Source organism: Chryseobacterium sp. OSA05B, from assembly GCF_019970065.1.
Lineage (GTDB): Bacteria > Bacteroidota > Bacteroidia > Flavobacteriales > Weeksellaceae > Chryseobacterium.
In genome coordinates, this window is the sequence record NZ_JAHXYH010000002.1 from 519,043 (window position 1) to 634,385 (window position 115,343).

The window sequence follows — 115,343 nt, forward strand, 5'->3', positions numbered from 1 at the left end:
ATTATAAGTTGCTCCCGGATCAATAACTGATGTAATTCCCATTTTAAGATATCGCTGCATAAGATCTTCCATATGACTATGGCTCCAGCTGATCTCTTTTTCATAAGGAACATGTTTTCTGAGATCAAGGGCATCAGGTCTCGTATACAAACCTCCGCTCTGGAAAAAGTGAACGTGTGAGTCTGTCATTCCGGGGATCAGAAATTTTCCTTCACCATTGATGACGTGGGAATTCTGAGGAATTTTGATCTGCTTGCTGGGTTTTACAGCGGTAATGGTTTTTCCCGTCATGATAACAGTCTGGCCCGGAATCATCTTTTTATGGACCACATCAGCCACCGTTACATTCTGAATGTAGATCTGTGCATGAACACTGCCTGTACAAAATAAAGCTACAAGTATAATCCGGAGTTTTTTATTCATAATTTTAGTATAAAATCGTCCTACAAATATAAAGAAAGACTCACGCTTCTGTGGTATATTATTTTGGAGCCGTTAAAAAAATGAAAAGATTGATTCTTTGAAGGAGCAGACTTGGTGAGTTGAAGTTTTGACTTGGTAAAGAATAGAAAAGGATACATAAAGTTTTACTTACTTTGCATTAAAGATCTGAAATCCGTGAAATTAATTTTTAAAATACTTTTTATCTTCATTCTTGCTGCAGGAAATTTCTGTCCAGCACAGGATTCTACACGGGTTACCCAAGCCTATAAATCTGCTGTAAGACTGAAAAAAGCAGTGGACAATAATGACAATAAAGGCGTGGCTGATACTTATGTAGGCATTGCCAACGATTATTACAACCAGGGAAATTACGCCAAAAGTGAAGAGTTTCTGGTGAAAGCCAGAACCATTTATAAAAACCTTAACGATAAAAAAAATCTGGAATCTGTCACTAGGAAAATTGCCCAGTCGCAGGAAAAGCAGAACAAAATAACACCGGCTATAAGTAATTACAACAGGGCAGCTGAGATAAGTTATAGCGAAAAAAACAGAGCCGTCAATACCAATGATGCTGCAAGACTTTCTTCTCCCAGCGCTGAACAGAAAGTAGAGGCGATTCAGGATAATATCAATATAGGCCTTAAAACAAAAGACAAAGGTGATCTGGCAGCAAGTTACAGTCAGATGGCAGACGTGAATATACAGCAGAAAGATATTCCCAGAGCGGAAGAAAACCTTAACAGTGCTTATGCCATTTCCAAAAAAGAGGCGCCTCAGCAGGCATTGGAGATCAATCAGAAACTGACCAATTTCTATGTGGAAAACAGGAATTTTGACAAAGCCATTGAAGCCAAAAAGAAAGTCCTGAAAGAAGATTTTGTCAAAGAAAATTCTCAGGAAAAAGTCAACCAGATCCAGGAACTGGCTGATATTTATATTAAGAAAAATGATCCGGAAGAAGCCGTGGTATTATTAAAAAATGCCTACGGAATCGCTCTGGAAAAAGGACATACCCTGGAAGCCCAGAAAAGCGTAAAAAGACTGGACAGCCTGTATAGTATAACTGGAAATACGGCTGCCTCAGTTTCGCTGTACCGCGATTTCCTTGGGAAGCTCCCGGATATTGTGTCCAAAGACCGAAGCTTGGTTGATAATAAAATACTGGAAGATACCGAGCAGAGAATTTCTCAGCTTGAAAAAGAAAAAGAGTTGAAAGATCAGCTTATCCGTAAGAAGAATGTTTTCAATTACTATCTGATCGGGGCTTTGGTTGTACTAACCGGACTGATTATCTTTATTTTCAGAATGCTGAAGAAAGTTCAGATTAAAAATAAAAAAATCGCTCTACAGTCGCTGCGCCGAGAAATGAATCCGCATTTTATCTTTAACAGCTTAAACAGTGTCAATCATTTTATCTCGACGAATAACGAACTGGAAGCCAATCAGTATTTAACGAAATTCTCAAAATTGATGCGCGGCGTGATGGAAAACTCCGCTGAAGATTTCATTCCCTTTCAACAGGAACTGGACCTGCTTCAGAATTATCTTGCCTTGGAGAAAACACGTTTTGCAGATAAATTTGATTTCGGAATTGATGTAGACGAAAGCCTGAATATGCAGAGTCTGAAAGTTCCCGGAATGCTTGTTCAGCCGTTCCTTGAAAATGCGGTATGGCACGGATTGCGCTATAGAAGCGACAAAGGATTTTTGAAACTGAGCTTTGAAAAAGAAGACCAACATTTGAAAATCACGATCGAAGACAACGGAATTGGTATCGAAGAAAGCAAAAAGCAAAAGACCCATCACCAGAAGACAAGGGAAGGGCGAGGTATGAAAAATACCCTGGAAAGAATCAAGCTGCTGAATGACCTGTATCATCAGGATATTCAATGTAAAGTCACGGATAAAAAAGAAGAACCCGGGGTTTTGGTTCAAATAAGTTATAAAAATATCAATGTTTAAAAGACTTGTTTGATTTTTAATTGGTTAGCTCTGTTTTTATTGTAACAATTTGTCAATAGTTCCGTCTTATTAGTTAAAAACTAAACAGATGACTATTGAAAACAAAACAGCCCGGTTCGCAGGATTTATATATCTTATGGTCATACTAACTGGTTTTTTCAGTTTAATGTATGTGCCTTCACAGCTTATGGTGTGGAAAGATTCTAAGCTTACTTTTCAAAATATTTCTTCCTCTGTACAATTATTCAGATTAGGTATCGCCGGCAGTATGCTTTGCTATATTGCATTTACCTTACTCCCTCTGGTTTTATATAAATTGTTGAAAAACGTTAACGGAACCTATGCAAAGCTGATGGTTATTTTGGCGTTGATCAGTGTTCCTGTTTCATTTATCAATTTGCAGAGTAAATTTTCAGTTCTCACCATTATTGAGGGAGCCGATTATTTAAAAGCATTTAATGCAGAACAACTTCAATCTCAGGTTATGTTTCTGTTAAACTCTTATAACAAAGGAATCTTAATCGTTCAGATATTTTGGGGGCTTTGGTTGTTTCCCTTCGGCTATCTCGTTTATCAATCCGGCTTTTTACCAAAAATTTTAGGCATTTTCTTGATGTTGGGTTGTTTAGGATATCTGCTCAATGTATTTGGAAGAACTGCCATTCCTCATTTTTCAGACTATTCAGTATCGGAATATATAACACTTCCTGCTTCTATTGGAGAAATTGGGATTTGTTTATGGCTATTAATTTTTGGAGTGAATAACAAAACCAGAGAAACTGTAGACGTAGATTAATTTTTAAATACAAATAATCATGAATAATTCCACACCATTTGAAGATGTCAAAATAAATGTTAAGGTCATACTTTCAGGCCTTTGGGCTGCCGTTACATTATGTTATCTTTATGGCGACTATTTTGAACTTTATGTTCCTGATAAAGCTAAAGGACTTGTAGAAGGAACAAACTTACTGAATACTCCTTTAAAGCTGTTTATGGCTGCTGTTTTACTGTCACTTCCTGCCATAATGGTGTTTCTGTCACTAATTTTAAAACCGGGGATCAATAGAACATTAAATATCGTTTTAGGTATATTTTTTACTGCAGTGATGTTGCTTATAGCGGTTACTTCTCTTAGTGTATGGCGGGCATTTTATGTTTTCTTAGCCCTATTGGAAAGTTTGATTACGATGCTGATTGTGTGGCATGCGTGGAAATGGAAAAGACTTTAGAAAGGGGAGTGTTTGAGTTTTATGATTCAAAATTGCACTGTAAGCTAAATATTTTTTACTTTTACTTGAATGCCGGATATTTTACGGACTATATTGAAAAATGAACAAGCATTTATTTACAGGAATACTGATGTCTTTATGGGCAGGAATTTTACACGGACAGGAGATTAATAGCAACCGGTTTGATAAGGTGGTAAAAAGCTTAAAGCTCGATAAAACCACCATCAAAGAGGAATTCTGTACCGAAAAGAAAATGCCGAATGAGGAAGATTCTTATATCGCTGTTCTGCCTGTTATTCAGGGCAAAGAAGAGGATGACTTTTTCGTGGTCCGGAATTATATTGTCATCACCAATGAAAATGGCGAAATCAAGAATCAATATTTTGATCCGACCGAAATCACTTCTGATGCCATCATGCTGAGAAGTATAACGATAGATACTGGCCTGTACACTATCAGTAACGGAATCCGTGCTTTTGGGATAAAAGTGAGTGCTCAGAATGGCAGCCAGCCCAATCCTTATTCTACAGAAACAATTTCCCTGTATTATCCGGCAGGCCAAACCCTTAAGAAGGTTTTAAATGAATTTGAATTAAACAGGTACGGCGCAGAATGGGATACCCGATGTACCGGAGAAGCTGATGAAGATCATTCCGTGATTATAATGGATAAAACGAAAACGAATCATTTCACTGATCTTAAAATCAAAACCATTTCAATTCACAGAAAAACCAAAGAAGTAAACGGAGACTGCAAAGAAAACGAAACCTCAAAAACCTCCTACCGCATCTTAAAATTTAAAAACGGAAAATACCAATAAATCCCTATCATCAGCTACCTAATCCCTAATCCCTTACAAAATGAAAATACAATCCGTAATCGTAGACGATGAGCTCATTGCAAGAGAAGTTCTCAGAAATTATATCACAAAATACTGTCCACAGATAGAAATTGTGGGCGAGGCGGAAAATATCAAAGAAGCCGTTCCGCTGATTGCTGAAAAGCAGCCGCAGCTCGTCTTTCTGGATGTGGAAATGCCTTTCGGAAACGCCTTTGACGTGTTGGAAGCTACCAAAGAATTTTCGTATGAAACCATCTTTATCACAGCGTTTTCTCAATATTCACTGCAGGCGCTTAATAAATCGGCCAGTTATTATATTTTAAAACCGATTGATATCCAGGAACTGATTTTAGCTGTAAACAAAGTAGCGGAAAGCCTTGAAAAGAAAGAAGAGCTCAACCGTAATAAAATTCTCCTAGAAAATTTAAAACTGAAACCAGAAAAACAGCAGCTGATCCTGCCTACACTTCAGGGATTTGATGTCGTAAAAACGGAAGATATCCTAAGACTGCAGGCAGACGGAAACTTTACACAGGTATATCTCACAGACGGTTCGAAAAAAATGGTCTGCCGCTTCCTGAAACATTTCGATGATCTGCTGGAAAACCCTTTTGTAAGAGTTCACCGGTCGCATATCATCAATGCAGGATTTGTAAAATCTTACCACAAAAGCGGAACGGTAATGCTTTCCGATGATACGGAAATTGAGGTTTCAGGCAGTTTTAAAGATAATTTTCTGAAGGTCTTTTCCTAGAATTTATTGTTCATTAACAGCTTAAAGGCATTATTTTTGAAGTTTTCAGGGCAATCACACAAAATATTCCCATTATGAAAACTCTTCAGAAAATTGCTGTTCCGGTTACTTTAGGTGTTCTAGGACTGATTATTTATCATTCCTGTTCTGCGGGAATTCCAAAAGGGGCAGTAGCAATCAGTAATTTTAATGCTAAAAAATACCTCGGAAGATGGTATGAAATTGCCCGTTTCGACTACAGATTTGAGAAAAACATGGACAATGTCACCGCCGAATATTCTGAAAACCCGGACGGTTCCATCCGTGTCAGCAACAAAGGTTATAATTACGTTAAAAAAGAATGGAAAGAAGCCATAGGAGAAGCCAGGTTTGTAAAAGATAAAACCGAAGCACGTCTTAAAGTTTCCTTTTTTAAACCAATCTGGGCAGGCTATAATGTCATTGATATCGATGAAAATTACCAATACGCGCTGGTAGCCGGAAGCAGTTTAAAATACCTGTGGATACTGTCCAGAACAACTTCTATTCCTGAAAGCATCAGACTGCGTTTCATCGAAAAAGCGAGAAAAATAGGATATAATACGGATGAATTGATCTGGGTGAAGCATAATTAGGAAAGGCCAAGATATCAGATGCCAGATGCCAGATATCAGACCTCAGATATCAGACATTACTACTGGTGGCTTCGGGCGCCTCAGCCACCAGATATTTGTCGCTTATTCAATAGCACGCACCCCCGAAACTCGCAACCCGTAACCCGAAATTACTTTAAAACGCTCAAACTCTCAGACACTCAAACCCTCAGACATTCTGACCCTCAAACTCCCTCCACTCCTCAAAACGCTGATCAATCACCGGTTTTATCAGATCATAGTTTTCGTAGGTGTCTTCTACGTGGTAGAAAGTTTCGTACTCGAAGTCGTTTTCTTCCGCTTTCCGGTCGAAAGTTTCTGAATAATCATCTCCAAATGAATTGAATTTTTTTCCAAAAGCTGTATCATCATTGTAATAGGCCTTTGCGAAACCATTGCCCAGATCATTGAGATCAGATGAACTGAACTTTTCATCGCACAGATCGATCAGAAATTCTGCTCCGGTCATCTCGCGTCTTTTTACGCTTTGGATCTCATCTTTAGCGTCTTCTTCCAATTCTTCTGATAATAAACTGTTGTTGATACACCATGTCAGAAACATACCGATATGGGTCGCTGCATTTTCATTGGGTAAATTTTCCGGATATTCTCCGCCATAGTGCCAGGAAGCATCATCATATTTTGCCATCGCCGAATAATTATAGTTTTAAACAGTATCAGCCAAAGATAGAAAAAATCATTTTATGTTGTCGCAGCCGTAGATTTTTACGTCATTTGCAGGACATTTTCTTTCAAGAATTTATATATGGAAAAAGCTGTTCTGATTACTATCGGGGATGAAATCCTTTCCGGAAATACCGTTGATACCAATTCTAATTTTATTGCCACGGAACTTAAAAACATCGGCATACAGGTGACACAGATCTTCACCATATCAGATGAGATCGATATCATCAAAAACACTTTAAAAGTTGCTTTTGAGCTGGGTGATCTGATTATAACGACCGGAGGTTTAGGCCCGACAAGGGATGATAAAACTAAAAAAGCACTGGCTGACTATTTCAATGATGAAATTGCTCTGGATGAGGTGACTTTTAACCATCTTAAAAATTATATGGAAAGACGTGGCCGTCTCGACATCCTTGAGAGAAACAGAGAACAGGCCTTTGTTCCAACAAAATCCGTTGTTTTTCAGAATCATTTTGGAACGGCACCATGCATGATGATGGAGCAGGACGGTAAATTATGTTTCAGTCTTCCGGGCGTTCCTTATGAAGTAAAACCATTGATCAGAGATCAGATTGTTCCTTATTTAAAAGAAAAATTCAACTTGTATTATATCCATACCAGAATTGTTTCCGTAGTGGGAATTCCCGAGAGTATTCTTGCGGACACTATTGAAGACTGGGAACTGGCCCTTCCGGAGAATCTGGCATTGTCTTATCTTCCGGTAGGAACACGTGTCAAACTGAGACTGACCGCTTCAGGAGATAATGAACCTGAACTGAAACAGCAGGCTGAAGAGGAGATCCAGAAACTTCTTCCTTTGGTTAAAGATCATGTGATTGCAGTTACCGAAGATAAAATTGAAAAGATCCTGGCCGAAATACTTACGGAAAGAAAGCTGACGATTTCCACGGCAGAAAGCTGTACTGGCGGTGAACTGGCAAAAATGATTACCTCCACTTCCGGAAGTTCTAAATATTTTCTGGGAGGAATTGTACCTTATGCTACGGAGAAGAAAATTGAGATTTTAAAGGTTTCCAAAGAGACTTTGGATCAGTTTACTGTGGTAAGTGAGCAGGTAGCCAGTGAAATGGCGAAAGGTTGTCAGAAACTATTTGGAACGGATATTTCCCTTTCTACGACAGGAGTTGCAGGTCCGGGAAAAGGTGAGGATGGCAAAGAAATAGGAACCGTTTTTTACACGATTCGGATTAATGAGCAGGAAGTTACTTCAAAATTATACATGCCTCATTTAGACCGGCTTGATTTCATGAATTTTGTTTCCCAGAAGATTATTCAGGATCTGGTAGGGCTGCTTATAAACCCTTAAAAATCAGTTGTTTTTTTTAATTTTATTTTAATAAAATTGATTGAGTTTTTCACGCTTTTTGAGATCTAGACTATAAATTTCATTACGTGGAAAACTCAAAACAGATTTTTCAGACTGACAATAAAAAACGCTGGAGAAGTGTACAGTGGGGAAGTCGTATCTTTATTTTCGTGGCCGTATTACTCATCTTGGCTCTAGGGCTGATGATGAAGCTGGAAAAAAGTCCGAAAATTCCTTTCAAAGAGGATTATAAAGCCGTTATCACAGCCAGTAAGCCTTATCTTCAGGAAAATAAAATATCCAAAGAATACAAAGGTTTCAGGAATTTCATCTCTGAAAAAACCATGCATACCAGTCTTGCAAAAATTCAGCAGGCAAGAGCAGAAAGACTTAAAAATCAAAACAGAAACTGGTCTCTTTTTCCGGGCGGAATCCGTTCAGCATTCTATGTAGCCTGGGATCCGCAGTCGCTGATGTCTCTGAAAAGAAATATCAGACACATCAACCTCGTTTTCCCGGAATGGTTTTTCCTCGATCCCAAAACAGGAGATTTAAAGACCAATATAGATCCGGAAGGCTATAAAATCATCAAAAGAACCGGAGTGGCTGCGATGCCGATTTTAAGTAATAATTCCGACCGCGAGTTCCGTTCCGAAGGACTTGGAAAGGTTTTAAAAGATCCACAGAGAAGAACAAAACTAATTCAAAAGCTTACGCAGCAGTGTCAGAAATTTCATTTTAAAGGCATCAATATTGACTTTGAAGATATGAACCTGGATTCTGATGAATACCTGATTGAATTTATGAAGGAGCTGTCAGACACATTCAAACAGAATAAACTGCTGGTGACCATGGATATCATGACGGATAATGACGATTACAATATCCAGAAACTAAATCCTTATGTAGATTACTTTATCCTGATGGCGTATGATGAATATGCTGTAGATAGCGATGCAGGACCGGTTTCCTCACAAAAGTGGATAGAAGCACAGACTGAAAAGATCCTCAAAAAAACAAGTCCTGAAAAAATCATTCTGGGTTTGGGAGCATACGGCTACGACTGGAGCACCAACAAAGAAGATAATACCTCCGTTACTTATATGCAGGCTATTACAAAGGCCAGTGCGAGTAAAGCGGTCATTAATTATGATGACAATACATTCAATTTAAATTACTCCTACACGGATTCCAAAAAAAATACCCACACAGTATTCTTCAACGACGCAGCCTCCATTTTTAATACCATGCGTTTTTCTTCTGAATATCCGCTGGCTGGAACTGCGGTGTGGAGACTTGGAAGCGAAGACAGCAGAATCTGGAATTTCTATGATAAGGATATGACAACTGCCGGTATGTCCAAACTTAATTTAAAAATGTTGGAGAATGTAAAAGGGCAAACGATGGTCGATTACATAGGAGACGGCGAAGTTCTGGATGTTTTGAATACACCTCATGACGGAAAAATAGCTTTAGAAATAGATCCCAAAGAAAAAATAATTACGGATGAGAATTACATCACCTATCCAAGTTCTTATGAAGTGAAAAAATATGGTGAAGCCCCACAGAAAGAGCTCGTACTGACATTTGATGACGGTCCGGATGAAACCTATACGCCTCAGATTTTAGATATTCTTTCTAAATATCACGTTCCGGCTGCATTCTTTCTTGTTGGATTGAACGCTGAAAGAAACCTTCCGCTGGTGAAAAGAATTTACCGGGAAGGTCACGAGATCGGAAACCATACGTTTACGCATGAAAATGTAGCCAAAGTAAGTCCCGAAAGAGCATTAATGGAAATGAAACTGACAAGACTGCTGATAGAATGTATCACAGGCCACAGTACGATTCTCTTCAGAGCTCCTTACAACGCGGATTCCGAGCCGACGACTTCAGAGGAAATTATTCCGGTAGCACTGGCAAGACAGCAAAATTATCTCGACATCGGAGAAAGTATTGACCCGGAAGACTGGCAGCCGGGTATTAAATCTGATGAAATTATAAAGCGTGTTATGGCAGGCATCAAGCTGCAACGGGGAAATATTATCCTTCTGCATGATGCAGGCGGAGATACCAGAGAAGAAACGGTGAAAGCTCTCAAAATATTGATCCCGACTCTTCAGAAACAAGGTTATCATTTTACGAATCTTGCCAGTATTCTGCACAAAAGCAAAAGCGTGCTGATGCCGGAAGTTCCGAAAACGAGATCCTATTATATCATGCAGCTCAATCTGGTACTGGCAACTGTGATTTATGGAATCAGTCATTTTCTGGTGGCGCTTTTCACGATATTTATCGGGCTAGGACTGATTAGATTAATACTGATGATGTACTGGGCTTTTAAAGAAAGGAAAAAAGAAAAACTATTGGGTGAGCTTCCGGTTTTGGAAACCTACCCGAAAGTATCCATCATTGTTCCAGCTTATAATGAAGAAGTGAATATTATTTCTTCCCTGAATAATTTATTAAAACAGAGCTATCCCAACTTCGATATCATTATGGTGGATGACGGAAGTAAGGATTCAACTTATAAAAAAGCCAGTGAAGCATTTCCCAACCACCCGAAACTGAAAATTTTCACAAAATCAAATGGTGGAAAAGCGACTGCACTGAACTTCGGAATTTCTCAGACTGATGCAGAATTTGTTGTGTGTATTGATGCAGATACTCAACTTGAACACAATGCTGTAAAATATTTGATTGCAAGATTTTTAAATTCAGATCCTGAAGAAAAGATTGCTGCTGTAGCGGGTAATGTGAAAGTAGGAAATACCGTGAACTGGCTCACCAGATGGCAGTCCATAGAATATACAACGAGTCAGAATTTTGACAGGCTGGCGTATGCTTATATTAATGCTGTAACAGTAATTCCCGGGGCAATCGGGGCATTTAAAAAATCTGTGATCATCGAAGCAGGAGGGTATTCTACCGATACGTTGGCTGAAGACTGTGATATTACTGTGAAAATTTTGAGAGCAGGATATACAGTGGCCAATGAAAACAGAGCCATTGCTGTGACTGAAGCTCCCGAGAGTGTAAAGCAGTTTTTAAAACAACGTTTCCGCTGGACCTACGGAATCATGCAGATGTTCTGGAAACAGCGTCAGACCTTCCTTAATCCTAGATACAAAGGGCTTGGACTTTGGGCGATGCCGAATATTTTACTGTTCCAGTATATTATTCCGTTCTTTTCTCCATTAGCAGATCTGATCATGTTTTTTGGAATTTTATCCGGAAACGGCGGAAAAATATTCACGTATTACCTGATCTTCCTTTTAGTGGATGCTTCTCTGGCGCTTACCGCATTTATTATGCAGCGGGAAAAACTGACCGGTTTATTCTATGTGATTCCGCAGCGTTTCGGCTACAGATGGCTGATGTATGTTGTATTATTCAGAAGTTTAAGAAAAGCATTGAAAGGAGAAATGCAGTCCTGGGGATTTTTGAAAAGAACAGGAAATGTAAAAGAGATCGTGACTTCTTAATATTTGTTTAAATTTGTTCGTAACAAAACTTAAAAAATACAGACTTATCATCTAAAATTTGCTATCATAATGAAAAAACTAACGCTTTCTTTGTTTTTATTGGCAGGTGTTTGCTCACTTAATACAGTGAACGGACAGGCAAAAGCCGTAAAAACAGCAGTTAACAGCACAGACAAAGGCTTGGACATTAGCCTTATGGATACTTCAGTACGTCCGCAGGATGATTTTTATAACTACGTAAGCGGAACATGGATGAAAACAGCCAAAATTCCGTCCGATAAACCAACATGGGGGAGCTTCAATAAACTAGCTGAAGATACAGATAACAACTCAATGACTATTTTGAACTCTCTTCTGAAAGACAAATTTGCAGACGGAAGCGAGGGTAAAAAAATTCAGGATCTGTATGCTTCATACATGAATATGGAGAAGAGAAATGCAGATGGAATTAAGCCTATTCAGGACAATCTGAATAAAATTGATGCAATCAAAAATCTTGCTGACCTTCAGAATTATCTGATCTCTGTAACGAAAGACGGCGAAAATACATTTTACGGATGGGGTGTAGATGCAGATCTTAAAGACTCTAAAATGAATGCCGTTTACTTAGGAGATGCTTCTCTGGGGTTAGGAAGAGATTACTATCAGAAAGTAAACGAAAAAAATACGGAAGCTATTGCTGAATATCAGAAATATGTAGCTTCTATGCTTAAAGAATTAGGCTACAAAAATGCTGATGCAGCTGCAAAAGGTATCGTAGACTATGAAAAAAGCATTGCACAGACTTACCTTACCAACGAGCAGAGCCGTGACAACACGCTTCAGTACAATCCAAGAACAATGGCTGAGCTTTCAACATTGGTAAAAGGGGTGGATATTCCTGCTTATCTTAAAAAAGTAGGGGTGAATACAGATAAAGTAATCATCGGAGAAATCGGGTATTATAAGAACTTTGATAAATTGGTGAATGCGCAGAATCTTCCTGTAATCAAGGATTATTTAAAATTCCATATGATTCACGGAAGCGCTTCTTACCTAAGTGAAAAGTTAGGTGATATGAGGTTCGGTTTCTATGGTAAATATTTAAGAGGCCAGCAGGAGCAGAGAGCATTGAACAAAAGAGGTTTTGAGTTAATCAACGGTTCTTTAGGGGAAGCTTTCGGTAAATTATACGTTGAAAAATATTTCCCGGCTGAAGCAAAAGCTCAGATGGTGGAATTGATCGATTATTTAAAGAAAAGCTTCGCAGTTCACATCAATAACTTAGCGTGGATGTCTTCTACAACGAAGGAAAAAGCAATGACCAAACTGAACAAGTTTACAGTAAAAGTAGCTTATCCGGACAAATGGAAAGATTATTCAAAATTAGAAATCCTTCCTGAAGCTAAAGGAGGAACTTTATACAAGAATCTTCAGAATGTAGCAGCTTGGCAGTACAGCAAAGATTTAGCAAAAATCGGGAAAGCTGTCGATAAAACAGAATGGGGTATGACTCCACAAACGGTAAATGCTTATTACAACCCGGTAAACAACGAAATCGTATTCCCTGCTGCCATCCTTCAGCCTCCTTTCTTCAATCCTAAAGCTGATGCTGCCGTGAATTTCGGAGGAATCGGTGCGGTTATCGGTCACGAAATGAGCCACGGATTTGATGATTCAGGTGCTCAGTTTGATGCAGACGGAAACCTTGTAGACTGGTGGACTCCTGAAGATAAAGCCAACTTCGAGAAAGCAACAAAAGCTCTTGCTGCCCAGTATGACAAATACGAGCCGGTAAAAGGAACTTTCGTGAACGGTACTTTCACAAACGGTGAAAATATCGCTGATTTAGGTGGTGTAAACATTGCTTACGACGCTCTTCAGATGTACTTAAAAGATAAAGGAAATCCAGGGAAAATCAGTGGATTCTCTCAGGATCAGAGATTCTTCCTAAGCTGGGCAACCGTTTGGAGAACTCTTTCCAGTGAAAAATATATGGTAAACCAAGTGAAAACTGACCCACACTCTCCGGGTTATTTCAGAAGCTTCGGTCCACTTATTAACGTTGACGCTTTCTACAAAGCATTCGATGTGAAAAAAGGAGACAAACTATACAAAACGCCGGAAGAAAGAATTAAAATCTGGTAACAATAAACAAACCGTTCAGCAATGAGCGGTTTTTGTTTTTTTAGGTGGCAGGTGGCAGATGTTAGGTAGCGGGTTTAGGATACTGGATATTGAGTTCGGGATTGCCAGTAGCCAATAGCCAGCAGCTAACTCATAGACGTATTTCTTTTTACCCTCAAACTCTCAAACTCTCAAACCCGGAACCCGTACCTCAAATCACTACAAACTCTTCATCATTTCTCAATTATCATTAATCACATATTGTTAAAGTTCGTATATTTGGTAAGTTTGTATACAATCAAAAATTTTTTTTAATGAAAAAGCTAAATATTGGAATACTTGCCCTTTCCGGCATTGTATTTTTAAACTCATGCGGAACGGCTAAAACTGCTGCTACAGAAACCAAAACTGAAACTACAGTTGCCGTTGCAGAACCTGTGAAAGAAGAAGCAAAAGAAGAGGGGATCAATTTATCTTATATGGATAAAAGCGTTCGCCCGCAGGATGACTTTTTTAGCTATGTGAACGGAAATTGGGTGAAAACTACTCAGATCCCTTCAGATAAAGCGAGTTGGGGTTCTTTCAATGCGTTGAGAGAAAATGTGGATGATGCTTCTTTGGATATTCTGAACAAGATTTTATCCGAAACGTATGCTGAAGGATCAGAAGGACAAAAGATCCAGAATCTGTACGCATCTTTCATGGATGTGAATAAAAGAAATGCAGATGGACTGGCTCCTATCAAAGGAGATCTGGCAAAAATTGAGGCGATCAAAAATCTTAATGATCTGCAGAAATACCTTCTTGAAGCAACTAAATTAGGCGACAATTCTTTCTACGGATGGAGGGTAAGCCCGGATATGAAGAATTCTAAAATGAATGCGGTATATCTTGGCGGTCCGGACCTGGGATTGGGAAGAGACTACTATCAGAAAGTAAATGAAGCCAATACCAAAACTTTAGCAGAATATCAGACTTATGTAGGAAAGCTGTTTGGAGTTTTGGGACATAAAAATGCGGGACAGGCTGCACAGAATGTTGTCACATTTGAAAAGCAACTGGCTAATTATTTATTGACTCTTGAACAGAACAGAGATGCCAATTTAAGATACAATCCAAAAAATGTAACTGAACTTTCAGGATTGGTTAAAAATGTTAATCTGGCTAAATACCTTAAGGATGCTGGAGTAAATACTGATAAAGTAATCATCGGCGAACTGAAATATTACCAGAACATGGATCAGTTCGTGACGGAAAAGAACCTTCCGTTATTGAAAGATTATCTGAAATATCATTTAATTAACGGTAACGCCAGCAACCTGAATGACAGTCTGGAGCAAATCAGATTTGATTTCTATTCAAAATATCTTCAGGGACAGAAAGAGCAGCGTCCGATGGATAAAAGAGGACTTACGCTTGTGAATGGTGTTTTGGGTGAAGCTTTCGGTAAATTATATGTTGAAAAATATTTCACACCTGAAGCAAAAGCTCAGATGGAGACCTATATTGATTATATTTTAAAATCATTCAAAACCCACATCAATGATATGGACTGGATGTCTCCGGCTACCAAAGTGAAAGCTCAGGAAAAGCTGTCTAAATTTACAGTGAAGATCGCATATCCGGACAAATGGAAAGATTACAGCCAGTTAAAAGTGGAATCTCCAAAACAAGGAGCAACATTATATTCCAATCTTCAGAATGTGTCTGCATGGCAGTACCAGAGAAGTCTTGATAAAGTAGGAAAACCGGTAGACAAAACAGAATGGGGAATGTCTCCTCAGACTGTGAACGCGTATTACAGCGGTTCAAACAACGAAATTGTTTTCCCTGCGGCGATTCTTCAGCCTCCTTTCTATAACCCTAAAGCTGATGCAGCTGTTAACTTCGGAGGTATCGGAGCCGTTATTGGTCACGAGATCTCTCACGGTTTTGATGACAGCGGTTCACGTTTTGACGGTGACGGAAATTTGAACAACTGGTGGACAGACGAAGACCGTAAGAACTTTGATGCTAAAGTAGGACAGCTGGCAGCTCAGTACAGCGCTTACGAACCGGTAAAAGGAAGTTTTGTAAACGGTAAATTTACAAGCGGTGAAAACATCGGTGATCTTGGTGGAGTAGCGGTGGCTTATGACGCTCTTCAGATGTATTTAAAAGATAAAGGAAATCCGGGGAAAATCAGTGGATTTACTCAGGATCAGAGATTCTTTATGAGCTGGGCAACGGTGTGGAGAACAAAAGCTACCGACCAGTATATGATCAACCAGGTGAAGACAGATCCGCACTCTCCGGGAGTGTTCAGAGCATTTGGTCCACTGGTGAATCAGGATGCATTCAGTAAAGCATTTGATATAAAACCTGGAGACAAAATGTACAAAGCTCCTCAGGACAGAATAAAAATTTGGTAGAACAACCAAAAATTGTTAGAAAAGAAAGAATCCGTCTCCACTCAGTGTGAGATGGATTCTCTTTTAATAGGCTTTCTTATAGTTTCGCAGCACAAACTTGATTCCGGTTTCTATGATGTCGCCCATGGTTTTGCAATACTTGAAATTGACATCGTAAGTAAGTTTTTGCAAAGCTGTTTTCAGCTCTGTAACATTGGCATCCGGCGCAATATTATCCTTTTTCATAATAGAAATAAGTTCATCGAATCTGTTTTGGCTACTGGTCACTCTTTTTACAATTTGTGAGCGTACTTCTTTACGGTACTGTTCTATAGAGTTGGGCTTTAGTTTTTCCAGGACCATATTAACCATCACGCTGTTTTCTTTGAAATACTGGGGAAGATATACCTTCAAATTACCTTCATAACTTTGCTGATCAAAATCGATGGGGCGGATTCTGTAAATAACCTGATCGAAATCGTGTATTGGAATTATAACATAATTATAGGAACGCATGTCACCAAGCAGCCCAATGAGACAACGTTCATTGAATTTTACAAACTCCTTGGAAATTTGTGCCTTTTCTGGTTCTGAACAGTTTTGTAAATGCTTCTGAATAAAAACGTCTCCCGGAATTCCTAAGATATGCTCTTCTATCAGAGTGTTTTTGTAAATCAGAAAGTTGATCCGGTTGGGAGAGAGCAGGTCTTCTATTTCAAGTCCGTAGATCCGTGAAGCATCAGCCTGTTTAATATAGAAATTAGTATAATTATCGTTCAGAATGTTTCTCACCCGAATTCGGAAAGGTCTGGAGTTTCCAAAAGTACAAAAGTCGATGGTATCCACTTTCAGATAGGGTAGAGTAGCCTCATCTCCGTCGGAATGAAGAAGGGTATAAATCTTATTTAAATTAGCCTCTATTTCTTTAAACTCATGTTCAGGATACAAGACGCCAAGCCACAGAGTATCCTTACCTTCCTTGTCCCGAATATTCACACTGTCGGTGAATCTTAGCAGGTCCTCATACAGAAACTGAATTTGGGTCGTTCTGTTATGTTTTTCCAGATACTGCTCTAATGCTTCCGAAACAGGAAATATGGGTTTTCTAAATGCGATCTTTACATCTTTCATGACTCTGTTTACTTTACTTAAATATAAAGAATATTTTTTCCTTACATCGGAGGAATTCCTATTTTAACACGTATTTGATGTTTTTTAATCAATGCAAAATGTACAGGGATTTTATTTTATTTCCCTATGGTTTATTTTTATTTATTTTTTCATAGTTTAGTGATATCGTAAAGTGATGATTTTACGACATATATATTATGGGTTAAATTAAATATTTCAAGAAAAATCTTGACAAAATTTTGTATGTTACAGTTTTTTTTTAAATTTAAACATTGGATTGGTAATTTATTTGATTCATCGGTAAATTACTCAAAGACAGATCCAAACCAAAATCAGAAATCTCAAAATAATAATAATATGGCAATGTTTAATTATGGTGTTGGCGGCAACGAGGTAAAAGTAGACGCTAATGAAGCTATTCAGGAAATACAGGAAAATAAATCACTGATAGTAAGCCAGCTTACGACAGACGAATCTTATAACCCTGAAATCGTAACAGGATTAAAGACAGTGGACGACGTCTTCAGGCATTTTCAACCTTCCGTAGCGGTACAGCACGAAACAGAAGACGGAACCGTTGTAGAAGAAGAATTCCGTTTTCAGAATCTTGCAGACTTCACACCCAAAAATCTTACTCAGAAATCCAACTATTTACAACAGCTTAGCATGGAACAGGAGCAGTACAATAAAATCGTACGCCAGCTGAAAACAAATAAAATTCTGCGTAATATGCTTGAGAATGAGCAGACAAGAGCTGCATTCATCGAAGTATTGAAAGATGTGGCACAAGAACTTGAAAAATAATTATTTACACTAAATCAAATCATGGATAGCAAATTACAGGCACAAGAAAACCAACAGCAGGGTCAGCAGCAACACTCAGGGCAGCCGAAAGGCAACCCGCTTGCAGAACTTAATAAAATAGGAGGTTTTGGCTTTGTTGAATCCGTTGTAGACGGTATCGCCAATATGAACCCTACAAGAAAAGCCAGGAAAGAAATTTTCCTGACGGACAGCAATAAAACCGACGAAAGAAAAGAACTTCTTCAAAAATTAAACCTTTGGGTAAGTCTTTTGGAAGGAAACGAATCTGCAGATAAAATGGCAGATACCTGCAAATCCAAAGCGCAGTCAGCGGACCAAAACCTAAAAACAAACTTAAAAAATACACTTGATGCAGTACGTCTGTTGGAAACCAACTACAGAACTGTAGCCCAATTCTATAAAAATACAGAACTGGATAAAGTGGATAACGTAAGCATCGTGAACGCGAGCCTTGAACAGGTTTCAGATCTCGATAATCCTTTATTTATCGATGCTATTTCCAACGAATTCAAAAACTATTATGACCGTTTGGATCTTAGAGATAACTATTCGATCCTGGCCATTCCTGGCTATTTAGGCTCAAACAAAGTCATTGAAAAATGGGCAAAGATCTGTAACGAAAACAAAGTAATGATGGTTACCGACTTCGCCAATCTGGATAAGCCGGATGACGTAGTAGACTTATTCCACTCTGCCAATCTTACCGGTGGTGAGCTGCACAGAAGTAACGTTATTATGACGTGTAACTGGCTGGTAGGTAGAGGAAGAGCTGAAGAAGTAGGAGAAGAAGACAATGTAGAGCTTCCACCTTCCACTTCACTGGCAGGAAAAATCCATAAAACACTGATGTCTCAGGTGGCAGCAGGTAAAAAACACGGTAATATCAACGAAGTAGACGCGGTGAAATTCGAATTGAAGAAAAGTGAAATTTCTCAGTTGGAAAAAATGGGTCTGGTTCCAATGGTAAACGAATATGGAAAGATCATGGCATTCTCTGCTAAAACATTATTTACAGGAGATAACATCGGTCTTCAGACGTATTCCGTAGTTCGTGTATTCGACTATGTAACTAAAGTTTTACTTGACTTCCTGAACAGAAGAGCGTTCGAAAACTGGAATGCTAAGAATGAGGACGATTTAAGAAGACAGATCGTAACGTTCCTTGACAATATCAAAGGTCCGGACAAATTGATTGAAAAGTTCAAAATTGTTCGTTTCGAGCAGGACAGAGTCAATAAAGACAGAGTATGGCTTGATATCCGTATGACCCCTTATTTCCCTACAAAAAGTTTCGTTATTAAACTGGATGGACATAAAGGAGATGATGGCAACGAATGGGATGCACAATATACTCAGGAATAATAAGAACCCAATTTTAAATAATAAAACCGATGCATGAGTACATCGGTTTTTTACTGCCAATTCATATGAAAAGTAATGTGATCAAAAAAAGTTTAAACTTCTTCCTGCCTGTACTCCTGCTGATTGTCTTGTCAGGATGTGAAAAAAAATACCAGCAGCCGGATCATTATGAGGTAGATCTTTTTAAAGATGAACACCAGCAGGGAAAAGCTTATATCATGGACCGTGAAGAATGTTTTGACGGCAGCGAACTCGTTATTACAAGCTCAAATGTAAAACTTGCCGACAGCTCAAAAGGAAGAGGAAAAGCATTTTTTCTCTATAAAGTAAAATCCGGAAAATTAATGAAAACCATAAGAGACTCCATAGTGGATTATCCTTTTATGTTCCTTTCCCATCAAAGACTGAAGCTGGAAAACGATTCAATGTATCTCTATCTGAAAAGGCTGGATGGCTACCGTTTTATCGCTGAAGAAAGAAACCTTAGATACGAATGGCTGAAAGCCGCTCCGGTATACACCGTTAAAAAGGATAATTAATTTTATCTTTGCAGAGAAGAATTACAAGTCTGTAAATTCAGATGCTTCGACTCCGTTCAACATGATGTTTCTTACAATTTAGGGTACGATGTCATGCTGAGCGGAGTCGAAGCATCTATAATGAAGAAGAAACCTTTGGAAAAAATAGAAAACGATAACTTTAGACATATAGGAAACAAGCTCCTCAGCTGGTACGGAAAAAATGCACGGGATCTGCCTTTTAGACAGACAAAAGACCCTTACAAAATCTGGATCTGCGAAATTGTTTTTCAGCAAACCAGGATCAGTCAGGGACTGAATCACTATAACAATTTCATTAAAAGATTTCCGGATGTAAAAACGCTGGCGGATGCTGAGGAAAATGAAGTGTTGCTTTACTGGAAAGGGCTTGGGTATTATTCCAGAGCCATTAATATCCATAAAGCGTCACAACAGATCATGAATGACTATCATGGTGTTTTCCCAGCCGATTATGATGAAATTCTGAAATTAAAAGGAGTAGGAAAGTACACCGCTGCTGCCGTATCGAGCATCTGCTTCGGAGGCAGAGTGCCGGCTGTGGATGGTAATTTTTACAGAGTGTTAAGCCGTATTTTTGCTGATGACTTTGATATTTCCAATTCCAGGGCGTTTTCCCATTTCTCGCAACTTGCAGAATTGGTGATGCCTGAGAATGTAGGTGATTTCAACCAGGCTATGATGGATCTGGGTTCAGAGATCTGTAAACCTAAAAATCCGCTCTGTAGCGAATGTCCGGTCAATGATGACTGTCTTGCATTTTCTCTTGAAAAAACATCAGATTATCCTGTAAAAACTAAGAAAGTAAAAACTGAAGATTTGGCTCTGAGCTATTATTTCGTACACAGAAACGGCGAGTTTTTGATTCAGCAGAGAAAAGATGACTTTATCTGGAAGAAATTATTTGAATTTCCACCTACGATCTCTCCAGACCTTGAGCCATTTATCAGAAACGTAAAAACAGTTACCCATAAACTTACCCATAAGAATCTGACTATTGAAATTTCAAACGTTGAGGTAGATTCTGAAGCGGTCTGGAACAGCTTTATCGCAGAAAATCAATACATCATTACACATTTTGAAGCCTCTCATGATAAATCTTTTCCAAAGCCTTTGGAAAACTACATTCAAAACTCACTGAAAGACTGAAATTTGTCTCCCAAAATCTGAAATCTAATTTGTACTTTTGCAAAATGATTAAAAACGTCATTTTTATTTTTGTATCACTGCTTTTAATTTCGTGCGGAAAAGATCATGTTCCAAAACCTTATGGCGAGCTTCGTCTTGAGTATCCGGCTCCGAATTATCATAAGTTTGAAAATAACTGTGCTTATACTTTTGAATATTCAGATTTTGCATCGATTACCGATGGCAAAAAGCCTTGCTGGTATTACATCAACTACCCGAAAATGAAAGCCAAACTTTTTGTGACGTATTATCCGATACAGAATGATTTTGCAGACCATATCAAGGAAACCGAGAAAATGGTCTATGAGCATACCATCAAAGCGAGCGCTATAGATACCAAATCATTTGAATACCCTGATAAAAAGGTGTATGGGAATTTCTATGAACTGAAGGGGCAAACCGCTTCCAATCTTCAATTTTACATTACAGACAGTACGAAACACTTCGTGACTGCTTATCTATACTTTAATACAAGACCGAAACCTGACTCTTTGGGCCCTGCAGTGAACTATATCAAAAATGATATGAAACATCTGCTGGACACATTTGAATGGAAAAAATAATAGACTTTAAAATACATTGAAAAATATATGAAACTTTTAGTTGTAGGAAGCGTTGCATTTGATGCAATCGAAACACCATTTGGTAAAACTGATAAAATTTTAGGAGGTGCAGCCACTTATATCAGCATCACTTCTTCTATTTTAGGCGTTAAATCTGGTATTGTTTCTGTTGTTGGAGGAGATTTCCCACAGGAGCACCTTGATATGTTCACAGAGAGAAATGTAAATATCGAAGGAATCGAGATCGTAAAAGAAGGAAAAACATTCTTCTGGTCCGGAAAATATCACAATGATTTAAATACCAGAGATACCTTAGTTACAGAAGTAAACGTTTTAGAGAACTTTGATCCTAAAATTCCTGATTCTATGCAGGATTCAGAGATCCTTTTACTAGGGAACCTACACCCTGGAGTTCAGCTATCTGTATTGGAAAAAATGAACAACCGTCCTAAACTGGTAATCCTTGATACGATGAACTTCTGGATGGATTCGGCTTGGGATATCTTAATGGATATGATCGCTAAAACAGACGTTATTACGATCAATGATGAAGAGGCAAGACAACTTTCAGGAGAATATTCTCTGGTAAAAGCAGCTAAAAAGATCCACACCATGGGTCCTGACTATGTGATCATCAAAAAAGGAGAGCACGGAGCTTTACTTTTCCACGACAATAAAGTATTTGCTATTCCTGCACTTCCATTGGAAGACGTTTTCGATCCTACCGGAGCGGGAGATACTTTTGCAGGAGGTTTTGCAGCTTATCTTGCTAAAAAAGGAAAGGTAGATTTCGAAACGATGAAGTCTGCTTTGATCGTAGGTTCAGCGATGGCTTCATTCACTGTTGAGAAATTCGGAACAGAAAGAATTGAGGAAGTTACCGAAGCTGATATGTTTGAGAGATTGAGACAATTCAAAGAATTAACGACATTCGATGTCGAACTGCAATAAATAAGTCTTTTTAAGAAATATTTATAATAAAATATTTAGACTAATTCGTTAAGAATTCTAAATTTGCAACTTGTTTAAAATAGTAAAATGACAAATAAACTAAAAATCACTTTTCTTCTTGGGATTTTCATGATGATATTCTCTTCAAACATGAATGCTCAGCTTAAACCGGGAGAATTAGTGGATGGTATTGCTGCTGTTATCGGTGATGAAATTGTTTTGGAATCGGATGTGAATGAGCAGATGAATTATGCCAAACAGCAGGGAGCCTCTGAAACTGACAAATGTGAGTTCCTTGAAAACCTGATCAGCAACAAGCTTCTTGTATACGAAGCAAAAAAAGATACATTGATTGAAAACCGTTCTGCTGCTATTAAAGAGCAGGCCAACGCAAAATACCGTCAGTTACTTTCTCAGTTCCCGGATGAAAAAACAATGCTTACCGCATATAAATTCAGAAACGGATTTGAAATGAAAAATGCTATCGAAAAGATAGATATCGATCAATATTACGGACAGGCTAAGTATCAGCGTATTACTGAAAAAGCAGACGTAACGCCAAACGAAGTGACAGACTTCTATAACCTGTATAAAATGCAGCTTCCTGAAGTAAAAGATGAGATTTCTTTAGCCCAGATCATGATGTATCCTAAGCTTACAGAAGCTCATAAGGAAGATCTTATCAAAAGATTAAAGAAAATCAAACAGGACATTGCCGGTGGAGAAACTTTCGAAAGCCAAGCAAGAATCTATTCTGAAGATGAAGGATCTGCTGCCAACGGAGGATTGTACAAAAACATCTATAAAGGACAGATGGTGAAGCCATTTGAAGCAGCTGCCCTGAACCTTCAGGAAAATGAGATCTCAGATCCTATTGAATCTGAATTTGGGTACCATATTGTACAGCTGATCAAGAAATCAGGGAAAGTATATGATGCAAGACACATCCTTTTAAAGGCTACGCCTACAGACGATGAGATCAAAACAGCAAAAGCAAAATTAGACAGTATCAAAGGTCTTATCCTTGAAGGTAAGATGACATTTAAAGATGCTGCTTTTAGGTTTTCAGACGATAAGAAAACGAAGTTCAATGCAGGAATTATTGCAGGAGCAGACGGTTCTGACAAAATTGAAAGAGAAAGTATTCCGGGATCTATCAGCTACGAACTGGCTGGTCTGAACAAAGGAGATATGACGGCAGCTTTCGAGGATGAAGACAACAAAAGAAAAGTGGTAAAGCTGATCAAACAGGAAGATGTGATTCCTGCTCACCAGATCACACTGGAAACAGATTACAACAGAATCAAGCAGATGGCGCTGAACAAAAAGCGTAATGAAATGATTGAAAAGTTTGTCAACGCTCAGTTGCCGACAACCTTTATATCGATTGACGGACGCTATGACAACTGTAAATTCAAAGCCAACTGGAAAAAAGAATCAATCAAAAAATAAATACTAAACCTTCAGAATTTCTGAAGGTTTTTTTATGCGCTTTCTGAAAAAATTATATATTTAAATAATAAACTTTGAAGCAATGGATGAATCTTTTTACAGACATAAATTTCAGGAAGCTGTCAATATGCTTTCCCGAGAGTTTATAGATTCAGGCCTTCGAATGTCTGTAGACACCATTCTTGAATCCGTTGCATTAAAAATATACAAACCCGAATGGTCCAGTACTCCCGAATCTCCAATGGATGCCCCAGGAAGGATCTTTTTTTCAGTTTGGATTAATGAAAAATCAATTAACGAAGGAAAACTGTATTACAACATTCATGCGCTGAAACTGAGAAATCTTAAAGACTATAAAATACCCGCCAGGAGCTTTGCTGAAGACTTTAGAAATCGTTTTGCGGAAGATCATAAGAATTGGGAAAATGTAAGCGTAGAATACGGTCCTTTGACCCTCATGGAAGGCTGGATAAAACTTAGACCTGATCATATTCAGAAAGACTTGTGCGGACTCGCCCGGAAATTTTTAAACCTAAGCCCGGTAGTAGATGAGATATTGAGTACTTACCGACTGAAACCATAACCCGTTGCGAGATACTGGTTTTTCGAGGTGTGAAGTGAACTGACAATGAAATTTGTTTTTATTTTCAACATTCAGATCCTGCTACACTCATAACTTATAACTCACAACTCATAACTCTTCTCAATATTTTACCCATTTTTTCCCCGCTGAAAACCGTTGTTTTTAGTATTTTTACGCATGAGCAATTTTATAGATTTCAATTCAGCGAAAAAACTTCAGGAAATGCAGACAAGTCAAAATAGAATTACAGAGCTTTTTAATATACAATATCCTGTTATCCAGGCTGGTATGATCTGGCATTCAGGCTGGAAATTGGCTTCGGCGGTTTCAAACTGTGGCGGATTGGGACTTATCGGGGCAGGAAGTATGTACCCTGATATCTTAAGAGAAAATATTCAGAAATGTAAACTGGCTACAGATAAGCCTTTCGGTGTGAATGTACCGATGTTATATCCCAATCTTGAGGAGATTATCCAGATCATTCTTGAAGAAGGCGTAAAGATCGTTTTTACGTCTGCCGGAAATCCAAAAACCTATACAGAAACCCTTCAGAAAGAAGGAATAAAAGTGGCACACGTGGTATCTTCCACCAAATTTGCCGTAAAATGTGAAGAAGCGGGAGTAGATGCTGTTGTAGCAGAAGGTTTTGAAGCCGGCGGTCACAACGGAAGAGATGAAACCACTACATTCTGCCTTATTCCTAATGTGAAAAATCACATCTCCAAGCCGTTGATTGCTGCCGGAGGAATTGCTTTGGGTTCACAGATGAAAGCAGCAATGATTCTTGGAGCAGACGGTGTACAAATTGGTTCGCGTTTCGCTGCTACTTTGGAGGCAAGCGCTCATGATAACTGGAAAAAGAAAATTACAGAACTTAATGAAGGGGACACTCATCTTACTTTAAAAGAACTTGCGCCCGTAAGGATGGTAAAAAACAAGTTCTTTGGGGAGTTGGAAGATATCTACCAGTCAGGAAGAGATAAAGATGCTCTGATAGCTTCTTTGGGACGTGCAAGAGCAAAACGTGGAATGTTTGAAGGTGATATGGAAGACGGCGAGCTTGAAATAGGTCAGGTTTCAGCTTTAATCAATGATATATTGCCGGTAGAAACGGTGTTCAGAAATCTATTAAAAGAATTTGAAGAAGCGAAAGTACCGGTATTGTAATTGAGGAATGAATTTAATGGAAGAGAGATTAATTGAAGTAAGAGGTCAGAAACTTTATACAGCATATCACCCATCATCTGAAGATAAACCGGTTATTGTTTTTCTTCACGATTCTTTAGGTTGTACCCAGCTTTGGAGAGATTTTCCGGCAAAACTGTCAGAAGCTACAGGTTGTAATATTCTGATATATGACAGGCTGGGGTACGGAAAATCCGGACCCATGGTGACCCACGAAAGACCAGTCAATTATATGGAACTGGAAGCCGATCTGCTGAATGATTTGCTTGCTGAACTTCATATTGACAATGCTGTTTTGTTCGGGCATAGTGATGGCGGAACTATTGCTTTGATTACAGCTGCAAAATATCCGGAAAAGATAAATTCAGTGATTTGTGAAGCAGGACATATTTTTGTAGAAGATATGACACTGAAAGGAGTCTATGACGCCTGGGATGCCTATAAGACAACCAATCTTGCTGAACGGTTACAGAAGTACCATGGAGATAAAGTGGAAATGCTTTTCAAAGCCTGGACAGAAACCTGGACGCGTGAAGACTACAGAAGCTGGAATATCGAATACCTTTTAAAAGACATTCGGTGTCCCTTATTGTTTATTCAGGGAGAAGCTGATGAATACGGGACTTTGGATCAGGTTGAAAAAACAGTTTCCCAGGTAAGCGGGATAGCAGAAAAATATATCATTCCCGACGCAGGCCATACACCGCACAAGGAAGTTCCTGAAGCGGTTCTTAATAAGGCTGCAGACTTTATCAGACAATACAGTTAATTACACAGAATACTACTCATTTAAAGCATCTTGATGAATCAGGGTGCTTTTTTCAGTGTTGTACTCGGGTTGGATTTTGTTTTGATGTGTACATATTTTCAATCCTAATGTAGTAATGAGTATGAAATATGCACATTATTAAAACAGTCAGTTTCTTTTTAAAGCTTTATCATTAGGATCTGCAAAATCAAGGTCTTCATATTTGTACAGATTTTGATGAAAATCAAGAAACAGATTATTTACATCTCCTATAAATTTTAAAGCTGTTTCTGTGAAATTTTTAAAATATTTTATCGCTTTTTGTGGCTTGTTAAATATGTAGTGACGCCTGAATTTACCGCATTTTTCTGTTTCAAAATCACACAAAATATACAATATAAATCATGCAGATCTTATACTTGGATTTGTATGTTTGGGAAGATAACATCACGGATGATTCTAACAGTCAATGACGTGAATAAATATTGAGAAACAGAGTTTAAGGAAGTGCAATAATAATTCTGCTATATTTTAAAATTGGGGCATGACATTTTCGGAAGGAAACTTCCCGGTAGAAATTATTTAAAATGGAATAGTTGTGTTGGAAATGAATGTTATTCATGTTGGGGATGCGGTTCTGCTGCATCTCCTTTTTTGATATGGTCACAAAAGCTGAAGTTCTGCGGTTATATTCTGCCGGGCCTGCTGTTCGTACAGATTGATGAACTCTCTGGTTTTAAAAATACTTTCGAGTTCCAGAAAATGTCTGAGTACCTTTCTTCTTCCGGGTTTATACAGCAGATCGGGATAAATGGCATACTCCTTTCTGATCTTCCGGGTATAATCGAGATATACGGCGAGATCTTTTCCCAGAATAGAAAGGTCAGTATCAAGAAGATAATTGGTGTCGGATTCATCAGAAAGTTGATGTGATTTTGTAGCTAAAATCTGCGATGAAATTTTTGAAATCATCTCTGAATTTAAATCTAACTTTTGAAGCCTTTCCACAGCACACCATGCGCTTTTTTCTTCATTCGATTTTGAAGTGGCATCATAAATAATATCATGATAAAATACCGAAAATGAAACCGAAACCGGATCCTGAAGGTGGCCTTGTGCAGTTTCCAGCTCCAGAAACATATTTTCCAGATGGAATAGATCATGATAATATCTGCCTTTTTCAGAATATTTTTTTTCAATTTCCTGCCACAAGCTGTTGATAAGATCCTGGTCTTTTGAAATGGTAAGGCAGAGATCTGTAAATTTTTCTTTCAGATTCATAAGTAATGGAGATAAAAAAAAGGAACTTTAAAAAGTTCCTTGATTTGCTTCCAACGCAGCTTTCAGTTCAGCCCAGCCTCCGCCGTTATGACCGTCTTTCAAGCCTTGTCCGTTAAGATATTCCAATGCTTTTCCGCTTCTGTTTCCACTTCTGCAGAATAAAATTACTGGTTTTTCAATAGATAAGATCTCTTCTTTTCTGTCTTCTACTTCGCCCAGAGGAATATTCTTGGCTCCGTCTATATTTCCGTCCATTTCAAGTTCCATTGGCTCACGAACGTCGATTAATTCATAATTTCCCGATTGTATTACTTCTATTAAAGACATAACTGTTTAATTTTAGATTAAAAAATAAGAACGAAAATACGCAATTTTTTTCTGAAATAAATCCTAAACTTTTAGAAAAGAGTATACCCCAGAATCACAGATACTGTTTTGTAATCTGCATTAAGTAATAAACGATCTCTCAGGAGATCTCTTGAAGTTCCTACCCTGAATTCTGCGCTGTATTTGTCCTTGTACTTATAACCTGCTCCAAATACAAAATTGTTGGCGGATTTTACTTTCCAGATATTGCTGTCATAATTTACCGAAGAGTTGATGTTGAAGTTTAAAGAATAGCCGGCGTTAATAAATATTTTAGAATCGTCATTAAGGAAAAGATAGTGTCTTATACCTATCGGAAGGTCTATAGATTTATAATCAATACTTGCCTGCATTCTGGTTTCGTTGTAAGTTCCGGCATACACAATGGCTTCAGTTTCATTTTTATAGTATTGATAAGTAGGTTCAGCAAAGATGGCCCATTTATTTTTATTGAAAGGCAAGACATACTCTAATTCCATACCGATTCTGAAAGTGGTTTTATTCCCAAATTCAGTAGTGTCGTATCTCAGATTAGACATAATTGAGGTTTCAGCAGAAGAAAAGCTGATTCCCGGTCTTATGCTTAAATGGAAAAGGTTTTTCTTCTTGTTGGACTGTGTATAATTTGAAACCTGTCCACCAGAACATTCATTGTAAGATATGAATATTTTCGTCAGATCCTTTCTTGCGTATTCCGCATCCTGAATTTGTTTGTTGCCAATATTGCATTGTAAGTTCTCTGAAATCTGTTTTTTATAATCTTCATTATAATGAATTGTATTTCCATTGACGTAATACGGCTTGTAGACAAGCTGCTTAGGCTCAGAACCGCTTACCGTATAAAAAAGTCTTTTGGTATCGCCGTTTTCATAATACAGTAAACCCGCTTTGCCGTCTACCAGATATTTTAAAAACAAAGTTTCCTCTTTAAATTCCGGATTTTTCTCAATGGACATTCTATTCAGATCTGCAGAAGAATAATCAATCATTACTGTTTTTCGCACATATCGGTCACTTCCTTCAATACCAAATTCCTGAATGTTTTTGATGTTTTCCTTAATAATTTGGCCGTTATCATCTGTTTTATATTGAAATTCTGTAGGGTTATATTTCCAGTCCGCGTTTTTAATGAGTACCTCTTTTCTCTCACCCGAATTGTTGACGATGTATCCTTTTTCAAATTTAATTTGTGCTGAATAAAGGGTTACAGCGAGAAGTCCTGTCAATAGACTTATTTTTTTCATAGTTAGTTATTAGTTGTAATAATAAGCGTTAAGCCTATTGATAAAATGAATTTTTTTAAGAGCCACAAATTTATAAATTAATCTTAATTTTGCAAGGTGAAAATCCTGAATTCCAGTGCCGAAAAATATGCGCAGTTAATTAAGTCCAAAGCAGAACGTTTTGGGTTTCAGAGCTGCGGGATCTCGAAAGCAGATTTTTTAGAAGAAGATGCCCCCAATCTGGAAAAATGGCTTAAAAATAATTTCCATGGCGAAATGAAGTACATGGAAAACCATTTCGATAAAAGGTTGGATCCAAGGCTGCTTGTAGAAGGTTCAAAGTCCATTATTTCACTTTCCTATAATTATTTTCCAAAAGAAAAGATTTCAACGCTGGAGAATTATAAGATCTCAAAATATGCCTACGCAGAAGACTATCATGAAGTGGTAAAAGAAATCTTACGGGAAATGGTGGAAGAACTTCAGGAAGAGATAGGAGCGTTCGGATTCCGCGTTTTTGTAGATTCTGCACCTATTTTAGAGCGAAGCTGGGCCAAGAAATCGGGAATAGGCTGGGTAGGGAAAAACGCCAATCTCATTACCAGGCAGAATGGTTCCTTTTACTTTTTAGCAGAAATCATCTGTGATCTGGAGCTGGTTGCCGATCATGCCACCACAGATCATTGCGGGACCTGCAGAAAATGTATTGATGCATGCCCTACAGATGCCATTGTTTCAGAAAAAATTGTTGATGGAAGCCGGTGCATCTCCTACGCCACCATAGAACTTAAAAACGAAATTCCTGATCATTTCAAAGACAGAATGGAAGACTGGATGTTCGGTTGCGATATCTGCCAGGATGTTTGTCCGTGGAACAGATTTTCTGCACCTAATCTTCAGAGCAGATTTGTCCCTAATGAATCATTGAAAAATTTCAAAAAAGAAGAATGGAAGGAAATTACCCAGGAAATATTCTCAGAAATCTTCAGGAAATCTCCCGTAAAGAGAACCAAATTTGCTGGTTTGAAGCGGAATATAGAGTTTTTGGAACGCTCTTCGGATAAGCAGTAGGGAAAATTTTTGGTGACGAATCCTCATTTGGAATTTTCCGGTTCCAAAATTTAGGAGGATAAATTGCCATCCCTTAAGCAGTGTGCTTTAAGGAGGATAAGATTTAATGCAGTAAGAATATATGGAAAACCTTTCCTAAAAAGAAAAATTGACCTTCAGGAGACCCATGTCCCACCGAAAATCAACGTTTTTTTTGTACTCTTTTGGGAGCTGTTTTCACTCTTACTTTAAATCTTTTCTGTGATTTTGTATTTTTACGCATATTTGTGAATATTTCGTAACTAAATTTAGTCATTTTTTCGATTAAAACAAATACTTTTACGGAAAATTGAAGATTAAATTTTATTAAAACATGAGTGTGAAAATTGTATTATTATATGTCCTGAAAACCATAGGAGTTATTTTGGGAATTGTAGTTCTTTATGTTATTTTGGGACTTGTACTGCCGCTTATAGAAGTTTCTGCAGATGATGACGGGCAGCCGAAAGATATTCCGATCTATATCTACACCAACGGCGTGCATACAGACATCGTAATGCCTGTAAAAAACGACCTTCAGGATTGGGGCACGAAAATTCCGTTTGCCAATACAAAATCAAAAAGTACAGATTATAATTATATAGGAATAGGCTGGGGTGATAAAGGATTTTATCTGGATACGCCTACCTGGGCCGATCTGAAGTTTTCCACTGCGGTCAAAGCTGCGTTCTGGCTTAGCGATTCGGCCATGCACTGTTCCTATTACAAGACCATGAAAGAAGGTGAAGACTGTAAAATGATCATGATCAGCAAAGATCAATATAAGAATCTGGTGAAATTTATTGAAGATAAATTTGACAGAGATCAGAACGGGAATTTCATAGTAATTCCTACTGATGCCGTTTATGATGTTAACGATGCATTTTATGATGCTAAAGGCACGTACAGTTTCCTTTACACATGTAATACATGGGCAAACGATGCCTTGAAGGCAGCAGGACAGAAAGCCGCTCTTTGGACCCCTTCTGATTTCGGGATCTTCAGACACTATAAATAATTTCTGATGAAAATTCTTGCCGTAATTCTTGCTGTTCACCTTATATTGGCATGCAGTAATGAATCCAGAGGAAATCATCCTGTTGTAGCGAATCCTGTTATTAAAACAGAAAAAAGGCCGGAAGCGGACCCATCTGAAATGAAATCAAAGGCTGATAAAGCATTGAAATTTTGTGTTTCAAAAAAACTCAGCACAGAATTCTGTATTCTGATTGATATGAGCCTTCATTCCGGAACTAAAAGGTTTTTTGTCTGGGATTTTAACACGAATTCAGTTGCTAAAAAATATCTTGTGGGCCACGGTTGTGGTTTAAACCCATGGAGTTCAGACGCTTCAAAAGATAGTCCGAAGTTCAGCAACGAAGACGGAAGCCATCTTTCAGCTTTGGGAAAATATAAACTGCAGGGAAGGGGCCACAGCGATTGGGGAATTAATATCAAATATCTGATGCATGGTTTGGAAGAAACAAACAGCAATGCTTTGAAAAGGTATATTGTTTTCCATTCATGGGATCAGATGAGCGATGAGGAAGTCTTTCCAAAAGGATCTCCGGAAGGATGGGGCTGTCCCACAGTTTCCAACAATGCGATGAAAGAAATTGATCCTATGATTCAGCAAGCCGGGAAACCCGTTTTGATGTGGATATATCAGTAATGAACAGATAAATTATGAAACACCGTCTTTTTCGAGAACAACAGCTTAATTGTAGCATAGAAACCGCCTGGAAATTTTTCTCCTCTGCCAATAATCTTTCCGAGATCACCCCGAAAGACATGAATTTTATTGTTCTTACCACTATGGAAAACGATGAAATTTATGAAGGAATGCTCATCGATTATTATGTCTCACCCCTTTTCGGAATAAAAATGAAATGGCAGACAGAAATCCTTAAGGTGGATTTTCAAAAGAGTTTTGTTGATCTCCAGAGAAAAGGCCCGTATAAACTTTGGCACCATCACCATGAATTCATTCCCAATGAGAAAGGAGTTTTGATGAAAGATACGATTGATTATGAGCTTCCGATGGGATTTTTAGGTGAAATAGCCCATCCGCTTTTTGTTAAAAAGAAACTGGAGCATATTTTCGATTACCGTTATAACGTGTTGGAGAAAATGTTCAATACAAAATGAGCCTGCATATAATAAGGTCTTTGAAATACTTCAAAGACCTTATTTTTTAATGATATAAAGCAGTATTTAAGTTTTTTTAACATTCGGCATGCCTGAGAACCCGTCTAAAATTCCTAGTTTCGCGGAACTATCGTTTTTACTAAAAAAACAAAGTTTTTCTTATTGACATGGCAGGTCTGAGGTCACTTATCTTTTTTTATTTCATATTGGTTTTTACCCTTTTCAATTCGAAATGGGCAGAAAAATCAATGGGAAATATTCCCTGTGTACCGAATATAGGAAACGTTCATATTCTCGATTTCTACGAGGAAACGGATATGAATACCCACGCGCTGCCCGCTGCCTCAAAAATAGTAAAATACTCAGTCCGTAAAGACGGTTATACCCCGGCAGATTTCTCGGCAATCACTCAGATTACGTCCAGAATCAGCCTTCCTGTTATCGCCATATCTATTATCTGTGGCGTAAAATCATTTCTCCATCTTCTCCAGTTGTATTAGTTTAAGTTATTGACAATCAATTTATTTTAACGATATCTCATAACTTAAATACTTTAAGATGTATTCTAAAAATATAATAATTTGCATTTTTGCAATATTATTCGCTGTGTCATGCAGTAAAGACAACAAAAAAAATATAGCAAAGGACAAAGAAGTTCCCGTGCTTGAAATCAAAGAAAAAGATACACTCGTCAACAACCAGTTCGTCACCGATATCCAGGCAAAGAAAAATGTAGATATCCGTTCAAGGATCGGAGGGATCATTGAGCATATATATGTCAATGAAGGGCAGTTTGTTCACCACGGCCAGACGCTCTTTAAAATTAGTGACGCTGAGCTTCGGATGGAACTTTTAAAAGCTGATGCTGCTTTAAAGCAGACCGATGCCGACGTACGCGTTGCAGAAGTGGAGCTGAAACAGATCCAGAGTCTGCATACCAAAAAATTTGTAGCGAATAACGAGCTGGAAATGGTCAAAGCAAAACTTTCATCTGCCAAAGCGAAACATGCCTTTGCCGATGCCGAAAGAAAAACAGTTCTGCAAAAAATAAGTTTCACAAGAGTCACAGCACCTTTTGACGGCGTGATCGATGTGATTCCCCATAAAGAAGGAAGTCTTGTTGAAAACGGAACCCTGTTGACCACTTTATCCCAGCTGAATGAGGTGTACGCCTATTTTTCCATTCCTGAAAACCTGTATTTTGAGTTGCTGGCTAATGATAAGATCGGGAATCATCAGAAAATAGAACTTACCCTCCCGAATGGAGTCAATTATCAGTTTAACGGTGCCCTGAAAACAGCAGAAGGAGAAATAGACAGAACTACCGGTTCTATCCGGTATAAAGTGCTTTTCCCAAACCCTGACCGCCTTATCAAACATGGTACTTCAGGAAAACTGATTATTTCCGAGCATCAGGCCAATGCCATTCTGATTCCTCAGAAATCCACATTCTCTATCCAGGATAAAACCTACGTATTTGTCGTAGACAAACAGAACAAAGTGAAAATGACCGGTATTAAGATTGGAACTACTCTGAGAGATTCTTATGTGGTGGAAGGAGGTCTTAAAAAGGGAGATGTAATCATCTATGAAGGAACGCAGTCTTTAAAAGATGGTGATGTGATCAAAATTAAAAAGAAGTATTAACCTTTCATCTCTTTAAATCAACTGACATGGTAGAAATGTTTATAAGACGAAAGGTGCTTTCGTTGGTGATTTCCATTGTATTTGTACTGCTGGGAATTATGGCATTAATGAAGATGCCCATCACACAGTTTCCGGATATTGTACCGCCTTCGGTAACTGTAACTGCAAAATACACCGGAGCCAATGCCGAAGTGTCTGCCAATGCGGTAGCGCTTCCTTTGGAACGTGCAATTAACGGGGTTCCCGGAATGACGTATATGTCTACAGTGACCTCCAATGACGGACTTACCTTAATTCAGGTATTTTTCGAAGTAGGTACCGATCCTGATGTGGCGGCAGTGAACGTTCAGAACAGGGTAACCACTATTCTTGATGAACTTCCGGAAGAAGTAATCAGGGCCGGAGTTACTACAGAAAAAGAGGTGAACAGCATGCTGATGTATCTCAATATCACGAGTGCAGATCCGGGCCAGGATGAACAGTTCATCTACAATTTTACAGATATCAATGTCCTTCAGGAACTGAAACGTATCGATGGAGTGGGGCGTGCCGAGATCATGGGGCAGAAAGAATATTCTATGAGGATATGGCTGGATCCGCAGAAAATGGCAGCGTACAGTATTTCAGCAGATGAAGTGATCAGTTCCCTGCAGAAACAAAATATTTCAGCAGCACCCGGGAAAGTAGGAGAGACATCAGGAAAAACCTCCAGCCAGCTGCAGTATGTCATTAAATATAAAGGTAAATTCTTTGAACCTAAACAGTATGAGGAAGTTCCGATCCGATCCGATGTGAACGGAACCATCCTGAAGCTGAAAGATATTGCTAAAGTGGAATTCGGAGCCATGAACTACGGAATGGTTTCCAAGACAGACGGAAGACCATCTGCATCCATTATGATGAAGCAGCGGCCGGGTTCTAATGCCTCCGAAGTCATTGAAAACGTGAAGGCGAAAATGGAAGAATTAAAAGTTACTTCATTTCCTCCCGGAATGGAATATAATATGGCCTATGATGTTTCCAGATTCCTTGATGCCTCTATCAGTGAGGTATTAGTGACACTTATCGAGGCGTTTGTTCTTGTGGGAATTGTTGTTTTTATTTTCCTTCAGGACTGGCGTTCCACTTTGATTCCGGTGCTTGCCGTTCCGGTTGCATTGGTAGGAACATTTGCTTTTATGGATATGCTGGATTTTTCTGTGAATCTTTTAACTCTGTTTGCTCTAGTTCTCGCCATTGGAATTGTGGTGGATAACGCGATTGTCGTCGTCGAGGCCGTCCATGTAAAAATGGAGGAAGGAATGAAACCTCTTGAAGCAACCATTAGTGCCACCAAAGAAATAGCAGGAGCGGTTGTAGCGATTACCATTGTGATGTCTGCCGTATTTATTCCGGTAGCATTTCTGGAAGGTCCCGTGGGCGTATTCTACCGCCAGTTCTCACTGACATTGGCCATAAGTATTGTCATCTCGGGAGTGAATGCACTGACACTGACTCCGGCACTCTGTGCTATTATTTTAAAACCCCATAATCATGACAAAAAGAAAACCATTGTCGATAAGTTTTTCCAGAGCTTCAACGAAGGTTTTGAAAGGCTGACCGAAAGTTATGTAGGGATTTTATCAAAATTTGCAACAAGAACGGTCGTTACCTTTGGAATTCTGTTTCTGTTCATTGTATTGACTATTGTCACCAGCAGATTCCTTCCAACCGGATTTATCCCGATGGAAGATCAGGGAATGGTATACGTAAGCGTTACAACACCTCAGGGAGCTACAGTGGAAAGAACAGAAAAAGTACTGGACGAGGTTACCGTAATGGCGAAGAAAATAAAAGGAGTAGAAAATGTAACCACACTTGCCGGATACAGCATTGTAACAGAAATTGCAGGCTCTTCTTACGGAATGGCGATGATCAACCTTAAAGACTGGAAAGAACGAGATCTGTCTGTAAATGAACTGATCGCTGAACTTTCTGATAAGACAGAAAGCATTGCCGATGCGCAGATTGAGATCTTTGCTCCGCCTACCGTCCCTGGATTTGGCAATACCAGCGGTTTTGAGCTGCGTCTCCTTGACAGAACAGGTGGGACGATTGAAAATACAGATAAGATCACAAAAGATTTCGTTAAGAAACTGAATGAATCTCCTGAGCTTCAGAACAGTTTTACCAGCTTCGATGCTACTTTTCCGCAGTATATGATCCACATGGATTATGATATGGCAGCGAAAAAAGGAATCTCTGTAGACAATGCGATGTCTACGCTTCAAACGATGTTAGGATCTTATTATGCGACCAATTTTATCCGCTTCAGTCAGATGTATAAAGTAATGGTACAGGCAGATCCGGAACAGAGGGATACACCCGAAAGTATTCTGAATCTGTATTTAAAGAATGACAAAGGCGAAATGGTTCCCTTCTCAACCTTTATCACCATTGAAAAAGTATACGGACCTGAAGTTTTGACGAGGTATAATATGTATATGTCTGCGATGATCAATGGGGAACCTGCAGACGGATACAGCTCAGGAGATGCCATTGGTGCAGTAGAGCGTATAGCGAAAGAAACCCTTCCGAGAGGTTTTGATATAGAATGGTCCGGGATGACCCGGGAAGAAATTTTATCAGGAAATCAAACGGTGTATATTTTCATGATCTGTCTTTTGTTTGTGTATCTCTTACTGGCAGCACAATATGAAAGTTTCCTTCTTCCGATGCCTGTACTGCTGAGCCTTCCGACCGGAATTTTCGGATCTTATATAGCGCTTGTGCTTACAGGGCTGGATAACAATATTTATGCACAGGTAGCATTAGTAATGCTGATTGGGCTTTTAGCAAAAAATGCAATTCTTATCGTGGAATTTGCTGTAGCCAGAAACAAACAGGGATATGATATTGTTCCGGCGGCGATAGAAGGGGCAAGACAACGTCTCCGTCCTATTCTGATGACATCCTTTGCTTTTATAGCAGGTCTTATTCCGCTGTGTATAGCTTCAGGAGCCGGTGCAGTAGGAAACCGTTCCATTGGTACTGCGGCTGCAGGTGGAATGCTTATCGGTACTGTTTTCGGTCTGGTGGTGATTCCGGGGCTGTATATATTCTTTGCAAAACTTGAAAATAAAAAGAAAAATGAAGAGATCAAATCTTAGAAATATAGGGTATGGAATGGCGTTATTGAGCATAGTATCATGCTCCGTTCCAAAGGTGACTGAACTGAAAAAAGCGCAGACACTGCCGAATGAAGTGATAAAAACTGAAAATATTTCAGATGCACACCGTTTTCAGCAGATTAATCTCAAAGCCTATTTTACGGATCCTTATCTGTTGGATCTTTTTGAGAAGGTGGTAAAGGCTAATCCTGATTTTCAGATTGCGCAGCAACGGGTAGAAATTGCAAACAGTTTTTTACAGCGTTCGAAGATGGATCTGCTGCCTTCTCTTGAAATAGGAGCCTCTGCTTCAGGGGATCGCTATGGGAAATATACCATGGAAGGCGTTGGGAATTATGATACTAATCTGTCACCCAACATTACAGAAGATCAGAAGATCAACCGCGATTTTACCCCGAATTACTGGCTGGGTGCACGAAGCAGCTGGGAAATTGACGCCTGGGGAAAACTTAAGAATAAAAAACTGGCGGCCCAGAAAAAATATCTGGCTTCTACAGAAGGGCTTCTTCTGTTGCAGGTAGAGTTATTTACAGATATTGCCAACCTGTATTATCAGCTGGTTGCACTGGACAACCGGCTGGCGATTTATCAGAAAAACTATAATCTTCAGCAGAGAGCTTTCGAAATAGTGCTCGCTCAGAGGGAAGTAGGAAAAGCTACGGAACTGGCTGTTCAGCAGTTTAAAGCACAGAATAATAACTGGCTGGCCGAAATTGAACATATAAAAGTGGAGATTGTAACGGTAGAACAGGCCATCACAACATTAACAGGGAGTTACGGCGGTGGAGTCAAACGCGGAACCTTACTGATGCCCACCAATATGGACATTCTGAATACAACTATTAATGTAGAATCCGTGATTCATTCAAGGCCGGATGTTGCAGCGAATTATTATGTGCTGGAAGCTTCTCAGGCCGATGCAAAGGCGGCAAGAGCTGCTTTTTATCCAAAAATTGATCTTGGAGCCAGTTTCGGACTGAATTCTTTTTCTGCCGGAAATTTCTTCAGTCCTGGTTCTCTGGCCGGGCAGCTGTTGGGAGGACTGATGGTACCAGTTTTTAATAAAGGACAGTTGAAACATGATTTTAAGGTCGCCGGGAAAGAACAGGAAATTGCTTTTCTCAATTATCAGAAGAGCATTACGACAGCATTCAATGAGCTTCAGTCTATTCTGAAACAGACGAAGATTTATGAAAGGATGCTCCAGCTGAAATCGGAAGAGGTAGGTTTCCTGGACCGTGGTGTGGAAGTTTCCAATGATCTGTACCTGACGGGATATGCCAATTATTTTGAACTGATCAATTCTCAGAAAAGCAAACTGACCGCTGAGCTGGATCTTCTCCAGTTTCAGCATCAGAATACCAGGAATAATGTCTTACTTTTTAAAGCATTAGGCGGGAAACTGGATTGATTTTTACTTTTTTTACGATGAAAGCCGCCCCTGAGGGCGGCTTTCTTTATTGTTTTTACAAGACCTGCAATGAAACAGATCTGTTATAGTAAAGCTAAAGCTCTGATTATTTAACCAGCTCGATATTAACTGCAGAGAATCCTTTCGGAGATTTTTCTTTCTCGAAAGATACTTTGTTCCCCTTTTTTACAGGGTGTGCACAACTGTTGTTGTGAAAGAAAACATTTTCTTTGCTGTTGTCTTCAGTAATGAAACCATATCCTTTTTCACTGTGGAAAGTAATGATTCCGGTCTTTCTGATGTCTTCCGCAATAATCGGAGCTGCACCAAGTTGGATCTCGTCAATGTTTACTTCCAGTCTTTCTCTGTCTTCAGGAGGTGTAGAGGTAAGTCTTCCGAATTCATCTACATACATGAAAACATCGTCCGCACCTTTGTTGTTATTCGTTTTACGATCTTCGCGTCTCAGCGCTTTTTCTTTTTGCTTTTGAATTTTTTTCTTGAAATTTTCTTTTTTAGAAAAAGAGTCTGCCATAAATTATTCTAGTATTTAATTTTATATTGTAATATTTGTCTACCTGATCTGCCATATGCTGGGTAAGCCCGCAGTCGTCCGTCTGTTCTTCTTTATGAAACGAAACGTTGAAAACAGTTTTGTTTTTGGTCGTTCATCAGTAAAAGAAGTGATTTTTTAAAAAATGAGGCATCTGAAAAAGCGGGAACTGATAAGAAAGAATTTCTATACTATAACAGAGGGCAAAGGCAGCGGCCTATTAATTAATATACAAATATACGATAATTAACTGAATAAACCTATTTTAAATCATTGATTATCAAAATGTATTTCCCCCCGTATAAAAACAGAACCTTCACTCCATCCAATGACAGAGGGAATAAAACAGAGTCCGGTAAATATAATGAGACGGCCTTGATGACTTTCTATTAAATATATGCTTTATTTAAAAGTCGGTAAAAATAAAAAATCCCCAGCAAACTGAGGATTATGAAAAATAATATATTATAAAAATGAAGTGGTGTATAATACGGTTTACAGAGCTGCAAATGCTGTGCCTAAAAATCACTTATTTTGGATTTCTATTGAATAAATGTCGGATTTCAGGAGGATTGAAGGGTGTATTGTATTGGTATGTAATGTGATATATCCTTCGTGTGGTATCTTAAAAAATGATTATTTTTTTTAATTGAATTCATAGTTTATCACAACATTTGTATGAAATTCGGAATTCCTTACACGTTCCGAAAGATTCACCATGATGAATTGAATGCTATTGCCCATCTTTGGTTAATAACATTTAAAAAAAATACAATGTCAACACAAGATGTCAAAGGAAAAGTCGTATTAATTGCCGGAGGTGGCAAAAATTTAGGAGGATTGCTGAGCAGAGGTTTTGCAGCAAAGGGAGCAAAACTGGCCATTCATTATAACAGTGAAAGCTCCAGGGCAGACAGTGAGAAAACCCTCGCAGAAGTTCAGGCCCTGGGAGCAGAAGCATTTTTGTTTCAGGGAGACCTTACAAAAGTCGATAATATAGCAGCGTTTTTTGATGAAGCTGTTTCTAAATTCGGAGGCATTGATATCGCGATCAATACAGTAGGGATGGTCCTGAAAAAACCTTTTGCCGAAACCACGGAGGAAGAATATGACACCATGTTCAATGTTAATTCAAAATCAGCGTATTTCTTTCTTCAGGAAGCCGGTAAAAAACTGAATGATAATGGAAAAATCTGTACCATTGTGACCTCTTTACTGGCTGCTTACACAGGTCTGTATTCTACCTATGCAGGGGCAAAAGCTCCGGTGGAACATTTTACAAGAGCTGCTTCCAAGGAATTTGGTGAGAGAGGAATTTCCGTAACGGCAGTAGCGCCGGGGCCCATGGATACGCCTTTCTTTTACGGACAGGAATCTGATGATGCGGTGGCTTACCACAAATCTGCATCTGCATTGGGTGGACTGACCGATATTAAAGATATCGCTCCTTTGGTTGAATTTCTGGTAACAGAAGGCTGGTGGATCACAGGTCAGACCATCTTTGCAAACGGCGGATACACAACAAGATAATTAGGTTGGGAAGATGGAAGCGGGGAGAGGAAAGTCCTAATTTAACCATGTCAGGGTTCAAAACCTTGACATGATTAATGCTTTTCAAATTCAGTTAGTTAGGTTTTATTATTACCATTAAAATACAAAGCAATGAAAAACTGCTGCTATACATCAACCGTCCTCCAGTAACTTCCATCCTCCCTCTTCTGGCTTCTCTTCCTTTATATACACTTTTAAGCCGTTGATAGGCATTGATTCCCATTCCTTTACATGATTTTTTAATTTGGATTCATGAAAAAGAATTTCTATCTCCGTTCCGCTTTATCAGTTATTTTACTGATGCACAGTGTTGTTTCTATTTTCAGTGGTGATGTCAATGATTTTGGGCGCCATTATCTGGATACCATAGGTTTCAGTCCTTTCGGGATTTATCTGGCGTGGGCCGTGAAACTGATCCATCTTTTTTCCGTATTTCTGATCTGGTCTTACCGGTATGTGAAGATCGTTTCTTTCTTGAATATTCCCATTCTTTTCTTAGGAATTTATTTTGTACACTGGCAGAATGGCTGGTATGTTGTAGGTGGTGGTGCCAACGGCATTGAATTCAATGTGCTTCTGATATGTTGTTTTTTACAGTTGATTTTTACGGAATATCATTCTGAAAAGATAGAAAAGCGCAGTTCGTAGACGGTTGCGTCGGATTAGCCGGACCTTATTTTTATTTTCCGCCGAAAGATGGTATTTTGCATAGTAAAACCTATTGCGCTAGATGCCGGACACAAAATCAAAATTATATGTTCATCTGCTCTTCTGGATATTGTATTATACTCTGGAGGTTTATCTGGACTTTTACTGGTCCAGGTATCAGTTTCCTGATGTGGAATGGCAGACCAGGCTTCAGAATAGTATTGTTCTGGAACTCGGATATTTTTTGATTAAAATGCCTTTGGCGTATTCGCTGCTGTATGTGTATGAGAAAACCGGTACAAAGAGATTTTTCAGCTATATGCTCTACTGTTTTATTTTTGTTGCAGCCGTTCTGTTTCACAGATTTTTTACCCATTATATTATTTATCCTTACATATATGGTGTTGTAGAAACGCTCGATGGAAAGCAACCTTCAGGGTTTATCAATGGATTGGTGGCTTTCAATTCTTTTATGGATCTAATATTTATGGCGGGTTTGATCTTTGGAGTAGAAATTACCAGACAGAAAAACTTGCTGAAAGAACAGATTTCCCTGCTGAAATCAGAAAAGCTGGATCAGGAACTGACCATGCTGAAAGCCCAGATCAACCCCCATTTTCTGTTCAATACCCTCAATAATATTTACGGAATGGCTCTTAAAAAAGCAGATGAAACGCCTGATGTAATCCTGCAGCTTTCCAAGGTGATGAGGTATAATATTTACGAGGCAGCCGAACGCTTTATTTCAATAGACAAAGACATAGAAAATATCAAAGATTTTCTTCAGATCCAGCAGATCCGGCATCATGATCTGGTGATCCGTTTTAATGAAGATATCGACAACCCTTCGCAAGAAATTTCACCGCTTATCCTGATCCAGTTTGTAGAAAATGCCTTTAAACATGGGGTTTCTGAAACTTTGGGTGAAAGCTTTATTCATATTGATATTCAACTTAAAAACGGAGTGCTTCATTACCACATAGAAAATTCAAAAGAAGAAAAACCTCACGGAAGTTCCACAAAAATAGGACTGAAAAACATCCGCAGACAACTTGAATTGCTTTACCCAAAGCATATTCTCACTGTTGAAAGTACAAATGACCGGTATATTGTAACCTTAATTATTGATTTCAATGACACATCCCGCTTCTAAAAAATACAACTGCCTTATCGTAGAAGATGAACCGATAGCCGCAGAGATTCTTGAAAATTTTGTTTCGAGGGATGAAGAGCTTCATCTGGTGGCTAAATGTTCCGACGCCGTTTATGCCGGAAGTCTATTGAACAGACATGAAATAGATCTGATGTTTCTGGATCTGCATCTTCCGGTGGTCAAAGGTTTTGATTTCCTTAAAAAATTAAACAATTCACCTCTTGTGATCGTTACTACTGCTTATCATCAGTATGCCGTGGAAGGATATGAACTTGATATTGTGGATTATCTGATGAAACCCATTCCATACGAAAGGTTTGTAAAGGCTGTTGAAAAGTTTAAATACCTCATGAATGCCGAAGAAGCGCTTCTGGAAGCTGCAGACCGCGAGCATATTTTTATCAGCAGCGGAAAAAAGCAGATTAAGATTATTCTTCATGATATCTTCTTTATTGAAAGCTTGCGAGAGTATATCCATATCCATACTAAAGCGCGAACGGTGACTGTAAAAATGCCGATCAGCAAAATAGAAGAAAGCCTTGACCCGAAAATGTTTGTCAGAATTCATAAATCATATATTGTTTCCAGATCCAAAATTGAAGTTCGTTCTGCGAGTATGATACAGGTGAACGGTAAAAAACTTCCGATTGGAAGAACTTACAAGCCTTCTATAGAGTTTTAGGTAAAGGCTGAGATTAAGAGGCTGAGATTAAGAGGCTGAGGTGAATGAGTGAATTATGAATCGTGGATTTTGAATTAAAAAGTATAATGAAAAACTTCAATCACTAAACCCGAACCTCGCATCTCTAAATCCGAAACATGAACCCCGGATCTCTAAACTCTAAACCCCTCCGATTCTCAAACTCCTTCATAGACCTAAATCCTTATTTGATAGCTGTTTCTTTTATTCTTCCGTTGTTTTAACCAACTTTGAAGTGTTAAACAAATCAATCAGACAAACTCGCAGGAGTGAAAAGAGATTTGAAGAAGAAAACGACCAATTGCAATAATTAGAATATATATGTGGATGTAAGTATTCTCACTGAAGAATGCGGATTGGCTTAATGACCTTAAGCCAATTTTTTATTGTGCTTACCAAAAAAAAACGTCTCCGGAATCCATAGACCCCGAAGACGTTTAACTGTATATTTTAGAATAAATTCAGATTCTGTATCAATCTTTCCGGGGCACGGTTTGGAGCAATCCTTGTCAACCCGAACGAACGATTAAGAAACTTTCACTTCTCTTTTCTCACGGATGCTTTTAATAATAAAGTACAGTCCCAAAAACAGGAACGGGATGCTTAAAATCTGACCCATATTCAGGCTCATTCCTTTTTCAAAATCAACCTGATCTACTTTTATAAATTCCACGAAGAATCGCACAATAAAGATAAGCAGAGTAGTGATTCCGAAGTAAAAACCTTTTCCTACTTTAAAGATATTTTTAGTATAAATCAAATAGACCACAAGGAAGATTGTCAGGTAAGAAATCGCTTCATACAGCTGCGCGGGGTGCCTCGGGATATTATCCACATGTCTGAAAATAAATGCCCATGGAGCATCAGAAGGTGTTCCTATAATTTCAGAATTCATCAGGTTTCCGAGCCTGATAAATGCTCCGGCTAGTGGTGTCGCAATGGCGATGACATCAAGAACCGTCATGAACTTAATCGAGAATTTTCTGGCATAAACCAGAAGCATGATAATCAGCCCAATTCCGCCGCCATGGCTTGCCAGTCCTGCATATCCTGAAAAATGATAGGCTCCGTCAGCTCCTTTCTGGATCGGAAGGAATATTTCTATCGGATGTTGGGAATAATAATCAAAATCATAGAATAAGCAGTGTCCTAATCTGGCACCCACTAAAATTCCTATAAATGCATAAGAAAAAAGGGCTTCATGAGCGGGCTGACTTAGATTTTCTTTTTTATAGATGGTCTTTAAGATCGTGTAGCATAAGACAAGTCCGGCAAGAAATAACATTCCGTAATATTTCAGAGGAAATCCGCCGATATTGAAAATTTCGGGACTTACATCCCAGTTAACGTATAATAAATTCATTGATGATAATTATAGAATTATTTTTTAGGGGACAAATATAGCAGGATATAGCCGTTTTTAAGGAACGGAAGCTAAACTTTAGGATATTTTGGGGGAATATATCATGTTTTACGGCTGGGAATACGTAAATTTTTAATACTAATATAAGCAGAGATTCTGTTACAAATTACCTGAATTAAGATACTATTTCATGGAGCGGATTACGGAACTTTGTCATAACAAAATCTCCTGTAACAAGGTAAATAATAAAAATTATGCAAACAATATTAGGGGCCAACGGACAGATTGGAGAAGAATTAGCAAAAGAACTGAAACGAAATTATACGTCAGATATCAAAATCGTGAGCAGAAAACCTGTGAAAGTAAATGACACAGATACACTGTTTCCGGCAGATCTTTCAAACCGGAAAGAAGCTATTGAAGCAGTAAAAGGAAGTGAAATTGCTTATTTTACATTAGGATTACCGATGAATACAGATTTATGGGAGAAGCAGTTTTCAGCAATATTGAGAAATGTAATCGATGCCTGTAAAATCAACGGTACAAAACTGGTGTTTTTTGATAATACATATATGTATCCTCAGGACAGTCAGGTTTTGACTGAGAAGACTCTTTTTGCACCCGTTGGTAAAAAGGGTAGAGTGAGAAAGCAGATGGCTGAAATGCTTTTGAAAGAAATGGAAACCGGACAAATAGAAGCCGTCATTTGCCGTGCTCCTGAATTTTATGGTCCCGGAAAGACGCAGAGCATCACCAATACTTTGGTTTTTAATAATATCAAAGATAACAGGAAACTGAAAGTTCCTTTAAAAGACAGCACTGTAAGAAGCCTGATCTGGACACCGGATGCCAGCAGAGCAACAGCTCTGATAGGAAATACACCGGACGCATTTGGGCAGACCTGGCATCTTCCGGTAGATAGTGATAAGCTTAGCTATAAACAGTTCATTGCCTTAGCATCTCAGATTTATGGTATAGAATTAAGATATGCTGTCATTCCGAAGTTTGTATTTAAAATAGGTGCTTTTTTTAATAAAAACATGAAAGAACTTCAGGAATTACTCCCAAGATACGGATATGATAATATATTTGATGACTCAAAATTCAGAAAACGATTCCCTGATTTTAAAGTAACCTCATACAAACAAGGGATAGAACAGATCAAAGAAGAACAGAAAAAATAGTAATTTTAAGGAATGAAGATACGTTTGGACAGTTAATAATAAAACAGTTTTTTAAAAATTATATCTGGATTATAGCTATTCTTTCCGACTTCAATAACTTCTTTCTTCAAGCTCCCATCTTTGTATCCAATAATTGAAAACCCTCATGAAATCACCGGAAAAAATATCTTCTATTAGTCTGCTCCATCGGTATTTGAAGCTTAAAAAACCTTCCAACCCACTAATCAGCGTTTTTGATTTTACGGATGTTTCTGTAGATCCGGCAACTCTGTTGAGTGCTGTAACAACAGATTTTTATGTAGTGGCCCTTAAAAAAGACTGCGCAGGAACATTTAAATACGGGCAGCAGTATTATGATTTTGATGAAGGAATTATGTATTTCATGGCACCACTGCAGGTCATGCAGTTTGAAAATATATTGCTTTCCGAAGTGGAAGGGAGTGTTCTCGCCGTTCATCCTGATTTTTTGCAGGGATATCCTTTAGCCGGTGAGATCAGGAATTACGGTTATTTTTCCTATTCCAGCAATGAAGCCCTTCATCTTTCCGAAAGTGAGGAGAAGTCTGTGATGGATATTATTGACAATATCCGAAAGGAAACAGAGAATAATATGGATTCCTTTACCCAGGATCTTTTGGTGTCCAATATAGATCTCTTGCTAAAATACTGCGACCGCTTTTACAGCCAGTAGTTCCTGACCCGAAAAAAAGTGAACAATGACCTTCTGACCAGACTTGAGAATCTGCTTGATCATTATTTTAAAAGTGATCAGCTGATTCTTAACGGAATTCCGACCGTTCAGCTCATGGCGAACGAACTTGGGGTAAGTCCCAATTATCTGAGCGATATGCTTCGGATTCAGACCGGTCAGACCACACAGCAGCATATTCAGAACAGACTGATTGAAATGGCAAAGGAATTATTATCTACCACTTTATTGTCGGTTTCTGAGATCGCTTATCAGCTTGGTTTTGAGCATCCGCAGTCTTTTCACCGTTTATTTAAAAACAGGATGTCGGTTTCTCCACTGGAATTCAGAGATTCTTTTAATTAATGATAAAAGATGTGTTCAAACAAAAAAACCTCTCACATCAAGTAAGAGGTTTTGAACGGACATCGAATGAAAAGCATTGCTACTGATCAGTCAATGTTCGTTTAAACGTTATATTCAAACTATGCTAACTTTACGTTAACTGCATTTAAACCTTTGTCGCTTTTTTGTACTTCGAAAACTACTTTATCGTTTTCACGGATAGATCTAGTGTCTAATCCTGAAGAGTGTACAAAAATGTCTTTGCTTCCGTCTGCCGGAGAAATGAATCCGAAACCTTTTGCTTCGTTGAAAAATTTTACTGTGCCTTCTTGCATTGTAATTGTATTAAAATTGTTGTATTATTTTTTGGACTTTTTTCTGAAACTTCTCAGAAATAGAGTCCGGGTATTATATTATTGTGATTTAGTGTAGATATTGGAGTTTGGCGACAGGCATAATAAAGCCTATCAGTTTTTGAATATTGGTTAGATCAGAACGTTCCCCTTCGTCACAGAAAGAAACAGCTGTTCCTTTCATTCCCGCTCTTCCGGTTCTTCCAATCCTGTGAACATAGGTTTCAGGGACATCAGGAAGCTCGTAATTAACTACATAAGGAAGCTCCTCAATGTCGATTCCACGGGCTGCAATATCGGTGGCTACCAGAACACGGATCTTACTGTTTTTGAAATCTTCTACGGCCTGCTGTCTTGCGGTCTGGGATTTATTCCCATGAATAGCGGCTGCAAAAATTCCTGTACGTTCCAGTTGTTTAACCAGTTTGTCTGCGCCCTGCTTGGTGCGGGTAAAAACCAGTGAACGTAAAATAGATACATCCTGCAGTATATTGATCAGCAAATCTGTTTTCTGGGTCTTTTCAACAAAGTAAACGGACTGATTAATAGCCTGCACCGGAGATGAAACCGGGTCTATGGTAATCTCAACAGGGTTATTCAGCATGGCATCCCCAAATTTGCGGACATCAGACGGCATTGTTGCAGAGAAGAATAAAGTCTGTCTTTTTTGAGAAATCAGTTTCAGGATTTTTTTCACATCTTCTGCGAATCCCATATCAACCATTCGGTCAGCTTCATCCAAAACCAGTATTTCGATTTTAGAGAGATCTATATGTCTCTGGCTTACCAGATTCAGTAATCTTTCGGGAGTTGCAATAAGAATATCCACTCTTTTTCTCAGAGCTGCCAGTTGGCTTCCTGATAAAACGCCTCCAAAGATGGAAAGCTGGGATAAAGGTAAATATTTACTGTACACTTTAAAACTTTCTTCCAGCTGCAGGACTAATTCCCGGGTTGGCGTTAAGATTAATGTGCGTATTTCTTTATGATCGGGTGTATTTCTTTTTAACAGTTGCAGAATAGGCATGGCAAATGCTGCAGTTTTTCCTGTACCGGATTGAGCATATCCTATAATATCCCTTCCCGCTAAAATATGTGGAACAGCTGTATACTGTATCTCTGTGGGCTTGGAATATCCGGCTTCTGTAACGGCGCGGACTATAGGATTTATTAAATTTAAATTTTTAAAACTCATTATAAACTACCGGACATCCGGTTCTGAGTGGCCAAATCGGTTAAGATCTGAATTGTTGTCTTGTATAAAAATAATGGATATCCACTTGGATACATTACCTTTACTTATTATTTTACTTTGCATTAACTTTGACACTATATCCTATTGGGAATATATGTGCTGAGCTTTGCAATATCGTATCGTTCTCATTCTTAAAGCAGGATCTAAATGAACCCATGCCGTTCTGAATTTTATAACTGCTTTTATTTTTACCTGAAAATCAGGGAAGCAGTCGGGCAGCTGAAAAAGCAAAACTGAAAGAGAAAAATGAAGATTTTAAACTGTTACAGAATAGCAAAAGGCAGAGGCCTGTTCTTATAAATGCTTTGCAAAAATACAATAAACAAACTGAATAATAATTGCTTTAAATAATTGATTATCAAAAATTTATTCGTAGCTTTCGCACGTTAACAGAATTGTTTGCCCCAAGCGGATGATTTTAAATCCGTTCTTATGCAGACTTCCGCTCCTTCTACCAGCCCCCAGCCCCAGACTTTAGCATCCCTCTCGGATCAGCATGTGAGAATTGCCTACTTCATTATGATACATCATAAACCGGAAGTATTCAAAGCCATGTTTCAGAAGATTTACACGAGAGACCAGTTTTACCTGATTCATATCGACCGGAAGGCGAAGGAAGAAATCACCGATGAAATCCAGATGTTCCTTGTTAAGTTTCCCAATGTTTATATTCTGGAAAGTATCAACATCGTTTCCGGTGGATTCAGTATGATTCAGGCTGAGCTTGATGCCATGGAGTTTCTGCTAAATGTAAGCCAGGAATGGGACTATTTCGTTAATCTGAGCGGTGAAGATTATCCTTTAAAATCACAGAATATCATCAGAAAATTCCTGACAGCGAATAGGGGAAGAAATTACCTTTTCTATTATGACCAGAAGTTTTACCGTCCGGATACCCTGCAGAGGATACAGAATCATTTTACGGAACTGTCTTATAAGATCTCATCGCTGATGTATAAAAGGGAGTTTATGAAGGATGTTACACCCTACATAGGAGGGAAATGGGTAATCTTTACGAGGGATACCTGCGCTTTTCTAGCCAATAATAAAAGGGTGATGAATTTTGAAGACTATTACCTTCATACATTCCTGCCGGCAGAATCATTTTTTCAGACCGTCCTGATGAACACTTCTTTTAACGATCTCATTGTGAATGATGATAAAAGAGCGGTCATTGAAAAGTCTATATTCGGGAAGAAGCAGACGCCAGATGAGCTTATTCTCTTTTTAAAAACCACCAATCATCTTTTTATCAGAAAAATAAATGATAAAACAGAAGAAGAGGTCCTGAAATACATTGCTGAAAGCTATGATCTTCCTTTACCGAACGTAAATGAGGTGGAAAGGGAGCTCAAAATAGACAGAAGACAGGATAATTAATTCCGTACATACTTAATTACTACCGTGCTTGTTTGCTTTAAAATAAAAACCTCCTGTGATTAACAAGAGGCTAGTGGACATAAAAAGCTGTTCCAACTTATATTTCGTTACTACTAAACCAAAAGGCAAAGGCTGTCAGTTGAAAATGCAGTAAGTAAATCTTAGATTTCACCCATCACATACATATTCTCCATCGTAGGAACTGCGCTGCCGCCTTGTTTTTCAAGGGTAATAGCGAATGCCTGCGCATTTGGAATCTGAGCGAGAGCTGTTTTGCTGTCTTTCTCTTCGGTGTACATCCCTGCGCTTACAGGTTTGCCATCCGCAATCGCCCACAGCTGATACTGCATCCCTTCGGGAGCTTTCGGCAGGCTTTCGGCGTTGAGGTAGACTTCTTTTGTTTTTTTGTCCCAGAAAACCATGGCTTTGGAGTCCGTATGCTTTTCTACGCCTTTCAGCATAACCATCTGCATATCAGGATTGGAAAACATTTCCATCTTCTGATTCATTTTTTGCATAGCGAGATCCTGAGCTTTTTTCTCGGTCTGTATTTTAGCAATTTCTTCCCGGGTCTTAGACTGATCATTCATCCAGAAAAGATTTCCTGCCGCACTGATCAGAAATAATACAGAAGCGGCCACTGCATATGTTTTCCAGCTGCTTTTACTTTGAGACCTGATGTCGTGTTGAGGAGTAATATTTTCCTGAGGTCTCACAGTTGGAATATCTCTAATAACCGCAGGCTGTACTTCTTCCGTAGTCTGTTCCTGCTGGATCTTATTCCATATCTTAGATTTTAAATCGGCTGGCGGTGCTACGGCCTGGCTTGTCGCCAAATCTTCCAAAGTTTGCTGTGCTTCTTCAAAAGCCGCTTTTACTTCGGCATTGTTTTTCATCACACACTCCAAAATCCCTGCCTCCTCAGGAGAAGCAAGACCTAGAATATAAGATTCTATAATTCCGGATGATATGTATTCTTTAGTGTTCAATTTATTGATAATCTTTTAACAAATCCTTTAATTTCATTAGCGCGTTCCGCATTTTGGTTTTCACCGTTCCAAGGGGTATCTTCAGCTTTTCCGATATCTCGTTCTGAGTATAACCCTGGTAATAAGCTAAGTCGATAAGTTCTTGTTTATCAACCTCCAGACCTTTCAGTACATTATTAAATCCAATAAAGTCGGATGAATTATTGTCCGTGGAAAGTTCTGCAGAATTATATACGAAATCTGGAAGCGGTTGGTTTTTAAGTTCGTTTTGGAAACCTTTTGATTTTAAATAATCTATCGCCGTATTTCTGGCAATATTGATCATCCAGGTGTAGAATTTGCCTTTTGATGAATCATACTGGTGAATGGCATTCCAGATCTTTACGAAAACATCCTGAATAATTTCTTCAGTATATTCTTTAGACTGGACGATTCGGAGAACCACACCATACAGTGCTCCTGCATAGTGATCGTACAAATAATGAAAGCCGGATTCGTTTTTTTCTTTCAGTAAAACGATAAGCTCTTCTTCCGAATAGGTTGTTTTAATAGCGTATGATTTTCATTCCAAATGTAATAAAATAAAATATATAATAAACAACATCCGAAAAAACTTTTACATCGTAAATGATTTTAGGTAATCGTTTAAAATTATCGAATATGAAAAGTATCATCATAAAAACAGCTCTCGTTTTCTTTATGGCTGTCACTGCAGAAAGAAGTTATGCCCAGTCCGGTAATTTTAAAACAAAGAATCCTTACTACTCCCGCACTGTGACCACTCCTTTGAAAGTAAGCAATACGGAATGGAAAAAGATCCTTAAACCGGAACTGTATCAGGTGGCCAGAGAAGGAGCTACCGAAACAGCTTTTACCGGCAAGTATTATGAATTTGATGAAAAAGGAATCTATTTCTGTGCGGTATGCGGAAATCCACTGTTTTTTTCCACTTCAAAATTTGCGACAACCTGCGGATGGCCGTCCTTTTATGAGCCGCTGCGCAAGAACAGTGTGGTATACCGAAAAGATACTTCCCATAACATGACAAGAACTGAGGTTTTGTGCGGAAGATGTGATTCTCACCTCGGACATATTTTTGATGATGGCCCTAATCCCACCGGTAAAAGATTTTGTATGAATTCTGTCTGCCTCGATTTCGTCCCGGATCCTAAAAAGAATTAACAGATTTTGAAATTTTCAATAAAAAATCAAATTTTTTAAATCCAAAACAAAAACCATCTCGTAAATGATTCTAAGAACACAACTCAAATAGATATTAACTTAAAAAATCAACAAAATGAACACAAGCTCAAAAATCGCAGTTTTAGGAATGGTCGCTTTATCATTCGCTTTCAGCGGGAAGGTAACTGCACAAACGATGAAAGAAAAAACAGTTATGGTAGGCGGTGCGCCGATGTATCCATCTAAAAATATAATTGAAAACGCTGTGAACTCTAAAGATCACAAGACTTTGGTAGCAGCAGTAAAAGCGGCAGGTCTGGTAGAGACACTGCAGGGAGCAGGACCTTTCACGGTATTAGCCCCTACAGATGCAGCCTTCGCAAAACTTCCGAAAGGAACGGTGGAAACTTTGGTAAAACCGGAAAACAAAGAAATGCTTACCAAAATCTTAACATATCATGTGCTTGCAGGGAAATACAGTGCTAAAGACATCTGGGCAGCTGTGAAAGCTGGAAACGGTAAAAGTATGATGAAAACGGTAGAAGGTGAAGGATTGACTTTCTGGACAAAAGGAAAAGATCTTTATGTACAGGATGCAAAAGGAAATAGTGCAAAAGTGACGATTGCTGATGTGAATCAGTCAAACGGTGTGATCCACGTGATCGATACGGTGTTGATGCCGTAATGTTTTAGTTTTCAAACAGCATAATTTATTATGCTGTTTTTTTCTCCTCTTTTGAGAATTTAATAACACTCAAACCTATAATATTATGAAAAAAACTATTAATGTTTCTAACCAGGGAGCTACTCTGGATACAGGCAGAAGAAACTTTTTGAAACTGGGCGGTATAGGACTGGCTATGGCAGGACTTACACTGATCGGTTGTGATGACGACAATGATTTCGGAATGATGGACGACAGCAAGGTTTTTGATCTTGGAACTGGTGATGTCGGCGTTCTGAATTACGCCTACGCGCTGGAACAGCTGGAAGCTGATTTTTACACCAAAGTAGTTAACAATTTTTACTCTGGAATTTCAAGTGTTGAAAAAGACCTTTTTACAGATCTTTACCACCATGAAGTGATTCACCGCGATTTCTTTAAAGCGGCTATAAGTGGGGTAACTGCGAATGTTTTACCTACACTTCAGTTCCAATATGCTAATGTGAATTTTAACGACAGAAATTCTGTTCTTGCCACAGCCAAAGCTTTGGAAGATACAGGAGTGGCAGCGTACAACGGGGCAGGGAAATATATTACCAACCCGGCGTATCTGGTGATTGCCGGAAAGATCGTTTCTGTAGAGGCAAGACATGCTTCCGCGATCAGAAATATCATTAATCCCGGATCTACGGATTTCTCAGGTGATGATGTGATAGATGCCAATGGACTTGACCTTGCCAAAGAACCTAAAGATATCGTCATGGCGGCAGGAGGATTTATAAAAACTCCTTTCACATGGAAAGAAAGAGGAATCAGCTAATTATTCATTTTCAAAATCTACCATTATGAACATTCTTAAATTACTAGATAAGCTTTCTAACGATAAATTTTTTACCACAGAAGCTACAAGATTAGAAACGATTACCAATATGTCAACGTTTGGTAAAAAAGCAGCGGTAGCGTCCATTCCATTGGGATTGGGAGCATTAATGTCTACACCTGCTAAAGCGGAAACTGTAGATCAGTCAACATCCGCAAGTTTTTTCAAAAGTGCTTTGACGGATGCCTTACAGCTGGCATTAGTCCTGGAATATCTTGAAAATGAATATTACGCCATAGGTCTGGGAGCAGCCGGATTGATCCCCAATTCAGACCGACCTGTTTTCATGCAGATCTCAAAACATGAATCAGCACATGTAGGTTTTCTTAAAAGTACCCTGACTTCTTTAGGAGAAGCTCCAAAACCAAAACCTACTTTTGATTTTACCGCTGGCGGAAATTTTACACCTTTCACAGATTATAACCAATTTCTCGTTCTGGCTCAGGCTTTTGAAGACACCGGAGTTCGTGCGTATAAAGGACAGGCTGGAAATGTAATGTCTAATAAAGCCGTATTGCAGGCTGCACTTCAGATTCATTCCGTGGAGGCAAGACATGCTTCACAGGTAAGAAGAATGCGTGCCAATAAAGGTTGGATAGAACTGGCCAACGGAGGAAATATGCCTTCTGCTACCAATGCTGTGTACGCAGGAGAAGATAACACAAATCAAGCGGGATTCAATACGGCTAATGCTTTCGGAGCGGCGGCGGGATCTGCAGCTTATGATGAAGTTCTTACAACAAGCGAAGCGCAGACTATTGCAGGTCTGTTTATTGTGGTCTGAAACAATTTTTATTATTTAGGTGAGAGTCCTATCCTTAGAAAATATCTGGGGGTGGGATTTTTTTTGGTTTAAGCTTATTAGATAACCGAATGATGATAAAGTAACAAATAAAATCTGTAGTAAAGTACTATCCAAAACTCTCACTACTGGTAAGAGAAATTTTGGATTGATAACTTTTTAAAACAACAAATTATAAGCGATGTCACACTGAACAAATTCGAAGTGTGTGATATTAAAACTATTGATGCTTTTACAGAGTTGAAGCCCTATATACCAACTCCGCATTCATTAAAACAGTTTTGCCTGGTGCCGAGCTGTCTTTTATTTTCTCAAGCATCAGTTCTGCAGCGGTTTCTCCCATCTGCACCAAAGGCTGCTGGACGCTGGTCAGCTGCGGATAAACAATCGTAGATAATTCCGTTCCCGAAAAACTGGCTACAGCCACATCGCCGGGTATTTTAATATGGTTTTCAAGGAGAAAATTCATTGCTCCTATCGCTAAAGTATCACTGAATGCAAAAATACTGTCAAATTCTATCTTTTTATGGAGCAACTGTTTCACGGCTTCTTTCCCGTAATCAAAGCTCATTCCTTCCGTATTAATGATCAAAGCTTCATCGAAAATATTGTATTTGGTCATAATGCGTTTATAGCCATTGGCTCGCTCCACGGCATTCCGGATGGTTTGAGGCCCCATGATGTGGGCTATCCTTTTTCTTCCGGTTTTAATCAAATATTCTACCATTAAGGATGAATTGATGTAATCATCCACGATCACTTTTGATACGTCTAAAGATTTGCTGGGAATTCTGTCAAAAAATACCAAAGGCGTTCCCTGATCTATAATTTGCTGGTACAGATCATTATTATAGGTTTCATGGCATAAATTGATAATAATCCCGTCTACATTGAATCCTTCCAGAAGCTGCAGGTTTTTCCTTTCAATAAGTGGATTTTCATCAGATTGGGTAATGACAAGCCTGTAGCCGAGAGGGTACAGTATATTCTGAATTCCTTCAAGAACCTTAGCGGAAAATGGAGTGATCATCTCCGGAACGACTACACCTATCGTTTTGGATTGTCCGGATTTTAAATTTAAAGCCGTAAGGTTAGGTTTATATCCTAATTGGTCCGCAGCATCCAGTACCCGTTTTCTGGTTTCATAGCTTACATTTTTATCATGAAGCAGCGCCCGGGAGATGGTAGAGGTCGATAATGACAAAAATTTCGAAAGATCTTTAATGGTTGTACGTTTCATCAGCCCATGTTTTTTGCTAAAATTAATAAAAAAATAAGCAAATGGGAACGTTCCCTGAGTTTTGGGAACGTTCCCGGTGTAAATTTTATAAAAAAAACGGATGATGAACTGATTGTTAATATAGTTTTAACACATTCACTAACCTATTAATAATCCTTTGCATATGAATACCATTTCTTATCATTATGATACCGGAAAAATCACTACAGGAATTCTGCACATCGGTGTAGGAAATTTCCACCGGGCGCATCAGCAGTTTTATACCAATGCCATACTAGAATCTGAAGACCAGAAGCAATGGGGAATCTGTGGAGTCTGTCTCTTGCCTTCCGACGAGCATATCGTTCGTCATTTGAGAGCCCAGAATCTTGAATATTCCCTTACCGTCTGCGGAAGAAACGGAACCGATGAGGTATATAAAATAGGGTCATTGCGGGAACTGATCTGGGGAATTGAAGATCCTGAAGCAGTAATCAGCAAAATTGCCGATCCTTCTATCAAAATAATAACTTTAACCATCACTGAAGGTGGTTACAATCTGGATAAAGAGACAGGAGCATTTATTTTGAACGATGAAAAAATTCAGCATGATTTAAAAAATTCAGGAACTCCTTCAACGGTTTTCGGGTTTGTTGCTGAAGGACTTCGTCAGAGGAAAATGAACAATAATGGTGGGATTACGATTCTTTCATGTGATAACCTTCAGCACAATGGAAATACAGCCAAAAGAGCTTTTACGGCTTTCATAGAAGCTCAGGATAAAGAACTGGCGGAATGGATGAACATGCACGTTACATTTCCGAATAGTATGGTAGACCGCATTACGCCTGCCGTATCTCCTGAAGATGTGGTAAGGCTGAACCAAAAAAGCGGAATTTCAGATTTGGCTCCAGTTTATTGCGAAGATTTTGCACAATGGGTAATTGAAGACAACTTTATTGCCGGAAGACCCGCCTGGGAAAGAGCTGGGGTAGAATTTACAGACGATGTGACTGCTTTTGAAAATATGAAACTGAGCCTGCTTAATGCTTCGCACACGTTATTGTCCTATCCTTCTTTTCTGATGGGTTATCGTAAGGTGGATCAGGCTATGGAAGATCAGGATGTGGTAAAATTTGTTCGCAATTTTATGGATACGGATATTACGCCTCTGGTTCCGGCTCCTGAAAACACGGATCTCGAGGATTATAAAAAAACACTGATCGAAAGATTTGCTAACCACAGCGTCAGTGATCAGGTGAGCAGACTGTGTTTCGACGGAATTTCAAAATTTCCGGTGTACATTATTCCTAATCTGATTATTATGATTAAAGCGGGGATGGATCTTACCCGGGCTGCTTTTCTTACCGCTTCCTACAGACATTATCTCAAATACAGAACAGACGACCACGGACATTCTTATGAAATAGGAGAGCCTTGGCTCACTGTGGAAGATCAGAAGCTGATTGATGATGAAGATGCTCTTGCTTTCCTGGAACTATCTGCTTTTAAAGGTGCTGTTTTAAAAGGTTCAGTCAAATTTGTGGAACTGTACACGGAGTTTACAAACCAGATTAAAAATAAAGGAACCGGTCCGGTTTTAAAATCAATTATAAAATAACCTGCCATGATTATAAATTCTGATATCCAGCCTTCAGTATCAAAGGCGAATAACCCGATCCTGCCATTTGTTATCATCACATTCATCTACTTCATTGTGGGCTTTCTGACCACTGTGAACGAGCAGCTGCAGGCCCCTTTGAAATTCACTTTTCTGAGCCAGGCCGGAGGACTTAAAAATACTTTTACTACACTAATCTCCTTTTTCTTTTTTCTGGGCTATCTGCTGAACGGAACTTTAGGAAGCAAATGGGTGAATGCTTTCGGATACAAAAACACGATTCTCCGCGGACTTTTCTTTATGATTTCAGGACTGTTTATGTACCTGTTTTCATCATGGTTCGGGTATCAGTATCCGGATCTGAAATTCAGTATCAAAGATGCAGTGATTCCTTTCGGGTTTGTGATTTTTGTGATCGGTTCTTATTTGATGGGAACTGCAGCGGCTGTCATTCAGGTGGTAGTCAATCCCTACGCAGCTTCTTATGAATTAAAAGGAACCCAGCCTGTACAGCGTCTGAATATTTTAACGGCGATCAATTCAATAGGAACTACCTCTGCACCGTTTTTCGTTACAGTAATCATGTTCAGCGGAATTTCAATTGAGAAGATAGAAATCAAACAATTGCTGTTGCCACTTGCAATACTTATTCTGTGCATCCTGATTATTATCGTGATCACGAAAAGACTTCATCTTCCCGATATTGCCCATACCAGAGCGGTAGCAGGAGAAAAACTGGAGAGAAGTATCTGGTCTTTCAGACATTTTGTACTCGGTGTTCTTGCGATTTTCTTTTATGTAGGAACTGAAGTGGCTATCGGAGCGAATATCAATTTATATGCTTTTGAACTGATGGATTCCGGACATCCAATCACTTTCTTTGGAAAAACAGATATTATCATCGGTGGAATGGATCTGGGAATTCACGCTCTATTATCTACATTATACTGGGGAGGATTTCTTGTGGGGAGAGCGGTATCTAGCTTTTTGAGCAATATTTCAGCCAGAACACAGCTGGCGGTAACAACCGTTTTAGCAACCATACTTGCCTTGGTTTCAATGATTACCCAAAATCTGTGGTTTCTCGTAGCGATTGGTCTTCTACATTCTTCGATGTGGAGCTGCATTTATTCCCTGTCTATAAAAGGGTTGAATAAATATACTTCAAAAGCTTCAGGAATCTTTATTTCTGCCGTATTTGGAGGAGCTGTTTTTACCCTTGTACAGGGAGGTCTGGCGGATATTTTAGGCTCATGGAGATGGACGTGGTTCCTTACCGTAATCTGTGAATTGTTAATGCTGGCCTATGCACTGTTCGGATCCCGTATCCGCGAGAAAGACCTTATTATCTAACTGATTTTCATTAAAAAACACAATATGCTTAAATATAATCTGTTACTTTTTTTCTCGGCAGTCATAGGAAATGTATCGTTGAGCGCACAGGAGCTGCATTCTGCCTTGCAGCTTAGGAACAGCCATCTGTGGAGAGGGCTTGAAGTATCTGCAGGAGCTATTTATACCGGAGATCTACATCTTGATTTTAAAAATTTCTACGGAGGTTTTTGGGCTGGAGGTAATTTCGATGGTTCTTACAAGGAATTTAATCACTATATCGGATATAAAGATAAAAAACTGGTTTTAGAACTATGGGATATTTATAATTTCTCTCCCGGTGCCTCTTATAACAATAAGGAATATTTTAATTATTCTGCCCGCGAGACCGGTCGTTTCTGGGATTTCAGGTCCTATTACACCATGAGTCAGCAGTTTCCCTTAGTGCTTAGCTGGAATACGGTGGTTTTTGGGAGGGACAGGAACAGCATTAATACAGAAAATAAATATTCAACTTTTGTTTCGGGAGAATATCCTGTCTACAAAAAAGAAAGTCTGGAAGTAAGGGGAAGACTAGGTTATAGTTTTGCGCTGAATAACAGCAATGGAGAGAAGAATAATTTCTTTGCAAAAGAGACAGGGTTCAACGAGATAAGCCTCATTCTTTCAAAGAGTTTTACCATTGAAGGCTATAAGATTCCCGTTGGAATATGGGCGATGTGGAATCCGGTCAATAACAATGCATTTCTTCAATTCTCTGTTCAGGCGTATTCATTTTAATAGTAAAAATATAAACCGATAAGCACGTGAAATTTTCATTAAAAGATCATGATTCACTACCAATTTAATTATACGAATAGAATTTTTAGTAATTTACTGATAGATAACGGAACGTATGGATCCGTATGTCTGAAATACAATTTAATTGATCATGGAAGAAAAAAAATATAAAGCAGTCTGCTTTGGAGAGGTTCTTTGGGATATTTTTCCGGGAGAACAGAGAAGGATTGGCGGAGCGCCGTTCAATGTGGCGTATCATCTTTTTAAAATGGGCCTTGATGTGGAGGTGATCAGCAGTGTTGGTGATGATGAACTCGGCCATGAGCTGCTGCAGAAAATTAAAAACTGGAAGATTCCTACGGATCATATCCAGGTCACCGGAGAACATCCCACAAGTACAGTAATTGCTTCTGTGGATGAAAACAATGATGCCCATTATAATATTGTGGAAAATGTGGCCTGGGATTTTATAGAGCCGACTCAGGAAAATCAAAAAGTTTTCAATACAGCTGATGCTTTGGTTTTCGGAACGCTGGCTGCAAGGAATGAAAAATCAAAAAATACTTTGTTTCAGCTGTTGGAAATAAGTTCTTACAATGTTTTTGATATCAATCTGAGAGAACCTTATTACGATATCAGAATTATTAACGAGCTCCTGCATAAGACACAATTAGCCAAATTTAATAAGGCCGAACTCCGCATGGTTCTTGATTTTTTTAAGAAAGAATACAAGGATGAAAAAGACAGCATCAGATACCTGCAGGATCAATTTGAAATCCGGGAAATCATTGTATCTAAAGGAAGTAAAGGAGCGCTTTATGCCCACGAAGACCAATTTTATCTGTACCCGACAATTCCAGTTGAGGTCAAAGATACCGTTGGTAGCGGCGATTCATTTTTAGCCGGATTTTTATCAAAAAGGTTACAAAAAGAAGCTTCTGCTCATGAGATTATGTCTCAGGCTGTTTCGTTGGGAGCTTTCATTACTTCGCAGGAAGGGGCGTGCCCGGAGTATACGGTGGCGGATTTTGTTAAGTTTAAAGGGATGCATCAATTATCGGCTTTGAGTTTTTAAGGAGATAGGTCAGTAAATATCAAAAAAACCTCTGAAAATCAAATGATTTCAGAGGTTTTTTCATTACAGGGGAAATATTTGATTGGTCGCAGAGTAAAAGTAATGCTAAACGAGGCCAAGCAATAAATATCGTTTTGTGAGATTTAAACGTAATATTATAAATGTTTTGAGTTTGACGATGGTGGCATAAACTCTTATCAACAGAAGTATTATTCTTAATTATTATTATTATTATTATTATTATTATTATTATTATTATTATTAATTGGAGCGAGTTTCTTTTTTAATTCTTCAAACTCTTCTTTGCTCATCATATCAATTTCCATTAATTCTTTCGCTTCTTTTAATTTTGCAATCGCTTCATCTCTGGTCATTTTTCTATTTTTCAGAAGAATTTCACCAGACTCAATCCCTAACTCCGTATCCATTACGCTTAAAAATTTATTAATGCCAAAAGCTCTACCATTTATTTCTCCCAAAACCATAACTACATATAAGGGTTTATTTTTACTGCCTCTGTGATATGTTTTTATTTCATTTACAATAACTTTAGTATTCTTTAAACTGTTATCTGCCATATTCTGTGCATCACCACTCATAGCAGACATAATACTTCCAAATCCAGCTGGTCTTCCCAGTTGTATAAATTCATAAGTTTTTTTTGAAGTACTTCTTGATTGTGAAATACCTCCTCTTGCTCTATTTCCATAACTGCCTGAATAAGTTCTTGTACTCATTTCCTCAGAAGTAGGAGATCCTAGTATTAAAGTATCACCGATTTTTACACTATTTTTATTGGTTGTGATATATTCCTTAATCTGAGCACCATTTTTAATAGAGTTGAAAAAATTGATATCCTGAGTGTTTTCGTAAGTCAATAAATCAATATCTTCTTGAGCTTGAATAGTGATTACTGATAAAAGAATACTAAAAAAAGTAATTGTTTTTTTCATAATTGTAATTTAATATATTTATTTTACTTAATATTTCTGTTAACCTTTAAATCTCTGCATTGCATTACTCTTATTTGTATAACTTTCGTTAAGCTATTTCTACTAGTAATTTAAAATTTATTTTGATTATTTTATGAATTGCCCGTTAAATTTTTTTTGAGTAAATGTAAAGGAATCAAAGATAATTATTCTAATCAATAACAAATTGTGGGATGTCGTAAATCACAAAAAAAATAAAATTTATAATTTTAAAATGTTGCTCTTGTAAATCCAAATCGCTTATAAATTTCTCCGGACGCATGGAGGTGCCTTATAAACAGATTCCTTTGGCCTTTCTCTCGCTCTTGTATGTTGCAAACCTGCATTTGTTTCTTTTTCATATTCAGATAAAGATGTCATTAAATTTTAGAAAAGGTGACCTTTTAACCAATCTGGAAAATAAAAACCTCTGAAAATCAAAAGATTTCAGAGGTTTTTTGTACCCAGGACCGGGATCGAACCGGTACTCCTAAGAACTGGTGTTTGAGACCAGCGCGTCTACCAATTCCGCCACCTGGGCTTGATGTTTGTTTTAAATTGGTGTGCAAATATATAAACTTTTTTCAATGTTCAAAAGCTTTTTGAGAGAAAAATTTTAAAATTCTACCTCCAAACCATCGTAAGCCAGATGCATTCCTTTCGGAAGATCCTTATCTTCAATATCATGCAGTCCCAGATGGTGACTGATGTGGGTTAAAAATAATTTTTTAGGCTTAAGTTCCTTAAACAGGGCGATGACGTCGGGAAGGATAAAATGGGCGGGATGCGGATCAAATTTCCTGATGCAGTTTAAAACCAGAACATCCAGATTCTGTAATTTTTCTTTTTCAAGGTCTGAAATGAAATTGGCATCCGTGATATACGCAAGATTTTTAAACTTGTATCCAAAGACGGTAATTTCATAATGAATCACTTCAATAGGTGTGATCTCCGTATCCAGAACATAGAACGGCTTATTTTCAATTTCGTGAAGATCAAAGGCAGGAGCTCCGGGATATCTCACATCAGCGAAAGCGTAAGGAAAACGCTTCTTAACCTCATGTCCAACTCTTTCGTAGCAATAAAGGGGCATATTTTTTCCACTTTTAAAGATCAGTGGGCGCATGTCGTCAAGCCCGATCACATGGTCATTGTGTTCGTGGGTGAGAAGTGCAATATCTACGTTATGTTCATGATTAAGGAGCATTTGCTCTCTGAAATCCGGTCCGCAATCGATCAGTATTTTTCTGCTTTCCTCTGTAGTAATCATTACTGAGGAGCGGAAACGCTTGTCTTTGGGATTTTCGGAAGTACATACTTCACATGTACAGCCTATAACGGGCACACCCTGGGAAGTACCGGTTCCTAAAAATTTCAACTTCATTTTCTTTTGAGGTTGGTTTAATTTTGGTAAATTTACGAAAAATTTTACGTCCTAATGTATCAGAAACTAACTCCTAAACAAAAAGCATTAACAATTAATCTAGATCCTACTATTTATGGTACTTTCGCAGAAATTGGAGCAGGGCAGGAGACTGTTCGTCACTTTTTTAGAGCAGGAGGGGCTTCAGGTACAATTGCTAAGGCGATGTCTGCTTACGACAAAGATTTTAGCGATGCCATTTACGGAAAAGAGGTCAAAAACAGGTACGTTACCCAAAACCGACTTCGAAAAATGCTCCGGTATGAAGTAGCGCTGATCGAAGAAAGGATTTCAAGGGAAAACAATCCAAACAGAAAATTTTTCTCTTATGCGAACACGGTAACCACGATTAATTTCGACAAAACACTCAAAGGCCACGGCTGGGTAGGAATCCGTTTCCAGACCAAAGAAAACGAAGATTACAACGAGATCGTGATCCACGTAAAATTTAATGAAAATGATGCTACCTTACAGCAGGAAACTTTAGGAAACCTTGGGGTAAACCTTATCTTCGGAGCTTTCAACTACTACGACAATCCAAGAAATTTAATCGAATCTTTATACGACGACATTGCCAAAGACGGTCTTGAAATTGACATGATCGATTTCAGCGGCCCTGCTTTCGACTATGTTGACAACCGACTGATGTCACTTCAGCTTGTCAAGCATGGAATGACAGATGCAGTGATCTTCAATTCTCAGGGGAGCAATATGCTTCCTGCCGATGTGTTGTACAAAAAGAACATTTTTGCGGTGAGAGGAAGTTTCAGACCCGTAACGAAGGTGAATATCGATATGCTTAAAAACGGCCTTGAGATGTTCCAGAAAGATGCAACCTGTACCCATGAACAAACAGAAGTTCTGATTGAGATTACCATTTCAAACCTTAGGGCAGATGGTGATATTGACGAAAGAGACTTTATGGATAGGGTAGATATTCTCGGCAGACTGGGTTATACCGTTATTATTTCCAACTTCTCGGAATACTACAGGCTGATCGATTATTTTGCATCGTACACAAGCGGAGATATCGGTGTAGCTATGGGCGTGAATAACCTTCTGATGGTATTTGATGAAAAGTATTATAAAGATCTTTCAGGGGGAATTCTGGAAGCATTCGGAAAGTTCTTCAGAAACGGAATGAGAGTATATCTTTATCCTTATAAAGATCCTGAAACCCATGAATTGCTGGATTCTGCAAACCTTAAAGTAGAAGAAAACCTAAAAGAGCTATACAAATATTTCAAGCACAACAACCGTATCGTAGATATCACCAATCACAATCCGGAATTCCTGGGAATTTATTCAAGAGAGATCTTAAGAAAAATCGCATGTTGCGTTAAAGGCTGGGAAAACCAGGTTCCGGAAGGCGTTGCAGAAATGATAAAAGAACGTGGAATGTTCGGCTATAAAGAAGAACTTTCCTTCAAACAATTCTCCTAAAACATAAAATAATATGTCAGAAATAAAGAAAAGACTTTCTTCCATTCTTGAAAGTCCAAAACATAATACAGAAGAAAAACTTCAGAAAGTATGTCACCTGCTGGATCAGGAAATTTCTTACTTCAACTGGACAGGATTCTACTTTAAGAACGGAGATAAAGATGAGCTGAAATTAGGCCCTTATGTGGGAGCACCTACAGATCATACTATTATCCCTTACGGAAAGGGAATTTGTGGGCAGGTTGCTGTTTCTAACGAGACATTTGTAGTTCCGGATGTTCACCAGGAAAGCAATTATCTAAGCTGTTCTATTGATACTAAAGCTGAAATTGTAGTTCCCATCTTCAAAGACGGTCAGAATATCGGTCAGATTGATATTGATTCCCATACAGTGGATCCGTTCACAGCTGAAGACCGTGAACTTTTGGAATGGCTTTGTAATGAAGTTTCCAAGATTTTGTAACTGAAATTTCAGTAAGAAATATAAAATATGAGCCCTGATTTAAAGTCGGGGCTTTTTTTGTGCAAACTGGTGGCTTCGAGTGTCTCAGCCGCCAGTGAGTAGTAGTGAGTAGTGTATTGAAAAATTTGGCTTGAACAGCCTCGTTGGTCAATATGAAAATCTTTGATTTTTAAAGAACTTATGTGCTCTTCTACGCGATTTGCATTACAACTTATAGAACTTAAGTGTTTAAAAACTATTGCTCTTTTGTGATTGAAATATTAACGCTGCATCGCATGAATTTCAGCCAGTAATTCTTTAAAGTAATCCCCACACTTGGCGATATGGGTTCCGTACCAGGAAAATGCCTCTCCATCCACGATCATGATTTTTTTATCGGGATAAAATGTCTTCATCTCCTCAATGTGTTTTTCTTTAAATGGAAAGGGCTCGGAAGACAGCATGATCACATCCGCATCAGCGAGATCTTCCATTTGAATTTCAGGATACCGGGTTTTATCTTTAAAAATATTTTCGAAACCTATTTCGGCCAGAATTTTATGAATGAAAGTATCGGATCCGATGGTCATATAAGGATTTTTCCAGATGAGATAAGCGGCTTTTACCGGAGAATCCAGTTTGGCCTGTTCTAAAACATCGTAGATCTTGAGATTAAACTGTTGCGCTCTTTCCTCTTTATTGAAGATGTTTCCGAGAGTCTTTAAAAGGTAATAATTATCTTCTATGGTCTCCACATTGGTTACCACGACTTTAAAATCATCCATCAGGGCTTCTACCTGTTCTTTGATGTTTTCCTCTTTATTGGCGAGAATAAGATCCGGTTGTAAGGCTCTTATTTTATCAATATGAATGTTTTTTGTACCTCCTATAACTGCTACATTTTTTACTTTGTTCTCAGGATGAATACAGAATTTTGTCCTGCCAATAACTTCATGTTCAGTTAGGCCAAGATCAAATAATGCCTCTGTGATAGAGGGTACCAGGGATATCACTTTCATTATCACATTTTTTATAAATGAATCGGTGTAACAAAAGTAAATTTTTATTTATTAAGATACAGGGATTTTGTTTTTTTATAGTTACTAAATCGTTCTCTCAGTTGGGTGATCGGAAATTCATATACTTTATAAATCAAAGCTGAAAACACGAGGGTCAATCCCCAATATAAAAAATACATGGCAGGAATGATGATTCTATAACTTTTTGTAAAATCTCTCCATGGAATACTGTATATGATCATATCTTTTATCAACGACATATGGGTTAAATACATCGAATAAGAGAGTATGCTTATGATAGTAATCACGTAACTTATTTTATACTTTATTTTTTTTAAGCCAGACAAATAAGGGAGTAACAGTAAGGCCGCAATTGAAGTAATACTGAGCTCAAAGACAACATAGTAAAGCCCGGCTATATCAGGAAAAGTATTGTGGATAATGCTGATGGAGAAATATTTTTGTAATACAATCAGGAATATACCTCCTAAAAATAAATAACGAGGGATCAGACTCCAGTATTTGGAATGATAATAATGGATGTAGGCGCCAATAACTCCATACATGATACTATCTAAACGATAAATGACAATATGATAGAGTACCTGAGACTTTTCAATGTCGTGATTAATGTAAACAGAATATCTTAAAAAACTTACTGCACCTAAAATAAAAAGAGCAATGCTAAGAATTGAATTTTTAGGTTTGCATCTGAATAAAATAATTAATGCAAAAATGAGAACAGGAATGGTGAGATAAAACCATTCTTCAACACTTAAACTCCAGGATTCCGGAAAATAGGGAGGTCTGGCATCAGTTAAATTCTGACAAAAAATATAATAACTCGCCATCTTATCAAATGTAAACAAGGGATCCTTGATACTGTAACATACCGTCAGAATGGTGAGAATCAGAAAATAAGTTGGGAGAGTCCGGAACCATCTCCTTACCCAAAAATCTAAAAGTAGACTGAAACTTGCTTGATGATGCTCCAGTTGTTTAATTAAAATACCGCCGATTAAAAAACCACTTAAGACAAAGAATACAGTTACGCCATCAAATTTGATATAATTGTGAAGTTCCATTATTTTTTTTGGGAATATAAATTTTCCATGATCAATAATTACGGTAACGATTGCAAAAAATCTTAATAGGTCGAGTCCAAAAATTCGGTTACTGTTTAATTCTTCAGAAAAGAGAGAGTGAGGGCTGAGCGTTCTTATTTTTGTCAATATTTTTTCCATTTGCAGTGTTTGAAAGCAAATAAAATAAAAATATTATAAACTGCTGGTTTACAGAAGTTAAATGTATTCTGTGTTTAGGATTTAATGCAGTTTTATTTTAGGATTTTAAAATTATTTCGAGAAAATTATTTATAAAATTATTGAATGTTATTAGAAATAATTCTAATTTTTAATGGCTTAAAAATACTACAAAAGTTTTCCTGTCAGGAAAAGTCCGGCTACGGAAAAATAAATAATAAGTCCGGTAACGTCTACCAGAGTGGCAACAAATGGGGCAGAAGAAGTAGCAGGGTCAAGGTTTAATCTTTTCAGAATAAAAGGAACCATAGAGCCCGAAAGCGTTCCCCATAGCACAATCATCACAAGAGAAACCCCTACACTTAAGCCTACATATGGCCAGTACATCCCGTAATTGAAGAAACCTGCTTCATGCCATACCATAATTCTTAAAAATCCGATGACCCCAAGAATACTGCCGAGCGCAAGTCCGGTAAAAATTTCTTTTTTCATCACATACCACCAGTCTTTAAGACCAATCTCCTGAAGAGCCATAGCACGGATAATAAGCGTTGCAGCCTGAGATCCGGAATTTCCCCCACTGGAAATAATTAAGGGAACAAATAAAGCAAGAACAACTGCTTTCTGAATTTCATCTTCAAAATAACCCATCGCAGAAGCGGTCAGCATTTCAGAGAAAAATAGAATGATCAGCCAGGTTCCTCTTTTTTTGATCATCTCCACCAGAGAAGTCTGCGTATAAGGATCATCTAAGGCTTCCAGACCCCCGAATTTCTGAATATCTTCTGTATTCTGCTGTTCGATCTGGTCAAGGATATCATCAATCGTTACGATGCCTACAAGAACACCGGCCTCTGTGATGATGGGAAGGGCGGTTCTGTCATATTTTTCAAAATACGTTACCGCATCCTCCTTTGAGGTGACGGTGGTAATCGCCACGAAATGATTATCGGTCATATCGGAGATCAAAGTATCTTCCTCGGCCAACAGAAGGCTTCCAAGAGCAATATCATCAATCAGGCGGTTTCTTTCATCCACCACATAAAGGTGGTTCATGGTTTCCACTCTTTTTCCAACCTTTTTAATCTGTTGCAGACATCTTTTTACCGTCCATTCTTTACGGATCTGGATGTAGTAAGGGGTCATCAGACGGGCAATCGAATCTGAATTGTAGCCCAGAAGTTTCAGGGCAATTCTTCTTTCCTGCGGATTCAGATGGTTGATGGAATACTTAATCAGCTCATCAGGAAAATCCTCAAAAAGGGCAGTTCTGTCATCCGGAGTCATTCCGTTCAGGATCTCGGAAACCTCTTCGCTTCCGATACTTCTGATGGTGTCTTCCTGGAAATCAGGGTCAAGGTGAGAAAAAACTTCCGCCTTGTATTCTTTTGGAACCTTTAAAAATGCCAGAAGCCTCTCGTCAGCATGAAGATTGCTAAGAGTTTCGGCGATATCGGCAGGATTAAAGATAAGTTCGTCTCTGGAATTCAAAACGTGGTTTTTTAGGATATGCAAAAATAATTCAAAAAATTAAGACTATGAAGCAAAGCCGCAAAATTAAGGATTAATTAAAGTTTAAAACAGATCAGAACCGCTTTTAAAACAAAAAACACCCGCCGGAGCGGATGTTCAAAAATTAAATTTAATTCATAAATACCTATATTATTCAAGAATAGGTCCGCACATTGGGTAGGGCGAAGGCAGACACATACCGCTGTCACAGCATTCTCCGAATCCACATTGGGAATGAGTTTGGCATTTTTTGATCATTCCGCTACCGTTGATGTTCTGTTGCTCCTCTCTGGTGAGTTTTTTAAGATTTTTCATATCAATAGTTTTAGTTATTAATAAAATCCGTTTTATTCAATACAGTCGTATTCCATACAAACACCCTGGCAGCAAAAACCTATGAAGCACGGTCTTGTTACACTGCATTTTTGAAAAGCTCCGCCATTGATCTGACTTTGCTGCTTTCTGTTGAGTTTCTTTACATTTTTCATGTTAAATAATTTTAATTAAATAAAAAGATAGGACTCTTAAAATTCAATGCAGGCAGATAATCTACAAACGCCTTCACAACACCATCCAATGGTGCAGGGTCTGGTTGCATTACATTTTTGAAAAGCTCCGCCATTGATTTGCTTTTGCTGCTCTCTGTTGAGTCTCTTTAAATTTTTCATATCCGTTGATTGAATCATTAAGATAAAAGATAGAATCTTTAAAGCTCGGGATCAATACATGCATACGGGGAGCATACTCCATTACAGCACCATCCTATGGAACAAGGTCTGTTGGTATTGTTGCATCTGTTAATAGCACCTCCATTAATTTGTTTCTGTTGCTCTCTGTTGAGCTTCTTTAAATTTTTCATATTGTATAAGTTTTAATTTGTAAAACTAAAATAGTAAAAAATATTATATTATTCACCATATGATGAAAATATTTAACTAGTAATCAGGAGGTTTGGGGGCTTTTTTAATTTGGTGTAAAAATTATGACTGCTATAGTATACTTATAAATGTAGGTAAATAGAGTTGGATTTTGAATTTTGAATGGTGAATTGTGAATCGTCAATCGTCAATGGTGAATTTTACTAGCGGTCGATCATTGACTATTGACCTGCGCATCAGAATTGATCATTGACTGGTAAAAATTGTGAATGGTGAATCGTCGATTGTGAATTTTACTATCCGTCATGAATTGACTATTGATTTGCGTAGCAAAATTGACCATTCACCTTAAAGCTCCGTCCCGGCTGAAGGTTTAAGTTTTCTGAGCTTTTTCAAAATACCCTTTATCGCCCCGTCTGTACCAATTTTAATCGAGTTCTCAGTAGAACCCAGGAGGCGCATGTTTTTGCGGTAGGTGTCGTAATCGGATTCAGTCACCAGATTTCCTTCGGCATCAAAAAGTTTCATGCTTACCACCACTTGGTTGGAAAACACATACTTTCCGATTCCTACTTTGAAATATCTTACCTTGGGAACAATGGCAAAATCAGCATCATTATTGACACAGTAATCTGTGATGGTCTGTTTTTCTATGCTGTCGAAGGGGAGCTGAACCTCTGCTCTGAGCATTTTATTTCTTCTTCCGCTGAAATTATCAGAAACCGCACTGAAAAAAGCATGGTTGGTGGGTTCTTTAATTTCCTCAATGTCAGGTTCTACCTCGGGATTGAAGTATAGGATTTTTTTTACTTTATGGTCTGAATTTTTCTGTGCTTTCACTGAAATAATGCCGACCAGTAAAAAAGTGCTGACTGCTGTAAAGAATATAATTTTTCTCATTTGTAATTCGTATGCAAAATTACTGCCTTTTCGTTGGATGTCATACAATTTATTAAGAAATTTTTAACATTTTTTTCTATCAATTTTGATACATGAAATCAATAATGTTTTGCTGAATTAAAAAATAGTTGTAATTTTGCAGCCGTTACATAATAATCATTAAACAATATTGGAATGTACTTAACAACAGAAAAAAAGCAGGAAATTTTCTCAAAACATGGAAAATCTGCAACAGACACAGGAAGTGCTGAAGGACAAATCGCTCTTTTCACTTTCAGAATCAATCACTTATCTCAACACCTAAAGTCTAACCGTCACGATTTCAACACAGAGAGATCTCTAGTGAAATTGGTAGGTAAGAGAAAAAGTTTACTAGATTACCTCAAAAACAAAGATATCGCAAGATATAGAGCAATTATTGCTGAACTAGGTTTAAGAAAATAATCTACAAAGATTTTCAAATAAAAGCAATCTCGAAAGAGGTTGCTTTTTTTATGCAGTTACTTTGTGCCTTTTCCAATCCTTCCCAAATGCGTATTCTGAAAACTGTCCGGAAATTTCAGCCCGTACCCAAGAATTCTGTCAAATGCTGAATGTGAAAACAGAATGGCCCCGATCATCTGTACATAGGGAAGATGTAATGCAGTCCCTACGAGATAAAGAACAATAGCCAGCCCAAGATGATGAAATAGATTGTAGAAAAATGCTCCGACTTTATTATTAGCAACATACCCCAGCATCGAGATATCAGGACCAAAGAACAGGCCTGCAAACCACCACCAGGACAGTTCTGTACGGCTGAATGCAAAAATTCCCAAAATCATAAAGGCAACATACTCCAGTTGTAATTGAATTTTCATAACAATAAAGGTATTGATGATCTGATAAGTGTCTTATGTAATGTAAAAGTTACAGTTTAATTTGGTTAAAAAACAAAAGTGAGACGTTGTAAAACATCTCACTTTATAGTATTGATACAAAGCTTGTCTTGCTAAAATAAGCGTTAGCGGAGTTGTATATCTTAAACAAAATACTGTTTCTAATTCTTTGTTTTGCTTTATGATATTTAAAAACAGAAAAGGATCTTAATGTCCTGATTTGGCCTCCGTACTTTCCACATGCCCCAAATATTTGGTACAATATGCTCCGAAGATCAGAATCACAACATAGCAGAATACCGGAATGATAAATGAATGCTGCACCCCAAACTGATCTGCAAGATATCCCTGGAAAATAGGAACAATAGCGCCTCCTAAAATTGCCATGACCACCAGAGATGAACCCTGGCTGGTATATTTACCTAAACCGGAAATCGCCAGTGTATAGATATTGGAGAACATAATGGAATTAAAGATCCCGATCCCTAAAATGCTGTACATCGCCAGCTCACCATGATTAAGCATTGCGGAGATAAGAAGAGCGACATTGATCGCTGCGAAAATAGACAAAGTTCTTGCCGGAGCTGATTTACCCACAAAGAAAGCAATGAAATTAAGTATGATAAATACAATGAAAAAACTGATTTGCGCAAAGCTCAGGTCTACAATACTGAAAATAACCAGGAAAACAGCAGCAGCTGCTCCCAACATATAAATTGCTTTTTTGCCTTGGCTTAATGACTGGTTTAAAGAAATAGCCCCAAGAAAACGTCCTATCATCGCACCTCCCCAATACAGAGAAAGATAATTTTTACTGATGATCTCATTGAAGCCCATGATCTGAGGCTGCTCCAGAAAGCTGATGATAAAACTTCCCACTGCCACTTCTCCGCCTACGTAGCAGAACATCGCAAAAACCCCAAATTTAAGATGGCTGAACTCAAGAGCTCCCCATCCTTTTACAATTTCTTCTTCCTGCGTCTGGAAAGAAGGTAGTTTAACTCTGGAAATTAATAACGCTACTAATAGAAGGATACCCGCAAAGATCAGATAAGGAATTCTTGTCGCTACAGCGCTGAACGAACCGTCAGGAGCTGAGAAAAATTCAAAGATCAGGTGTCCTCCCAATACCGGTGCGATTGTGGTTCCGAAAGCATTGAAAGCCTGGGTCATATTCAGACGGCTGGAAGCTGATTCTTCGCTGCCGAGCAATGAAACGTAAGCATTTGCTGTGATCTGAAGTACTGTAAAGCCAAGCCCAAGAATGAACAAAGCCCCCAGAAATAAAGGATAATAGGAAAAAGTAGCTGCCGGATAAAATAAGACACATCCGAAAGCCGCGAGAAAAATACCGAACATAATTCCTTTTTTATAACCTGCTTTGTTAATAGGATCTCCTTTTGAAATAGAGATCAGGAAATAAATCAGGGAACCGATAAAATAAGCCCCGAAAAAGCAGAACTGTACCAGCATCGATTCGAAAAAGGTAAGTTTGAAAAGCTGTTTCAGATAAGGGATCAGGATGTCATTCATACAGGTAATGAATCCCCACATAAAAAAGAGCAGGGTGATCGTGATTAAAGGGATCGTATAATTTCTGCTCTGTGTTTTTACTTCTTTATTGATCATAAACATTTATTTATTTGAAAAGAATTGTTAAGCTCTTTCAGTTGATTTTGTCTGCTGCATATATATTTTGAGAAGCATGGCAAATATAAGGCAGTAGCCTGTTTTTCTGCAACTTTTCGGATGTTTTTTTCTGTAAAAAAGCGGTCTTTATTTTCTTAAAAACATTATTTACTTTTTTTGAGACAATAATACGAAAATGGCTGGATTCTTTGATCAGTTTTCTTTGGAAAAAATCTTTTTATTGATGAAATACAATGAATAAGTTGAACATTTCGTAAGTAATTCTTACTTCATTGATAAAATAGGAGGGTAAAATCTTATAATTCCTCATACTATTTCTGAGATTGAAAATTTAATATCTCATTATTATACGTTATCTTTGCAAACGAAAATTTAGACGAACTATCAATAATTAAAGCACTCAATACGGAGTGCAACACAAAACAATTTATGAGTATACCTCAAGCAATTACAGAAACGATTACTCTTGCAGACGGCAGAGAAATTACAATTGAAACAGGAAAATTAGCAAAACAGGCTGATGGTTCTGTAGTCGTAAAAATAGGCGGAACAATGCTTTTAGCAACAGTTGTAGCCAGTAAAGAAGCAAAAGAAGGTGTAGATTTCCTACCCTTAACAGTTGATTACAGAGAAAAATTCTACGCAGGAGGTAAGATTCCTGGAAATTTCTTTAGAAGAGAAGCTAGACCATCAGATCAGGAGATCTTAACGATGCGTTTGGTAGACAGAGTTCTTAGACCATTATTCCCTGAAGATTTTCATGCGGAAGTTCAGGTGATGATTTCATTAATTTCTTATGACGGACAGTCAATTCCTGATGATTTGGCAGGTCTTGCAGCATCTGCAGCAATCGCTATTACAGATATTCCTTTCAACGGACCAATGTCTGAAGTGAGAGTGGTAAGAATCAACGGTGAACTTTCTGTGAACCCTAATTATGCAGATCTTAAAATTGCCGACCTTGACATCATGGTGGGAGCAACTAAAGATTCTATCGTAATGGTAGAAGGGGAAATGAAAGAAATTTCTGAGCAGGAAATGCTTGAAGCAATCCAATTTGCTCATGTAGAAATTAAAAAACAAGTTGAAGCTCAGGAAAGATTAGCCGAAAAAGTAGGTAAATCATTCCCAAAAAGAGAATATAGCCACGAAAATCACGATGAAGCTATCCGTGAGAAAGTGTGGAAAGAAACATATGATAAAGTATATGAAGTTGCTAAGCAACCTTCAGCAAAAGAAGAAAGAGGTGAAAAATTCAAAGCTGTTTTGGCTGAATTTTTAGCTCAATATGTTGAAAATGCTGAAGAATTAGAAAGAGTAACACCTTTCGCTAAAGTATATTTCCATGATGTAGAGAAAGAAGCGATGCGTCAGATGATTTTGAATGACAAAATCCGTCTTGATGGTCGTGATCCTGAAACAATTCGTCCAATCTGGAGCGAAATCGATTATTTACCGGGAGCTCACGGTTCTGCAATTTTCACAAGAGGTGAAACTCAATCTTTAACAGCAGTAACGTTAGGTTCTGTGAAAGATGCGAACATGGTAGACAGTGTAATGGTAAATTATGACGAAAGATTTTTCTTACACTATAACTTCCCTCCGTTCTCAACGGGTGAAGCAAGACCTTTAAGAGGAACTTCAAGAAGAGAAGTAGGACATGGAAACCTGGCTCAGAGAGCTTTGGCAAACATGATTCCTGAAGAAAATCCTTACACGATCCGTATCGTTTCTGATATTTTAGAATCAAACGGTTCGTCTTCTATGGCAACTGTTTGTGCAGGAACTTTAGCATTGATGGATGCAGGTATTCAGATTACAAAACCAGTTTCTGGGATTGCAATGGGATTGGTAACAGACGTTAAGACCGGAAAATTTACTGTACTTTCTGATATCTTAGGTGATGAAGATCACTTGGGAGATATGGACTTTAAAGTAACGGGAACTGCAGACGGAATTACTGCTTGTCAAATGGATATCAAAATCCAGGGATTATCCATGGATATCATGGAGAAAGCACTTTTACAAGCTAAAGACGGAAGATTACATATTCTTGATAAAATCACTGAAACAATTGCGGTACCAAGAGAAGACGTGAAACCTCACGCTCCGAAAATGGTAATGCTTGAGATCTCTAAAGATTTCATCGGTGCTGTTATCGGACCTGGTGGAAAAATCATTCAACAACTTCAAAAAGATACAGATACTGTTATTGCTATTGAAGAAGTAGGAGAAATCGGAAGAATTGAGATTTCTGGTGTAAGCAGAGAGAAAATCAATGCAGCGATTGCAAGAATCAACGAGATTACATTTGTACCGGTAGTAGGTGAAGTGTATCAAGGAAAAGTGGTAAAAGTAATGGATTTTGGAGCTTTTGTAGCGATTGCAAAAGGAACTGAAGGATTACTTCACATTTCTGAAATCGAATGGGCTCGTCTTGATAAAGTACCTTACAACGAAGGTGACGAAGTAGAGGTGAAGTTTATGGGTTACGATGACCGTAAGAAAATGAAACTTTCAAGAAAAGTTTTATTACCAAGACCTGAAAGACCTGAGTCTAAGCCAAGACCAGAAGGTCAGGACAGACCACAAGGAGATAGAAGACCTCAAGGTGACAGAAGACCAGAAAGACAAGACAGACCTGAAGGTGAAAGAAGACCTGAACAGGCTCCAAGAGACAATCAAAATCCTTCAACTGAAGCTTAAGATTTAAATCTCAGATATATAAATGAAATCCCTCAATTTGAGGGATTTTTTTTTGGCTTAACGTGATAAAGATCCGGTTATTATTGGTGATCGCAAAGTCGCAAAGGTTTTAAAAATGAATACATTTTTAAGATGCAAGAAAATCGAAGATTTTCAGCAAGGCTTAGTGTGTAAATTTTGTGCGGTATACAATTTTATCGGAGATAAAATCCTTGCGCCTTATAAAAAGCATTTTAGTGAGTTAGTCTTTGCGTCATTGCGTTTCAAACAATTTAGGATGTTAAAAAATGTGTTTTTCATAGCTCTGTTTTTTATCATTTCATTACGCTCCGATTCTCTGTTTCAGATCATCTGCACCGCCTGTTTTTCTTGGCTGGCCATTTTTAGATGAACCGAAATTGTATGTATAAGAGATCGTTGCTACACGGGAATCTCTTTTTACGACGAAGTTTTCTATGTAGTTATTAAAAGTCGTCTGTGCTTTCGGATTGTTTGTAAAGAAAATATCATTGAACGAAAATTTCAGAACACTGTTGTTTTTAAATTTCTTCTGAGCTCCGATATTCAGATACCAGTTGGGCTGTACATCCATATAGGCATACACTTCTCTTCCTCTGTAATTTCCGGTCAGTTCAGCGGTGAAACCATTCCCCAGTTTAAATGAATTGATACTGTTGAGATTGAAGGTAAAATTCCCTTTATTATTGATCTGTGTTCCTGAAACATTGCCGGTATAGGATCCGTAGTAGAAATTCGCGCTGTTGTTCATATCCCACCATTTCGTCACTTTCACCGGCGCAATCAGATAAAGCCCGAAATAAGAAGCTGAGCTTAAATTTTCATTGGTTTGAACGGTAATATTTTCACCATTTTCTACCACAGGCTTAATAACGTCCGTAATATTGTTATCCGTTCTGCTATAGCTTAATGTGGCAAAATATGTACTGTTTAAGCTGTACGTCAACTCATAATTCATCGTGGTCTGAGGATTCAGCTCCGGATTTCCGGCTTTGTAAGTTGTAGGATCCAGATAAAACTTGAATGGATTTAATTGATTATAGCTCGGACGTGTAATTCTTCTGCTGAAATTGATTTCCAGATTATTTTTATCCGTTAAATCATAGGAGAAAACCGCACTTGGAAAAAGTTGAGTATAATTCTTTTTATTTACCTGATTGGTCGTAAGCTGAGTTCCTGTTACGTTTGTATTTTCAGCTCTCAAACCGAATGTAGCACTGAATTTATCCCACTTTTTAGAAACATTTCCATACACGGCATTGATATTTTCCTTATAGATAAAGTGGTTCGTTTTGTTGAGATCCAGTTCCGGAACGCCTGAGCTTGCATTAAAGAACTTCAGGTCATTGTCCGCTTTTACGAAGCTGGTCTTGATTCCTGCTTCCAGTTTCCATTTGTTTTTCAGGTTTTTCGTTAAATCAGATTTTAAAGAATAAATGTTTAAGTTTCCGCCAATATCACCTTGCAGAATATCCAGGTTCGTAAGATGACCGGATGCTTCGTAATTTCTCGTTTCAAAATTCTGAAGTGAGGTGTTTGAATAATTGATAAAGTCAAAATCTGTAGTGATTTCCGAACCTAATGAATCTATTGTGTATTTATGATTCAGGTTGAAAGAAACGTTTTTCCAGTGGTCATGAGAGCGGTTCTGCGTGGTAAAACTTCCGTCGGGTTGATGATCACTTCCCAGAATCTGACTTGAATTGTCACCTTTCGGGTCAAATCGATTGCTTATAAAACCTACGGAAAAGCCCAAAACATTTTTATCATTCATATAATAATCCATTCCGGCTTTTGCGATATGGTTTCTGAAGTTGAATTTCAGGAAATTATCCTGCAGATAAGCCTTATCAAAAGTCCCGTTGGTGTAGAAATTTCTGTCTAAAACCAGATGATTGTAAAATTCTCTGTACGCAAAGCTGTAATTCGCAAAAACGTTCACCTTTTTATTCCGGTGATTGATGCTGAAGCTGTTGTTGTTTTTAATGAATTTTCCTGTTCCTAATGCCGTGGAAATACTTCCATTTGTTCCTTTTCGCTGGTCTTTTTTCAGTTTGATATTAATAATCGAAGTTCCCGCGGCGTCATATTTCGAAGACGGATTGGTGATAAACTCTATTTTCTCAACCGTTGAAGAAGGAATGCCGCGAAGATAAGCCGCAAGATCTGCTCCAGTCATCGGCGTATTTTTTCCGTCGATCTGTACCAGAAGATTTCCTTTTCCACGCAGGCTGATGTTGTCATTGCTGTCTACATTCACACCCGGGGCTTTTTCCAGGACTTCAAAAGCAGAATTTCCTGTGCTTGCAATGCTGTTTTCGACGTTGAGGATCATTTTTCCATCCTGTCTTTCGATATAAGGTTTCGTCTTGGTAATGGTCACTCCTTCAATAGATTTTACATTGAGATCGATAGGAGGGAGGGTCCTGTTTTCTTCGATCTGAATATTGTCCGATTGATAGATTTCATTACCGTTTCTGCTGATTTTTAACCGGTAGTTTCCTGTTTTAAGATCACTGAAACTGAATTTTCCGTTCTGTTCTGCAATTTCTGTTTTGACTAATGCATTTCCTGAGTCAAACAGATTGATTTCCAATTGTTCGGTTTTGTCACCGCTGACAGTTCCCGAAAGTGAAAAATTTTGCACGCTCTGTGCTGAAAGCAGGTTGCTCAACAAAGTCAGCGTCCATGCTAATAGGAGTGAAAATAATCTGGCCATTGTGTTTGTTTTTTAATGTTTTTACAGTTTTCCGATATTTTAAGGAGAGCATTATTCATGATTTCCAGCTCTTCTTTTGAGACATTCTGCAGGGCGGTTTTTCGGTTGCCTTCTACCAGCTTCTGAACATCTTTGATGATCTTTATCCCCGATTCGGTTACTTCAAGATTGGTTTTTCTGCGGTCTTCCGCATGGGTAGTCCGGATCACATATGCTGATTTCACCATCAGATCAATAATCCTTGTTACCGATGCATTGTCCTTAAAAACCAGATCCCCGATTTCATTCTGGGTAATTCCCGGATTTTCCAGAACCGCTTTGATGATCAGCCACTGATCGATTGTGATTGTAAATCCATTCGCTTTAAGCTGACGCTGTGCATAATTTCTGTAAGACCTGATCGCTTTATCGATATTGTAGAATATGATTGAATTTAACTTTTCCATGTTTCCTGTATTAAATTTAAAATGACTAATCAATTATTGATATATCAATTAATTTGTAGTAAGTGTTTTTATTTTGTTACAGATCGATGATTTTTTTTTTTGTACAAATCCAAAAAAGCTGCAAGAGCTGCAGTTCAAATAACATATAAAAAGAAATCTGCTTTATCTGTGTAATCTTTGTGAGTTCAATATTTTCTCGCAAATCACACAGATAAAGCAGATCTTTGTGGATGAAATTAATGAAGATTGACTGTTTTATAATGTTTTGAAAAGCCTGTCTATCTGATTTCTTGTGGTAGCATCCGGAGAGACTTTATAAAATTCATTAATTAAATCCATAGAAGAAGGTTTCTTAGGATATTTATTGTTTTGAAGGAAATTTTTCAATGCTTCATTCACTTTTTCTTCCCCGATCAACTCACTTAATTTCACCATGGCTACAGCACCTTTGGAATAGGCGATATGAGGTGAATCACCTGTCGTTCTGTAGATCGGAAGGTTTTCGGACAGGCCTTTTTCGTTGTCATAGATCTGCTGATGCATTTTGATTCTTTCCTTCATTTTTTCTTTGCTGTGCATCTTTTGGTAAAGCATCATTTCCGTGTACATCGCAAGCGTTTCGGTGAGCATTACCGCTCCTTCTCTGTCATCCGGATTGATCTGGCTGTTTCCCCACCAAAGATGAGAGAGTTCATGGCCAGCCAGTTCATTGATGACGTCCTGTTCCTTATCAGCATGGATATTGGCATGGAAAATCATATCCTCAGGCATAAAGATAGCAGATGGATAAGCGGTTGCCGCAAATCCTCTGGTGAAAGATGATATTTCAGCAAAACTGATCGTTTTAAAAGGGTACTTTCCAAAATTCTGTTCGCAGTAATCCAGTGTAATTTTTGCGTTTTCAAGGAGATGATCTACATTTTCAAAATGCTTTCTATCGTAGAAGATATGTATTGTAATTCCTTTGTACAACACACTTTTGATCTGATAATCCGCCGATGAGACCGCAAAACGGAACGGAATACTTTCTGCTTTGTACTGAAAATAGTTCCGTCCTGACTTTGTCCATTTTTTAATCAGATCTCCGGTACCAATGGCGGTTTGATTGCCTTCAGTGGAAACTATCATTTCTAAATTGATAAAGTCCTTTTTAAAAACTTGCGGAGCTTCCGGTTTTTTCAATGGTGAGAGTTTTCTAAGGTGATTTTCCTGTCGCTGTTTTTCATCCTGAACTTCTTCACCCTTCTGATACCCGATCACCGGATAATATCTGCTGATCCGCATAAAAGAACCGTTTTCTATTACTGCATTGAAAGACTGATGTCCGTTAACTGCATACCATTTATAGGAAAGCTTGAAGTTGAGATGAGCCGTTTCACCGGGCTTGATGGCTTGTTTTAAATGAACCTCAGAAATGTTCTCATTAATTTTCACGGTTTCGGAGCCTGATTGAAAAACGGCGGATTCTGTGATAAGATCAGAACTGAAATTAATGAGAACCTTATCGATAGGTTGGCCGGTAAAATTGGTCAGGACATATTTTCCTGTAATCCGGTATGCATTTTCAGATGGGTTTAATGTAATCTCGGTGGTTACATCTGTGATTTCCGGCTGAGGCAGATTTTCATACTTCTTAAAATCTTTTTCGTACTGAACGGCTGTTGTTAAGTCTTTTTCTTCATTCATAGGAATATAACCTTTCATGAAAAGTGTTCCTGCAAAAATGCCTGAACTAATCAGCAGCAGATTGGGAATAATCTTGATCAGATTAAATTTTTTCGATCTGATCACCTGATCTGTTATCCATAAAAATGAAATGACTCCGATTCCGAATAAAAGCCTTTCCGCAAATGCATATGTGTAGACTCCATAACCGTTAAAATCACTGTAACTTCCTTTAAAATCTGAAAATATTCTCAATAAAGGATAAGGAATCATCTTGCCGGATGCAGGACCAGCCAGCAGAAACACCGCAAGAACGGAAATACCCAAAGCAATAAATTTATTTCTGATCGTATGATTAATCAGAAGAATCAGTCCTGAGAAAAGAATCAACGGAAATGTATTGAAAAGAAATACGCCCAGATAAGCATTCCAATCGATATAAAAATATTGGTACATGGCCTGAAAGACCATCCCCTGAACGATTAAAATTCCGGTAAAAAAGAAAAGCAAAACACTAATAGAAATGAAATGCCCGGAGAGTCTGCTTTTTGAGAAAAAAGTACTGTCTTCAATCAGCGAAAATCCTGATGAACGGCTTCTCCAATACAGATCATTGATGAAATAAGCTACGAGAAGAAGCCCGAATAAAGGAAAGTTTTCCGAAATAGTGGTTGCCATGAGACCTGAACCTGCATACTTCTGCGGAAGACGTATTCCTTTTTCAATCTCTGCGTACATTTCCATTCCTACAAAGAAAAGCAGCAGGATAGAAACAGCTGGAATGGTGATGCTTTTGAAGAGGTAGAGCAAATCAATTTTTGCATAAGAAAGTATCGATCTGAATGCATTTTTGTTACCAAAATTCACTCGGGATATCTTGTAAGTAAATGATGAGCTGTTTTGAATTTCTGAACCTGAATTCTCTTTTTTTACTTTTTGTTTTGAAACAGAAGAAAAAGAAAATAGTCGGTAAGTGAGCCACATAAATAATAAAGACACCACTGAAAAAATGACCCTGTTGATGACTAAATATCCCGAAAATGATACTAATGAAGCGTTTTTCTGATCTACAGAAAGAGCTCTGGCCTCAAAGAAATAGGATGATAATCCAAAAGGATCCACGAGGGCGGAAAATTGCTGGGTTTCTATGGATTGAGGTAAGCCACCCGCCATAAACGGAGAATTAGAAAATACCAGAACCACCATGTACAGGACGTAGAGTAGAAGTCCGCCAACGACAGCGAGGAGTTTCTTCTTCGATACTATTGAAATCAGGAAGATAAAACTGCAGACCAATAAAGAATTGATGAGTCCAAAAATCACCATGGGATACAGATAATAGCCCAAATTGAATACATTCTGCATTTCACTTCCGGTCCGTGTGACCTGCCCAATAAGGAAACCAGTCATTAAAAAGAAAAAGCTGAAGAAAGTCTGCAAAAAATAAGTGCTGAATTTTCCGCTGAGATACGTCCATTTAGAAAAAGGAAACGAAAAGAGCACAAAATCAAATTTGGAATCCGTGTCTTTAAAAAGCAGCTGTACAGCAAAAATAACAGCCATAAATATGATGGAAAGACTGAGCATTCCGGTCATAAATCCGATGGTGTACGGTGAATTGAGATAAATCCCGTCTCCAGCCGTAAGATTGAACTGACTGCCGCAGAAAATACCAATTCCTACTAAGACTAAGGCTATAAGATAGGCTGGCCAGTGCTTGGTGATGCGTCTGGCTTCAAATAAAAATATGGCGTTCATGACTAAGGTTTTTGATTGAGTGTACGGAAGTAAACGTGTTCCAGAAGGGGGCTTACCGTATGGAAGTCTTTCGGCTGGTCTTCTGAAAATACGGTAATATGAAGTTCTCTTTCAATAAGCTGGCGGCTTATGATCTCGTGGCTGGAAAGGTAATGGTCCAGTTCGTTTTTGTCGATGGGCTTGGACCAGATCCTGTCTTCCAGTTCGGAAATTAATTCTGCAGGTTTTCCTTGTCTTAAAATCTGTCCGTTGTTCATCACTGCCATTTCCGAGCACAGATTCCTTACATCTTCCACCAGATGGGTGGAAAGGATGACGATAACATCTTTGCTGATGTCATTCAAAAGCGAGTTGAAACGGTTACGTTCTTCAGGATCGAGGCCGGCAGTGGGTTCATCCACAATAATGATTTTAGGATTTCCGAGGAGTGCCTGAGCTACTCCAAAACGCTGTTTCATCCCACCCGAAAAAGTATGAACTTCTTTTTTTCTGAAATCGGAAAGATTGACTTTTTCCAGCAGGTTGAGAATTTGTTCTTTGCGCTCTGTACGGTCTGTGATCCCTTTTAAAACAGCAATATGTTCCAGAAGGTCATACGCGGAAACTTTCGGATAAACCCCAAAATCCTGCGGAAGAAATCCGAGGTTCTGTTTGATATAATCTGGGTTTTTTGAAACCTCTTTTCCGTTAAAAACAATATTTCCGGAAGTTGGTTTTTGCAGCCCCACAATGGTTTTCATTAAAGAAGATTTTCCGGCACCATTCGGACCCAGTAATCCGAACATACCGTTCCCTATATCGAGCGATATATCTTTAACTGCTTGATAACCATTTTTGTAAATGAGACTGAGATTGTTGATAGATAAGGTATTCATATGATAAGGTTTGGATAATAGAAGGGTAAGGCAGACCGACAGGGTTGCTTAGTGTAGACATCAGATTTCAGACGTCAGACTGTAGGCTGATAGAAGGTGAATGGTGAATTTTGCTTTACAAGTGAATGGTGAATGGAGTCAAGGTTTTAGATACTGGATGTCAGACATCAGATTTCAGACCCACCAGCAACTATCTTTTACACTCGAAACCCTAAAACACTCTGACTCTCCAACTCGTATTCTATTCCCGAAACTCCAAAATATCCCCTGGCTGACATTCCAGGATTTTGCAGATGGCTTCCAGGGTATCGAAACGAACCCCCTTTGCTTTGCCGGTTTTAAGAATGGATAGATTAACAGGGGTAATTCCTAATTTTTCTGCCAGTTCTTTACTCTGCATTTTTCGCTTGGCTAGCATGACATCTAAGTTGACTATGATTGGCATTATATAAATAGGTCTTGTTCGTTTTGCAAATGTAGTCCTTGCTTAAAGATATTCGCAAGAAACAGACAGAAAATTCCAAGCATGAAGTGGATAAACACCAATCCCCAGATCATACTTTCTACTTCCACAAAGAAACTTGCTATGATCACTATGGGAAGTGGAATGAAAATATTATACAGGTAAAATCTCTTAAGCTGAAGTATATTTTCTTTTATAAATAGTTTTGACTGAAAAAATACTTTGAAAACCTTCGCCGAAAGCCAGAAAAAAATTCCGTAGGAAATTAAGACCAGTGAAAATGAAAAGATGATATACGGATAATTATGTTCAATATTCAGAAACGGCTGGTCTGTAAAAGGATAATTGATATGCAGAAACATATTATCCTTATATGGAGTGATCGCATAACCTGTGAGCAGGCATATAATTGAATAAACAAAAGTGATCAGATAACCCGCCGACAGTACAATACAAATGTAGTACAGAATCTTCGCAATAATTTTGGTCTGGTTCATGGCAATAATCATTTAACTATTGCAAATGTATAATTAATTATCGTAAAACAATAATTATTTTAAATAAAAAAATATTTAGTGAGTTTGATCTGAGGATTGAAAATGAAAGAATATGTGTTGTTTACTGTGTTTTTTGCCTAAATTTAAATGATAAAATTATTTCTGATGGCATACAATATTGAACTGGCGGACAGAGTTCGTGAACGGCTTTCGGTAGTTCCTGATCTTGAGATTAAGGAAAAGAAAATGTTCAGCGGATTATCATTTTTGGTCAATGATAAAATGTGCATTAATATAAGCCATGATCAACTCATGTGCCGTTATCATCCCGATCTGGAAGAGGAAGTTTCCGAAAGAATGGGATTTCTTTCCATGATCATGAAAGGAAAACAGCTCAAAGGATATTGCTATGTAGAACCTGTAGGTTTTCAAAAGCATGATGATTTTGAGTACTGGATAAAAATATGCCTGGATTACAATGCCATAGCCAAATCTTCAAAGAAAAAATAATCTTAATATTCCTAATATTTTTTTACCATTTAGGTGAAATTGAGTTATTAAGAATATTAAGATTGATCACCGGCAGTACAGTTTTTCGCGTATCTCTATTAAGATTTTTTCTGTTTTTTTTATATCCGGACTCGCGGGAAGGGTAGAAACTGAATGCTCATGTTCTATCGACTCTATCAGATCTTCAGCTTTTTGCATTACTTTTTCATAAGACCAGTTTCCGGCTTTGATATCGAGTAATTCCTCTCTGTTGTCTACGCGGATCTGTAAAGAGTTTGTTTTAAAAATATGCTCACACGACTGTAAAAGACGAATGGTGTGCATCATATTTTTGCTGTCGTAGTTTTGGCCGTGTTCCTTATTGACATTGTAGCGGTCTTCATTGCGCTCGGAAACCCATTTCCAGTATTCCTTATAGTCTTTGCAATAGGTGGAGTAGGCATCCAGGTTGCAGGAAAGATAAGCTGTTGGTTTTTCATCTTTAGGAACAGATGATACTGAAACCTGATTGGCTTCTTCATGCTGAATAATTCCCTTATAGCCCAAAACTCCTGATTCATCATAAAAAAGAGCATGCATGCCTTTGGTATTCCCAATATTAACCAGCCCGCATTTTTCCTGAACTTTTCCGTTGCCGGAGAACCATTTTTTCAAAGGAACGGATCCCTGATCTTCCAGAATATAGCAGAAATCAAGAACAGATTTTCTTTCTTTTTCTATGGGATTAAGAATCTTTTTATTGAGTCCTTTTGCTTTTTTAATCTGTGATACCGCGTATCCTGCAAAAGTGTCTTTACATAATTTAGATAAAAAATCTTCCTGGCGGAGCAAATCCATCAGAGGGTCTTTGTGTAGGATACAGTCTTCCGGACTTGCCAGCATTTCCAGAATATTGGGGTTGTTTTTCTGCAGAAGTTCTACAAATCTTCCAATTTCATAATAGGTGATGTCATTGGTTTCATTAGAGATCTGCGGAATATAATTCAGTCCGAAAAAATCTTCTTTCGGCAGATAATAAACCCCACGGATATCCGTATCCGAATTTTCTGTGGCCAGCCCAAAAGCGCGGCTGCCGGAGATGGCTTCGAAGAGGATGAGGTGGTTGGTTTTTAGGGTTTGGATGGTCATTGGTTGAATTGTTCGGTGAGATAAAATACTGTATCAATGAAGAATAGATTTCCCTGAAAAGTCAGCACATTTTCATCATGCAGATCTTCTAAAATAATACCTAATTCAGGATGATTGTAATCATTATTTCTATGATTGATAAAGCCGTTTGTATTTAAAAAAAGCTTGACATGCTCTAAATCTGTAAGTTTGTCTGACTCTATAAAATCCTGTTCAACAACAGCATATAATCCTTCTTCAGATTCATAGAAACCAGTAAGTTTGTAAGCTGTGTCGGGAAAAAAATAGTTATTTAATAAAAGATTGTTGAGATAGTCCAGCCATTTCTCATAGTAAATTGCATCATTGAGTTTGATGACCTTATATTTATTCCGAAGATAAACCTTTTGTTCTGCTCCGGCAGATACAAAACTTGTGATATCAATAGTATCAATCCAAAATTTATTGTGGTCACAGTATTGCCTTATAAGCGCTGTTTCTTCACTTTTGATCTGCTTTCCTGTTCCAGACGTCTGGCCTGAGCCTTTGCTTTCTCTAAGGTAACGGGAGACTTCTTGGATAGCATCTCCATGCCTAACCTGGCTCTTTCCTGAAATGATATTTTGTAATTCATCTTTCATGTAGTTTATACAAAGTTACTAAATTTTTAGAACCGGAAAATCCGATGTTCAAGAAGATTATATAGGTTCGATGTTTTCTTTTTTTATTGTATAGCCCATCATTTCTAACAATTTACAGGCTTCAGTGATTGTGTGTTGTCTTTGAATATTGAAATCAAATTCAGGAATTTTAAATAAACTGATCACTTTCCGTACAAAACCAGGTTGATTAATATTGAGATATACCAATTGCTCATTTTCATATGTCTTAAAAGAACCTGTAAACATTAAAACATTAGTATATTCTTCATCTTTGGTGAAGAAATCTACCTTTATAAACTGAGAACTATCCTTTCCGAAAACTTTTATACACCAGCCTTTTACTACATATCTGTATATAGTTCCATCGATAGTTATATGACGTAATTTCTTTTTCATTTATAAAAAATAGGTATGTATAGAAAAAAGCTCCAAAAAACAATAGTTTTCAGAGCTTTAATATAATAAAATACTTTATCGCTCTAATCCGGAAAGGTATTTAATTCTTCACACAACTCTCCACAATCACCTCCAGCGCCTTCTCCGCATCACAGGCATACAAACCGGAACACCAGGCCGGATTCGCTTCAATCAATGCCCAGCCTTTTTCTTTGATAATCCCAAAATCCAAAACAATGGCGGGAGGAAGGGTAGAAGCATATTTTCTGATGAACGAATCAAAAAATGAAAACATATCAATTTCCTCTTGTTCCGAAAGCGGGTTCATATCAAATGCATCGTTCCGCCAATAAGAAGAATAGGTTTTTATTTCACCATGTAAAACAAAACATCTTACTTCCAGCTACCACTCCACAACTTCTGATGTGAAAACCGTAGAATTGAGATCTACCGTATCAAAACCTTTGATATCCGTAACTTTTTGGTAAACTCCAGCCTTGAAACTTTTAAAATCAGAACATTTAACGAAAATATTTTCCTGATTTGTATAGTCCTTTAGCTGTCCATATGAGATTCTACGTTTCGTAAACTCCTCAGAGATAAGGGAAAGCCAGTTGTCATCAGGTTTTATCAACGTCAGTCCACACTGATCTGAAACAATCTCTGCATAGATATCTTCACCATATACCGCAATAACATCTGCCCGGAACTCTTCGGGAACATTCCATTTAGCATTAAAACGGTTCAGTTCTTAAGGCGAATTGATGGACGCCTTTTTCAGATTGTTGCTGTCTTCCGTATACATGGGAGAAAGCGCTATTATATTTTTCATGTGTCCTGTTTTTTATTTCTACTATCAGATTCTGTTAAAAAAGAAAGTTCTTATTTTTATCTTTATTATCCAGTAAATTTTGGATAATATCTTCCAGTAATTTAAAATCTTCCAGCTGTTTATATTGTATGCCTGCCGTTGTTTTATAAAGCCCATTAAAACTGAAGTAATTCTGTCCTACATATCCTTTCAGTTCTGTGTTAAGGAGTAGATTCTCATAATCGAAATTAAGCGTAACCATGAGTTCTTCACCGGAAGCTTTAAATTCAGCATAGCATTGATTGATGAAATCAAAGTCCATAGTATTGCTGTGAAAGAAGTCATTTTTGATATCGTATTCAAATTTTGCCTCGTCTAATTGATCCTGTAAGTTTTTTAAATCCGCATCTGCACCATATACTTTCTGATAGCGGTCTACAACCCCTTGAATAAATTTTTCATTATAAAATATTACAAGAAAATCACTATCAAAATGCCAAAAAAGGCTGTAGTAATAATGATCTACCGGAAGATTGAAACGAATCAGGCAATCAATGGAAGACTGTGGAATAACCAACCCAAATTCCTCCTTTAAAAACTCACATTGTTTTATGAAAGGATGAATTACCGTTGTAGCATTTTTTACCTCATTTTTAGCCATCAAGGGTTTATTTTTCTTTTTAAAAAAATCAAATATTCCTATTCTCATCACTTATTACTCATCACTTATAATTCATCTACAGTTTCAATATCTCCCTAAAAACCCTCTCCATCTCCCTTTTATCCGGCTTCCCACCTTTAAGACTTTTAGATTTCTCTTCGTTTTCCAACACAGTTTTCTCCAAAAATCCGAAAAGCTCCCAGTCATTCGGATGGTAGTAGGATTCTCCTTTGGTCGCTTTTAAAGCGATAAGGTCTTCTATCTTTTTTCGGGTATAATGATCAACTAAAACCAATAGTTCACTGAATAAAACCGGTGGAACCGTTCCTTTTTCTATGATCCATTTTCCGGTCATTGCTGTTCTCAGACAGTAAAAATAGCTTTTCAGTTTCACTTCATCGGTTCTGCAGGCTTCCAGATACTTTTTACTCATGCTCAGATAGTGATAAGAAACCGCTACCGGTGAAAAACAGGCATCTGCTAAAGGCGTGAACAGTTCCAAAAATTGGTCATTCTTCTTGTATACGATAGGCGAATAAACCAGCTCAATAAAGCCGCATTCGACTTCAGCAACAAATGGAAAGTCTTTCGGAGATCCCATCCGGAACCGTCAAGATCGTCCTCTGTCATAAATTCTATCGTCTCGTCCTTATCCCACGGAGAAAGATACCAATCTTTTTCATGACGGTAGATAAAGCGTATATCATAATCGCTGTCCGGAGAAGCAAAACCCCAGGCTCTGCTTCCGGATTCTACAGCCAGAAGGACTTCTATCCCGCGTTCAGCCTCTATTTCCTTTATTTTTTCAAGTATTTTTGGTGTCATTTTGTTTAATTTTAAGGCAAAGTAAAAAAGAAAGTACGCAATGTTTTTGCGTTGAGCTATTAAGTTTGATAGTCGGAGGATTTTAGAGTAAATGAGTTTGAAAGAGGGTTGTCAGTTGCTGGTTTTTTAGTTACTGGTTTATAGATATATCATGTTTTGCATCTGGGGTTTTGTTCCTAACGCTTGACTAAAATCAAAAGACCATAATTTCAACCTTCAGCACAATCCCTACAACCTGCTACCTAATATCTGCCACCTAAAACTCACCATTCACTTGCGAAACAAAATTCTCCATTGACATTCTCTCATCTTCAATCTTAATCCAAAGTCTCATGTCTGAAATCTGCTGTCCAAAATCTTGATTTTTGCCTCTATCCCTAATTTCACTAATATTGCAACTTCAAAATTCGATTAAAACTACGTACACATCCATGTTAGCAGAACAACTACAGCATACAATAGATTTTAAAACAAAGCCCTTGGGCGCATTAGGACATTTGGAGCATCTGGCTCACAAAATTGGAATGGTTCAGAAAACCGTTTCGCCAAAACTTTCTAATCCGCATATGATAGTTTTTGCGGCTGATCATGGGATTGCTGCTTCGGGAGTGAGTGCCTATCCACAGGAAGTTACCTATCAGATGGTCATGAATTTTCTGGGTGGAGGTGCTGCAATCAATGTTTTCTGCAGACAGCATGATATAGCCATTAAGATCGTGGATGCCGGAGTGAATTTCGATTTTCCTGAAGGCTTGGAACTGATCGATAAAAAAGTGAGAAAATCCAGCAGGAATATGCTGGAAGAACCGGCTATGACCTCAGTGGAATACCAAAAAGCTTTAGAAAACGGAAGATCTGTAGTGTCTGAAATTATCAAAACAGGCTGCAATATTATCGGTTTTGGGGAAATGGGAATCGGGAATACGTCTGCATCTTCACTGATGATGAGCCGATTATTTGATCTGCCGGTTGTAAACTGTATAGGTCGTGGAACGGGTCTGGATGATACCCAGCTGTTGCATAAAATTCAGATTTTGTCAGAAGCGATTGAAAAATATCCCGATGTAAAAACGGCAGATGAAATGGCACAGACTTTTGGCGGACTGGAAATTGTGCAGATGATGGGAGCAATGGAAGAAGCCTATCAGCAGAATATGCTGATTATGGTAGATGGATTTATTGCCAGTGTAGCCGCTGCAACAGTTTGGAAGAGCAACCCTCAAATCATGGATAACTTTATTTTTTGCCACGTCAGTGATGAAAACGCCCATCAGAAACTTTTAGAATTACTGGGGCAGAAAGCTTTGCTGAATCTTAACCTGCGTCTGGGAGAAGGAACCGGTTGCGCATTGGCTTATCCATTGATTCAAAGTGCGGTGAATTTCCTGAACGAAATGTCAAGTTTTGAAGATGCCCATGTTTCAAATAAAGAATAAATGAAAGGTATAAAAAAAGAACTGATCTATTTCGCCACAGCGCTGATGTTTTTCACGAGAATTCCGGTTCCGTTTACAATTCCGTATTCCGGTGAGATCATGAATAAATCGCAGAAATATTTTGCTTGGGTCGGGCTGTTGGTAGGTCTTGTGAATGCAGTGGTACTCTATCTTTCGTATCAGCTTTTTAATCTGGATATTGCCATTGTTCTGATGATGATTAGCAGTGTCCTTCTGACCGGAGCGTTTCATGAGGACGGTTTTACAGATGTCTGCGACAGTTTCGGCGGCGGATATGGGAAAGAAAAGATCCTGACCATTATGAAAGACAGCCGGGTAGGAGCTTATGGCGCGGTAGGCATTGTATTGCTGTTTGCTTTGAAATTTTTCAGTATTCAGGCTTTGGGGACTATAGATTTATTTAAAACCCTTGGTCTGATTGTCCTTGCTCATACGGCAAGCAGATTTATTGCCGGAACTATGATCTATACGCACCATTATGTGACAGATATTGATGTCAGCAAATCAAAACCTTTAGCCAATAAACCTCTTGATGGATCAGCATTGGTGGTTAGTTTTATGAGTGTTCTGGTTTCCTTTCTTCTGATTCCGGACTGGCGGCTGATTCTGGCTTTTGCATTGGCTTATTTTGGAAAAATCTGCATGGGCTGGTATTTTAAAAAGCATATCGGTGGATATACCGGAGACTGTCTGGGTTCTGTACAGCAGGTGACTGAAGTTTTGTTTTATTTAGGAGCAATGATCATATGGAAATTCATGTAATCCGGCATACAGCTGTAGAAAATCCCGAGAATCTGTGCTATGGTTTTTCAGATATTTCTTTGCGGAATAATTTCTGTGAAGATTTCAATGATGTGAATTTTGATGAGAAATTTGATAAGGTTTTTTCCAGTCCCTCCAGAAGATGTACTCTTTTTGGGGATCATTTTAAATTCAACTACAAGACGGATGAAAGACTCCGGGAAATGAATTTCGGTGACTGGGAAATGAAAAAATGGACGGATATTCCTAAAGAAGAGATCGATCCGTGGTATGATGATTTTGTTCATATAAAAGCAACTGGAGGAGAAAACCTATTGGAAATGCAGAGCCGTGTTTTGAGCTTCTGGAATGAGCTCACTTCTGAAACTCGCGTTGATAAAGTGTTGATCATCACTCATGGAGGAGTCATACGCCTTATTCTGCAATCCATTTTAAAGTTTCCTCTGGAGAATATATTTAAGATCCAGATTGATTACGGAAAGAAAATGATTATTGAGTTCAATGAAGGACACTTTTCTGTAAGAAAGCTGAATGTATGATAGGTGATGATCTCCGATAAAATGAAATGCCGATCAAATTTTACACGCTAAGCTTTCCCGAAAATCTTCGATTTTCTTGCGCCTTACATATTTTCAATGCAGGAAAAACCTTTCGCCCTTGCGCATCCCCAAAAAAATCTTTTAAAAAATAGCGTGTGTTCGATATTCCAAAAAAATACATAAAAAAGAGACTGTACATAAAATGACAGTCTCTTTTCAATAAAATTAAATTCTAACTACTTCTCCATTTAAGCAGTAATCTGCTTAGGTCCTTTTCCTTTATCTTGTTCTTTTTTATCCAATCTCTCAGATATCTTTTTTACGATATATTCTATCGCAATAGGTGCTATAATTGCAATCAATGCTTTAAATATTCTTGATTTCATAGTACGATTTTTTAATGTCCTGATTAATACAATTTCTAAGCCATTTTAAAATTATGAGTGCTGGTCAGTGTTTTAACGCATGTGATTATTTGACAATGACAACTTCCTGTTTATTGAGTCAGCACGAAAATCTTTGATTTTCAAAAAACTTAAGTGCGCTTTCTATTCGCAAAGTCTTTAACTTAACAATAACTTAAGTGTTAAAAACTTTTGTGCTTTATGTGGTAAAAATACTAGCTTTCATCAGGAATGTCCAGTTTCTCATAGTTTTTAAACGCGGCACTAAACTTTTCCTGCAACCGCAATCTTAGCTTTCTCGGCTTGTGAACGATCAGAGATTCTCCAAAACCCAGCAGTAATCTCTCCAGTTCAAAATTGATTTGTACACAGATCTTAAATAATGTTCCTTCCTCGGTTTCACTTATGATTTCCTGGCTTTTGTGAAGCGGTTTGGTCTTTACATATGGAGCATTGTGGGCATCGACAAAGAAAATAACGTTCCTCGGAGCCATCGTTTCTGAAACCGTAACACCGACAATATCTTTGAAATACTCATCACCATCCAGATCTTTATCGATATACGGAACATTTTCTTCTGGCTCAATACTTTCCATACGATCCAGAGCCAAATTGTACATTTTACCTTTGTGCTGACAGATCAGAAACCAACGGTTGTTAAACTCCTTCAATAATTGGGGATGAACCATATAATTACTGGATTCCCTTGCGGTAAAACTGCGGTAGAGAATATTCAGAACTTTTTTATTCGAAATGCTTTCGTAAAGGATGTCAATATGCTCAAGACCTTTCAGCTGCTCGTTTTTATCCAGATGAATGATTGATTTCTGTCCGGTGGAATGGATGGAATCTTCCAGTTTCTGAATCACCCCGTTCATCTCTTTAAACATAGAGAAATCCTTGAACTGCTTCAGGATCTGAACCGCATTATTCATCGCTTTCAGGTCACTTTCATTCACGGAAATATTATGAATGCTGTAGTCAGGATCACTGTAACGGTAGTATTTTCTTTCGAATACTTCAATCGGGGCTTCATACCCGAATTTTTCACTTCGCATATTTTGGAGGTCAAGCTGAACCGTCCGTCTGCTTACATAAGATTCTTTGCCTTCAAATTCAAAAAGGGCATCAGAACAAGCATCGATAAGATCTTCCAGCGTATACTTCCGGTATTTGTTCTTAAGACATTTATCTAATGTTTTATAACGAATAAGTGCGTTTTTATTGGATGACATGATTTTTTGGTTTTTTGGTGAAAAGGGGAAAATTTCAATTGTGAATCGTCAATTTTGCTTCGCAAGTCAATTTTTAATTTTGGATTCTGGATTCTGGATTCTGGATTTTGAAGCTTATTATCCGCCATCAATTGACTATTCACTTGCGTAGCAAATTGACCATTGACCTTAAAAAAACTATTTCTCTTTCAATGCTTCTCCCTCGAAAGAAATCCCATCCCAGCCAAACTGCATAAAGTTTCTGATATTCTGGTGATCCGTTCCTTCAGGATTTTTTAAAACATCTTCTCTATAGAATTCTCCAAAAAGAGGAAGTGCCTGTTCTTTTGATAATCCCTGAAGTTGGGCAAAACTGAAAACCTTACACGAACCGTTATTCTGACCGGCTTCGTTCACTGTATTTCCGTTTTTAAATTCAGTAGGGGTAAAATCATACTGTTCATCAATATGGGCAATCACTTCTTTAAACTGAATGGTTTCAGGATTGTTTTTTAATTGTTCTAATAACATATTTCTTTAATTTTAATCGTTGGACAGGAATAGAGGCTGCAAATCGGTCTTTTTTGCTTTTCTTCCTTTTTAGCAAAAATAATTAAAATAATTTTATCTACGCAGAATTATTGCGCACTTGTGTCATTACTTTGCATTATCAAAATGAAAAAACAGATGGAATTTAACGGAAATCACCTGATCGAATTAGGATATAGACCAGCCAAATGGTTTAAAGATGCCATTACACATATCAACGAAAATAATCTGGATGAAGTTCAGATCACAGAGTATCTGGATCAGTTCAAACAGCCTGATATCATTCCGCTTCATGATACTGCGAAAGATTTTATCATCAATATCAGAGCAGAACATGAAAGTGAAACCGATAACGTACAGAAAGTGATCAATACGATGAAAGTCTTAATGAAAACACCTACGCTGACTGCCGGTGCCCTGATGCCAGATGCCTGTCCCACAGGACCTGAAGGATTGATTCCGGTAGGTGGAGTGGTTGTGGCTAAAAACGCAATCCATCCGGGATTTCATAGCGCAGATATCTGTTGTTCTGTGATGCTGACGGATTTTGGAGATGCTGACCCTAAAGAAGTACTGGATGCGGCTCACTCAGTGACGCATTTCGGATACGGAGGAAGACCGCGAGGAGAGCAGATGCCGATGTCTCAGGAGCTGATGGATGCTTTCAGAGAAAACTACTTCCTAAATGATGAAAAACTGATCAGCATCGCCCGTTCTCATATGGGAACTCAGGGAGATGGAAACCATTTCCTGTTCGTTGGGAAGTCCAAAAATACCGGAAATACCATGCTGGTTACCCACCACGGATCAAGAGCTCCGGGTGCAGCCCTGTATGATAAAGGAATGAAGGTGGCCAACCGTTTCAGACAGGATATTTCCCCTGAAACATTAAGAGAAAATGCGTGGATTCCTTTCGAAACGGAAGAAGGACAGGCATACTGGGAGGCTCTTCAACTGATAAGAACATGGACTAAAGAAAATCATACCAATATCCATGACGCGGTTTTAAATAAACTGGGAACTGAAAAGAAAGATAGATACTGGAACGAGCATAACTTCGTTTTCAAAGACGGTGATCTGTTTTACCATGCGAAAGGAGCCACTCCTCTGGATGATAAATTTATGCCGGATATCACAGGACCAAGGTTGATCCCGTTGAATATGTCAGAACCCGTTTTGATTGTTCAGGGAAAAACGAACGAAAGAAACCTGGGATTTGCGCCTCACGGAGCGGGAAGAAATTTCAGTAGAACACAGCATAAAAGATCATTGGCTCATAAAACGGTTGAAGAAATTTTTGATGAAGAAACCAAAGGACTGGATATCCGTTTCTTCTCCAATGAAATTGATATTTCCGAACTGCCAAGCGCTTATAAAAGTGCGAAGAACGTAAGAGCGCAGATTGAAGAATACGGACTTTGTGAAGTTCTGGATGAAGTGATGCCTTACGGATGTATTATGGCTGGTGATGTGGGTAAAAATGCACCGTGGAAGAAAAAGAAGAAGTTTAGAAAAGCATAGTATTCATAATGATGCTTAAACCTTATAGGTTTCAAAAATCTATAAGGTTTATATTCTCGACAATGATCAACTTATAAAAAGGTTATATAATAAAAAATCAATGGGGCAGTAGCTCAGAAGGTAGAGCAGTGATCACTTTCCGCTGTTGGCAGACAAAGTTCCTATTGTACGGGTCACAGGTTCGATTCCTGTCTGCTCCACAATACTGATGAAAAATACTTATATTTGAATACCATTGAAGTGTTTTCATCAGTAAAAAAATAATAAGGCAAACAGAGTTCCTATATTGGTAATTACTCTCCGCCTTTTTCAAAATAATAGGTAAAAGGAGTTCCTATATCGTTTTTTAAAAAAGCCCTACTCCTCACTTATTTAATTTTTATTACAATGAAAACACTTCAATTATTTAATGCCGTACTGGCCAAAAAAACGGAAAATGCACCTTTTATTTCTGATGCAGGTTTTGTGATCGAAGCAGATGCTGTTTGGGCTAAAGACGAGATCATTAAATTTTACGAAAAAGAAAAATTAAACGGAAATGATCTGAATAAGACCTTCCATAAATCCTGGCAGAAAATAAAAGACAGCACCAGACTTGAGTTGTTCATCGAGCAGCTTAAACATTATATTTCTACGTATGGAAGTAATTTCCAGGATGAAATCTATATTCCTGATGAAGTGCTGAATATTCCCAATGCAAAACTGATTTTCAAGGTAATTAAAGCCTATTCTGCAGAAGAAATGACTGAGAAGTGTCTTTCTCTGTTAAAGTCAGGAATTGCTCTGAATGAAAAAACGATTAATGATCTGCTTTCTGTTTTAACGAAAGAGCTGAATTATACTTTTACAGGAACAGAGAATATCAGAAACAAGGAAGCTATTGTCAAAATTGCGGATCTGTATCAGGTATATCCTGTTAATCCCGTAGAATTCTTCAGATATGTGATTTATAAAACGACGGATACCACACTCTTAATTAAAAATGAAGAGTTGATCAAAGCGATTAAAGAAAGTAAATTTAATCCGTCCGCTCTATTTGAAAAATACGGACTGGAAAGACTTGCTCAGATTTTCAACAGGTTCAAACCGTTGTTTTTAGCATATAAAAAAAGAGCTTCTAAAACCATCAATAAGATCTCAAAACTATCGAAGATTCATCACCAGCCATTGGTCTCCAATCCATTGAATGAGGCGACTCATGCATTGCTGGAGAAAAACGATCTGCACTGGCTGGATAATGCCACGCCATTTGCTTTGTTTAAAGCCTTGTCTGCCTGTTATTTAAGAATGTATGGGATTGATACTTTTGTTTACAGAATCAGGAATGGAAAATCGTGGGTGAAAACCGGAAAACCGGGAGCAGTAAGTGAAAAGAACTATGATTTTATATTGAATTATTTGAAATCGAGATTGGATCTTTCAGGAAAGAAGTTTTATTTCCCGGAAAATGTAGAATTCGGCCTGCCGACTTCTGAAAAAATGTTTGTAGGAAATATTCCTGCCGGAACGAGATTCCTTGGTGAAAAACTGGCGGTCGGAGTTTATTGGGAAGAAGGATGGGGAGCGAATGATCTTGACCTATCCGGACTGAATATCGGAGGAAAGACAGGGTGGAATGCAGCCTATAACCAGGATAACGGAAGTCTGATGTATTCCGGTGATATTACCTCCGCGCCTAACGGTGCCGTAGAATATCTGTATGCTTCCCAAGGATTGAGTGCTCCGACCCTGATCATGAACAATGTATATTCCGGAAGTCCAGACTGCGGGTATAAAATCGTGATTGGAAAAGGAGATCATATTTCGAGAGAATATATGATGAACCCGGATCATGTTTTTGCAGAGATGAAATGTAATTCCATCCAGAGACAGACCGTTCTTGGAATACTGCTCCCAAAAGGAGAAAAACAGTGTTTCGTGCTTCTTAATTTCGGAGCGGGACATACGCATGTTTCAGGAAATTCCGAGATTTCGGTAATGGCTACGGAAGCATTGTATCAGCAATGGTATGAACCTCTATCTTTTAATGGACTTATCACAGAATTGGGAGCAGAAATTACTTCCGAAAAAGAAGAAGCTGACTTCGATTTCTCCCTTGAAAGTCTGGAAAAAGATATCTTTACAAAGGTTTTTAAATAATATGAAATATCAAAAATTCCAAACCTCATAGGTTTCAAAAACCTATGAGGTTTTTTAAGACACTTAAAACAGCTATTTTGATTAAATACTCAGAATAGCAGTTTTATTTTGAACCCAATTATATGAAATCATAGATCCCGTTTTTCCAGCCCAACACCTTGGAAGAATCAGCTTTAAGCCAGTTTTTCAGAATCGTAGCATAGACTTTTCTGAAATCTTCGGTATAAATTAGATCTCCTTCATTGAGCTTTTGAAGATCAGGAAGCGCGTTCAGAAGGCCTTTCTTTTTAAGTCCTCCGCTGATAAAGAACATTTGATTAGCGGTTCCATGGTCAGTTCCATTGCTCGCATTTTGAGCTACCCGGCGTCCGAATTCTGAAAAAGTCATCAGTAAGACATTATTAAAAATTCCATTGCTTTTCAGATCAGCAACAAAAGATTTTACCGCTTCATTGATGTCACTGAACAGCTTGGCTTGCCTTTCGTTCTGGTTAACATGGGTGTCAAAACTTCCCACGGAAAGATAATAAACCTGCGTATTGATATCGGATTTAATCAATGAGGCAACGGTTTTAAAATCCTTTCCCAATTGAGAGTTCGGATAGACTTGGTCTGTTTTTTTTGACTTACTCTTTTCAAAAATATAATCTGCATTGTTAATAGTAGAGCCAAGGGTTTGGTATAAATACGAAACGGTTTCATCATCATGATGGTGATCATACAAAGACTTAAAATATTTTTCCTGACTGGTCTGATAGAGCCTTTTCGGATCTTTAAAGGCAAATGCTTTGTTGTTTTCCCCTTTCAATGCCAGACTCAGCATATCATCTACTTCCAACGCCTGAGTAGGATGCTCACATCGATAACATTCCTCATCCAGAAAACGACCCAGCCATCCGGTTTCCAGGAATTCATCGCTGCGGCTTGCAGAATGCCAGATATCCATGCTTCTGAAGTGAGACTTATCCGGATCGGGATAGCCTACATTATTCATCACCGACAGTTCACCGTTATCAAAAAGCTCCTTAAAATAGGAAAGCGCCGGATTGATTCCCGTTTCATCATTCAGCGACAGAGAATCCTTGATGGCTATATTATTTCTTTCTTTAAAATAAATATCATTTTTCGTGGGAATAATCGTATTCAAACCATCATTTCCGCCTGTAAACTGCAGAACGACAAGAATCTTCTGATTAGGCTCTAAGGCCTCATTCAGGGTCATGGCTTTCAGAAAATTGGGCATCATCAGCGATGCTGTAGCTAATGAACTTATTTTAAGGAATTCTCTTCTTTTAATTAGCATGATTTTTTCTTTTTTGGTTAAAGGGATTAGGATTAAGGGGAAAGGGGATTAGGGGAGTTGTAACATAACTTTTAAATTTTTTGATTGATCAGTAATCATTAATTAGTCATTTGTTATTTTAAAATATGAGTTTCAGTACTAATTCCTAATCCATTTCGCCTAAACCCTACATCAACTGGTATTCCGGCGTAGACATCAGATTAATAATTCCCATCTTAATACTTTTATCCGAAAAGTTCTTTACCGTATCCATATCAAGCGTTTTGGTGTTTTGGATGAGATAATCTTCGCAGTTTTTATCGGCAAAAATCTTTTCAAGTCTGGTCCAGTCAATCGTTATATTAGGATTCTTGAAAGATTTGTTCACAGCGGTTTCACGGGATTTCATTCCCATATCAATATCATCGTCTTGTCTCGGACTGTATTCCAAAGGACGTAATCCCGACCATATTTGTGGGATCTGCAGCCTTACCAACAGGGTAGAACTGTCGATCCATGACTTCCCGTTGGGCCATCCGGCTACGTTCGGTGGGTAGAGCAGCATTTGCCCCAGCAGTTTCTGGTAAACGATGAGGTTTTCCGGGTTCTGGATATTCATGGGAAGCATCCGCATAATTCCCGCCATGAGCTCTATGGGAGATTTTATTCTGTTTCCTATATTTTTTTTGTCGTAAAACCATGTGCTTGAGAATATATCCGTCATGAGTTTTTTAATATCATATCCGGAATTATAGAATGTTGTGCTTAATTGCTCTATAATTTTGGAATCTGCATTTTCATTGACAAAGAACTTGTATATTTTTGTAGTGATAAATGTAGCAGTAGCCTTCTGTTCAAGGATGATATTTAAAACGTCGGTTCCGGTGAAGGTTCCGGTTTTCCCCAGGAAAGTTTTCGGACCTTCATCATGCAGGTTTTTTCGCTCCTTAAAATTTCCTTCCTTATCATAGCCCCAACCTGTAAATGCTCGCGCACCTTCCCGGATATCTTTCTCGGTGTAATTTCCTCTTCCCATGGTAAATAATTCCATCACTTCGCGGGCGAAATTTTCATTGGGATGATCCTTTTTATTCTGTTGATTGTTCAGAAAATTAAGCATGGCGGGCGATTGGCTCACTTCAAATAGCAACTCTTTAAAATTTCCAAGTGCATTCTTTCTGATCGTATTCAGAAGCTGTTTACTGAATTTTGAATTGTTCACTCTTGACGCAAAATGTCCGTGCCAGAAGAACGCCATCTTTTCTCTCATCTGATCTTTACTGTTGACCATCTGGTTTAGAAAATTCAGGTTTAGTTCATTGTTTTGGTCTCTGATGAGCTTCTGCATTTCCTTTTTCTTGTCTGCCGGAGTTTTACTGTCCATCATATTGTCTGAAACAGGAATGTCAGGCGTGTCATAGTTGATTTCAGTGAATGTTCCATCTTTAAGTAATTCATTGACCAACGCCTTTGTATTAATATTTTTCAGTTCACCTACCTGGTTGATTCCGGGTCCGAAACCGGCACGCCAAAGAAGATGTTTATTATGTAAAAGTGAATCGGCCATGTTGAGAGAATTTAATTTTTTGATGCTTTAGAAAGAAAAAGGTTAAAATCATAACGGTTAAGAATTCTTAATATTATTTTTTTTATGATTTGACTTAAACAATCATTTAATTTTAACGCAAATTAACATATTGATAATCATTTGTTTATAATTTTGTTCAATGTTAAAATAAAAAAAAAGGCTTTCGTTGGCACGATTTTTACAGCTTACTGCATTAGTAAAATTTAAAATTAGAGTTATGAAAATGTTAAAACAAGCAATATTAATGGCTGGAATCTTCACAGCTGGTATCGCAAGTGCACAGAGCTCACAGATGAATAATATGATCAAAGTAGGAGCAAATGTTGGTTTAGCAGTTCCTTCAGATAACGTTTCTGCAGCTGCCGGTGTAGATGTATCTTATCAGAATCTGATCACTCCCGGATTTGGATTAGGTATTGCAACAGGATATACTCATTATTTTGGAAAAAGTAACAACGGTTATGATAACAATGATGTAGGCGTAGTTCCTGTAGGAGCTTTGATCAGAATCTATCCGAAACAAACCGGTTTCTATTTTGGAACTGACTTAGGATACGGATTTCTGGTAGGGAATGAAAAAGTAGCTTCCAACAGTTCTGCTGACAGACCGGACGGAGGTTTCTACATCAAGCCGGAGATCGGATACCACAACAGAGACTGGAATTTCTTCGTACAATATCAGAAAGTTTTTGTAGGAGATAAAGGTGATATCGCCGGACAGGACTACAATGTGGGGAATATCGGAGTAGGATTCGGATACAATATTCCATTAGGAAAGTAGTTAGATTTATATATAAACAATTATTAGCCAAAACCTTTTTGTGAAAATGAAAAGGTTTTTTGCTTCCCTGCAGGATTTACGAAAACAATTATTATATTTGATAAAATTTGAGGTTATGATTTTGAATCCAAAATTTCCGCTTTATTTACCAGGAGTAGAGAACAGTAATAATGATAATGTTACAATCATTGGGGCAAGTCTCCGTGAAGATATAACCATCTTAGGCTATTTTGTTTCCAGTAACGGAGGTCTTGAGATAAAAATACAGAAAGAATATAGTACGAAAGACTATTCTTCATTTTCTGATATATTAAGAAAATTTATTCAGGATAATCAGCTGGAGAATGTAAAACGTCTGGCTGTAGCTGTACCGGGACCGGTAATTCATGGGAAAAGCAGCCCGGCGAGATTGGGCTGGGATTTAAATATCGAAGAATATACCAGAGATTTCGGATTTGAGAAAGGGGATATGCTGAATGACCTTGAAGCTTCGGCTTACGGAATGGGTCTTCTTGAAGACAGCGATCTGGATCCGATCTATACCAGCGGACATCTAGAAAAAGGAAATGTAGCGATCCTGGCTCCCGGAAACGGATTGGGTGAAGCAGGATATTTCTTTGACGGAAAATACCTGAGACCTTTCGCAACGGAAGGCGGACATTCAGAATTCTCACCGAGAACGAATGTTGAAGTTGAATTTTACCAGTTCCTGAACAATATCTACGGTATTGTAAGCTGGGAAAATGTATTGTCTAAAACCGGACTTTTCAATATCTACAGATTCTTAAGAGACGTAAAAAGACATCCGGAACCGGAATGGCTGGCAGAACGTCTGGCAGGACCGAATTTCGTTCAGGAATTGTACAAAGCTGCAGTAGAAGAAGATGTCATGATCTGCAGAATCGCTTTGGATACTTTCATTGAATTCCTGGCAAGAGAAGCCAACAACCTTACGCTGAAACTTAAAGCAACAGGTGGATTGTTGATCTCAGGAGATATTCCACAGACCATCAGAGAATATATCGACAAAGGAAAATTCTATGATAAGTTTAAAATAAGTGATAAGATGGAGGAAATGCTTAAAAACACTCCGATCTATCTGATCAAACAGAATCACACGGCATTAAAAGGTGCCGCCCTGTACACCGCTTACTATCAAAATTAAAATACAAAACTCCGAAACTTTCGGAGTTTTTTTATGGAATGATATTATTCATAAAAATAATTGTTTTAATTGATATACATCAATGAAATCTATCAGATAAGTAGACTATATTTGCACCGTTAAACAAGTAAATAACTTTATTCAAATGAAAAAAATATTCTTATTAGCAGTTGTTGCCAGCGGTTTGGCATTCGGACAGTCTAAGAAAGTAGTGGCATCTGATGTTCACTGGTGGGGGTACAAAGTAGCAAAATCTGAGGCCAGTTCTCACGATGGTACAGTAAATGTAAAATCAGGAGACATGATCATGAAAGGAAATGATCTTGTAGGAGGAAGCTTCGTATTGGATATGACTTCTATCAATGCCACTGACCTTTCAGGAGATTATCAGAAGAAACTGAACGGACACCTTAAGAACGGTGACTTCTTTGAAGTTGAAAAATTCCCTACTGCTTCTTTCAAAATCACTTCTGTAAAGAAAAACAGCGATAAGATCTATAATTCTCTGGTAACAGGAAACCTTACTGTTAAAGGAAAAACCAGCGCTATTACTTTCCCTGCTAAAATTGCATACAGCAAAGGAGTAGTGAGCCTAGTTTCTGAGAAATTCTCTTTCGACAGACAGAAATTTGATGTAGCTTATAAGTCTACCATGCAGGATGTTTTTGTGAAAGATGACATCGAAATGCTTGTAAAGGTGACTGCTAAATAATTTAATCAAAAAAAGATTGTTAAAAGTGTAGAAGTTCTACACTTTTTTTTATTTTTGTTGAATTGTAAATAAAAAAGAATGAAAAGATTACTATTGTTTGCTATGGTGTGTGCGAGCATATCATTTGTTTCTGCACAGAAGAAATTTGATAAGGTTTCAAAAGTGACTTCATCAGAGATCAGGTGGTGGGGGTATAAAGTCGTAAAAACTGAGGCTTCTTCGCATTCAGGGACGGTAAAGCTAAAAAGCGGAAAATTCAATTTTGACAAAACAGTCCTTGTAGACGGAGAGTTTGTTATAGATATGAGAAGCATGATGGCGGGAGACGTTTCCGAAGAAGATCAGATCAAGCTTACCAACGAACTGAAAAGTACCAATTTCTTTGAAGTAAAAAAATTCCCTATCGCGAAATTCCACTTGACTAAAATTATTCCTTTAGCAAACAGTGAGTACAATTCTACGATCTACGGTGATATTACGATCAAAGGGGTAAGAAAAACAATCACTTTCCCTGCGAATGCTTACGTTACTCAGTTTACAGTAGTCATTGAATCTGCAAAGTTCTCATTGAACAGAAGAGACTTTAAAGTATTCTACCAGTCTTCACTGAAAGATTATTTCATCAAGGACGAAATGGATTTCCAGTTCAGAGTTTCTACTGAAAAACTGGATAACGACAACAGAGTTCCTGTGAAGAAAAAGAAATAAGTAAAATATACGATCAAATAATACAATGGGTGGTTTTTATAAACTACCCATTTTTTATGTCCATACATTTTAATAATTGAATTAAGATCAGACGTAAAAGTTGCGGGCCCAATAAAAATGAATTACTCTCGCAGATTAGTCAGATAATGCAGATTTTACTTTTTTTAATCCACTCTTTCTGAATAATCTGCGTGAAGTTTTTAAAACCATTACTGATCCTCTTCCTTCATCAGAATCAATGAAGTTATTGTATCTTTGCTTCCCTTTTATAAGGAGTAAAGCATTAAATCTTTGCGTGAAAAAGAACATCTACTTAAGACGAAGCTCATCTTCCTCTTCTAAAATCTCTTAATAGTTCAGAAACCTCTGAAATTATTCTACATCTTTTACCATGTTTTTCCTAAATTAGTCCTATGAAAATTTATGTAGTAAGCGGTCTCGGAGCAGACTTTAAAGTACTGGAAAGGCTGGAATTCCCCGAGAACTGTGAATTGATTTTTATAGACTGGCTCATCCCCGAGAAAAATGAGCCCTTTTATTCCTATGTCGAAAGAATGGCGGAGAAAGTAGATGCGTCCGAGCCTTTCAGCCTGCTGGGATATTCTTTTGGCGGGATCATGGTACAGGAGATCAATAAACTGAAACCGGCCCAAAAGGTGGTTATCATGGGGAGCATTAAATCAGATAAAGAAAAATCCAAATTTATAAAGACCGGAGAGATCACAAAAATTCCAAGAATACTTCCTACAGGAATGTTCAATGACAGAGCTGCGAATGTATATTCTGTGGTCAGAAAACTGTTTGATCCCAAGAATCCAAAAATCCTTCAGTACTTCAGGGTAAGAGATCCTTATTATCTGAAATGGTCTGTAGAAAAGGTTTCCGAGTGGAAATTTGAGGAAATCCCGGAAGTGATCCAGATATTGGGGGATAAGGATATCGTTTTTCCTATTAAATATTCTAAACCTGATTATGTGATTAAAGGGGGGACTCATCTGTTTCCAGCTACAAAATCTAAAGAAGTGTCTAAAATATTGAAGGAGGTGTTTGTTTGATTTATCAAAAAAATAATATTAAATGCTGTTTTTTTTAGGGTTTAAAATTTAAAATAGTATGTTTTCATAGAATTATGTTTAATTTTGATAGGGTTAAACATAAATTATATGAAAATTGGTTTAAAATGGATCGTTTCATTCTCGGTCATTACCCTTGTCGCATTCGGAGGCCTTTTCTGGAGCCCCATCGTTGATTTTCCCAACACCGGAGAGTTTCTTGGCGAAGATAAAATTGTAGGAGCCGACGTAGCATGGATTCTCGCCGCAGCAGGCCTCGTATTGCTGATGACACCCGGACTGTCGTTCTTTTACGGAGGAATGGTTGGTAGGAAAAATGTAATCTCTACGATGCTGCAGAGCTTTATTGCCCTCGGAGTTATTTCTATTTTATGGGTGGTAGTAGGATTTTCCTTATCGTTTGGGGATTCTTTAGGGTTTGAGATCAATGGTGTACACTACGGAATCATCGGAAATCCTTTGAGCTACCCATTTTTCAGCCGTGTAGGGGTGTTGCCTCACAAAATGATGGCTTCCACTATTCCCTTTGTACTTTTTGCTCTTTTTCAGATGAAATTTGCGGTGATCACGCCTGCACTTATCACGGGTTCTTTTGCTGAACGTGTTCGTTTCATCTCTTACCTCCTGTTTATGGTGCTTTTTAGTATTTTTATCTATACGCCGCTTTGTCATATGGTGTGGCATCCGGACGGACTTTTAAATAAATATTTCGGTGTCAAAGACTTTGCAGGCGGAACCGTAGTTCATATGAGCGCCGGATTTGCAGCTTTGGCAGGCGCTCTCGTTCTTGGAAACAGGAAAAATCCTCACCATGAACCTTCCAATATTCCTTATGTTCTCTTGGGAACGGGAATGTTATGGTTCGGTTGGTTTGGGTTCAACGCAGGATCTGCTTTAAGTGCAAATGCTTCTGCAGCCATGGCTTTCGGAACCACTACAATTGCTTCTGCTTCCGCGATGATGACATGGATTTTTTTCGACAGGATCAATGGAAGAAGTGTTTCTGCATTGGGCGCGTGTATCGGAGCTGTTGTCGGATTGGTAGCCATCACGCCCGGCTGTGGTTTTGTGAGTATTCCGGAGAGTCTTTTTATAGGATTTGCTGCTGCTATAGTTTCCAATATGATGATGAATTGGAAAGCGCTGAAAAAAATAGATGATACCCTTGATGTTTTTGCCTGTCATGGAGTAGGAGGGATCATGGGAATGATCCTGACCGCTATTTTTGCTCATGGTGAAAATGCCAGCCTTCTTCATGGCGGAATTGGTGTTTTTGGCCATCATATGGCTGCCCTGGTTCTTGTCTCAGTTTTTACCTTCTTTGGATCGTTGCTTTTGTATAAAATTACAGACTCCATCATCACATTACGGGTTTCTGAAGAGTCTGAAGAGATGGGACTCGATCTTTCCCAGCATCAGGAGTGTTTCAAATGATGATGGCTAAAAGAAAAAAAGGGCACGACTGTATATCTGCATGCCCTGATTGAAATACTGAAGTTAAAAGATGTTTTTCAGATCCTATTCAATGGATTGGATGGCACTGAAAATGTTATTTTTTGACTTTTCAAACGCTTCACCTCCAAATTCTTCATTATCTAATGAGAAGATCCTAATGTCTTTGACGCCCATAATTCCTAAAATGTGTTTCAAATAAGGTGTTTGAAAATTGACATGTCCGTTTTTTTCATTTTCTCCGTATCCGGTATCACCGCGGGCAGATAATATAAATGCTTTTTTGTTTTCGAGCAAACCAACATAGTCACCATCGGGAACTCCTGACCTGAACTTCCAGGTTTCATTGATCCGCATTACCTGGTCTATATAAGCTTTTAGCCCACCTGGAATAGTCCAGTTGTACATCGGAGTTCCTATGACATAGATATCATGTTCTTTGAGTTCCTGTACCAGCTCATCGCTTATCTGTAATGCCTTTTGGTTTTCTTCTGTTCTGTCTGACGGCTTTTTGAATGCTCCTGCAATCCAGGCTTCGTTGATATTTGGAATACTGTCAATGCCCGTTTCGCGATACGTAAATACATCTAGGGGATATTTGCTTTTCCAGTTTTCAACAAAAAGTTGGGTGAGTTTTCGGCTGTAAGATCTTTCATTTCTTACACTGGCGTTGATAATCAATACTTTCATTATTATAAATTTATAACAACAAAATTCCTGATTATTCATTCCTTAAAAATTGATCTAGTTCAAGAGGATTTATTTTTTTTCCGGATTCGGCTTATAAATTCGGCTGACACGCCTAAATAGGATGCAATTAAATATTGAGGAACTCTGGAGACAATATCCGGGTAGGTCTCGAGAAAATCATAATACTTCTGTTCAGCTTTGTACATATTGTTAAACACAATCCTTTTTTCAAGAGTTCCCAGATAGCTTTCTAAAATAATCCTGAAGTATCTTTCTAAGGAAGGGATTTCGTGCAGCATTTTTTGAAAAGACTGATGGCCGATCTGTAAAAGGCTTGTTTTTTCTACGGCCTGTATATTGTAAATGGAAGCTATTTGTTTAGAAAAGCTGGAGATATCGGTTGCCCACCAATGGTCAATAGCTAAAAAAAGGATCTCCTCATTTCCGTTTTCTGAATTGATGCAGAAGGCCTTTAAAACCCCTGAAACAATATAGCTGTCATGCCGGCATACTTCTCCGTTTCTTAAAAGAAATTCACTTTTTTCCAATGTTTTTTCTGTCCAGAAGCTTTTAAAAAGGGCAATTTCTTCCGGACTTAACCTGACATGCTGAACAATATTCTTAATTAATGTATCCATTCGAAATGATTAAAAAGACAGAAACTTAGATAATGGGTTGAGGAGACAACATTGTACCCTGCTAATTTACAAAAATACGTATTACAGGCATCTGATGATTTGTGAAGTGTTATTAATTCTAAGATCCGGGGATGCTTTTATTGAGATTTATCGCGTATCTTTGTTTTAAGAGGAAAATGAAGAATTATCTATGGAATCAATATCGGTTTTTGAGATTATTAAAGTAGGAATAGGCCCGTCCAGTTCGCACACGATGGGACCCTGGAATGCAGCTTCTGCATTTATCAGAATTATAAAAAGGGAAAGATCCATCGCTGAAGTGAAGGAAGTTTTCCTTGAATTTTTCGGTTCTTTAGCGAAAACGGGAATCGGACACGGAACGGATATTGCCGGAATGCTTGGCTTAAATGGTGAAGATTTTACGACCATCAATACCTCAAAAATTGATGAAAAAATAGCGAAGATCAAAAACGATCAGATCATCAATCTGGGAGGAGAAAAAGAAATACCTTTTGTCTACGGGTATCATCTGGTGTTAAATATGCAGAAATCGCTTGATTTTCACCCGAACGGAATGATTTTCAAAGCTGTTTTTGAAGACGGAACCGAGCTTGTTCAGGATTTTTATTCTGTAGGCGGTGGTTTTATCGCAAGTCAGGAAAAAAACTCCATAGAAAAACATTGTGTACGAACATTGTATCCTTGCCATCACGGTTCGGATATTGTAAAATACTGTGATAAACTGGGACTGAAAAAGTTTTCAGATCTGATCATGATCAATGAAGAAAGCTGGAGAACCCCGGAAGAAACCAGACTGCAGGCGCTGAATATCTGGAAGAATATTAAAGAATGCATCTATAAAGGCGTTAATAAAGAAGGCATCCTTCCCGGAGGCCTGAATGTAACCAGAAGAGCTGCAGGCATCAACAGAAAGCTTTTAGGAGACAAGGTTTATAAAAATATCGACGAGTGGTTTCAACAGGTCGTTGACGCGGAAGAAAATTTCACCAATATCAATAAATGGATTGCGTGTTTTGCCCTGGCAGTGAATGAAGAAAACGCGAGTTTCGGAAGAATCATCACGGCACCTACCAATGGAGCCAGCGGTGTTATTCCGGCGGTTTTAATGTATTCACAGGCATTTACTGAATGTACCAGTGAAGATGATATCGTAAGATTTTTACTGGTTGCCGGAGAGATTGGAACTTTATTCAAGAAAAATGCTACCATTTCTGCTGCAATGGGCGGATGTCAGGCAGAGATCGGAGTTTCATCAGCGATGGCTGCGGCGGGGCTGACAGAAATTTTAGGCGGAAGTATAGGACAGGTCCTGATGGCGGCAGAAATTGCGATGGAACATCATCTTGGATTGACCTGCGACCCTATAAAAGGTCTTGTTCAAATCCCATGTATTGAAAGAAATACAATGGGGGCCATGAAAGCCATCACGGCAGCTAATATTGCCCTGGAAAGCGATCCGACAAAAGCAAAAGTAACGCTGGATGAAGTGATTCAGACCATGTGGGAAACCGCTTTATCGATGAGTGACCGTTTCAAGGAAACCTCAGAGGGTGGGCTTGCCATTGCGGTGAACGTTCCTGAATGTTAAAAGAAAACCATACTGTTTTACATATAAAATCCTTAGATGATGAGTCTAAGGATTTTTTTATGATGAATTTAAATCTTAATTATTTTAAACTATTAAGAGCAATGAAAGGATTAAGAAAAGGTAAAAGCGTAGCTAGGCTTAATATTCTTAGAAACTTCATTACTCTTAATGGTTCAATAAAAAAGTACGTACTACTTTTTATTAAGCAGAAATGTTTTCCCATTCTGAGTCAGTTGCATCTGCTTACTTTCCGGCATGAAGAGAATGACAATGCCGGCTTGTTCAAATCTGTATTTATTTTTTTCAATATTTTCCAGTGGAAATTCCGGCTGTCCGGTTCCCTGTGCATATAAGATTCCGTCTTTGGAAAATACAGTCAATGGAATCGGAATTTCTTTTGTTTCATATTCTCCGGCATATTTTTCCAGATCAGCATTTGATTTTGTATCAAACGACGGATATTGATACTCCCTTCCATACAATTGATTTAAAATTCCAACGTATAAATCATTGTGGGCTAAATTTTCTCCATTAACGGTTACCGCAAAAGAAAGTTTGTCCGTCGGCTCATAAGTTAATATAGAATGGGAACCGGCCGTGTCACCACCATGTCCGTACGCAATGATGTTGTAGAAAGGTACTTTCATGATTCCCGTCCCGAAAAATTGCTCTTCCTTATTGGAAATCATCATAGTAAGTGTTTCTTTTTTTATGAATTTACCATTGAATAATGCATCAATAAAGCTATTCATATCCTCTGTAGTAGAAGCAATATCTCCTAAGCCAATGCAATTGTGGAAATCGAAATCCACAACTTTTTTCCAGCTTCCATCTATAAATTTATAGGATTTAAATACATTTTTTGGGTTGTCCAGTACTGAGAACGTATGCTTCATTCCTGCTTTTTCAAGGATGTTTTCTTTTAAGATCACATTATACGGTTTTCCGGATAGCTTTTCCAGTATTCTGCTTAAAAGAAAGTACGCTGAATTGGAATATCTGGTTTTCTTTCCCGGTTCAAAGCTTACGCCCAGTTTTTTAATTTCTGCAATGATTGCCTTGTCTCCAACTGCTTTTCCGAAAAGCCAGTTATTTTCTGGTTCACCTACATAATCACCAAGTCCGCTGGTATGGTTCAGCATCTGCTGTATGGTGATTTTTTGAGCGTTGGGAATTTCAGGATAGTATTTTGACAGTTTATCATTCAGTTTAAGCTTTCCGTTTTCAACCAATTGCATCAGCATGACAGCTGTAATCATTTTACTGATAGAGCCTATCTGATATTGTGTATCTTTATCGAAAGTCACATTTTTCAGCTGAGATTGTCCAAAATCTTTGTGGTATTCCTGAACGCCATTCCTGAAAATAGAAACACTCCCGATCCCCTGATTTTTCGCGGCAACATAATTCAGAAAGTCATCAATTTTTTCTTTGTTAATGGCTTTTCCGTTGAGATACTGAGCTTCAGAGTTTTTAGAAACCGGTAGATTTCTGAACAGGTTTAAAGGAAGTATTTTTCCATTCTGATTCAGATTTCCTTCAAAATGATCCTCTTTGAAAACACCTTTATAGCTGGCATTGATTTTTTTAATGTCAAAACTCAGCTCATTATTATTGAAAGCTGTTTTGTCTACAGGAATGTCATCTTTGCTTTGCTTAGGACTGTTGAGCAGAGAAGTATATCCTTCCGGACCTTTTTTAATTTTCAATACAACGGGAAGTTTCATCGTCTGGATATCCACTTCACCGTTCCAGGTTCCTTCGATTTGGGCGTGACAAATGTGTGCTAGAAAGACCAGCACAAGTAAGAATTTGATTTTCATGATATTTAGATGTATTTAGAGATTAAAATTTGACATACCAAAGTCATGATCAGGGATACCGCTGCAAAAAGTACGATATGCTGCCATTTTTTGATATTGGTGGCTGTCTTAAAGCCGTTATAATAAAGGGTTATACTGTAGATTAAAATAATAATGGAAACCGATGCCATAGTCAGTGTCACGGCAATGTCTAAAACGGGTAACGGATTAGTAGGATGGGTCTGATGAGCGATCACTTTTTCCTGCGATTCTTTTACAAATGATAATTTGTCTGTTGCCTGCAGGAGAACCAGTAAAAGCTGTGAAATTAATACGGTATTAACGATATCAATGAATCTTGTTTTGCTGTTTAAAATCTTCCCCAATACATAGAGAACTACTATGGCACACGAAAAACTGATTAGGGTAGGAATCGCTACAGCCTGAATAGACACCTTATCTAAACTGTTAATCCTATAAATACTGCTGAAATAAGTACCTGTCCAGTATCCCATTAAAATGGCCAAAGCAGTTGTCAATATTCCAATACCGAGCAGTGCTTTATCATCAAATCTTTCAAAAGGATTAAAAATTGTTTTCCAGTTCATGGTGGTGAGTTTACAGGTTAGTTTTCAGTTGTCCGACTTTAGTGATGAGATCGTCCATTTTATTTCTCATAGTCGGGTAGGAAAGGCCCGCTTGTTTCGCCATTTCTTTAATGCTGCCGCTGGAGAGGAAAAAATTAAGAACAAATTCCTGCTCTTCACGGTTTAGCTTAAGCAGAACGGGAAGTTCGTAATCGCCGCTCACCTCCGTTTTACAGTTCGGGCATTTCATCTGGCTTACATTTAAAGTATTGTCACAACTTGGACAGACGGTTGGGAGTTTCATCAATTAATTTTTCACGAAAGTACTATTTTTTTTAATAAAGTTAAAATGTTTTTTAATAAAGTTAAAAAAAATAATGTAAAAGAGGAATGTTTTAGGTGGCAGGCTGCAGGTAATAGGAGTCAAAGTTTAAAAGTATAACCTTTGATTTATTATTAAATACTTTGAAAATAGTGATAAAAGCGGCCAAAATTAATAAAACCGTTGTAAAGTTCTGCCACCTGCCACCTATAACCTGCCACCTAAAAATAAATTTGCATTTCCGATAAAAACAGATATTTTTGCTGGAAAAAATTAACGATCATGAAAAAATTCTTTACACTGCTGTGTATCGGTGCCTCTTTGGCCATATATTCTCAAATCAATATTCCTGAAACTTCAGCCAAAGGGACGATTACCACTCAAAATGGTATGGTCATTCAATATAAGGATCTGAAATTCAGCAAAGGGAAAGTAACCTATAAAAATGTGCAGAACGGGACAGAGGAATTTCTTTATGAAAATTCTGTGAAAGCTGTTCAGGAAGCCAGTGCAAGTGAAATTGAAACGATCCCGGCCAAAGCTTCGGCAGCAACGGGGTCTGAACCTAAACAGGAAAATCCAAAACTTACCGAAAAGTACGATATCAAAAATTATCTTCTCAAGAAACAGGATTCTGAATATATGAAAGGAAGAACCGTCAATAATCTGGGAACTGCGTTTGTTGTCGGAGGAGCCGCCTGTTTTGTGGTAGGCGGAGTTCTGAATCTTTCCAAAGCCAACGATACGAATGTAAGAAATGGTGAATCAAAAGGATCTCCTGTACCCCTGATCATCGGTCTTGTCGGAATGGGAGTAGGGGTGACGCTTAAACTGGCGGGGCATTCCAAAATGAAAGATGCGATTAATAATTACAGAAATACAGCTGCATCAAAATTCACTCCGAGTTATTACGTTTTGAATAACAGGAATGGAGTGGGGGTGATGATGAAGTTTTAAGAAGGTGGCAGGTAGCAGGTGATAGGACTTCACAAAAAATTTATTCATATTCGGTGTCTTTTATCACTATTTTTTGCATTCAGTAATAAAATCAAAAGCTGTACTTTCAAACTTTGACTCCTATTACCTGCAACCTATAATCTGCTACCTAATCCCTCATTCTATCTCAATATTCCTCTGATCCTGTTCGCATTGGTGATCAGCTCTTCCAGGTATTCATAGTTTTCTTTTTCCAGGGCTGCCTTGAATTTTCTGAGCTGCGTGATATGCTCGTTCAGAACGTCCAGAACATTTTCTTTGTTTTGTTTAAAGATGGGAACCCACATTTCAGGGTGTGATTTCGCAAGACGCACTGTACTGGAAAAACCGGAGCTGGCAAGCTGGAAAATAGTCTCCTCTTCACGTTCCTTTTCTAAAACGGTATTCGCTAAAGCGTAGGATGTAATGTGTGATATATGTGAAATATACGCAGTATGGATATCGTGGTCTTCAGCGTTCATGTAAATCAGGTGCATGTCAAGGCTTTCTGCCACTTTTTCTGCCAGTTGAAGGGCGTCGGGTGCGGATTCTTCTTTATTGCAGATCACTCCGGCTTTCCCTGAGAAACTGTTGGAAACCGCAGAGGTTGGGCCGCTGTTCTCGGTACCCCACATCGGGTGGAAGGCCACAAATCTTGAGCGTTTCGGATGGTCTTTGACTGCATTGACGATCCCTGCTTTTGTAGATCCGGCATCCATAACCGTTTGTTCGTCGGAAATCAAATCAAGAACGTCAGGCAGCAGTTTTCTGGCAGCGTCTACAGGAACGGCAATAATGATAAAGTCAGCATTTTTAACGCCATATTCAAGATCTGTACCTGCATCTATAATGTTAAGCTCCAATGCTTCGCGGATATGTTTCTGATTGTTATCGATTCCATAGATGAAATCTGCAATGCCTTTTTCTCTTAATTTTAAAGCCATTGAACCCCCGATTAAACCTGCACCAATAATACTAATTTTCATCTTTTTAAATTTTTTAAAATAAAAAACCCCGTCCTAGGACGAGGTTTTAAGTTATGTTCATAAGAATCCCTAGCCCAGATTTGAGTCAAAAATTCTATAATAATATGTTCCGTTATTGAAATTCACCCAGCGAAGGTATAAAATATTTTTTAAACTCAGGATATTTTTGGCTTAAATTATCACGTGACATATGAACGCGGTTTTAATCTGCGCTGTGAATAATCGTTCTTTTAACGTCTTTATTCTGCTGTTCCAGGCTTAGAGTTGTTACTCCACCTTCAAAAAAGAATTCAATGTCAGTTTTTTTAGGACCAACGGTGTAGGTTATGGAAATAAGGCCGTCTTGGTTTATTTCTTTTGTAGTATTTTCTTTAGGCAAATTAGCCAATAGCAGTTCCACTTTTTCTACTTCTTTATCTTTGATTGTTCTCCTGTAGACTTCATCAATAGAGGAGTTTTTGAAGATGCATTCCATTTCAGTTTCGTATTCCACCTGTTTTTCAGTACATTCTTTTTGGGTGAGAATTCCTTTGGTTTCAGTAATGGGGGTATTTTCAACTGCAGGTTTTATAACCGTAGCAGTATCTTTTTTAACGGTTATGGTGTCATTCACTGTTTTTTTTGATTCATTTTGACAGCCTGTAAAAACTAAAAGACCAAGGCAGAAGAAACTAATTTTTTTCATGGAGTATAATTTGAATTTATTGGGCTTAAAAATAATGAATATTCTTTTTTTGAAGTTTATTAAATATAGGATTTTGTGTTTTATTCCGCCATATTTTCAACGGATTTTAAGAAGTATTTTTGACACTCCGGAGAATCGCAACCAAAAAGAATTGTAGTTTTTCCATCATAAAGAGAAATGTATGAACCCCCATTAATCTGCAAATCATATTTCTTTCTTTTATAGAAATAGTTTTTTACATCAATATTACAAGGGGTCATCGGATATGAAAAATGCCACTCATTTTCAGTAATAGGACTAGATAAGCTCATTATTTTATCTATATCGTTTTTGTTGAGCGACCATTTTTTATCTCTTTCCGATAACTTTTCTCCGGTAGAATATTCTCCTTTACAGTTGACAAAATAAACTGGTGCTTTAAGTTGCTTTTTTTCTTCTTTATCCTGTCCTTTACATGAATAGAAAAGAGTGAAGCTGCATAATATAAAAGAAATAATATTTTTCATTTGTTAGTGCATTAGAATCCATTTATTGTAAGTTCCTTCACCACCAATTCCTTTAATATAAAACTGATCTTTATCTTTTTTTATAGTGAATTTGGACTCGATTGATACACAAGATAATTGTTCCCCTAAGTAATATATTTCTAATTGGTTATTTTTTTCAATACCTACATATTTGCCTTCACAAAGGTTATTTTCTGTATAACTATTTAATGATAATGTCACATCATTTTTCATTATAAT

General features: G+C 38.1%; 109 protein-coding genes, 2 tRNA genes and 3 pseudogenes (2 of these 114 only partly in view). 62 read left to right on the forward strand and 52 right to left on the reverse strand.

Annotated features, from left to right (window positions below):
- Positions 1-423, reverse strand: the 5' end (the start) of a protein-coding gene (locus LC419_RS09825) for an amidohydrolase family protein (protein ID WP_223607170.1). 1,332 nt of this gene lie to the left of the window's left edge; 423 of the gene's 1,755 nt are visible here — the first part of the coding sequence; it begins with the start codon at positions 421-423; the stop codon falls past the left edge of the window.
- A gap of 195 nt (positions 424-618) precedes the next feature.
- Between LC419_RS09825 and LC419_RS09830 the strand changes: the two genes are divergently transcribed.
- The 6 genes from LC419_RS09830 to LC419_RS09855 all read left to right on the forward strand — a co-directional run bounded on the left by LC419_RS09830 (position 619) and on the right by LC419_RS09855 (position 5,847).
- Positions 619-2,406, forward strand: a complete 1,788-nt coding sequence (locus tag LC419_RS09830; RefSeq protein WP_223607171.1) for a histidine kinase — start codon at positions 619-621, stop codon at positions 2,404-2,406.
- A gap of 88 nt (positions 2,407-2,494) precedes the next feature.
- The gene (locus tag LC419_RS09835) at positions 2,495-3,202 is read left to right on the forward strand and encodes a DUF4386 domain-containing protein (RefSeq protein WP_223607172.1); all 708 of its coding nucleotides are present in this window, start codon (positions 2,495-2,497) and stop codon (positions 3,200-3,202) included.
- Positions 3,203-3,221: 19 nt separating this feature from the next.
- Entirely contained in the window at positions 3,222-3,638 is a 417-nt protein-coding gene (locus LC419_RS09840; RefSeq protein WP_223607173.1) for a DUF6326 family protein, read from the forward strand.
- A 100-nt stretch (positions 3,639-3,738) separates the two neighbouring features.
- Complete coding sequence (locus LC419_RS09845) at positions 3,739-4,458, forward strand: hypothetical protein (RefSeq protein ID WP_223607174.1); 720 nt, start codon at positions 3,739-3,741, stop codon at positions 4,456-4,458.
- 40 nt (positions 4,459-4,498) lie between these two features.
- Positions 4,499-5,233, forward strand: a complete 735-nt coding sequence (locus tag LC419_RS09850) for a LytTR family DNA-binding domain-containing protein (RefSeq protein ID WP_223607175.1) — start codon at positions 4,499-4,501, stop codon at positions 5,231-5,233.
- Positions 5,234-5,307: 74 nt separating this feature from the next.
- Positions 5,308-5,847 carry a lipocalin family protein gene (locus LC419_RS09855; RefSeq protein ID WP_223607176.1) on the forward strand — a complete coding sequence of 180 codons (540 nt, stop codon included), beginning with the start codon at positions 5,308-5,310 and terminating at the stop codon, positions 5,845-5,847.
- Between the two features lie 187 nt (positions 5,848-6,034).
- On the opposite strand, the gene LC419_RS09860 is transcribed toward LC419_RS09855, so the two are convergent.
- On the reverse strand, positions 6,035-6,514 hold the full coding sequence (locus LC419_RS09860) for a hypothetical protein (RefSeq protein ID WP_223607177.1): 480 nt from the start codon (positions 6,512-6,514) through the stop codon (positions 6,035-6,037).
- 117 nt (positions 6,515-6,631) lie between these two features.
- Between LC419_RS09860 and LC419_RS09865 the strand changes: the two genes are divergently transcribed.
- The 4 genes from LC419_RS09865 (at position 6,632) to LC419_RS09880 (ending at position 15,884) form a co-directional block, all read left to right on the forward strand.
- Complete coding sequence (locus tag LC419_RS09865) at positions 6,632-7,882, forward strand: CinA family nicotinamide mononucleotide deamidase-related protein (RefSeq protein WP_223607178.1); 1,251 nt, start codon at positions 6,632-6,634, stop codon at positions 7,880-7,882.
- Between the two features lie 86 nt (positions 7,883-7,968).
- Positions 7,969-11,367 carry a polysaccharide deacetylase family protein gene (locus LC419_RS09870; protein WP_223607179.1) on the forward strand — a complete coding sequence of 1,133 codons (3,399 nt, stop codon included), beginning with the start codon at positions 7,969-7,971 and terminating at the stop codon, positions 11,365-11,367.
- Positions 11,368-11,436: 69 nt separating this feature from the next.
- Positions 11,437-13,494 (forward strand): M13 family metallopeptidase, encoded by a 2,058-nt coding sequence (locus LC419_RS09875; RefSeq protein ID WP_223607180.1) that lies wholly within the window; start codon positions 11,437-11,439, stop codon positions 13,492-13,494.
- 293 nt (positions 13,495-13,787) lie between these two features.
- Entirely contained in the window at positions 13,788-15,884 is a 2,097-nt protein-coding gene (locus LC419_RS09880) for a M13 family metallopeptidase (RefSeq protein WP_223607181.1), read from the forward strand.
- A gap of 63 nt (positions 15,885-15,947) precedes the next feature.
- On the opposite strand, the gene LC419_RS09885 is transcribed toward LC419_RS09880, so the two are convergent.
- The gene (locus LC419_RS09885) at positions 15,948-16,994 is read right to left on the reverse strand and encodes a hypothetical protein (RefSeq protein WP_223607182.1); all 1,047 of its coding nucleotides are present in this window, start codon (positions 16,992-16,994) and stop codon (positions 15,948-15,950) included.
- A gap of 357 nt (positions 16,995-17,351) precedes the next feature.
- On the opposite strand from LC419_RS09885, the gene LC419_RS09890 reads away from it, so the two are divergent.
- From LC419_RS09890 to LC419_RS09935, 10 genes are all read left to right on the forward strand, one after another.
- Entirely contained in the window at positions 17,352-17,798 is a 447-nt protein-coding gene (locus tag LC419_RS09890) for a type VI secretion system contractile sheath small subunit (protein ID WP_223607183.1), read from the forward strand.
- Positions 17,799-17,819: 21 nt separating this feature from the next.
- Complete coding sequence (locus tag LC419_RS09895; protein WP_223607184.1) at positions 17,820-19,181, forward strand: DUF5458 family protein; 1,362 nt, start codon at positions 17,820-17,822, stop codon at positions 19,179-19,181.
- A gap of 29 nt (positions 19,182-19,210) precedes the next feature.
- Positions 19,211-19,720, forward strand: coding sequence for a hypothetical protein (locus LC419_RS09900; RefSeq protein WP_223607185.1), 510 nt, complete (start codon positions 19,211-19,213; stop codon positions 19,718-19,720).
- A 120-nt stretch (positions 19,721-19,840) separates the two neighbouring features.
- Positions 19,841-20,887, forward strand: coding sequence for an A/G-specific adenine glycosylase (mutY, locus tag LC419_RS09905; protein ID WP_223607186.1), 1,047 nt, complete (start codon positions 19,841-19,843; stop codon positions 20,885-20,887).
- 44 nt (positions 20,888-20,931) lie between these two features.
- Complete coding sequence (gldD, locus tag LC419_RS09910) at positions 20,932-21,489, forward strand: gliding motility lipoprotein GldD (RefSeq protein ID WP_223607187.1); 558 nt, start codon at positions 20,932-20,934, stop codon at positions 21,487-21,489.
- Between the two features lie 27 nt (positions 21,490-21,516).
- Positions 21,517-22,440, forward strand: coding sequence for a PfkB family carbohydrate kinase (locus LC419_RS09915; RefSeq protein WP_223607188.1), 924 nt, complete (start codon positions 21,517-21,519; stop codon positions 22,438-22,440).
- An 87-nt stretch (positions 22,441-22,527) separates the two neighbouring features.
- The gene (locus LC419_RS09920) at positions 22,528-23,892 is read left to right on the forward strand and encodes a peptidylprolyl isomerase (RefSeq protein ID WP_223607189.1); all 1,365 of its coding nucleotides are present in this window, start codon (positions 22,528-22,530) and stop codon (positions 23,890-23,892) included.
- A gap of 82 nt (positions 23,893-23,974) precedes the next feature.
- Positions 23,975-24,475, forward strand: a complete 501-nt coding sequence (locus LC419_RS09925; RefSeq protein ID WP_223607190.1) for a hypothetical protein — start codon at positions 23,975-23,977, stop codon at positions 24,473-24,475.
- Positions 24,476-24,652: 177 nt separating this feature from the next.
- Positions 24,653-25,642 carry a nitronate monooxygenase family protein gene (locus LC419_RS09930; protein ID WP_223607191.1) on the forward strand — a complete coding sequence of 330 codons (990 nt, stop codon included), beginning with the start codon at positions 24,653-24,655 and terminating at the stop codon, positions 25,640-25,642.
- 16 nt (positions 25,643-25,658) lie between these two features.
- A complete protein-coding gene (locus tag LC419_RS09935) occupies positions 25,659-26,429 on the forward strand; it encodes an alpha/beta fold hydrolase (protein ID WP_223607192.1) in 771 nt (256 codons plus the stop codon).
- Between the two features lie 642 nt (positions 26,430-27,071).
- Here LC419_RS09935 and LC419_RS09940 read toward each other — a convergent pair.
- From LC419_RS09940 to LC419_RS09950, 3 genes are all read right to left on the reverse strand, one after another.
- On the reverse strand, positions 27,072-27,689 hold the full coding sequence (locus tag LC419_RS09940; protein ID WP_223607193.1) for a hypothetical protein: 618 nt from the start codon (positions 27,687-27,689) through the stop codon (positions 27,072-27,074).
- 27 nt (positions 27,690-27,716) lie between these two features.
- The gene (locus LC419_RS09945) at positions 27,717-28,016 is read right to left on the reverse strand and encodes a rhodanese-like domain-containing protein (protein WP_034730870.1); all 300 of its coding nucleotides are present in this window, start codon (positions 28,014-28,016) and stop codon (positions 27,717-27,719) included.
- Positions 28,017-28,087: 71 nt separating this feature from the next.
- Entirely contained in the window at positions 28,088-29,299 is a 1,212-nt protein-coding gene (locus LC419_RS09950; protein ID WP_223607194.1) for an outer membrane beta-barrel protein, read from the reverse strand.
- 105 nt (positions 29,300-29,404) lie between these two features.
- Between LC419_RS09950 and queG the strand changes: the two genes are divergently transcribed.
- The 8 genes from queG (at position 29,405) to LC419_RS09990 (ending at position 38,743) form a co-directional block, all read left to right on the forward strand.
- The gene (queG, locus tag LC419_RS09955; RefSeq protein WP_223607592.1) at positions 29,405-30,349 is read left to right on the forward strand and encodes a tRNA epoxyqueuosine(34) reductase QueG; all 945 of its coding nucleotides are present in this window, start codon (positions 29,405-29,407) and stop codon (positions 30,347-30,349) included.
- A 352-nt stretch (positions 30,350-30,701) separates the two neighbouring features.
- The gene (locus LC419_RS09960; protein WP_223607195.1) at positions 30,702-31,385 is read left to right on the forward strand and encodes a TIGR02117 family protein; all 684 of its coding nucleotides are present in this window, start codon (positions 30,702-30,704) and stop codon (positions 31,383-31,385) included.
- 6 nt (positions 31,386-31,391) lie between these two features.
- Positions 31,392-32,039: a murein L,D-transpeptidase catalytic domain-containing protein gene (locus LC419_RS09965; RefSeq protein WP_223607196.1), complete on the forward strand. Its 648-nt coding sequence runs from the start codon at positions 31,392-31,394 to the stop codon at positions 32,037-32,039.
- A 14-nt stretch (positions 32,040-32,053) separates the two neighbouring features.
- Positions 32,054-32,515: an SRPBCC family protein gene (locus LC419_RS09970; RefSeq protein WP_223607197.1), complete on the forward strand. Its 462-nt coding sequence runs from the start codon at positions 32,054-32,056 to the stop codon at positions 32,513-32,515.
- A gap of 248 nt (positions 32,516-32,763) precedes the next feature.
- On the forward strand, positions 32,764-33,015 hold the full coding sequence (locus LC419_RS09975) for a hypothetical protein (protein WP_223607198.1): 252 nt from the start codon (positions 32,764-32,766) through the stop codon (positions 33,013-33,015).
- 106 nt (positions 33,016-33,121) lie between these two features.
- Positions 33,122-34,162: an efflux RND transporter periplasmic adaptor subunit gene (locus LC419_RS09980; RefSeq protein WP_223607199.1), complete on the forward strand. Its 1,041-nt coding sequence runs from the start codon at positions 33,122-33,124 to the stop codon at positions 34,160-34,162.
- A 26-nt stretch (positions 34,163-34,188) separates the two neighbouring features.
- A complete protein-coding gene (locus tag LC419_RS09985) occupies positions 34,189-37,311 on the forward strand; it encodes an efflux RND transporter permease subunit (RefSeq protein WP_223607200.1) in 3,123 nt (1,040 codons plus the stop codon).
- Entirely contained in the window at positions 37,292-38,743 is a 1,452-nt protein-coding gene (locus tag LC419_RS09990; RefSeq protein WP_223607201.1) for an efflux transporter outer membrane subunit, read from the forward strand. Before LC419_RS09985 ends, LC419_RS09990 begins: the two co-directional genes overlap by 20 nt.
- A gap of 106 nt (positions 38,744-38,849) precedes the next feature.
- Here the strand turns inward: LC419_RS09990 and LC419_RS09995 are convergent, their stop codons facing one another.
- Positions 38,850-39,278: a cold-shock protein gene (locus LC419_RS09995; RefSeq protein WP_223607202.1), complete on the reverse strand. Its 429-nt coding sequence runs from the start codon at positions 39,276-39,278 to the stop codon at positions 38,850-38,852.
- A gap of 792 nt (positions 39,279-40,070) precedes the next feature.
- Here LC419_RS09995 and LC419_RS10000 point away from each other — a divergent pair.
- From LC419_RS10000 to LC419_RS10015, 4 genes are all read left to right on the forward strand, one after another.
- Complete coding sequence (locus LC419_RS10000; protein ID WP_223607203.1) at positions 40,071-40,826, forward strand: SDR family oxidoreductase; 756 nt, start codon at positions 40,071-40,073, stop codon at positions 40,824-40,826.
- Between the two features lie 273 nt (positions 40,827-41,099).
- Entirely contained in the window at positions 41,100-41,495 is a 396-nt protein-coding gene (locus LC419_RS10005) for a DoxX family protein (RefSeq protein ID WP_223607204.1), read from the forward strand.
- An 82-nt stretch (positions 41,496-41,577) separates the two neighbouring features.
- Positions 41,578-42,648: a sensor histidine kinase gene (locus LC419_RS10010; protein WP_223607205.1), complete on the forward strand. Its 1,071-nt coding sequence runs from the start codon at positions 41,578-41,580 to the stop codon at positions 42,646-42,648.
- Complete coding sequence (locus LC419_RS10015; protein WP_223607206.1) at positions 42,629-43,330, forward strand: LytTR family DNA-binding domain-containing protein; 702 nt, start codon at positions 42,629-42,631, stop codon at positions 43,328-43,330. The genes LC419_RS10010 and LC419_RS10015 overlap by 20 nt, the downstream gene beginning before the upstream one ends.
- A gap of 544 nt (positions 43,331-43,874) precedes the next feature.
- Here the strand turns inward: LC419_RS10015 and lgt are convergent.
- Complete coding sequence (gene lgt / locus LC419_RS10020) at positions 43,875-44,711, reverse strand: prolipoprotein diacylglyceryl transferase (protein ID WP_223607207.1); 837 nt, start codon at positions 44,709-44,711, stop codon at positions 43,875-43,877.
- A gap of 254 nt (positions 44,712-44,965) precedes the next feature.
- On the opposite strand from lgt, the gene LC419_RS10025 reads away from it, so the two are divergent.
- Together LC419_RS10025 and LC419_RS10030 are read left to right on the forward strand one after the other, a co-directional pair.
- Positions 44,966-45,895, forward strand: a complete 930-nt coding sequence (locus tag LC419_RS10025; protein ID WP_223607208.1) for an NAD-dependent epimerase/dehydratase family protein — start codon at positions 44,966-44,968, stop codon at positions 45,893-45,895.
- Positions 45,896-46,040: 145 nt separating this feature from the next.
- Positions 46,041-46,949, forward strand: a pseudogene (locus tag LC419_RS10030) (helix-turn-helix domain-containing protein).
- Between the two features lie 119 nt (positions 46,950-47,068).
- Here the strand turns inward: LC419_RS10030 and LC419_RS10035 are convergent.
- Positions 47,069-47,263, reverse strand: a complete 195-nt coding sequence (locus tag LC419_RS10035) for a cold-shock protein (protein ID WP_034730837.1) — start codon at positions 47,261-47,263, stop codon at positions 47,069-47,071.
- A gap of 88 nt (positions 47,264-47,351) precedes the next feature.
- Positions 47,352-48,476, reverse strand: coding sequence for a DEAD/DEAH box helicase (locus tag LC419_RS10040; RefSeq protein WP_223607209.1), 1,125 nt, complete (start codon positions 48,474-48,476; stop codon positions 47,352-47,354).
- 492 nt (positions 48,477-48,968) lie between these two features.
- On the opposite strand from LC419_RS10040, the gene LC419_RS10045 reads away from it, so the two are divergent.
- Positions 48,969-49,916 carry a beta-1,6-N-acetylglucosaminyltransferase gene (locus LC419_RS10045; RefSeq protein WP_223607210.1) on the forward strand — a complete coding sequence of 316 codons (948 nt, stop codon included), beginning with the start codon at positions 48,969-48,971 and terminating at the stop codon, positions 49,914-49,916.
- Positions 49,917-50,077: 161 nt separating this feature from the next.
- Here the strand turns inward: LC419_RS10045 and LC419_RS10050 are convergent, their stop codons facing one another.
- The gene (locus tag LC419_RS10050) at positions 50,078-50,905 is read right to left on the reverse strand and encodes an anti-sigma factor (RefSeq protein ID WP_223607211.1); all 828 of its coding nucleotides are present in this window, start codon (positions 50,903-50,905) and stop codon (positions 50,078-50,080) included.
- A 1-nt stretch (position 50,906) separates the two neighbouring features.
- Entirely contained in the window at positions 50,907-51,383 is a 477-nt protein-coding gene (locus LC419_RS10055) for an RNA polymerase sigma factor (RefSeq protein WP_223607212.1), read from the reverse strand.
- A 221-nt stretch (positions 51,384-51,604) separates the two neighbouring features.
- Here LC419_RS10055 and msrB point away from each other — a divergent pair, with 221 nt between their 5' ends.
- From msrB to LC419_RS10075, 4 genes are all read left to right on the forward strand, one after another.
- A complete protein-coding gene (gene msrB, locus LC419_RS10060) occupies positions 51,605-52,087 on the forward strand; it encodes a peptide-methionine (R)-S-oxide reductase MsrB (protein ID WP_223607593.1) in 483 nt (160 codons plus the stop codon).
- A gap of 115 nt (positions 52,088-52,202) precedes the next feature.
- Positions 52,203-52,772, forward strand: a complete 570-nt coding sequence (locus LC419_RS10065) for a fasciclin domain-containing protein (RefSeq protein ID WP_034730815.1) — start codon at positions 52,203-52,205, stop codon at positions 52,770-52,772.
- A gap of 85 nt (positions 52,773-52,857) precedes the next feature.
- On the forward strand, positions 52,858-53,571 hold the full coding sequence (locus LC419_RS10070; protein WP_223607213.1) for a ferritin-like domain-containing protein: 714 nt from the start codon (positions 52,858-52,860) through the stop codon (positions 53,569-53,571).
- Positions 53,572-53,596: 25 nt separating this feature from the next.
- A complete protein-coding gene (locus LC419_RS10075) occupies positions 53,597-54,415 on the forward strand; it encodes a ferritin-like domain-containing protein (RefSeq protein WP_223607214.1) in 819 nt (272 codons plus the stop codon).
- Between the two features lie 250 nt (positions 54,416-54,665).
- On the opposite strand, the gene LC419_RS10080 is transcribed toward LC419_RS10075, so the two are convergent.
- Positions 54,666-55,673, reverse strand: coding sequence for a LacI family DNA-binding transcriptional regulator (locus LC419_RS10080; RefSeq protein ID WP_223607215.1), 1,008 nt, complete (start codon positions 55,671-55,673; stop codon positions 54,666-54,668).
- Positions 55,674-55,836: 163 nt separating this feature from the next.
- On the opposite strand from LC419_RS10080, the gene LC419_RS10085 reads away from it, so the two are divergent.
- The 4 genes from LC419_RS10085 to LC419_RS10100 all read left to right on the forward strand — a co-directional run bounded on the left by LC419_RS10085 (position 55,837) and on the right by LC419_RS10100 (position 60,460).
- Positions 55,837-57,273 (forward strand): mannitol dehydrogenase family protein, encoded by a 1,437-nt coding sequence (locus LC419_RS10085; protein ID WP_223607216.1) that lies wholly within the window; start codon positions 55,837-55,839, stop codon positions 57,271-57,273.
- 6 nt (positions 57,274-57,279) lie between these two features.
- A complete protein-coding gene (locus tag LC419_RS10090) occupies positions 57,280-58,626 on the forward strand; it encodes an MFS transporter (RefSeq protein WP_223607217.1) in 1,347 nt (448 codons plus the stop codon).
- Between the two features lie 24 nt (positions 58,627-58,650).
- Positions 58,651-59,385 carry a hypothetical protein gene (locus LC419_RS10095; RefSeq protein WP_223607218.1) on the forward strand — a complete coding sequence of 245 codons (735 nt, stop codon included), beginning with the start codon at positions 58,651-58,653 and terminating at the stop codon, positions 59,383-59,385.
- Positions 59,386-59,536: 151 nt separating this feature from the next.
- Complete coding sequence (locus LC419_RS10100; RefSeq protein WP_223607219.1) at positions 59,537-60,460, forward strand: carbohydrate kinase; 924 nt, start codon at positions 59,537-59,539, stop codon at positions 60,458-60,460.
- Between the two features lie 215 nt (positions 60,461-60,675).
- Here LC419_RS10100 and LC419_RS10105 read toward each other — a convergent pair whose 3' ends face one another.
- The 3 genes from LC419_RS10105 to LC419_RS10115 form a co-directional block, all read right to left on the reverse strand.
- On the reverse strand, positions 60,676-61,413 hold the full coding sequence (locus LC419_RS10105) for a hypothetical protein (RefSeq protein ID WP_223607220.1): 738 nt from the start codon (positions 61,411-61,413) through the stop codon (positions 60,676-60,678).
- Positions 61,414-61,892: 479 nt separating this feature from the next.
- A tRNA-Leu gene (locus LC419_RS10110) sits at positions 61,893-61,972 on the reverse strand.
- 75 nt (positions 61,973-62,047) lie between these two features.
- A complete protein-coding gene (locus LC419_RS10115) occupies positions 62,048-62,815 on the reverse strand; it encodes an MBL fold metallo-hydrolase (RefSeq protein ID WP_223607221.1) in 768 nt (255 codons plus the stop codon).
- A 54-nt stretch (positions 62,816-62,869) separates the two neighbouring features.
- Between LC419_RS10115 and LC419_RS10120 the strand changes: the two genes are divergently transcribed.
- Positions 62,870-64,297 carry a TonB-dependent receptor gene (locus LC419_RS10120; protein WP_223607222.1) on the forward strand — a complete coding sequence of 476 codons (1,428 nt, stop codon included), beginning with the start codon at positions 62,870-62,872 and terminating at the stop codon, positions 64,295-64,297.
- A gap of 13 nt (positions 64,298-64,310) precedes the next feature.
- Complete coding sequence (locus LC419_RS10125) at positions 64,311-64,760, forward strand: GAF domain-containing protein (RefSeq protein ID WP_034726722.1); 450 nt, start codon at positions 64,311-64,313, stop codon at positions 64,758-64,760.
- Between the two features lie 260 nt (positions 64,761-65,020).
- On the opposite strand, the gene LC419_RS10130 is transcribed toward LC419_RS10125, so the two are convergent.
- The 8 genes from LC419_RS10130 to LC419_RS10165 all read right to left on the reverse strand — a co-directional run bounded on the left by LC419_RS10130 (position 65,021) and on the right by LC419_RS10165 (position 70,310).
- Positions 65,021-65,758 (reverse strand): ABC transporter substrate-binding protein, encoded by a 738-nt coding sequence (locus LC419_RS10130; RefSeq protein WP_223607223.1) that lies wholly within the window; start codon positions 65,756-65,758, stop codon positions 65,021-65,023.
- Between the two features lie 44 nt (positions 65,759-65,802).
- Entirely contained in the window at positions 65,803-67,002 is a 1,200-nt protein-coding gene (locus LC419_RS10135; protein ID WP_223607224.1) for an acyltransferase, read from the reverse strand.
- Between the two features lie 186 nt (positions 67,003-67,188).
- Positions 67,189-68,511 (reverse strand): magnesium transporter, encoded by a 1,323-nt coding sequence (mgtE, locus tag LC419_RS10140; protein WP_223607225.1) that lies wholly within the window; start codon positions 68,509-68,511, stop codon positions 67,189-67,191.
- Positions 68,512-68,682: 171 nt separating this feature from the next.
- Positions 68,683-68,847, reverse strand: coding sequence for a hypothetical protein (locus tag LC419_RS10145; protein ID WP_223607226.1), 165 nt, complete (start codon positions 68,845-68,847; stop codon positions 68,683-68,685).
- Positions 68,848-68,879: 32 nt separating this feature from the next.
- Entirely contained in the window at positions 68,880-69,020 is a 141-nt protein-coding gene (locus LC419_RS10150) for a hypothetical protein (RefSeq protein ID WP_223607227.1), read from the reverse strand.
- A gap of 36 nt (positions 69,021-69,056) precedes the next feature.
- Positions 69,057-69,200: a hypothetical protein gene (locus tag LC419_RS10155; protein ID WP_223607228.1), complete on the reverse strand. Its 144-nt coding sequence runs from the start codon at positions 69,198-69,200 to the stop codon at positions 69,057-69,059.
- Between the two features lie 38 nt (positions 69,201-69,238).
- On the reverse strand, positions 69,239-69,391 hold the full coding sequence (locus tag LC419_RS10160) for a hypothetical protein (RefSeq protein ID WP_156122694.1): 153 nt from the start codon (positions 69,389-69,391) through the stop codon (positions 69,239-69,241).
- A gap of 367 nt (positions 69,392-69,758) precedes the next feature.
- Positions 69,759-70,310, reverse strand: a complete 552-nt coding sequence (locus LC419_RS10165) for a pyruvate decarboxylase (protein WP_223607229.1) — start codon at positions 70,308-70,310, stop codon at positions 69,759-69,761.
- Between the two features lie 174 nt (positions 70,311-70,484).
- On the opposite strand from LC419_RS10165, the gene rpsO reads away from it, so the two are divergent.
- Positions 70,485-70,754, forward strand: coding sequence for a 30S ribosomal protein S15 (rpsO, locus tag LC419_RS10170; protein WP_047448908.1), 270 nt, complete (start codon positions 70,485-70,487; stop codon positions 70,752-70,754).
- Between the two features lie 56 nt (positions 70,755-70,810).
- Here rpsO and LC419_RS10175 read toward each other — a convergent pair whose 3' ends face one another.
- Both LC419_RS10175 and LC419_RS10180 read right to left on the reverse strand, forming a co-directional pair.
- Entirely contained in the window at positions 70,811-71,170 is a 360-nt protein-coding gene (locus LC419_RS10175) for a DUF4260 domain-containing protein (protein ID WP_223607230.1), read from the reverse strand.
- Between the two features lie 225 nt (positions 71,171-71,395).
- Complete coding sequence (locus LC419_RS10180) at positions 71,396-72,817, reverse strand: sugar MFS transporter (RefSeq protein WP_223607231.1); 1,422 nt, start codon at positions 72,815-72,817, stop codon at positions 71,396-71,398.
- Positions 72,818-73,267: 450 nt separating this feature from the next.
- Here LC419_RS10180 and LC419_RS10185 point away from each other — a divergent pair, with 450 nt between their 5' ends.
- Positions 73,268-75,544 (forward strand): polyribonucleotide nucleotidyltransferase, encoded by a 2,277-nt coding sequence (locus tag LC419_RS10185; protein WP_223607232.1) that lies wholly within the window; start codon positions 73,268-73,270, stop codon positions 75,542-75,544.
- A gap of 322 nt (positions 75,545-75,866) precedes the next feature.
- On the opposite strand, the gene LC419_RS10190 is transcribed toward LC419_RS10185, so the two are convergent.
- The 6 genes from LC419_RS10190 to LC419_RS10215 all read right to left on the reverse strand — a co-directional run bounded on the left by LC419_RS10190 (position 75,867) and on the right by LC419_RS10215 (position 83,985).
- Positions 75,867-78,281, reverse strand: a complete 2,415-nt coding sequence (locus LC419_RS10190; protein ID WP_223607233.1) for a TonB-dependent receptor — start codon at positions 78,279-78,281, stop codon at positions 75,867-75,869.
- Entirely contained in the window at positions 78,254-78,727 is a 474-nt protein-coding gene (locus LC419_RS10195) for a MarR family winged helix-turn-helix transcriptional regulator (protein WP_223607234.1), read from the reverse strand. The genes LC419_RS10190 and LC419_RS10195 overlap by 28 nt, the downstream gene beginning before the upstream one ends.
- A 255-nt stretch (positions 78,728-78,982) precedes the next feature.
- Entirely contained in the window at positions 78,983-82,150 is a 3,168-nt protein-coding gene (locus LC419_RS10200) for a M1 family aminopeptidase (protein WP_223607235.1), read from the reverse strand.
- Between the two features lie 2 nt (positions 82,151-82,152).
- Entirely contained in the window at positions 82,153-83,025 is an 873-nt protein-coding gene (locus LC419_RS10205; RefSeq protein WP_223607236.1) for an ABC transporter ATP-binding protein, read from the reverse strand.
- Positions 83,026-83,266: 241 nt separating this feature from the next.
- On the reverse strand, positions 83,267-83,470 hold the full coding sequence (locus tag LC419_RS10210) for a helix-turn-helix transcriptional regulator (RefSeq protein WP_034726695.1): 204 nt from the start codon (positions 83,468-83,470) through the stop codon (positions 83,267-83,269).
- A complete protein-coding gene (locus tag LC419_RS10215; protein ID WP_223607237.1) occupies positions 83,470-83,985 on the reverse strand; it encodes a DUF2975 domain-containing protein in 516 nt (171 codons plus the stop codon). The genes LC419_RS10210 and LC419_RS10215 overlap by 1 nt, the downstream gene beginning before the upstream one ends.
- Before the next feature lie 165 nt (positions 83,986-84,150).
- Between LC419_RS10215 and LC419_RS10220 the strand changes: the two genes are divergently transcribed.
- Positions 84,151-84,495 (forward strand): TfoX/Sxy family protein, encoded by a 345-nt coding sequence (locus tag LC419_RS10220; RefSeq protein ID WP_223607238.1) that lies wholly within the window; start codon positions 84,151-84,153, stop codon positions 84,493-84,495.
- A 66-nt stretch (positions 84,496-84,561) separates the two neighbouring features.
- Here LC419_RS10220 and LC419_RS10225 read toward each other — a convergent pair whose 3' ends face one another.
- From LC419_RS10225 to LC419_RS10250, 6 genes and pseudogenes are all read right to left on the reverse strand, one after another.
- On the reverse strand, positions 84,562-85,623 hold the full coding sequence (locus LC419_RS10225) for a nucleotidyltransferase domain-containing protein (protein ID WP_223607239.1): 1,062 nt from the start codon (positions 85,621-85,623) through the stop codon (positions 84,562-84,564).
- Positions 85,620-86,243 (reverse strand): hypothetical protein, encoded by a 624-nt coding sequence (locus tag LC419_RS10230; protein WP_223607240.1) that lies wholly within the window; start codon positions 86,241-86,243, stop codon positions 85,620-85,622. Before LC419_RS10230 ends, LC419_RS10225 begins: the two co-directional genes overlap by 4 nt.
- 57 nt (positions 86,244-86,300) lie before the next feature.
- A complete protein-coding gene (locus LC419_RS10235; protein ID WP_223607241.1) occupies positions 86,301-86,660 on the reverse strand; it encodes a hypothetical protein in 360 nt (119 codons plus the stop codon).
- Positions 86,661-86,760: 100 nt separating this feature from the next.
- Positions 86,761-87,294 (reverse strand): annotated as a pseudogene (locus LC419_RS24235) (ATP-grasp domain-containing protein).
- Between the two features lie 232 nt (positions 87,295-87,526).
- Positions 87,527-88,132 carry a hypothetical protein gene (locus LC419_RS10245; protein ID WP_223607242.1) on the reverse strand — a complete coding sequence of 202 codons (606 nt, stop codon included), beginning with the start codon at positions 88,130-88,132 and terminating at the stop codon, positions 87,527-87,529.
- A 76-nt stretch (positions 88,133-88,208) separates the two neighbouring features.
- A pseudogene (locus LC419_RS10250) lies at positions 88,209-88,957 on the reverse strand (nucleotidyltransferase domain-containing protein).
- A 431-nt stretch (positions 88,958-89,388) separates the two neighbouring features.
- On the opposite strand from LC419_RS10250, the gene cobT reads away from it, so the two are divergent.
- The 3 genes from cobT to cobC are packed head-to-tail and all read left to right on the forward strand — an operon-like array spanning position 89,389 to position 91,715.
- Positions 89,389-90,393, forward strand: coding sequence for a nicotinate-nucleotide--dimethylbenzimidazole phosphoribosyltransferase (gene cobT, locus LC419_RS10255; RefSeq protein WP_223607243.1), 1,005 nt, complete (start codon positions 89,389-89,391; stop codon positions 90,391-90,393).
- Positions 90,394-91,176, forward strand: coding sequence for an adenosylcobinamide-GDP ribazoletransferase (locus tag LC419_RS10260; RefSeq protein ID WP_223607244.1), 783 nt, complete (start codon positions 90,394-90,396; stop codon positions 91,174-91,176).
- Entirely contained in the window at positions 91,161-91,715 is a 555-nt protein-coding gene (cobC, locus tag LC419_RS10265; RefSeq protein WP_223607245.1) for an alpha-ribazole phosphatase family protein, read from the forward strand. Before LC419_RS10260 ends, cobC begins: the two co-directional genes overlap by 16 nt.
- Positions 91,716-91,963: 248 nt before the next feature.
- On the opposite strand, the gene LC419_RS10270 is transcribed toward cobC, so the two are convergent.
- The 3 genes from LC419_RS10270 to LC419_RS10280 form a co-directional block, all read right to left on the reverse strand.
- On the reverse strand, positions 91,964-92,101 hold the full coding sequence (locus LC419_RS10270) for a hypothetical protein (RefSeq protein WP_223607246.1): 138 nt from the start codon (positions 92,099-92,101) through the stop codon (positions 91,964-91,966).
- 233 nt (positions 92,102-92,334) lie between these two features.
- Positions 92,335-93,354: a YafY family protein gene (locus LC419_RS10275; RefSeq protein ID WP_223607247.1), complete on the reverse strand. Its 1,020-nt coding sequence runs from the start codon at positions 93,352-93,354 to the stop codon at positions 92,335-92,337.
- A 177-nt stretch (positions 93,355-93,531) separates the two neighbouring features.
- Complete coding sequence (locus tag LC419_RS10280) at positions 93,532-93,864, reverse strand: HopJ type III effector protein (RefSeq protein ID WP_223607248.1); 333 nt, start codon at positions 93,862-93,864, stop codon at positions 93,532-93,534.
- 156 nt (positions 93,865-94,020) lie between these two features.
- On the opposite strand from LC419_RS10280, the gene LC419_RS10285 reads away from it, so the two are divergent.
- The 3 genes from LC419_RS10285 (at position 94,021) to LC419_RS10295 (ending at position 97,542) form a co-directional block, all read left to right on the forward strand.
- Positions 94,021-95,403 carry an RtcB family protein gene (locus tag LC419_RS10285; RefSeq protein ID WP_223607595.1) on the forward strand — a complete coding sequence of 461 codons (1,383 nt, stop codon included), beginning with the start codon at positions 94,021-94,023 and terminating at the stop codon, positions 95,401-95,403.
- A 102-nt stretch (positions 95,404-95,505) separates the two neighbouring features.
- Positions 95,506-95,603 (forward strand) — tRNA-OTHER (locus LC419_RS10290).
- A 187-nt stretch (positions 95,604-95,790) separates the two neighbouring features.
- Positions 95,791-97,542 carry a hypothetical protein gene (locus tag LC419_RS10295; protein WP_223607249.1) on the forward strand — a complete coding sequence of 584 codons (1,752 nt, stop codon included), beginning with the start codon at positions 95,791-95,793 and terminating at the stop codon, positions 97,540-97,542.
- A gap of 118 nt (positions 97,543-97,660) precedes the next feature.
- On the opposite strand, the gene LC419_RS10300 is transcribed toward LC419_RS10295, so the two are convergent.
- Together LC419_RS10300 and LC419_RS10305 are read right to left on the reverse strand one after the other, a co-directional pair.
- Entirely contained in the window at positions 97,661-98,845 is a 1,185-nt protein-coding gene (locus LC419_RS10300; RefSeq protein ID WP_223607250.1) for a DUF1501 domain-containing protein, read from the reverse strand.
- 166 nt (positions 98,846-99,011) lie between these two features.
- Positions 99,012-100,391, reverse strand: a complete 1,380-nt coding sequence (locus LC419_RS10305; protein ID WP_223607251.1) for a DUF1800 family protein — start codon at positions 100,389-100,391, stop codon at positions 99,012-99,014.
- A gap of 238 nt (positions 100,392-100,629) precedes the next feature.
- Here LC419_RS10305 and LC419_RS10310 point away from each other — a divergent pair, with 238 nt between their 5' ends.
- From LC419_RS10310 to LC419_RS10335, 6 genes are all read left to right on the forward strand, one after another.
- On the forward strand, positions 100,630-101,193 hold the full coding sequence (locus tag LC419_RS10310) for a hypothetical protein (RefSeq protein WP_223607252.1): 564 nt from the start codon (positions 100,630-100,632) through the stop codon (positions 101,191-101,193).
- A 115-nt stretch (positions 101,194-101,308) separates the two neighbouring features.
- Positions 101,309-102,358 (forward strand): glucokinase, encoded by a 1,050-nt coding sequence (locus LC419_RS10315; protein WP_223607253.1) that lies wholly within the window; start codon positions 101,309-101,311, stop codon positions 102,356-102,358.
- Between the two features lie 145 nt (positions 102,359-102,503).
- Entirely contained in the window at positions 102,504-103,070 is a 567-nt protein-coding gene (locus LC419_RS10320; RefSeq protein WP_223607254.1) for a YceI family protein, read from the forward strand.
- Between the two features lie 78 nt (positions 103,071-103,148).
- Positions 103,149-103,778 (forward strand): YceI family protein, encoded by a 630-nt coding sequence (locus tag LC419_RS10325; protein WP_223607255.1) that lies wholly within the window; start codon positions 103,149-103,151, stop codon positions 103,776-103,778.
- Between the two features lie 413 nt (positions 103,779-104,191).
- A complete protein-coding gene (locus LC419_RS10330) occupies positions 104,192-104,833 on the forward strand; it encodes an alpha/beta hydrolase (protein ID WP_223607256.1) in 642 nt (213 codons plus the stop codon).
- A gap of 108 nt (positions 104,834-104,941) precedes the next feature.
- Entirely contained in the window at positions 104,942-106,285 is a 1,344-nt protein-coding gene (locus tag LC419_RS10335; protein ID WP_223607257.1) for an ammonium transporter, read from the forward strand.
- 84 nt (positions 106,286-106,369) lie between these two features.
- Here LC419_RS10335 and LC419_RS10340 read toward each other — a convergent pair whose 3' ends face one another.
- Together LC419_RS10340 and LC419_RS10345 are read right to left on the reverse strand one after the other, a co-directional pair.
- Positions 106,370-106,993 (reverse strand): FMN-dependent NADH-azoreductase, encoded by a 624-nt coding sequence (locus LC419_RS10340; protein ID WP_223607258.1) that lies wholly within the window; start codon positions 106,991-106,993, stop codon positions 106,370-106,372.
- Between the two features lie 59 nt (positions 106,994-107,052).
- On the reverse strand, positions 107,053-107,631 hold the full coding sequence (locus tag LC419_RS10345; protein ID WP_223607259.1) for a Crp/Fnr family transcriptional regulator: 579 nt from the start codon (positions 107,629-107,631) through the stop codon (positions 107,053-107,055).
- Between the two features lie 190 nt (positions 107,632-107,821).
- Here LC419_RS10345 and LC419_RS10350 point away from each other — a divergent pair, with 190 nt between their 5' ends.
- The gene (locus tag LC419_RS10350; protein WP_223607260.1) at positions 107,822-109,240 is read left to right on the forward strand and encodes an L-serine ammonia-lyase; all 1,419 of its coding nucleotides are present in this window, start codon (positions 107,822-107,824) and stop codon (positions 109,238-109,240) included.
- A gap of 191 nt (positions 109,241-109,431) precedes the next feature.
- Here LC419_RS10350 and LC419_RS10355 read toward each other — a convergent pair whose 3' ends face one another.
- Genes LC419_RS10355 through LC419_RS10365 form a run of 3 tightly spaced genes read right to left on the reverse strand, consistent with a single transcriptional unit; the run spans position 109,432 to position 111,933 of the window.
- A complete protein-coding gene (locus tag LC419_RS10355; protein ID WP_223607261.1) occupies positions 109,432-111,063 on the reverse strand; it encodes a serine hydrolase in 1,632 nt (543 codons plus the stop codon).
- A 5-nt stretch (positions 111,064-111,068) separates the two neighbouring features.
- Positions 111,069-111,650, reverse strand: coding sequence for a YIP1 family protein (locus LC419_RS10360; protein ID WP_223607262.1), 582 nt, complete (start codon positions 111,648-111,650; stop codon positions 111,069-111,071).
- Positions 111,651-111,660: 10 nt separating this feature from the next.
- A complete protein-coding gene (locus tag LC419_RS10365) occupies positions 111,661-111,933 on the reverse strand; it encodes a DUF2089 family protein (protein WP_090024187.1) in 273 nt (90 codons plus the stop codon).
- A 300-nt stretch (positions 111,934-112,233) separates the two neighbouring features.
- Between LC419_RS10365 and LC419_RS10370 the strand changes: the two genes are divergently transcribed.
- On the forward strand, positions 112,234-112,908 hold the full coding sequence (locus LC419_RS10370; protein ID WP_223607263.1) for a hypothetical protein: 675 nt from the start codon (positions 112,234-112,236) through the stop codon (positions 112,906-112,908).
- A gap of 161 nt (positions 112,909-113,069) precedes the next feature.
- Here LC419_RS10370 and LC419_RS10375 read toward each other — a convergent pair whose 3' ends face one another.
- The 4 genes from LC419_RS10375 to LC419_RS10390 form a co-directional block, all read right to left on the reverse strand.
- On the reverse strand, positions 113,070-113,912 hold the full coding sequence (locus tag LC419_RS10375; protein WP_223607264.1) for a prephenate dehydrogenase: 843 nt from the start codon (positions 113,910-113,912) through the stop codon (positions 113,070-113,072).
- A gap of 202 nt (positions 113,913-114,114) precedes the next feature.
- On the reverse strand, positions 114,115-114,597 hold the full coding sequence (locus tag LC419_RS10380) for a hypothetical protein (RefSeq protein ID WP_223607265.1): 483 nt from the start codon (positions 114,595-114,597) through the stop codon (positions 114,115-114,117).
- A gap of 80 nt (positions 114,598-114,677) precedes the next feature.
- Positions 114,678-115,103: a hypothetical protein gene (locus tag LC419_RS10385; protein WP_223607266.1), complete on the reverse strand. Its 426-nt coding sequence runs from the start codon at positions 115,101-115,103 to the stop codon at positions 114,678-114,680.
- Between the two features lie 3 nt (positions 115,104-115,106).
- A protein-coding gene (locus tag LC419_RS10390; RefSeq protein WP_223607267.1) for a hypothetical protein crosses the window boundary here: on the reverse strand, positions 115,107-115,343 show its final stretch. It continues 690 nt past the right edge of the window; the window shows 237 of its 927 coding nt (coding positions 691-927); the start codon falls outside the window, past its right edge — the gene reads right to left on this strand; its stop codon occupies positions 115,107-115,109.

Excerpts from the sequence above, each read along its gene's own strand:
- LC419_RS09835 (WP_223607172.1), top strand. The coding sequence starts at position 2,495 with ATGACTATTGAAAACAAAACAGCCCGGTTCGCAGGATTTATATATCTT.
- LC419_RS09840 (WP_223607173.1), top strand. The coding sequence starts at position 3,222 with ATGAATAATTCCACACCATTTGAAGATGTCAAAATAAATGTTAAGGTC.
- LC419_RS09845 (WP_223607174.1), top strand. The coding sequence starts at position 3,739 with ATGAACAAGCATTTATTTACAGGAATACTGATGTCTTTATGGGCAGGA.
- LC419_RS09850 (WP_223607175.1), top strand. The coding sequence starts at position 4,499 with ATGAAAATACAATCCGTAATCGTAGACGATGAGCTCATTGCAAGAGAA.
- LC419_RS09855 (WP_223607176.1), top strand. The coding sequence starts at position 5,308 with ATGAAAACTCTTCAGAAAATTGCTGTTCCGGTTACTTTAGGTGTTCTA.
- LC419_RS09860 (WP_223607177.1), bottom strand. The coding sequence starts at position 6,514 with ATGGCAAAATATGATGATGCTTCCTGGCACTATGGCGGAGAATATCCG.
- LC419_RS09865 (WP_223607178.1), top strand. The coding sequence starts at position 6,632 with ATGGAAAAAGCTGTTCTGATTACTATCGGGGATGAAATCCTTTCCGGA.
- LC419_RS09875 (WP_223607180.1), top strand. The coding sequence starts at position 11,437 with ATGAAAAAACTAACGCTTTCTTTGTTTTTATTGGCAGGTGTTTGCTCA.
- LC419_RS09880 (WP_223607181.1), top strand. The coding sequence starts at position 13,788 with ATGAAAAAGCTAAATATTGGAATACTTGCCCTTTCCGGCATTGTATTT.
- LC419_RS09885 (WP_223607182.1), bottom strand. The coding sequence starts at position 16,994 with ATGAAAGATGTAAAGATCGCATTTAGAAAACCCATATTTCCTGTTTCG.
- LC419_RS09890 (WP_223607183.1), top strand. The coding sequence starts at position 17,352 with ATGGCAATGTTTAATTATGGTGTTGGCGGCAACGAGGTAAAAGTAGAC.
- LC419_RS09895 (WP_223607184.1), top strand. The coding sequence starts at position 17,820 with ATGGATAGCAAATTACAGGCACAAGAAAACCAACAGCAGGGTCAGCAG.
- LC419_RS09900 (WP_223607185.1), top strand. The coding sequence starts at position 19,211 with ATGCATGAGTACATCGGTTTTTTACTGCCAATTCATATGAAAAGTAAT.
- mutY (WP_223607186.1), top strand. The coding sequence starts at position 19,841 with ATGAAGAAGAAACCTTTGGAAAAAATAGAAAACGATAACTTTAGACAT.
- gldD (WP_223607187.1), top strand. The coding sequence starts at position 20,932 with ATGATTAAAAACGTCATTTTTATTTTTGTATCACTGCTTTTAATTTCG.
- LC419_RS09915 (WP_223607188.1), top strand. The coding sequence starts at position 21,517 with ATGAAACTTTTAGTTGTAGGAAGCGTTGCATTTGATGCAATCGAAACA.
- LC419_RS09920 (WP_223607189.1), top strand. The coding sequence starts at position 22,528 with ATGACAAATAAACTAAAAATCACTTTTCTTCTTGGGATTTTCATGATG.
- LC419_RS09925 (WP_223607190.1), top strand. The coding sequence starts at position 23,975 with ATGGATGAATCTTTTTACAGACATAAATTTCAGGAAGCTGTCAATATG.
- LC419_RS09930 (WP_223607191.1), top strand. The coding sequence starts at position 24,653 with ATGAGCAATTTTATAGATTTCAATTCAGCGAAAAAACTTCAGGAAATG.
- LC419_RS09935 (WP_223607192.1), top strand. The coding sequence starts at position 25,659 with ATGGAAGAGAGATTAATTGAAGTAAGAGGTCAGAAACTTTATACAGCA.
- LC419_RS09940 (WP_223607193.1), bottom strand. The coding sequence starts at position 27,689 with ATGAATCTGAAAGAAAAATTTACAGATCTCTGCCTTACCATTTCAAAA.
- LC419_RS09945 (WP_034730870.1), bottom strand. The coding sequence starts at position 28,016 with ATGTCTTTAATAGAAGTAATACAATCGGGAAATTATGAATTAATCGAC.
- LC419_RS09950 (WP_223607194.1), bottom strand. The coding sequence starts at position 29,299 with ATGAAAAAAATAAGTCTATTGACAGGACTTCTCGCTGTAACCCTTTAT.
- LC419_RS09960 (WP_223607195.1), top strand. The coding sequence starts at position 30,702 with ATGAGTGTGAAAATTGTATTATTATATGTCCTGAAAACCATAGGAGTT.
- LC419_RS09965 (WP_223607196.1), top strand. The coding sequence starts at position 31,392 with ATGAAAATTCTTGCCGTAATTCTTGCTGTTCACCTTATATTGGCATGC.
- LC419_RS09970 (WP_223607197.1), top strand. The coding sequence starts at position 32,054 with ATGAAACACCGTCTTTTTCGAGAACAACAGCTTAATTGTAGCATAGAA.
- LC419_RS09975 (WP_223607198.1), top strand. The coding sequence starts at position 32,764 with ATGGGAAATATTCCCTGTGTACCGAATATAGGAAACGTTCATATTCTC.
- LC419_RS09985 (WP_223607200.1), top strand. The coding sequence starts at position 34,189 with ATGGTAGAAATGTTTATAAGACGAAAGGTGCTTTCGTTGGTGATTTCC.
- LC419_RS09990 (WP_223607201.1), top strand. The coding sequence starts at position 37,292 with ATGAAGAGATCAAATCTTAGAAATATAGGGTATGGAATGGCGTTATTG.
- LC419_RS09995 (WP_223607202.1), bottom strand. The coding sequence starts at position 39,278 with ATGGCAGACTCTTTTTCTAAAAAAGAAAATTTCAAGAAAAAAATTCAA.
- LC419_RS10000 (WP_223607203.1), top strand. The coding sequence starts at position 40,071 with ATGTCAACACAAGATGTCAAAGGAAAAGTCGTATTAATTGCCGGAGGT.
- LC419_RS10005 (WP_223607204.1), top strand. The coding sequence starts at position 41,100 with ATGAAAAAGAATTTCTATCTCCGTTCCGCTTTATCAGTTATTTTACTG.
- LC419_RS10010 (WP_223607205.1), top strand. The coding sequence starts at position 41,578 with ATGCCGGACACAAAATCAAAATTATATGTTCATCTGCTCTTCTGGATA.
- LC419_RS10015 (WP_223607206.1), top strand. The coding sequence starts at position 42,629 with ATGACACATCCCGCTTCTAAAAAATACAACTGCCTTATCGTAGAAGAT.
- lgt (WP_223607207.1), bottom strand. The coding sequence starts at position 44,711 with ATGAATTTATTATACGTTAACTGGGATGTAAGTCCCGAAATTTTCAAT.
- LC419_RS10025 (WP_223607208.1), top strand. The coding sequence starts at position 44,966 with ATGCAAACAATATTAGGGGCCAACGGACAGATTGGAGAAGAATTAGCA.
- LC419_RS10035 (WP_034730837.1), bottom strand. The coding sequence starts at position 47,263 with ATGCAAGAAGGCACAGTAAAATTTTTCAACGAAGCAAAAGGTTTCGGA.
- LC419_RS10040 (WP_223607209.1), bottom strand. The coding sequence starts at position 48,476 with ATGAGTTTTAAAAATTTAAATTTAATAAATCCTATAGTCCGCGCCGTT.
- LC419_RS10045 (WP_223607210.1), top strand. The coding sequence starts at position 48,969 with ATGCAGACTTCCGCTCCTTCTACCAGCCCCCAGCCCCAGACTTTAGCA.
- msrB (WP_223607593.1), top strand. The coding sequence starts at position 51,605 with ATGGCTGTCACTGCAGAAAGAAGTTATGCCCAGTCCGGTAATTTTAAA.
- LC419_RS10065 (WP_034730815.1), top strand. The coding sequence starts at position 52,203 with ATGAACACAAGCTCAAAAATCGCAGTTTTAGGAATGGTCGCTTTATCA.
- LC419_RS10070 (WP_223607213.1), top strand. The coding sequence starts at position 52,858 with ATGAAAAAAACTATTAATGTTTCTAACCAGGGAGCTACTCTGGATACA.
- LC419_RS10075 (WP_223607214.1), top strand. The coding sequence starts at position 53,597 with ATGAACATTCTTAAATTACTAGATAAGCTTTCTAACGATAAATTTTTT.
- LC419_RS10080 (WP_223607215.1), bottom strand. The coding sequence starts at position 55,673 with ATGAAACGTACAACCATTAAAGATCTTTCGAAATTTTTGTCATTATCG.
- LC419_RS10085 (WP_223607216.1), top strand. The coding sequence starts at position 55,837 with ATGAATACCATTTCTTATCATTATGATACCGGAAAAATCACTACAGGA.
- LC419_RS10090 (WP_223607217.1), top strand. The coding sequence starts at position 57,280 with ATGATTATAAATTCTGATATCCAGCCTTCAGTATCAAAGGCGAATAAC.
- LC419_RS10095 (WP_223607218.1), top strand. The coding sequence starts at position 58,651 with ATGCTTAAATATAATCTGTTACTTTTTTTCTCGGCAGTCATAGGAAAT.
- LC419_RS10100 (WP_223607219.1), top strand. The coding sequence starts at position 59,537 with ATGGAAGAAAAAAAATATAAAGCAGTCTGCTTTGGAGAGGTTCTTTGG.
- LC419_RS10105 (WP_223607220.1), bottom strand. The coding sequence starts at position 61,413 with ATGAAAAAAACAATTACTTTTTTTAGTATTCTTTTATCAGTAATCACT.
- LC419_RS10115 (WP_223607221.1), bottom strand. The coding sequence starts at position 62,815 with ATGAAGTTGAAATTTTTAGGAACCGGTACTTCCCAGGGTGTGCCCGTT.
- LC419_RS10120 (WP_223607222.1), top strand. The coding sequence starts at position 62,870 with ATGTATCAGAAACTAACTCCTAAACAAAAAGCATTAACAATTAATCTA.
- LC419_RS10125 (WP_034726722.1), top strand. The coding sequence starts at position 64,311 with ATGTCAGAAATAAAGAAAAGACTTTCTTCCATTCTTGAAAGTCCAAAA.
- LC419_RS10130 (WP_223607223.1), bottom strand. The coding sequence starts at position 65,758 with ATGAAAGTGATATCCCTGGTACCCTCTATCACAGAGGCATTATTTGAT.
- LC419_RS10135 (WP_223607224.1), bottom strand. The coding sequence starts at position 67,002 with ATGGAAAAAATATTGACAAAAATAAGAACGCTCAGCCCTCACTCTCTC.
- LC419_RS10145 (WP_223607226.1), bottom strand. The coding sequence starts at position 68,847 with ATGAAAAATCTTAAAAAACTCACCAGAGAGGAGCAACAGAACATCAAC.
- LC419_RS10150 (WP_223607227.1), bottom strand. The coding sequence starts at position 69,020 with ATGAAAAATGTAAAGAAACTCAACAGAAAGCAGCAAAGTCAGATCAAT.
- LC419_RS10155 (WP_223607228.1), bottom strand. The coding sequence starts at position 69,200 with ATGAAAAATTTAAAGAGACTCAACAGAGAGCAGCAAAAGCAAATCAAT.
- LC419_RS10160 (WP_156122694.1), bottom strand. The coding sequence starts at position 69,391 with ATGAAAAATTTAAAGAAGCTCAACAGAGAGCAACAGAAACAAATTAAT.
- LC419_RS10165 (WP_223607229.1), bottom strand. The coding sequence starts at position 70,310 with ATGAGAAAAATTATATTCTTTACAGCAGTCAGCACTTTTTTACTGGTC.
- rpsO (WP_047448908.1), top strand. The coding sequence starts at position 70,485 with ATGTACTTAACAACAGAAAAAAAGCAGGAAATTTTCTCAAAACATGGA.
- LC419_RS10175 (WP_223607230.1), bottom strand. The coding sequence starts at position 71,170 with ATGAAAATTCAATTACAACTGGAGTATGTTGCCTTTATGATTTTGGGA.
- LC419_RS10180 (WP_223607231.1), bottom strand. The coding sequence starts at position 72,817 with ATGATCAATAAAGAAGTAAAAACACAGAGCAGAAATTATACGATCCCT.
- LC419_RS10185 (WP_223607232.1), top strand. The coding sequence starts at position 73,268 with ATGAGTATACCTCAAGCAATTACAGAAACGATTACTCTTGCAGACGGC.
- LC419_RS10190 (WP_223607233.1), bottom strand. The coding sequence starts at position 78,281 with ATGGCCAGATTATTTTCACTCCTATTAGCATGGACGCTGACTTTGTTG.
- LC419_RS10195 (WP_223607234.1), bottom strand. The coding sequence starts at position 78,727 with ATGGAAAAGTTAAATTCAATCATATTCTACAATATCGATAAAGCGATC.
- LC419_RS10200 (WP_223607235.1), bottom strand. The coding sequence starts at position 82,150 with ATGAACGCCATATTTTTATTTGAAGCCAGACGCATCACCAAGCACTGG.
- LC419_RS10205 (WP_223607236.1), bottom strand. The coding sequence starts at position 83,025 with ATGAATACCTTATCTATCAACAATCTCAGTCTCATTTACAAAAATGGT.
- LC419_RS10210 (WP_034726695.1), bottom strand. The coding sequence starts at position 83,470 with ATGCCAATCATAGTCAACTTAGATGTCATGCTAGCCAAGCGAAAAATG.
- LC419_RS10215 (WP_223607237.1), bottom strand. The coding sequence starts at position 83,985 with ATGAACCAGACCAAAATTATTGCGAAGATTCTGTACTACATTTGTATT.
- LC419_RS10220 (WP_223607238.1), top strand. The coding sequence starts at position 84,151 with ATGGCATACAATATTGAACTGGCGGACAGAGTTCGTGAACGGCTTTCG.
- LC419_RS10225 (WP_223607239.1), bottom strand. The coding sequence starts at position 85,623 with ATGACCATCCAAACCCTAAAAACCAACCACCTCATCCTCTTCGAAGCC.
- LC419_RS10230 (WP_223607240.1), bottom strand. The coding sequence starts at position 86,243 with ATGAAAGATGAATTACAAAATATCATTTCAGGAAAGAGCCAGGTTAGG.
- LC419_RS10235 (WP_223607241.1), bottom strand. The coding sequence starts at position 86,660 with ATGAAAAAGAAATTACGTCATATAACTATCGATGGAACTATATACAGA.
- LC419_RS10245 (WP_223607242.1), bottom strand. The coding sequence starts at position 88,132 with ATGGCTAAAAATGAGGTAAAAAATGCTACAACGGTAATTCATCCTTTC.
- cobT (WP_223607243.1), top strand. The coding sequence starts at position 89,389 with ATGTTAGCAGAACAACTACAGCATACAATAGATTTTAAAACAAAGCCC.
- LC419_RS10260 (WP_223607244.1), top strand. The coding sequence starts at position 90,394 with ATGAAAGGTATAAAAAAAGAACTGATCTATTTCGCCACAGCGCTGATG.
- cobC (WP_223607245.1), top strand. The coding sequence starts at position 91,161 with ATGGAAATTCATGTAATCCGGCATACAGCTGTAGAAAATCCCGAGAAT.
- LC419_RS10270 (WP_223607246.1), bottom strand. The coding sequence starts at position 92,101 with ATGAAATCAAGAATATTTAAAGCATTGATTGCAATTATAGCACCTATT.
- LC419_RS10275 (WP_223607247.1), bottom strand. The coding sequence starts at position 93,354 with ATGTCATCCAATAAAAACGCACTTATTCGTTATAAAACATTAGATAAA.
- LC419_RS10280 (WP_223607248.1), bottom strand. The coding sequence starts at position 93,864 with ATGTTATTAGAACAATTAAAAAACAATCCTGAAACCATTCAGTTTAAA.
- LC419_RS10285 (WP_223607595.1), top strand. The coding sequence starts at position 94,021 with ATGGAATTTAACGGAAATCACCTGATCGAATTAGGATATAGACCAGCC.
- LC419_RS10295 (WP_223607249.1), top strand. The coding sequence starts at position 95,791 with ATGAAAACACTTCAATTATTTAATGCCGTACTGGCCAAAAAAACGGAA.
- LC419_RS10300 (WP_223607250.1), bottom strand. The coding sequence starts at position 98,845 with ATGCTAATTAAAAGAAGAGAATTCCTTAAAATAAGTTCATTAGCTACA.
- LC419_RS10305 (WP_223607251.1), bottom strand. The coding sequence starts at position 100,391 with ATGGCCGATTCACTTTTACATAATAAACATCTTCTTTGGCGTGCCGGT.
- LC419_RS10310 (WP_223607252.1), top strand. The coding sequence starts at position 100,630 with ATGAAAATGTTAAAACAAGCAATATTAATGGCTGGAATCTTCACAGCT.
- LC419_RS10315 (WP_223607253.1), top strand. The coding sequence starts at position 101,309 with ATGATTTTGAATCCAAAATTTCCGCTTTATTTACCAGGAGTAGAGAAC.
- LC419_RS10320 (WP_223607254.1), top strand. The coding sequence starts at position 102,504 with ATGAAAAAAATATTCTTATTAGCAGTTGTTGCCAGCGGTTTGGCATTC.
- LC419_RS10325 (WP_223607255.1), top strand. The coding sequence starts at position 103,149 with ATGAAAAGATTACTATTGTTTGCTATGGTGTGTGCGAGCATATCATTT.
- LC419_RS10330 (WP_223607256.1), top strand. The coding sequence starts at position 104,192 with ATGAAAATTTATGTAGTAAGCGGTCTCGGAGCAGACTTTAAAGTACTG.
- LC419_RS10335 (WP_223607257.1), top strand. The coding sequence starts at position 104,942 with ATGAAAATTGGTTTAAAATGGATCGTTTCATTCTCGGTCATTACCCTT.
- LC419_RS10340 (WP_223607258.1), bottom strand. The coding sequence starts at position 106,993 with ATGAAAGTATTGATTATCAACGCCAGTGTAAGAAATGAAAGATCTTAC.
- LC419_RS10345 (WP_223607259.1), bottom strand. The coding sequence starts at position 107,631 with ATGGATACATTAATTAAGAATATTGTTCAGCATGTCAGGTTAAGTCCG.
- LC419_RS10350 (WP_223607260.1), top strand. The coding sequence starts at position 107,822 with ATGGAATCAATATCGGTTTTTGAGATTATTAAAGTAGGAATAGGCCCG.
- LC419_RS10355 (WP_223607261.1), bottom strand. The coding sequence starts at position 111,063 with ATGAAAATCAAATTCTTACTTGTGCTGGTCTTTCTAGCACACATTTGT.
- LC419_RS10360 (WP_223607262.1), bottom strand. The coding sequence starts at position 111,650 with ATGAACTGGAAAACAATTTTTAATCCTTTTGAAAGATTTGATGATAAA.
- LC419_RS10365 (WP_090024187.1), bottom strand. The coding sequence starts at position 111,933 with ATGAAACTCCCAACCGTCTGTCCAAGTTGTGACAATACTTTAAATGTA.
- LC419_RS10370 (WP_223607263.1), top strand. The coding sequence starts at position 112,234 with ATGAAAAAATTCTTTACACTGCTGTGTATCGGTGCCTCTTTGGCCATA.
- LC419_RS10375 (WP_223607264.1), bottom strand. The coding sequence starts at position 113,912 with ATGAAAATTAGTATTATTGGTGCAGGTTTAATCGGGGGTTCAATGGCT.
- LC419_RS10380 (WP_223607265.1), bottom strand. The coding sequence starts at position 114,597 with ATGAAAAAAATTAGTTTCTTCTGCCTTGGTCTTTTAGTTTTTACAGGC.
- LC419_RS10385 (WP_223607266.1), bottom strand. The coding sequence starts at position 115,103 with ATGAAAAATATTATTTCTTTTATATTATGCAGCTTCACTCTTTTCTAT.